Here is an 84,861-nt window from a genome sequence, read left to right on the forward strand (position 1 = left end):
CGAATACCCGGATGGATTCGGCCTCTTGCGCGCCTCCAATACCACGCCGGTGCTGGTACTGCGGTTCGAAGGGGATGACGCCAAGGCGCTCAAGCGCATCCAGGCGACCTTCCGCAAGCTGCTGGCGGGTGAGATCGACGCCAAGCTACCCTTCTGACCAGTCTCCGACATACGCGCCCCCGTTGCTTGCAGGCAGCAAAACAAAAGACCCGCTCTCGAGCGGGTCTTTTGTTTTACAGGGCGGCAGGAGTGCTCTCCGACCGCACTGATTAAGGCTTACCAGAACTTGTAGCTCGCACCCAGGTTCAGGTATCGGCCGTACGGGTTGTGGAAGCCCGGGTTGTAGCCCAGGGTGGTGTTGTCCGGGTCATAGGGTGCCTTGCGATTGGCCACGTTACGCATCACCGCGGTCAAGGTTAGGTTTTTCACGCCCTTGTAGGTCAAACCGAGATCGACCGTGGTCCAGGAACCAACATGGCAACTAGCCCAGTTTTTGCCCAGCGCGGTACCCGGACTATTGTCCAAGGAACACTCACCGCTGTCGCCATACAACCAACCACCGGTGTAGTTCAGGCGGCCGGTCGTGGTCCAGGCGCCACGCTCCCAATCTGTGGAGACGGAGCTCTTGAAGCGCGGCAGTTCACCCGCCGGGCCGTAGGAGCCAGCATATTCGGTAAAGGGATCGCCAGCGAACTGGGCCTGCTTGTAGCTGAGCAGGTAAGTGGCATTCCAGGCCGTGGTCAAGCGGCCATATTCACCCAGGCTGCTCTTCAAACGCAGGTCCAGATCAATGCCCTTGGTACGGGTTTCACCCAGGTTGAAGAACTTGCGGGTAGTACTGGTGATCAAGCCAGAATTCGGAATCAGCTTGCCACTCTTGTCCTTCACCCAGGTATCCGGACTGGCGGAGCGCTGGATCTGATCGACATAGGCCATATTGTTCAGCTTGTAGACCTGGTTGATCAGGAACTGCGAACTCAGGCGGTCGATTTCATTGCGACGGCGAATCTCATACACGTCGACCGAACCGTTGAGATTGTTGGTCGGGGCGAACACGAAACCGAAGGTGTAGCTCTTCGATTTTTCGGGCTGCAGATCCGGATTGGCGGCAATGCGCGACGACAGGGTGATACCGGTGGTGCACTCAGTCGTGGTCGAGCGGGAGGCAGGGTCGACGTTGGCGGCGCAACGGATCGGATCGATGATGCCGCTGTTGAAGGACTGCACGCTGGACTTGGATATCTGGGTCAGACCTGGAGCCCGGAAGCCCTCGGCGTAGGTACCACGGACGGAGAACTTGCTGTCCGGCGTCCACTTGAAGCCGACCTTGGGCGTGGTGGAGTTGCCAAAATCACTGTAGTGGTCGTAACGCAGAGCAGCTTCCAGCGACAGCGCCTTCAGCACCGGTAGGCTCAGCTCGCCGAACACCGACTGCACATTGCGGCTGCCCGAGGCGGTCGAGGAGCCCAGACCGATGAACTCGGCATTTTGCAGATGCTGATCGGCCACCACGTCGATGGACTCGCGACGGGCTTCCACGCCGACGGCCACCCCTACGCTACCACCGGCCAGCTGGCCGAACTCGGTCGAACCGCGTAGGTCGCCGATGGTGACTTCGGTCTTGCCATTGTCAAGGCGCGTCGGGCTGATCTTGGCAAGGGTCGCGGCGCTGTTGTGGCCGGTCGGGCGATAGGACAGATCGTTGATCGCGTCCTGCAGTTCCTTGGCCAAGATGCGACCGGTTTCACTGGTCTCACGCTCCGCCTTGTTGTACAGCAGGCCGGCCTTCCAGTCCCAGTCGAAATGATTGCCTTCCAGGCCGAACACCGCGCGGGTGTTCTTGGTCGTAACATCGGTGAGAACCGGTACATCAGCCATGCGGTAACGGACCGCGACCTTGGCGGTATTGTTCGGATTGGCCTGGAACAGCGGATTGTCAGGGTGGTTGGCCGGCAGGATGAAGGTGAACTCCTTGCGCACACCGTCCACGGTGAACCAGGTATTCGCACTATTGCCGTTCATCGCCAGGCTGTTGCCCGGGTATTTGCTCTTGGTCTCGTTGTAGCTCAGTTCGCTAAAACCGCTGACTGAGTCCGAAAGACGGATTGCGCCTCGGGCAAACAGGTTGCCGGACTTCTGGTCGCTCTGTTCGATCACCTTGGGCCAGGTGTTGAACCAGCAGCTCTTGCCATTGGCGGCGGCGCTATTGGCGACAACCTGGTCAGCCGGGCAGCTGGCATCGGCACCGATCAGGCGGGTGAATGCACCGCTGCCCGGGGTGGCTTCACGATAGTAGTTGCCGGGGAAGGAGGCAGTCGAGAAGTGAGGATCCAGGCGCTGATTGATCTTGGCGTACAGGTCCTGGCTGATCCCATTGTCCTTGGTGGTGTCGGTCTCATGACGCTTGCGATAGTCCGCCGATACATAGACGTTCCAACGGTCTTCATCCAGGTTACCGACACCAAAGATGGCTGAAGCTGCGTCGGTCCGGTAACCACCCTGGGTGGCGCCAGTCGCGTTGGCCGACATTTCCAACCCTTGGTATTCCTTCTTCAGGATGAAGTTGATCACACCGGCGATTGCGTCGGAACCATAGACGGCAGAGGCGCCATCCTTGAATACTTCGATCCGCTCGATCACAGCCGGCGGGATGTTGTTCAAGTTGTACAGCGTCGACTGGCCGCTGTTCGGGTCGGCGTAGGCGGCGGGCGACATACGGCGACCATTGACGAGCACCAAGGTGGCGGAAGAACCCAAGCCACGCAGCGAGGCTGTCGCAGTACCCGAGGAAAAACCGCTGCCGGAACCCAGGTCATCCAGACCACCCGAGCTGATGGCGGGAATGAGCTTGAGGACTTCGGCGGTAGTCGTGGCGCCAGAGCGTTTGATTTCCTCGGCGCGGATCACCTGCACCGGCGAAGCGGTCTCGGTTGCAGTGCGCTTGATGTTGGAACCAGTGACTTCGATCCGTTCGACCTTCTTCACTTCATCCGCGGCATGGGCAGCGATATGGGCAAAGCCGGCGAAGCCCACCAGGACGAGGGCTTGGCTGAGTTGCTTCAACTTCATCTTGTAGTTTCTCCCGATTCTTAAATTCCGCGAGCACAGCCGGATCACAGCTACGGTCACGATTCAATCGCACACCCCGGCTCTGGCCGAAGTCCGCATACGTATCCCCCAAATGGGGGACGCATCGGGGAGGAATCCTACGGTGCCCTACGTGGCGCACGTTACAAATAAGCGGTATTTGTAAAAATATGTTGCAGACAAAACACAATTAAATATTTGTTTTCTCATATGAAAAAAGCATAAACCCAGGCCAGGCCTGGGTTATGCGGGAATTTGCTGCCAAGAAGGGGATCGCGCGTCAGCGTCGACGCATCCAGACCACACGTGGGATCTGGTCGCCATTGCGCTCCAGCATGGCCCTGTAGGCCACCGTCACGCGGCCGAAACGGGCATCTACATCCGCAAGAAAATAGCGGCTTTCATAGCCCAAGCGGGTGGGGTCGACCTCGGCCTGGACCTGTCCGGAGAGTTCGTCCTTGAACTCCGAGTCGTTGCTGAACGGCTTGGCATCCCGGCGCCGCGCCAGCGCCTGGGCGCTGGCCAGATCCAGGCTGGGCAACAAGGCAGACAATACCTCGGGCGGTGCAAAGTTGACGTTGACCTGGGTACCGGCCTGCGGCAAGGCAGAGACAAAGGGGGCGAGGCGGGCCACGATCTCGTCGCTATAGCCCTGTACCTGGCGCAACTCGTCGATATCGAACAGCGGCCGGTTGGCCGCACGGTGCGGCGGGTTGCCGGCCAGATATTCCCGGTCTTCCGCCCCGCCTGGGTAGCGGGGCTCACTGTCGGCATCCAGCCAGTCCAGCAGCGGTGGTACCAGCGTCTCCGGCGATAAGCCCAGCGCCTTCAGAAGCCGCTCGTAAGCCTCCTTGTCGAGCATGCTGACCTGGCCATTGCTGGCGATCAGATTGTTCAAGTTGAAGCGCCCTTGCAGATCGCTGATCTTGCCGCCGGCATTGCCCTGTTCCACCGGCAGGTTGGGGATGGGGATGGCCCAAGCTTCCTGCGCGTGGTCGACCTTGTTCTGGCGGGCGTCATCGCGCAGGGTGAGGCGGCTGAGATCGATGGCGGCCCGCGCCACCCCGCGTGCCTGCGCCAAGTCGTGTTGGTTCTCCACCTGGCGTAACCATAGGCTATGGCGGAAAGCCATAAAGCCTGCCAGCGCCGCGACCAGGGCGGCGACCGCAACAGCGGTGACGATGGCAATGCCGGACTGGCGGGGGAGAGAACGGTACATCATGGCAGGGCAAACAGGCGGGTGACGGTTTCGCCACTTTCCAGCGCCAGCGTCAGCTCAACACCACGTGGCAGCTGGGCAGCCTGACTGCCCTGCGGCCAGCTGAGTTGCCACTGACCGGCGGCATCGAGAAAACGCAGCGAGAAGGTCTTGACGTGATCCAGCATGGGCAAGGCGGTCGGACTGGTACGAGGGGCAAGGTCCAGCGCGCTCCAGAGCAACAATTCCAGATGCCCGTCCCGCAGGCGATACCCCAGGTGCGTCAGGCGCTCACCGTCATAGCGCACCAGTTCCAGCTGCGCGCCGTTGGCGTCCAAGGCCCCCGCCGCACCCCGTATGGCGGCCTGGGTGGTGCCACCTTCGTCACGCCAGGGGCGGTTGGCAACCTGGGAGAAATCGTCATCAAAGCGCGCCATCGCTACCGTGAGTTCGCGCCATTTGCGGTTGTCGGCATCCATCACCTGCTTGGCGGTCGCCAGGTTGGCCACGCCCTTGTAGGCGATCACCGCCATCACGCTGAACACCGCCAGCGCGATCAGGATCTCGATCAGGGTAAAGCCCTGCTGCTTACCGCGGCGCATTGGCGATATACCCGATCAGCACCGCGTCGGCATGGTCGCCAGACTCAGGCGCCGAGACGCGGACCTCGACCCGGCGGAAGGATTTGTTGGGGGTTTCCGAGACCGACTCGCGCCAGACGAATTCTGTACCCACCTGCGTCTCACGACCTTCCCGCGTACCGATATCGGGGAACTCGCTGCGGGCGAGGTAGCCGTTGAGACGGTTCTGTGCCACCCAACCACCCACCAGGTGGCGGCGCAGCGCGAGCGAGCCGTCGGCCACCGCCGTGCTGGCGCGCACCGCTGCCGCCAGGGCGATGCCGATCACGGCCAAGGCCACCAGTACCTCGATCAAGGTGAAGCCCTGCCGTCTCATGGCGCCGCCCCCGCCGCTTGCACCTGTGGATTGGCAACGGTGATACGACCCAACGCATCGGCCTGCAGCGTGCGGCGCTCGGCGCCGGCGTAGAGACTGAGGCTGAAAGGCGCGTTGACACCGGAGGGAGAAAACACGATACGCCCGCCCTCTGGCAAAGGCTGCAGATTGACGCGCAGGTTGGCCAAGCGCAGTGCCTGTGGCAATTCGCGCGGGCGCAACACCTCGGATTCGGCGACCGGCTGCCAGCTGGCGTCCGGCTGTTGCAGCCAGAAGCGGTAGCCCCCCGGCTCTGCCGAAAAGCCGGCAGCGGCACCGGTGGCAATCGCTTCGTCGCGCGCCGTCTCGAGCAGCAGCGACAGCCGCTCGCTCTCGCGCTGCAGGGTGTCGACATCGCTCTGGCCAAAACGCACTGCGGCCAGCACCACGATGATGCTGATGATCACCAGCACCACCAGGATCTCGACCAGGGTGAAGCCCTGTTGACGCCGCGGAGCGGCAGGCAAACGGGCAAGCACCTGCTTACAGCATCCAGGAGCCGATGTCGGCATCGTGCCCCTCGCCACCGGCCTGGCCGTCAGCGCCGTAGCTCATTACGTCGATATCACCCTTGATGCCCGGGTTCAGGTAGACATAGTCATGGCCCCAAGGGTCACGCGGCAGCTTATCGAGGTAGGATTTCCAGTTGTTCGGGATCTGGCCGGCGGTCGGTTTTTCCACCAGGGCCTTGAGGCCCTGCTCGGTGGACGGGTAGATACCGTTGTCGAGCTTGTAGAGCTTGAGCGCCTGCACCAGCGCACCGACGTCCTGCTTGGCCGCCACGACGCGGGCCTCGTCCGGCCGGCTCATGATCTTGGGTACGACCAGCGCCCCGAGAATGGCCAGGATGGCGATCACCACCAGGATCTCGATCAGGGTAAAGCCGCCTTGGCGTGCGCGTTGCTGCATAGGTTTCGCTCCGTTCTATCTCGTCTTTGTCATTCGTGCGGCTCGCCGCCCAAGGGCGGAAAGCGCCGTTCATTCTTGTCCAGCTTGGCGGTAACCGCTGCGGCCACGTCTATGCCTTGGCTATTGGCGAAGGCCAGCGCATAGATCAGCACGTCGGCCAATTCTTCGGCCACCTCGGCACGGTCCGCCACGGTAGTCGCTTCTGGTGTCCACTGGAAGTGCTCCATCAGCTCCGCCGCCTCGATGGCAATGCTCATCGCCAGGTTCTTACCATTGTGGAAGCGCTGCCATTCGCGCGCCGCGGCAAAGTCCGCAACCTTCTGCCGTAAGCTGGCCAGTGTAGTGTGCTCGTCCTGCAACATCATTTCACCAGCTGGTTCATTTCAAACACCGGCAAGAGGATGGCCAGCACGATCAGCAGAACCGCACCGCCCATCAACAACACCATCACCGGCCCCAGCAAGCTGGTGAAAGTCGCTACCTTCTGCTCCAGCTCGCCCGTCTGTTGCTGGGCAGCCTTGTCGAGCATGACTTCCAGCCGTCCGCTGGCCTCACCGCTGGCGATCAGATGGACCAGCACCGGCGGGAACAGTTTCTGTCGCTCCAGGGCCCGCGACAGGGTGGCCCCTTCGCGCACATCCTTGGCGGCATTCGCCACCGCCGCACGCAGCACCCGGTTACCGACTACGCCAGCCGCGGCCTCCATGGCCTTGAGCAATGGCACACCGCTACCCACGAGTATGGACAGGGTGCTGGCCAGGCGGGCCGTATTGCCGGCACGGTTGAGCCGGCCGAACAGGGGCAGGCGCAGCAAGAGGCCATCAAAACGAAGCCGGAAAGCCGGCTGCTTGAGCAACCTTGCGAAAATAAAGGCACCGCCGCCCAGCAGCACCAGCAGGATCAGACCGTATTCGCGCAGGCTACCGGAGATCGCCAGCAGCGCACGGGTCAGAAAAGGCAAGGTCTGTTTTGCGCCCTGGAACACCGTCACCATCTGCGGCACCACCCACCACAGCATGCCGACGATCACCAGCAGGGAAACCGTCAGCACCACCGCCGGGTAGACAAAGGCCAGGGCCACCTTGGCGGTCAACGCTTGGCGCGCCTCGATATAGTCGGCCAACCGCTGCATGACCCCCGCCGCCTTGCCGGATTCCTCACCGGCACGGACGATGGTGCGGTAGAGCTCGGGAAAGACCCGTGGGTGGCGGCTCAGCGCCAGGCTCATGGGCGCGCCGGCCAATACCTCGCTGCGCACGCTGGCCAGCACATCCCGGCTGCGTTGGTTCTCGGCCTGTTCGATCAGCACGGTCAGCGCCCGCTCCACCGTCAGGCCGGCATCCAGCAGGGTGGCGAACTGACGGGTGATCAGCGCCAGCTCGGCGCTGGAGACCCCGCCGCCACGACGCGGCTTGCCAGCCTGCGCCTCCGGCGCCAGCTCGCTCATGTCGACTACCCATAAGCCCTGCTCACGCAGATTGGCGCGAGCCAGGCGAGCGTTGTCCGCTTCGATCACCCCCTCGCTGCTGCGGCCACCGCCATCGAGGGCCTGGTAACGAAAGCCTGCCATGTCAGCCCACCACCTTGGGTGCACCGGCCGGCCGTGGCAGCAGCTGCTCCGGGTTTACACCGGCGACCGACAGCAGAATGCTTAGCAGCAGCATGACCACCAACAGCACCGGGATGGACAGGAGCGTACCCAGCGCTACCTGTTGTACCGTATTGCCAGTAGCGACGGCCAGCGCACGCAGTGCGAGGCCAAGCTGGTAGCCCTTGAGCACCAGTAGCATCAGGATGCCCACGCCCTGCGGCAGATTGGCCAGCAGCGGCAACAAAAGGTCGCTGCTGCCCAGCAGTACCAGCAAGGGGAACAGGCTGCCGCCAGCCAGGCGGGCCTGGCCGGCCGGGGTACGGCGCAGCCACCAGCCAAAGAAGAAGACGAAGAACAGTACCCGGAACCAGTTCATGCCGATCGCCAGCGCAAGATGCTGGCCCAGGCTGAAGCCCGGCAGGGAACCGCCCAGGACGGGCAGGACGCTGAGCAGCATCAACCAGCCTACCGGCTGCCACCAGTCGTAGGAGTAGTGTTCCAGTGGCTTGATCCGGAAGCGGGCCAGATCGAGGGCATCCTGCAGGAATGGTGGCATAGGCTAAAAAAAGAGCCGCCTTGTCGGCGGCCCCGGGTTTGTTGGGGGATCAGGCCTTTTGGCAATCGCCGCGATCCTCGACCTGCTGGACGATGAGTTCAAAGTCCTGTCGCAGGGGGTTCTCGCGTTTGGCGGCCAGATAGTAGCGCTTGCAGGCTTCCACGGTAAACGGCACGTCTTTTACGACAGGGTCATGAAAGCCCGCCACCGGCGCCGCACTGACCCGCAGCACGCGGTTGCCAGGCTCCACCCGGACCGGATTGACGTCGATGGTGTATTCCTTGTCGATGGCCAGCACCCGTACCGGATAGGTATTGAGTTCGGTACGTCCAAAGCGATGGCTGCCATCCAGGAAGCTGGTATTGGTGACCTTCATGCTGGCACAGGCGCCTAGTCCGAGCGCCAACAGGACCAGGCCGGTTATTGCGATACGCTTGTTCATTTCATGACTCCTCGGGCGTTGCGACCCTTTGATTATCCACCGCTACGCTGGCGGGGGCCGGGTGCCGGACACAGATGTTTACTGCTGAAGCAGTTATAACCAAATCCTGTCTGCCTGCATGGACCAAAGGACGGTGAGCGGAGTTCCTCCGTTCACCACCTCGGTCAAGCAACTGCAGTCCGGCATGGTTTAGCCAACCACGCTCCCCGCAGTGTTCAATCAAAAACAACGGTCTTGTGGCCGTAGACCAGCACGCGGTGATCCAGATGCCAGCGTACCGCTCGGGACAGCACCACCCGCTCCAGATCACGTCCCTTTTGCACCAGATCATCCACCGTCTCGCGGTGCGAGATGCGGGTCACGTCCTGCTCGATGATGGGGCCATCGTCCAATACCTCGGTTACATAGTGGCTGGTGGCGCCGATCAGCTTTACGCCCCGCGCATGGGCGCGGTGGTAGGGCTTGGCGCCCTCGAAGGCCGGCAGGAAGCTGTGGTGGATATTGATAATCCGGCGCGGGTAACGGGCGGTGAAGTCGTGCGACAGCACCTGCATATAGCGGGCAAGCACGATCAGGTCGATGCCTTGTTGCTGCAAGAGCGCGTGCTGCTCGGCCTCGGCCGCCTGCTTGTTGTCCTTACCGACCGAGATGACGTGATAGGCAATGCCATAGAACTCCGCCACGCGGCGGCAGTCCTCGTGGTTGGAAATGATGAGCGGAATGTCGCAGGCCAGTTCGCCGCTGTGCCAGCGATGCAACAGATCCACCAAGCAATGGTCGTACTTGGAGACGAAGATCGCGAGCCGAGGCTTCTGGGCCGAGCGCTTGAGCTTCCATTCCATGCCAAAGCGTTCGGCGATGGGTGCAAAGGCAGCGTCGAAGGCCCCCATATCGAGCGCAAAACCCTCCAGATCCCACTCGATACGCATCAGAAAGAGGCCGGCATCGTCGTCCTGATGCTGGTCGGCATGCAGGATGTTGGCGTTGTAGGTGTAGAGGAAGTTGGCGATCGCGGCGACAAGGCCTTTGCGGTCGGGGCAGGAGATCAGCAGGGTAGCGGTGTTTTTCATCGGTCGGCCAGGAGAAGCAGAGGCCCCTTGCAGAGAGGGGTTCGAGCAAATAAAGGCGCATCCTGCCACGTAATGAGGGTCCGTTGCAGATGACGCGCACGTAAATAAATCAAGCGCTTGCTCTGCAAACTCAACGATGCTAACTTGCAGGAAAACAAGCATGTAGCACGCACAAGGCAGACTACGGCTGCCATGACGGCGGTCCCCCGCCGGTGCTATGCTTCCTATCCTTTCCGTGCCGGGCCTGCCCGGGAACCCCGCCTTGCCACCAAGGCGGGGTGGCCCAGACAGCCCAACCGGCACGGGGACCCAATTCCAATCCGACCCCCAGCGGAGGCAGTTTTGAAGATCCTGGTCGCAGTGAAGCGCGTTGTTGATTACAACGTCAAAGTCCGTTGCAAGCCCGATGGCAGCGATGTCGACATCGCCAACGTCAAGATGTCCATGAACCCCTTCGACGAGATCGCCGTCGAAGAGGCTGTCCGCCTCAAGGAAGCCGGCAAGGCCAGCGAGATCGTGGTGGTCTCGCTCGGCGTGAAGCAGTGCGAAGAGACCCTGCGTACTGCCCTGGCCATGGGCGCCGACCGCGCCATCCACGTCGAGACCGACGCCGTGCTGCAGCCCCTGGCCGTGGCCAAGCTGCTCAAGGCCGTGGCCGACAAGGAACAGCCGCAGCTCTTGATCCTGGGCAAGCAGGCCATCGACGACGACGCCAACCAGACCGGCCAGATGCTGGCTGCGCTGCTGAACGTGCCGCAAGGCACCTTTGCCTCCAAGGTCGAACTGGCCGGCGACAAGGTACAGGTCACCCGCGAAATCGACGGCGGCCTCGAGACCGTCTCGCTGTCGCTGCCGGCCATCGTCACCACCGACCTGCGCCTCAATGAGCCGCGCTACGTCAAGCTGCCCAATATCATGGCCGCCAAGAAGAAGCCGCTGGACAAGACCACCCCGGCCGAGCTGGGCGTGGACCCGGCCCCCCGCCTGACCACGGTCAAGGTCTCGGAACCCCCGGTCCGCAAGGCCGGCATCAAGGTCGGCTCGGTCGCCGAACTGGTCGCCAAACTGAAGAACGAAGCAAAGGTGATCTGATCATGACGATCCTGGTTATTGCAGAACACGACAACGCTACCCTCAAGTCGTCCACGCTCAACACGGTAACCGCCGCTACCAAGCTGGGTGGCGACGTGCATGTGCTGGTGGCCGGCCATAACGCCCTGGCCGCTGCACAAGCCGCCGCCAAGGTCGCTGGCGTGGCCAAGGTGCTGCTCGCCGACGGTGCCCACCTGGGCCACGGCCTGGCCGAGAACCTGACCCCACTGGTGGTGGGCCTGGCCAAGGACTACAGCCATGTGCTGGCACCGGCCACCACCTATGGCAAGAACCTGCTGCCGCGCGTGGCCGCTCTCTTGGATGTGGCGCAGATCTCGGACGTGATCGGCATTGAAGGCGCCGACACCTTCGTGCGCCCGATCTACGCCGGTAACGTGATCGCCACCGTGCGCTCGGCCGACGCAATCAAGGTGCTGACCGTGCGTACCACCGCCTTCGACGCCGCTGCCGAAGGTGGCGCCGCCGCCGTCGAGAACATTACCGCCGGTAACGACGTGGGCCAATCGAGCTTTGTCTCGCAAGAGCTGACCAAGTCCAGCCGTCCTGAACTGGGTGCCGCCAAGGTGATCGTCTCCGGTGGTCGCGCGCTGGGCTCCAGCGAGCAGTTCCATGGCGTGCTTGAGCCGCTGGCCGACAAGCTGGGGGCCGCCATCGGTGCCTCGCGCGCCGCCGTGGACGCCGGCTACGCCCCGAACGACTACCAGGTCGGCCAGACCGGCAAGATCGTGGCGCCGCAGCTCTACATCGCCATCGGTATTTCCGGCGCCATCCAGCACCTGGCCGGTATGAAGGATTCCAAGGTGATTGTCGCGATCAACAAGGACGAAGAAGCCCCGATCTTCCAGGTGGCCGACTATGGTCTGGTAGCGGACCTCTTCACCGCCGTGCCAGAACTGATCAGCGAACTGAACAAGTAAGCACTAGAACGGTCACCGAGGTGGCCGTTTTTTCAGCAGCTTTTACCGAGCAAGCGCTCGAATAGGAGAATTCCATGAGCTACAAAGCCCCCATTGCCGACATGCGCTTCGTGCTGAACGAGCTGGCTGGCCTCAACGAAGTGGCCGCCCTGCCCGGCTTCGAGGACGTGAACCCGGAACTGGTCGATGCGATTCTGGAAGAGGCGGCCAAGCTGGCCGAGAACGTGCTCGCACCGCTGAACCGCGTGGGCGACCAGCACGGCAACAAGCTCAATGACGGCGTGGTCACCACCGCCCCCGGTTTCAAGGATGCCTATACCCAGTTCGTCGAGAACGGTTGGGTCGGCCTGCACGCCCCCGCCGAATTCGGTGGTCAGGGCATGCCCCACCTCGTCGCCACTGCGGTCGAAGAGATGTGGAAAGGCTCCAACATGGCCTTCTCGCTGTGTCCGCTCTTGACCCTGGGCGCCATTGCCGCCATCGAGCACCATGCCTCGCCCGAGCTGCAGGCGACCTACCTGCCCAAGATGGCAGAAGGCACCTGGACCGGCACCATGAACCTGACCGAACCGCAGGCCGGCTCCGACCTGGCCCAGGTCCGATCCAAGGCCGTGCCGGTCGGTGACGGTACCTACAAGATCAGCGGCCAGAAGATCTTCATCACCTATGGTGAGCACGATATGGCCGAGAACATCGTCCACCTCGTGCTGGCCCGCCTGCCCGATGCCCCGGCCGGCGTAAAGGGTATCTCGCTGTTCGTGGTGCCCAAGTTCCTGGTCAATGCGGACGGCTCGCTGGGTGCGCGCAACGATGTGAAGTGCGTGTCGATCGAACACAAGCTCGGCATCCACGGCTCGCCCACCTGCGTGATGAGCTACGGCGACAACGGCGGCGCCATCGGCTGGCTGGTCGGCGAAGCCAACCGCGGTCTGAGCTATATGTTCACCATGATGAACGCCGCCCGCCTGGGCGTGGGCGTGGAAGGCATGGCCCTGGCCGAGGCCGCGTACCAGAAGGCCGTGGCCTACGCCAAAGACCGCGTGCAGAGCCGCGAGCTGGGCTCGGAAAACCCGGCACCGGCCGCCATCATCCGCCATGCCGACATCCGCCGCATGCTGATGACCATGCGCGCCCTGACCGAAGCCGAACGCGCCCTGACCTATCTGGCCTGTGGCTCGCTGGACAAGGCCAACCGCCACCCGGACCGCGCCGAGCAGCAGAAGTGGAACGCCGTGGTCGGCTTCCTGACCCCCATCGTCAAGGGTTGGAACACCGAGAACGCCAGCCGCATCGCCAGCCTGGGGGTACAGGTACACGGTGGCATGGGCTTTATCGAAGAAACCGGCGCCGCCCAGTACCTGCGCGACGCCCGTATCAGCTCGATCTACGAAGGGACCACCGGCATCCAGGCCATGGACCTGGTCGGTCGCAAGACCGCTGCCGAAAAGGGCATGACTGCCCAGGCCCTGCTGGCCCAGGTGGAAGCCACCGTCGGCCAGCTACGCGCCGCCGGCCTGGAAGACATCGCCGCAGGCCTCGAAAAGTCGCTGGCACACGCCCGCAGTACCACCCGTTACGTGGTCGAGCAGTTCGACGCCCAACCCAAGGCCGTGGCCGCAGGCTCGGTACCCTTCCTGGAGCTGATGGGCCTGACCCTGGGTGGCTGGCAGCTGGGTCGTGCCGCGCTGATCGCCAAGCAGAAGCTGGCCGACGGCGAGGGCGACGCCGCCTTCTTCGAAGCCAAGCTGACCACCGCGCGCTTCTTTGCCGCCTACCTGCTGCCGCAGACCGCCAGCCTGGCGGAGGTGATCCTGCACGGCGCCGACAGCGTGCTGGCCCTGCCGGATGAAGCCTTCTAAGGCAGCCTTGTCGCCTTGTGAAGCAAGAAGCCACCCCTGGGGGTGGCTTTTTCTTCGCCCAGCGCCGCGTTCGTGTTTTGTCCCGAGTACTCAGGCTGCTGGGGCACAGATACCGGCCTCAAAATCGGCCAGCAGTACGCCATCAACCTCGATCAGCCGGTCCAGACGGATCAGTTCGCCATCGGCCAATGCCAGGTACTCGGCACCGCCACGGCTATAGACATCGGCCACACCGACGAGACGTTGCTGTGGCCGGCCATCCACGCCCACAAAACGCAGCGTGACGGGCTTTCGGCGGGTGGCATGTACTTCCAGCAGGTCGTGGAATTCGCAGTTGATGGGCACATAGTTGGCGGTATCGATGTCCACAGTCGGGCTCCAAATTAGTTAGCGTACTTTCCATGTGTGAAATTACGCCCCGCTACGCAAGCTGTCAATACATTGCGATTTAATCGTACTCGATATAAATTACCGCACAAGACCGGGGTTCTGCCCCGGCCGGCGGAGCAGGGCCATCGCAGTTGGGCGCGAGATGGGCGTCTTGATGCGCGCGGGCGGCTCGCCAATACTGAAAGCCTGTGGCAGGCGGTGGATAGCGCCGTCTGCAAGACAATGAGGGAAGCAGCCATGTCTCAACTGGTTTCCGAAGCGGAGGCCAAGCGCCTGGAAGCGCTCTACCGCTACCTGCAGCTAGACACCGTGCCGGACCCCGCCTTCGATCTGCTGGCAGAGGCGGCCGCCGAGATCTGCGATGTACCCTACGCCTCGGTGTCGCTGGTGGACCGGGACCGCGTCTGGCGCAAGGCGGGTTACGGCCTGGCCGGCGGCACCGAGACTTCCCGCGAGGAATCCTACTGCTCCCGCGCCATACAGCATGACTTTCTGGAAATCCCCGATCTGGCCAACGATGCCGCCACCGCCCATATGAGTCTGGTCAGACGCGATGTGGGTGCGCAGATGTATGCCGGTGCCAGCCTGGTAACCACCGACGGCTACCACATAGGCACGCTCTGCGTGCTCAATACCAAGACCGGCGTACTGAGCGAGCGGCAGAAGCATATCCTGCGCGGCCTGGCGGGCCAGGTGATGTCCCTGATCGAACTGCGCGCGCACGAGCGCAGCCTGCAGGAGGCACTGCAGCGCGCCGAATACCTGGCCGCGACCGATGTGCTGACCGGCCTCGCCAACCGCCGCGCCCTATTCGAGAAGCTGGAACATGAGCTGGCGCGCTGTCGTCGCTACGGCACGCCACTCTCGGCCGTGCTGATCGACCTGGACCACTTCAAGCGAGTCAACGACGAGCATGGCCACGACGCCGGCGACCTGGTACTACGCAATGTGGGGCAGTTGATCACCGCCTCCATACGCTCGGTCGATATCGCCGCCCGCTACGGTGGCGAGGAGCTCTGCGTGCTCTTGCCGCAGACCGCGCAGCAAGGCGCCCTGGCTTTTGCCGAGGCCCTGCGCGGCAAACTGGCCGCGCTACAGCACGAGCTGGGCAGCACGACGATCACAGTGACCGCCAGCCTTGGCGTGGCCAGCGTCGACCCTGCGCTGGATTGCGATGCAGCCCAGCTGATCAAGGCGGCCGACCAGGCCCTCTATGCGGCCAAGGACGGCGGCCGCAACCAGGTGGTGGCCCAGTCCTGCCGCCCATAGGCGGCTTGAGCACACCTTAACCCCCGCCCCCCCCCGGGCCCAGGCAGATCACCCGGCTCAGCTTGGCATACGGTAATGGCCTGCATCGAAGCGGTCTATGCCGCAGCTCAGCGCCTCTATCCAATCCAGAAAGGCCAGCAGCACGGTACGGCCGACGAAGTAACGGCCGTGCTGCGGCACCAGCATGATGATCTCGCCGCTCTGTACCTTGGGCCGAACCATGGCCGCCCACAGCCGGCAAACCTTGTTGGCGACCATATAGCGGCGATGAAAGCCTTCCATGGTGGCGATATGGCGGGTGAAGTCGCTGACCGACGAGACCGGCTCGGCCACGTCGCCACAGGCGACCATGGAAGCACCCATATCGCCGGTGAAGAGAATCTGCGCCAATGGGTCGAAGAACTGGAAATTGCCCTCGGCATGCAGGAAGTGGGCCGGCACCAGACCCAGCTTCTGCTTGCCCAGGCTGACCCAGCCACCTTCATCCGGCACGCCGATGATGCGGCCGGTGGCATTGCCCACATTGCAAAAGTGCGGCACAAAGCGCGCCCAGAGCTTGGAGACGACCAGCTGGCAGTCAGTACCGACCAGCCATTTGTTGAGTGAGGCGACGATGTCGGGGTCGGCGTGGGAGGCGAGGATGTACTTGAGCTCACGGGCCGGGAAGTAGCGTGCCATGGCCATGATCAGGGCGTTGTAGGTCATGTTACCGGCTGGGTCGATCAGCGCGCCCTCGCGACCGGAGACGATCAGGAACTGGTTGGCCTGCACGGCATGGTCGTCATCGTCGTCAACCAGGTCATTGAACATCAGACAACGGTGGTGGCCGTCGTCATAGAGTGAAATCGCCATGCGGGATCTCCGGAGGGGCAAACAGCGAACCCTACCCCATTCCCCAACCAGCAGCCTTGATCCCGATCAAGGATTGCTGCCGCCCGTCCCCGTGGGCCTATGCAGATTGATGGCGGCGTCGAGCCGCTGCAGCAGGGCATCATCCACCTGCCGGCTGCAATAGAAATACCGGTAGGCACCGGGCGGGCTATCGGCATAGTGCCGCATGATCAGCTTGGCGCGCTCCTCCGGCATTGAGGCCAACAAGGCCTCGGCCTCCTCACCCGACAGCAGCACCACGTCCAGCATGCGGCGGTAGACCATACGCACCAGGTTGGCATTGCTCTCTGGCAGACGCACCAAGCTAGCCCGGCTGGTGGCGATCCAGACATCCAGCACCTCGCCGTAGGCATAGCCCTCGCGAAAGCCGAAACGCAGCCCGGCCGTACCGAGCAAGGGCTGCAACTCGGTGACGGCACCAGCACGGCCATTGTCGCTACGCATGATCGCCACATAGGGTTGATCACGGTAGAAGGCTTGGCTGAACTTGCCGCGCCCCAGCCGCTGTTCGGTCTTATAGCGCCCTATGGCACAGGCGTATTCCAGATTCTTGTCGATCAGTGCCATATGCCGGTTGAACGGCGATTCACGTAAATCCAACTCAATGCCAAGCTGCTGCACCGCCTGCATGGCTGGCTTGCCAAGCAGGCCGGTGAGGGCACCGTCGCGGAACTCGGTATAGGGTGGACGCTGCTCATAGTAGAGCACCAGCCGCTCGGCCCAGGCGGGAGCCAGCCAGCAGGCCAAGCCCAGTGGCCATAGCCGGCATATCGCAGTCCTACACCCCCTGCCCCACCCAGCCACCACCGCCCGTCCCCTTCTTTTCTCGTCACGCGCCGTGCCTCTTCTATTCTTTCTAGCAGGCGGCAGGCCTTGCCACAGCAGCGATTACGTCCCGCCAAGGCCCGCCAAATCAAGCGATTGACCGGTGCACCGGCGTTGGCCGGCGGCGCTGGCGCGGCTACAATCGCCCATCGTTATGTACAGGAAGAGACCAAGATGGGCTTTCTCGCCGACAAGAAAATTCTGATCACCGGCCTGCTGTCGAATCGTTCGATCGCCTACGGCATCGCCAAAGCCTGCCAGCGCGAAGGCGCCACCCTGGCGTTTACCTACGTCAACGACAAGCTCAAGGACCGCGTGGTCGAGATGGCCAAGGAGCTGGGCAGCGAGATCGTGCTGCGCTGCGACGTGAGCTCGGATGAAGAGATCGCCGCCATGGCGGCTGACCTGGGCAAGGCCTGGGACAAGGTAGACGGTGTAGTGCATTCGATCGGCTTTGCGCCGCGCGAAGCGCTCTCCGGTGACTATCTGGATTCGGTCAGCCGCGAAGCCTTCCAGATCGCCCACGATATCAGCAGCTACAGCTTTGCCGCACTGGCCAAGGCCCTGCGCCCGCAGCTGAGCGACAACGCCGCCCTCCTGACTCTGAGCTACCTGGGTGCCGAGCGCGCGGTGGTGAACTACAACGTGATGGGCCTGGCCAAGGCCAGCCTGGAAGCGAATGTCCGCTATATGGCCTCCTCGCTGGGCGCGCAGGGCATCCGCGTGAACGGTATCTCGGCCGGCCCGATCAAGACCCTGGCCGCCGCCGGCATCGCCGGCTTTTCCAAGATCCTGCACCACGTCGAGCAGTCCGCGCCGCTCAAGCGCAACGTGACCATCGAGGAAGTGGGCAATGTGGCCGCCTTCCTGCTGTCCGACCTCTCCTCGGCAGTGACCGGTGAGATCATGCATGTGGACGGTGGTTACAGCACCGTCGCCGCAGGTATGGATGAATAAGCGGAGCGCCAACCGCCAATAAAACAGCCCGGTCTAGCCGGGCTGTTTCGCTTTGTAAGCCGCCACGCCAGCTATAAACCGGCGACAGACAAATACTGCGACAGCCCATACAAGTTCTGGGTGGTGGGCGAGTAGCTCTGGCCGCTACGTTGTGATCCCAGCTGATTCTGCAATTGCAGGGCCTGGCTGGCAAAACTGCCATCGCCCCCCAGGCCACGCAGCGCGGCATTGCCAACCCGCTGTACGCTGGACTGGGCATCTGCCCCCGCCGTTTCGAAGGCCTTAGCACTCTTGGCCAAGAGGCTGGTGACACCTTCGGCATCCTTGCTGAAGGCTTGTTGGAACTGCTTCTCGTCGAGCGCCAGCTTGCCGCTCGCATCACGCTTGAGGCCAACCTGTGCCAGCGTCAGCCGGTTCTGTCCGCTGCCAGTCTCGCTACTATCCACCACCTTGTCGACCTGGGCGCTGACCTTGCGGGTCAGGCCATCCTGCGCAATATCGTCCTGCTGCCCCTGGAAGATGTTGTAGGCGCTGGCCAGGGCCTTGGCGGCCTGGCTGGCCTGGCTCAGGTCACGGCCAATCTCGACCGTAGCCTTGCCGGTCGCGCTGAAGCTGAGGTTCACGCCCGGCACGGCTGCGCGCAGGCTGTTGGTACTGCTGGTACGCTGCTGCCCATCCACCGTAATGGCGGCATCCTGCGCACTGCGCTGCAGGCTGAGGTTACGCCCGGAACCTACCGCCCCGGCCGGGTCGTAAGCCAAGCGCGAGAGGCCCTGCGCGCTGTCGGTGTTATTACCATCATTGTCGCCAACCAGGACCTGGAAGACCTGGTCGGCGCCGGTGTTCTTGCCGGTGAACTCCAGCCGGTTGCCATTGCTGTCCTGTACCACCTTGGCGCTGATGCCCACATTGGCCCGGTTAACCGCAGAAGCGATGCCATTGAGCGTGCTATCCGCGGCACTGAGGGTGATGGTACGGCTGGCCTGGCCGGTGGGGGTGAAAGTGTCGCCGCCACCATTGAGGCGACCAAACTGGATGCGCAACGACCCACCGCCGAGCTGGGTGGTATCGGCATCGGCAAAGTTCTGGCTCTGTACGCGTTGCGACTGCGCCAGCTGGGTTACGTCCACCTCGAATTTGCTGGCCTTGCTGGGGGCGTTGGAGGTACCGGGCTTGTCGACGGTAGCGTTCAGGCCGGGCTGCTTGCTGCTGGCGCTGTAGCCGGCTACTTCGCTGGCAGTGTCGTATTTGCGCGCACTATCACCCAGTACCGACAGGGCGGATTGCAACCGACCATAACCCGAAAGCCGCACCTGCGAGGACGACAAGGCGCCATCGGTAACGTTGCCAAGCCCGGATAATTGGCCCAGTTGGCCATCCTGCAGGCGGATCTCGTTGCCGAACAGGCTATAGGTACGGCTGAGGTTGGAGGCGATGGAGGACAGATTCATGACAACCCCGCATTGACGGCGCGCGCAAGCTGAGCAACAGTCTCGCTTCAAGGATAGTCGCCACGGCCGATCAATCCAACGCCGCCCGGCCGATAAACCCTTGTTATTGCGGAAGTTCCAGGACTAGAACGATGTGCCAGCTACTGGGCATGAATTGCAATGTGCCCACCGATATCTGTTTTTCCTTTGATGGTTTCCGCCGCCGCGGCGGGGAGACTGACCACCATGCCGATGGCTGGGGCATAGGCTTCTTCGAGGGTCGCGGTTGCCGCACCTTCCTCGACTGGCAGTCCTCCTGCGTCTCGCCGATCGCCGAGTTGGTCCGCAATTATCCGATCAAGTCGACCAATGTAATCGCGCATATCCGCAAGGCCACGGTCGGACGGATCTCACTGGCCAACACCCACCCCTTTATGCGCGAGCTGTGGGGCCATTATTGGTTGTTTGCCCACAATGGCGACCTGAAGACGTTGCCTACACTGCAGAGCAACCGCTTTACGCCGGTGGGCGACACCGACAGCGAGCATGCCTTCTGCTGGCTGCTGGAATCCTTGCTGGCGCGCTTCCCCACCGAGCCCTCACCGCAGGAGCTACACGCTGCCATGAAGCCCTTGGTAGCGGAACTTGCCCAGCATGGTTCGCTCAACTTCCTGCTTTCCAATGGCCGTTGGCTGGCTGCGCACTGTGCCACCAAGCTACAGTACATCGTCCGTCAGGCGCCCTTTGGCCAGGCCCACCTGGTCGACCAGGACGTGAGCGTAGACTTCGATGCGCTGACCACCCCCAGTGACCGCGTTGCGCTGATCGCTACCGAGCCGCTGACCGACAACGAGCAATGGACCAAGATGGAAGCCGGTGAGTTGATCGTGTTCGCCGATGGTTTGCCTACGCTGATCTGAGCGCCGGAGCAGCTCACCCGGCAGCCGCCAAGTCGTCGCAATGAAAAACGCCCGGACAATCCGGGCGCTTTGTTTGGCAGCAATGCGGTCTCAGCCATCAATGGTGCACTGGAAGTCCTTGGGGTTGTTCTCCTTGCCCAGTACAGCTTCCGGCGGCTTGTTGAGACCCTTGTCGGTCGAGATCGGCACGCCATTGCCCTGAGGCATGACCACCGGAGGCTGGTTGTTACCGATAAAGCCGAACTGGCCAGGGCTGAAATGCTGGCTACCTTGCGGGTTGGTCACGATGATCTGGCCGCTGCTCACGTCGACATACAGGCCGGGCTGCGGGGTCCGGCCATTGTTGTTGACGTAACCGCCACAGTCATTCTCGCAATACAGCGCGCCCCAGTCGGTACCGCGAATGCCTATGGTCGCGGTCGGTGTGGCCATACGGTAGGCATCCAGGCTGTTGCGCTTGCCCACCAGCCCAGTGACCGCACGCAGACCACCCTTGATCAAGCGGAAGAAGGCATTGTCCTCTTGCGGGCGGGCCTGGTCGAAGTGGTAGTCATCGACCCGGAGCTGGGTATTGGGGCGCAGGGTCAGCTCTCCGCCATCGGTGAACTTGATGCGTGCATAGGTATTGCCGGCGGTACTGAGCAGATCGCCGCTATCCACGCCCGACATCAAGCCCAGGATCTTGGCCCCGCCATCGACCTTCTGTGCGGTGAGCACGCCGGCCAACTGGGTAACCGTGCCGGCTGGCGCCGCCTGTGCGGCCAGCGCCAAGCTGCCCAGCAAGGGCAGTATCAGCCGGCAGAGGCGACTGGCATCAGCACTTCTTGGGTTTCTTGTTCTTTGCATTGTCTTGTCCCTGCTCATTTGAGCCATTGCCGGTCGTACCTTGCTTGCTATCGCTTGCGGCCTTACCCTGGCCGCCAGCCGCGCCGCCCGTTGCGCCATCGCCCTGGCTGCCACCGGTATTGACGAGATTGGTGGTGGCATTGCCGGCACGGATCAGGATGCCGGCACTGTCCGGCGAATTGCTGAGCCCACCGGTGGATGTACCCGGTAGCGCATTACCCTGCCCATCGCTAATGACGACGATACCGACGGCGCTCTGCAGTTTCTGGCTCGCGGCTGGTACCGTGGTACGCAACACGATGCTGCCATCGGCACTGGCGGTGAGCGCGCCGCCATGGATATTCACGCTGCCAGGCACGGCCGAGAGGATGCTGCCTTGCGCGGCGGCCAGATCGACAGGACCGACACCGGCATCCAGCAGCGCCAATACCAGGTTGCCCCGGGCGTTGTAGCCAATGGCGCCACCGTTGGAGACGGAGGACGCACCGGGCGCCATGATCAGATCGCCGCCCAAGGCCGCCAGCTTGATGCTGCCGCCCTGGGTGCTGATATTGGCGTTCTGCATCACGCTGCCACCGGCCTGCACCTCACAATTGCCGCTGGCCACAGCCAGATCACCGTTGATGGTGACGTTGTCATTGCCGGAACTGCTACTATTGGCCAGCAGGCGGATGCCGTTGCCGGCACGGATGCCACCGGTACCAATCTGCAAGGGGCTATGGGTGATCAGGCTGGCACCACCGCCGACCTCGACCAGGCCAACCGTGGTCAGCCCGCCAAAGGTCTCGATGGACAGGTTCCCGCCCGCTGTAGCAGCCAGCAACTGGGTCGCCTTCTGGTTGCTCAGGGTGATATTGCCTGGCGCCTGCAGCGTCAGTTGATCCACGGCCAGGCTCAGGCCGCTGATATTGCCACCAGCCGCTATATTGGCGCTGCCGGCCTGCACGTGGGGGCCGGTACCGCTGCCCAGCACATTGCCGGCACCGACCAACTTGACGGCGCCACCACTGCTCACCTGCCCCAGCACCAGGTCGCCTACGTCGTCGTGCAGCTCCACCGCACCGGTTGCGCTGGTGGAGACGGTACCGAGATCATTGCCGGCCGAGGCCAACGTAATGGCAGCGCCACTGAATTTGCTCTGCCCGGTAAAGCGTACCGCGACACTCTGGCTGATATTGCCGGCTGCGGTCACATTGGCATTGGCGGCCTGGATATCACCCAGTAGCAGATCACCACTGGCCTGATTGACCGAGAACAAACCGGTAGGCACGCGGATGCTGCCGCCAGTCTGCAAGAAGGACTGCGTCACCGTCATATTGCCAGCCAGTACTGCGCCGCCGCTCTGCTGCCACTGGGCGGTACTGAGCGTGCCGCCAACATCAAGCTGGCCACCCGCCATGATCACGCGACCGGCAGAGTTGATGGCGTCGAGCTGTACATTCCCGGCCGCGCCGTCGAACAAGACGCTGGCACCGGCCGGCAGATTGACGCTGGCAACGTTGCCCAGATCGGGCAATACACCACCTGCCCAGTTGGCCGGATCGCTCCAGTTGCTCGAGGCCCCACCCACCCAGGTAGCGCTGGCCGCCCGGGTGATGTCGGCATGACCGCTCGCCCCGCCAGCCGCGAGTTGATAGTTACCAGCATCAAGGCCGCTGAGCTGCACACCGGTGATAGTGACCAGCTTGCCGGCTCCGACATTCTTATCGATAAACTGGCCGCTACCGCCTGCGCTCCGCACGTCATCACCGGCGATCAATCCGCCCAGACCATAGCTGTTGAGGGTGGCCTTGGTATTGCCGTCGTAGGCCTTGTTGGCCACTACCACATTGGAAAGCGTAAGTAGCGCCGGGGTAATGTCGCCAGTCAGGGTGCCGCCGGCCGTGGTCAGTGCATAGTTGCCCGCGTCCGCCCCCTGCAGTGCCAAGTTGGCTGTATTGATGGTCTTGCCGGTACCCACGTTCTTATCGAGGAAGCTACCGCTACCGGCTGCCTGCACCACATCGCCCGCCAGTATCCCGCTCAGCACGGTACCGGCCAGATTGAAGTTGGTCGTACCGTCGTAGACCTTGCTGCCGGCACTGCCACTGACGGTCAGCGAGACCGGGTTCACGGTCACGGTATTGCTGGTGGAAGCAAACCGATAGCCCAGGCTGGAAAGCAGCCCCCCCAGGTAATCCACGCCCCAGGTGCCAACCGCGATATTGCCGGAGCCGGATCTGCCGGCGTTGACTGCATCAAAGGTAGCCGTGCCGGAGAGACCGGCGGTGGTGAGCGTGTCGCTATCGATCAAGCCGGCCGGGTCGATGCTGTAGCCGGTAGGCAGGCCGCTGCCGTAGCTGACTGTGCCGCCGTTCGACTTCACCTGCAGCACCGGCGCGGTGCTGTAGAGGAACCAGTTGCCGCTGCTGGCATAGCTGGGCGTGGCGCCGGTAAAGCTGACATCGTAGTGCTTACCGTAGGTGCCGGCACCGTTACGATTGCTGGTGACAGGGTCAACGGTGTAGACCAGGTAGCGGCCACCGATACTCATATTGGCAACGGTGCTGTTGAAGGCGCTGGAGGCGACCATGATGGTGTCGCCACTACGGTTCAGCGTGCTATTGAGCGCCACATTGCTGCCCTGCAGGATCAGACTGGCAGTCGGGTCGATGCCGCCCAGGGTACCGGTGCTCAAGGTCAGGGTGCCACCGGCACCGCAGCCACCGATTTCAAGGCCAAAGCTCGCGCTATAGGGGTCGATTGCTACCGTCGGGGCGCTCACCAGCGCACCACAACCGCCGCTGATGACCAGACCATCTGCCTGCAGATGGACCTTGCCACCGGCGTTGACGTTGGCGGCGACATAAAGCGATGGCGCCTTGAGCGTCACGGCCGCTGGGGCGTAGATGGTGTTGTAGACATTGATGGAATTGCCCGCCTCCGCCGTCAGCGAAAGCCCCGCACCGGCAACGGAGACCGGGTCCCAGAAATTGATGCTATTGGTGGCCTGCAGGCTGACGTTGGTGGTGGCGGCACTGAGCGTGGCACCCAGGATGGTGGACGAACCAGACGGCAGATCACCGAAGTTGATGACCGGTAGGCTGAAGCCGCAGCTCGACATGCAGTTGATGACATCAAGATCGGTCGGGTCCAGCAGCAGGGTACCCATCTTGCCTTTGAGCGCCGTGGTATCGACCTGGCCGTAGAAGTCCAGGATCTCCTTGCCGGACACCTCGACAAAGCCCCCATCACCACCACTGTTGCCGCCACGCGCCGCGATGCTGCCCTGCGCAACAGTATGCTTGTCGGACCAAAGTATGACCTTACCACCGTCGCCCTGGCCGGTGGCGCTGGCATCGATACTGGCGCTGCTGGCGAGCACGGTCTGGCTGGCGTTGTGTGTTGCCGGGTTCTTGCCTTGATAGTCGCCACCAAGCAGCACGGTACCGCCGCCGTCGCGTCCGCGGGCATCCACCGTTGCACTACCGAACAAGCCCACCCGGCCACCCAGCAACTGGGCTTCGCCGCCCTTGCCCTGGGCGCTGGATACATCCAGGCTGCCATAGTGCAGCGTATCGCCGTTGCCGGCGTCCACCAGCACCTGGCCACCATGGGCCTCGGTCACGCTACCCACGGCCAGCGTGATGTCCCCGCCGCCGGCCTTGAACACAACACGGCCATCCGCTCCCTGCTCCACCCGGTTGGCGCTGACCAGGCCCTGCTGCCGGATGGCAGCCGCGAATACACCGATACGACCTTGCTCGGCGATCAACTGGCCGACATTGAGCACCTGCCCTGCAGGTGCCTGCAGTTTGACCCGGAGGCTGGTATCGACACCGTCCACCAGCTCCACGCTGCTGCCGGCAGCCAGCAGGATCTCGCCCTTGGGCGAGACCACTACGCCGCTGTTCCCGACCTCGGGGGCGATCAGATAGACAAAACCACCGCTGGGCGTGGTGATATGGGCGGCATTGCGGATACTACCGGCGCCCGCGCCATCGAAGCGCAGTTTGCCGGCTTTGAAGTCGTCGTCGCTGATATTGAGCGTGGAGGCCACGAGGCCGGCGGTATCGACCTGCGCCCCCTGGCCGAAGACGATGCCGTTGGGGTTGATCAGGAACACCCGGCCATTGGACTGCAGCGTACCCAGAATCTGTGACGGGTCCTGCCCAGTGACCCGGTTGAGCACGGCACTGGCGGCATGCTGCTGGATAAAGCGGGTAGTCTCGCCGGCACCGATGGAGAAAGCCGACCAATTGATGATGGCGCCTGGGGTATTGGTCACCACCAGGTTGTTACCCTGCTGCTGGATGCCGGCTGAGCCGGCCACCACCGTGGCCCCGCTGGGGTTGGCCAAGGCCTGCGATGCGTAGCAGGCTGCGATGGCGACAAACAAACCATTCAGGGCAAAACGCGAGGGCTGCGACGTCTTCATGCTCTCTCCTTCCACCCTGCTCGGGTGGCCGGGCGGTAATGCGGCCCGGAATACAAACAACGGTCAAATCAGTACGACAAGGTGGCCGAGAAGTGGACCTTGGTATCACCCTTGCTTTCGCCCCCGCCATCCTTCAAGGCCTGCGCCACATCCAGGCGCAAGCTGGCACGGCGGCCCCAGCCCAGGCGCAGGCCTAGACCCGCGCCGGCCAGGGTGGCGCCATTGTTCTCGCCCGGCAGGGCGTGGTTACGGCTTACATGCCCGTAGTCGACAAAGGCGACGCCACGCAGCAGCCCTTCTTTCCAACCCAGCAGGCTGCCTACATCGGGACTGAAAGCTTCCAGGCTGCCGAGTACGCCCTCATCGTCGGCCAATACCCGCTCGCCATAGCCGCGCACACTGGCTACGCCGCCCAATCCCAACTGCTCGGCCGGTGGCAGGGCATCGCCGGTGAACTGGGCACTGAGTGCAATATGGGTACTCCAGTCGCGCGGCAGGCTGTAATAGAGGTTGCCGCCCAGGCGGGCGACGGTATAGCGGTCCTTGGCGTTGCTGCGGCCCGAGACCAGGGCCAGATCCTCGCCGGTGGACAGGTTGTGGGCCAGGCTGGCATTCCAGTCCCAAGACCAGCCGCTGTCCTGCCGCTGCGCCTGGTAGCCCAGGCTGATGGGCCGCAAGGTGTAGCTGCTGCTCGGCAAGCTGGAGCCGAGGAATTCGCTGTCGGTATCGAAGCGACGCCAATCCAGGCCCCACAAGAGCTTTTGCTGGTAGGCACCCAAGCTCGGCAGCGCCTGTGCATAGCGGGCGCCGGCCACCTTGCCCTTGCCGCTGACGTTGAAGAGCCCCTGCAGCGCGCCGGAATCGACGCTGGAATAGCCGGCATAGAGGCTGAGGCTATCGCCCAAGTCGTAAAGGGGCAGCTTGTAGCCCAGACCAAACAGGCGGACCTTGCCGGGCTTCTCGGGCGAGGTGGTGAACTGGGCCGTGAGGACCTGGTCGCGATCAAACAGATTGGCGTGCTGATAACCCACCGCCAGGCGGGTCTTGCCCGTCTCCTCGCTGCCAGTGTTGTCCACGCTGGTAAAGACCCGCCAAGGCTTCTCGTCCTCGACCTTGATCGCGGCATCGACCGTTTGCGGTGCAGCACCGGCCTGCAATGTCGCCGCCACACGGCGGGAGGGGTTCTCATTGGCCAGCCGCAGGCTCTCTGCCATGGCGCCGGTATTGGGCACCTGACCCTCATGCAGCGCAGGCAAAGCGCGGCGGACATTGTCCGCACCAAAGTACTCGTTACCCTGAATATGAACCTGGCCCAAGCGGGGCTCGATCACCTTGATCTGCACCACCCCCTGCCGCAGTTCCTGTTCGGGTAGGTAGACCTGCATGGCACCGTAGCCGGCGCTGCGGTAAAGGCCCTCCAGGGTCTCCAGCGCATGCTGGACGTCCGAAAAATCACGGGATTCTCCGGTAAACGGCGCCAGCGCGGCCTGGATACGGGCTTCCGGCAATACCGTATTGCCCTCCACGCGGTACCGCCGCACCGGAAACTGCAGCGTGTCCTGGCCGTACGCCCATACAGCGGCGCACGCCAAGAGCGATACGATGACCGGGGATCTACTCATCCTGACCTCAAGAGCCTTTTAATATTTTACAAGCCGCGCGTTAGGGAGCAGCACATGCAGAAAGGAAACCCCGGCGCTCACCGTCAAAATAACCTCGGCGACGGCTCTCCCCTGATCCGGCCCCGCCGCCGGTCGGCGGAAAACCTCAACGCACTCGACAGAGCCCTGCAATAACCTCAGTTTTTCAATTACTTAGATTCGCTACACTGGCCAAAAGGGCGCGCTACACAGAACCACTTTAGATCGCTCTCCCTATCCGCACCAGATAAGAATTATCTAAAGCTCGAATGTAGGGCGATAAAAATACGCTAAGCCAGCTGAATACTAGATGCCACCGCCGCCGATGGACATGGATTGCAGCAGGTGCATCCCCTCTTCCGAGACGTAGTGACGGAAATTGAACTGCTTGAGCTGGCGTAACACGGTGCTGGCATCGAACTTGCCGGAAGAGATGGAATCGCGAATGCGCTTGAAGCGGCCACACTCCAAGAGCAGGGCCTGGCGTCGCTTGACCACCAACTGGGCATGGTGCTTCTCGATGATGACCGACAATTGCAGCCAGACCAGCAAGGCGCCAGCAGCGAACCACCACTCCATGAACAGCGCCACCACGCAGCACAGCACTAGCAGCAGGTACCAGACCAGGTCGGCATGCGGAAAGTCCGGCGCCCAGTTGCCCAGCTTGGGCCAATTGAGCTTGAGCTGGCTGATGATGCGCTCACGGTCGTTGGCATCGCGCTTAAGGCGGGCCCAGATGGCGTCGAATTCGAGCGCGATATACCACTTGTCGTACAGCCTGGACTGCAACCAGCCGGCGATACGGTAGTTCTCGATCTTGGTCCTGAGCAATTCGCGATATGCATCGCTCGCCAGCGCGGGCAGCAGCTCCCATTCCGGGTGCGCCAGCTGGCGCCGCACGATCAGCGGAAAGCCCAACACCTCGATCAGTTGGCCCTTGCGGGCTTCGATGGCGGCACGGTCCAGCCGCTCATCCATCTTTTCAAGATCGGCATATTCGTCGATCAGCGCATCCAGGCGGTCTAGCGAGGGCGAAACCAGCGGGTTCTTGGCCAGGGTACGACGCAGGCTGTTGAGCTCTTCCTGTATGCCCGGTACCAGGTACTGGGTCTCAGGCGGCCAGGGCATGCGCAAACAGCTCTCAACCTTGAAGAAGACCTCTTCATAGTGTGAGGCGAAGGCGCGCTTGTACTCCTCTGCGGCCGTCGCATCCTTGTCGCGTTCGTTGGTGCTGATCGGGGGCGAGGGTGGCCGGCGCTGCACGTCGAGCCGCAGGTTGTTGATCATCTGCGCGAACTCGGGCGCCACGCCGATGCGGGCGAACATGGGCGCGAGTTCCTTGTGGCGCTGGCGCAATTCGTCCAGCTCCTTCCAGATATCCCATTGCGGCTTGTTGGTTTCGGCCATGTTGGCGCCAGCCACTCCCTGTTATCGTCTTTATTCGATACGGCAGGCCGCGTCGAACGGCAGACGCGGGTTGCGGGCGTACACCCCGTCCTCGGCACCGTAGCCAAGGTTGATCAGGAAGTTCGACTTGACGGTAGTGCCGGCAAAGAAGGCCGCATCCACCTTGGCGTTGTCAAAACCCGACATCGGACCGCAGTCGAGGCCCAGGGCTCGCGCCGCCAGCATCAGGTAAGCGCCTTGCAGCGTACCGTTGCGGAAGGCAGTGGTCTGAATCAGTGCTTCGTTGCCGGCAAACCAGCTGCGGGCGTCGGAGTGCGGGAACAGGGTGGGTAGTTGATCGTAGAACGCCAGGTCATGCGCCACGATCACGGTCACCGGAGCCTTGAGGGTCTTGGCGCGATTACCTTCCGAGAGGGCCGGTTCCAGCTTGGCCTTGGCAGCGGCCGACTTCACGAACACGAAGCGGGCCGGGGAGGCATTGGCGCTGGTCGGTCCCCACTTGAGCAGGTCATACAAGGCAGTCAGGGTGGCATCTTCCACCGGCTGATCGGTAAAACCAGAGTAAGTGCGGGCGTTCAGGAACAGTTGCTCGAGTGCCGGGTTGGCCAAGGGGTGTTTCATGGTCGAAATGGTCGCAGGATCAAGATGGGGCCAAGGATAGCCGGCCATACGGCCGAATGCCAGCCTAAGCCCGCGTGCAGCAATGAAAACGCCCCGCAAGGCGGGGCGTTTGTGGTGCGAGCGCAAGTAGCTGGGCGCCGCTTATTCTCGATCACCGCTGAAGGCCATCAACAGATTCAGGAGGCTGATAAACACGTTGTAGATGTCGAGATAGAGCTGCAACGTAGCGGTGATGTAATTGGTCTGACCACCGTTCACGATCTGACTGACATCGTACAGGATGTAGGCCGAGAAGATCAGCGTGGCGATCACCGACACGGTCAGGCTCAGTGCCGGGATGGCCAGAAAGATGTTGGCCAGCGAAGCCAGCACCAGCAGCACGAGGCCCACGAACAGGAACTTGCCCATGAAGGAGAAATCCTTCTTGGTCACCGTTGCCACCGTCGCCAGGGTAAAGAAGATGGCCGCGGTCCCTGTTGCCGCCATGGCGATCATCTGCGGACCATTGGCAAAGCGCAGCGCGATCTGCAGGTATTGCGACAGCCACAGGCCCATGAAGCCGGTGTACGCCAGCAGCAGGCCCACGCCAACCGGACTATTCTTGGTCTTCTCGATGCCATAGAAGGCACCGAAGCTCACGCCCAGGAACAGCAGCGGACCGAGCCAGCCACGCAGCATGAAGTGCATGGACACGCCCGCCAGCGCGCCGATCGCCGTTGGAATCATGGACAGCGCCAGCAGCAGATAGGTATTGCGCAACACCTTGTTGCGGCTGGCGGCAAGGTCGTAACCCTGCTCATAGGTGGCGGTCTGCCAGTTCGATTGCATAATCGGCTCCTCGTATTGCACGTTCGTTATGGAGACCACAGCCACAATGCCGGGTGTCCCAGTGCATCAGATTACGGCAAAGGGGCAAAGTTTCAAACCGTGGCCGGCCGGGCATGGTCACAATGGGGTGCTCACGGCGCCATCCATGCATCCCGGTTTTCTCCCTAGCAGGTGGGTCCAGGGCCGGTGCCTTACCCTGGCCCAGTCATATGAACGCCTCTGCGGCTGTGTGCGTCGGCAACAACGCTACAAGCCCAGAGCGCTCGTCAGGAACGCCTTTACATCTGCCTCGGATTTCCTGCCTTGCTCCAAATTGGCCCCGGCAGAGACACCTCTGCTAGTACATTGCTTGTACTCGGCACTCATGGTCTGCAGGCTGTCGTATCGCTCCCCTGCGGGCAACCTGTAGTAGGTTTCATGCAGCACGTCGAGCATGGCCAGGGGGCATTCACGGAGCGTTGTTGCGCTTGGGAAGTACTGGAAGTAAACCTTTGTGTTATCGAAATCGTGATAGGCCCCCGGGTAGAGGTGTATCTCCACGGATTGCCCATCACGCCTCATGATGTCCGCAACATTGAGACAGTGCTGCGCTGGCGTGTAGTTGTCCTTCTCTCCCAAGGCCAACATCAAAGGGGCGCCCGCCAACGTGGGCCGCGGCACTTCCCACCAGATCTGCGCACATCCGGGATAGAAGCCGATCAGGGCGGCGAATCGCGTGTCATCGTCGAGGACGCCTTTGCGGAAAGCCTCAAGGACCATGTCCATGGCAACGTGTCCGCCACGTGAGAATCCAATCTGCCCGATCTTCTTCGGGTCGATACGCGGATCGGTGCTGAGCAGTTTCAAGGCAAACAGCGCATCGGCATCGTTGGCGGCGGGACTGAGCTGCAATTGGTCGTCGATGGTACTGCTGATGCCGCGGCCGCCAAACGAGTCCACCACGAACGCCGCGATGCCCATTTGGTTGAACAGGCGCGCCCAGCGATCGATATCCTTTTGTTGCACGCCAGCTGAGCCGTGAGAGATCACCATGGCAGGAACGCGGCCCTGGATAGTCTCGGGCATATATAGCGTTCCCCAAATCGTCGCCGGTTTCTTGTCATATTTCCTATGCACAAGCTCCCATTTGCTCCTGGGGGTGACGCTGTTGAAATAGATCTTTCCGATCGGCTTGGTCGAGAGGTTGTCGTAGATTTCCTGGCCGAGCACGGGCAGCGTCATTGCGACCACAGAGACCATATGGAATAGATGACGCAAAAAACCGACTTTCAAAGATCACCTCGCGAGGTCGTTGTACCGGCGGCACAGGGTCGAACTAGGCCAAAGTGTAATGCTGCTGTATGGACAAGCACGATACCTACGCCTCGTGACGCACGTCCGTTACGTAAGCTACAGCAAACATGCCGGCACCCCGCCCGTCAGACTGACGCAAAGTTCAAACCGTGACCGGCCTGGGCATGGTCAAAACGGAGCGCTTGCGGTACCATGCGCGACCTGATTTCCCTTGTACTGCAAGGGATGCTGCCGAGCGAGGGCTCCCTCCCGGCATCCCCAAAGGAAGCGTGGCCGAGTGGTTTAAGGCAGCGGTCTTGAAAACCGCCGTAGGTGTAAGCCTACCGTGAGTTCGAATCTCACCGCTTCCGCCAAGTTTCGAGAAAATTCCTTATCAATCAGAATTTTCACGCTTCATCAGTCTGAGCATGCCATTCATTTTGGCGCGAGATGACGCTCCATTTTCACCGAGCCAGTGTCGTACCTTGCTTTGGCAGTTCTCCGGCCTGCTCTGGTCGTCCGGTGTTGCCGTTTCCAGAGGCGGCTCTGTTCAAAATCCAACCATCTGGGGCTGCCGGATTGGCTGTTACCGAGTAATCCCTGCTTCCGTAGCCGTCAGGTAAAACCCCTTGTCCGGCGCATACCCCATCGGTTCGCCGAGTACCCTCCCCCATTTCTTCGCCAACTTGGCAGGCACGTCCGATGCCTGGAATTCCGCGAACGCCCGTTGCCATCGGTTGATGGTTGCTGCGGGCGTCCCTTTGGAGAAAGCGATAAAGGCCGGTGCTTCCGAGATCACGAAAGCCGGTGTCAGTTTGTCGGGCGACACCCCGGCCAGGGCCGCATCCACCTTCAGCTCCATATCCGATATTGCGATCAGATCAATACGCCCGCGCATCAACAGCTTCAAACTCGCCGCGTGGGTGACCGCCTCGTCGACCCGGGCGCCGTGGTCCTTCATCAGCTTGGTACGCCAGTCGCCACGCATGCCGCCGACGATAAGATTGTGCAGCGTAATATCCTCAAAGTTGTCTACTTTCAGGTAGCTGTCTGTTCGCTTGTAGACCATGTGCTTGCGGGTAGTGATGGGGCCGATGAAGGTCAGTCCCATGGCCACCCGCTCAGGGGTTCGGCCTAGCGTGAAGATCAGCACATTGGGCCGGAGTTGTGCGGTCTGCTGCACCCGCGACCACGGCTGGATCTCGATGGGGGTCTTCTCCCCAAGGCGTGCGCGAAGATCGTTGACCACGTCAGTGGTGATACCGGTGATCTCGTTGCCGACGGTGTAGTTGGCCGGCGGCTCTTCGGTAGTGAGTATCCGGAACTCGGCGTCCGCTGCCGGTGTTGGCAGGCTGATGAGGCCAAGACATACGCCAAGCAGCAGGGCGGCCATCTGCCGGTAGGTTGAGTACCGACAGTTCAGGTCGGCAAGCATCGCTGTGCGCATATTCTGTGCTTTCCTCAGCCTGCCCGGGCCGGCTGTTTGCCCTGGTTGACGGTGCCGGCCGAGCAGCAATCTCGGAAATGGCACTACCCCTGAATCAATGTGCGCTGTATGCTAATTTGATTAACATTGAATACCTAGCAAACCCGCTCGATGGAAAACAAGACCGCTCGCTTCACTGTACTGATAGATCCCGCCAAGAAAAAGGCCTTCGAGGATCTGTGCGCAGCGCAGGACCTGACCCCATCGCAAGTCGTCCGCCAGCTCATTCGAGACTACCTGTCCAAGCACGGCGTGAGCTATACCCCCTCCAAGAAGCCCACCAGCAATCCCAAGGTCAAGTGATCCGGCGGGCCTAGCGTTCTTCGTCACGCCCCGTTCCCATCGGCACCTTGAAGTAATCGCGACTGACCCGGATGACACCTTCCGCCGCTTCGCTGAGCAACATGGAGCGCGCTCGCGCCATTGTCGGGTCCTGCTCCGCCAGCTCCTGACACACAAGCAGCGCTTGGCGCAGGTCGGCGAAGTAGTTTTCGGCACCGATCAGATCCAGCAACCCCGCCTTCTGCAGCTTCTCCCGCACCCGGGCGTTGGCGCCGGTGAGCATCACCCTGACCTGGCGCGAATGCAGATCGAGCACCACTTCCTCCAGGGTCTGCAGCCCGGTAATGTCGATAAAGGGCACCCAGCGCAGCCGGATGATCAACACCCGCGGGTCGGTATGGGTACCGGCCAGCGCCCGCTCCAGATTCTCCACTGCCCCGAAGAAGAATGGTCCTTCAACTGCGAAGACCAGTACACCTGGCGGCAGGCGACTGATGCCCTGGTGGGTGAACTCTTGTTGCAGCTCCTGCTCCGTTGCCTGCCTGACCTCAACGCTCGAGGCCATGCGGCGCAGGAACTGCAGCGTGGCCAGAATGACGCCGATGTTTACCGCAACGACCAGATCGGCGAAGACGGTCAGCATAAAGGTGACCAGCAGGATGATCACATCCGCCCGCGGTGCGCGGCGGGCCATTTTCAGAAAATGCCGCGCCTCGCTCATGTTCCAGGCCACCACGAACAGGATGGCTGCCAGTGCGGCCAGGGGCACGCTGGCAGCCAGTGGCGCCAGAAACAATATAGTGAGCATCAGGGTCAGGGCATGGGTGATGCCCGACAGTGGGCTGGTACCCCCGTTGCGGATATTGGTGGCAGTACGGGCGATGGCGCCCGTGGCGGCAAAGCCGCCGAACAGCGGCGCCAGCACATTGGCGATGCCTTGTCCGACCAGCTCTTGATTGGAGTCATGGCGGGTACCGGCCATGCCGTCGGCGACCACGGCCGACAGCAAGGATTCAATCGCCCCCAGCATGGCGATGGTAAAGGCTGGCCCGATCAGTTCGATCACATGCCGGAAAGTCAGATCTGGTACCTGGAAGGACGGCAGCCCCTCAGGAATGCCACCGAAGGTACTGCCGATGGTACGGATACCCGGCAGCTGACACAGCGCTTGCAGAACGGTCACGGCCAGCAAGGCGATCAGCGGGCCGGGAATACGGCGCAATCCCGGCACCTTGGGCCCATGGAGCACCAGCAGCAGCGACAGGCAAGCCAGCAAGGTGGTAGGCCAGTGCAGCTCAGGTAGCACCAGCAAGGTATGCCATAGCTTCTCGTGAAAATGCTCGCCGGCCACCGCCGGCAGGCCCAGGAATTCCCGCCATTGCCCCACCCAGATGATCACCGCTATGCCGCTGGTGAAGCCCACGATCACCGGCGCCGGGATGAACTTGATGATCCCACCCATCTTGGCCAAGCCCAGCATCAACAGCATGGCCCCGGCCATGAGGGTAGCGGTCTGCAAGCCGGCAATACCGTATTTGGCGGTAATACCCGAAAGGATGACGATAAAGGCCCCCGTCGGGCCGGCGATCTGCAGTCGACTGCCACCGAAGGCCGACACCGCCAAGCCGGCGATGATCGCGGTGTAGATTCCCTGCTCAGGCTTGGCGCCAGACGCGATGGCGAAAGCCATGGCCAGCGGTAAGGCCACAACCCCGACGATCAGGCCGGAAACGACATTGGGTGCCCAATGCTGACGCCGCAGCAGGCCGGCACGGTAGGCATCAAGCAAGGCGATCACGGAGCTTCCCCAGGCGCATCGGATGTGCGTTCAATACGAATCAGATATGAATCTAGGTCATCCCTCATGTGCATGCCACGTCCGGGCACTAGCGCTTCTCCGGCACCTCTGGACGAACAGCGCGCAGGTAGCGCAGGTCGTCGACTGCCGGCACGCCTGCCAAGAGGCACAGCAAGAGCGCCAGGGGGATGGTTGCGCTGTAGCCCACATGCTTGAAGCCAAGGGCACCCACGACGCCGCCGCTAAGGAAGCAGACCCAGAGCGTGCTGTGGAGACGAAGCTTGGCCCGGTTGGCCGAGACTGTCGGTCGGAGGTTACGGCTGCGATTGACATAGAGCAGCTTGCCCAGCTCGATCCCGATATCCGTGGTCAGACCAGTGACATGGGTGGTACGGATGACGGCGCTGGAGATTTTGGTGATTACCGCATTCTGCAGGCCCATGATGAAGCAGAGCAGCAAGACCGTCGCCGGGACCAGCAATTCACGCAGCTCGGCCAGGTAGCTACCTGCCACACCAAACAGCAGGAGCAGCAGAGCCTCCAGCAGCAGGCTCAGCGCATAGCGGCTACGCAGGTGCCGGCGTGCCGCCCAGTTGGTCAGGATGGCGGTGGTGGCTGAACCACTGATAAAAGCCAGGATGGCGGCCAGCGCGGCCAACAGCGCAGCCAGGTCACCCAGTACCGCGGCGTCGGCCATGCTGGAGACCATCCCGGTCATGTGCGAGGTATAGCGTCCCACGGCCAGGAAGCCGCCGGCATTAACGGCACCGGCCACGAAGGCGAGCGCGTAGCCCAGATGACGGTCCGAGCGGCGGTTGCGCTCATGTCCGGTCAGATTGCGCAGGTAATCGACAGGCATCGCGTACCTCTCATGGCGAGGTCAGCACCCGGCGCCCGGCTGTGCCGGTGCTGGTTGTGGGATTTCGTCCAGCGGCCAAAGCTGCCGATGCAGGCCTGCCAGCACATGCTGGAAGGAAATGCCGCAGCGGCTCGCCATCACCTGTGCACGCTTGGCCAGTCGAGCCTTGCCCAAACGTGGCTTGTCGGCCTTGATCGCGAACACCACGACATTGGCACCACGCTCGGCATCGACGATCAGGACCAGGTTGCCAAAGACCCGCTGGATCCGGGCGATATACACCTCGCGCAGCAAATCGCTGCCGAGCAGGTTGACTACCATCACGCCGCCCACGCGCAAGGCGTCATGACAACCCTGATAGAAGGACGGTGCAGCGAGCTCGGGACATTGCCCCTCATGGTCGAACCCATCGACCAGCAGCACATCCACACTGGCGTCCTGCCGGCACACATAGTCCGCACCGTCCTCGCACACCACCCGAAAGCGCATATCGTCGTCTGGGATATGGAATTGCTGCCGCAGCGCAATCACCTCGGGATTGATCTCCACAACCGTGATGTCGGTTTCGGGCAGGTGCCGGAAGCAGAATTTTGGAAGAGAGCCACCGCCCAGCCCGATCATCACCATGGATTGGGGAATGTCGGTGAGCAACAGAAAGCCCATCATGGTCCGGGTGTAGCCCAGGCTGAGCTGGTAGGGATCATCCAGCCGCATCAGGCTCTGGGTGGCCTCGATGTCGAAGTGGAGGGAGATCGTGCCGGCTTCCTCATAGACAAACGGTTTGCCGATTGGCTTGCAGCGCAGCAGCAGATGATCGACAAAATTCTCGGCCGGGTCCGGCATCACGGTGTCGCCTTGCTCGACGGAGCCGTCGGCCAGGTGAAGGTGACGGCCACGCTGGCCGGCTTGAAGCCGAGAGCCCCCTCTTCCAGCTGATTGAGCAACAGGCCCAGTGCCACTGCGTCGCCCTTGATGGTCAAGGCCAATTGCTGCGCCGCTTCGCTATCCACGCTGTAGGTGATAGACAGGCTGGCGCACAGCCTTTGCAAGGCCAGTTGCCAGCCCTGAGCCGGGCGAGCGCCGCGGACGAGCAGTTGTCGGGTAAGGATGGGCGGCTTGCTCGACATCGCCGTTACTGCAGTATCGGTCGGCTGAGATCGGTGCTGAACAGAGTCACATCGTCGCGCTTGGTCCAGGCCTGGTCCATCAGAAACAACCCGCCCTTGGGGTTGTCATGGGCCACCAGGATGTGCGCCCGGGGGACGCCGAACTCTTCCAGCTGTGCGATCGCCCGGCTGACCAGCGCGGTCGCCAGGCCGCGTTTGCGACAGTGTTCGTCCACCGCCAGGTGGTAGAGGTAGCCGCGCCAGCCATCGCTGCCACAGAGCACGCTGCCCACGATCGCCTTGTCCTGTACCGCAACCCAGCTCATCTTGGGGTTACGGGCCAGGAACCGGCGGATCCCGCGCTCATCATCCCAATCCCGCATCACGGACCCTTCGTTACGCTGCCAAAGCTGCTGGCACTGCGCATAGTCGTCTGCATTCATCAGTCGCAGCGCGATCTTGTCTGCCATGGGGTTCCCTCACTTCCTTACCTTAACCAGAGACTTGCTCGCCTCCACCAGTTTCATTTCATTATAATGAAATTAACATTGAAGATGGTTCGAATGTGCCTACCATCACAATGAGAAGGTCTGCGCCCGGCATCCACCGGCCAGCCCTCATACATCTACAGCCAACACAGGTAAGAACATGTCTGCTTTGCCCAAATGCCCGAAATGCGGTTCGGAATTCACCTACGAGGACGGTGCCGTCTTTGTCTGCCCCGAATGTGCCCACGAATGGATCCATGTGCCGGCCGACGAGGCCGAAGTGAAGGTGGTGCGCGACGCCAATGGGAACGTTCTGCAGAACGGCGATGCCGTGGTGGTGATCAAGGACCTGAAGGTCAAGGGCTCCTCGCTGGTGGTGAAAGTTGGCACCAAGGTCAAGAACATCCGCCTGGTGGAGGGAGACCACGACATCGACTGCAAGATCGACGGCATCGGTGCCATGCAGCTGAAATCAGAGTTCGTGAAGAAAGCCTGAGCCGGCACGATCGCCGGTACTACACGCTAGGAAGAGAGGAACCATGCTGGCCAGGGATATCGTCAACAGCACAACCATCGGCGCCATGGGCACGATTTTGGTGTCGGGTACCGTTGTGAAGGTAGGTACGGCCGGCGGCGAGACCGAGATCGGCCCGGCGCAGCGCTTCGAACAGCTGGTAGCCGACCTGGAAGTCCTGTCCAGGGCGGGCGATATCGGCGAGATATGGAAGGAATACGAAGGCGGACCGGCGGATACGTCGGTGGTACGTGTGCGCTTCAAACGGCTGCGATAACGCGTCCATGCAAACGTCTGACGGGAACAGGGATGCCCTGTTCCCCCTCGGCGAAGCCAATGCGCTGGTGCTGAAGGCCAACACCAGACAGGCCCAGTGTCGCTTGGAAATATCCCAGATCCAACGCACGATCGATAGCCTGGGCGTCGAACTGCGGAATATGCGGGATCAGTTCCTGCTGCCGGCGCTACGGACCGAAACCACCTACCTGCTCGATGACGACGCCGTGCAGCACTCCCTGCACCGGGCCGAGCTGCGGCTGAATGGCCTGGCCTCCTGGTTTGCCGATGCGGAGACGACAAACCAGTTCCTGCAGCAATCGACCACCGAGATTCTGGGCAAATACCAAGGTATTGCCGAGCTCGTTTCCAAGGCGATCACCATGCTGCCGACTGAATCGGTCATCCCCTTTGCGGAGCTAGGTATCCACTGTGCCAATGCCGCCCAGGAATCCCGGGCACTATTGAGCTTGATCACAGCACAGAAGCAGGACCTGCTAGCCACTGCGGAGCTTGTTGCGGCCGTCTTGGCGGCGATCACGGCCATCCGCGAAGGGGATGTACCGCGCAGCGCCGTGGTGGAAATGCTCAATCATCTTGGGCGCGGGGAACGCAGGCGCTCACAGTAGCGGCAATCGGCAAGCCTATGGAAACCGCGCAGACACCCTGGTGGGAGCGGATGCCAAGCGGGTTGCAAGCGGTTTTCCAGGCCCTTGGCTCGGGCCCACCCACGTTTGCCGCCAAGGCCGGCCCGGTCGCAATACTCATGGGAGAGTTCTCACCTATCACCCCCAACCGCTGAAGTGCCTCGATGGTTGGCGAACAAAGCAACCCGCCCCGTACTTGAAGCCCTGCCAGCGCCACTGGCATTGCTGATGCCACTGGTCTAATGTGGTCGCTAGATAACAAGCATGGCGAAGCCTGGACGGCATTGGGGCAAATTACCCCTGCCTGAAGGCATTTGCGATGTATGGGTAGGAGGAAATATGCGCTGCAACGTCTTACCGATAGTGCTTATCGCAAATGGCGCCCCACCCCGTCCGGTGCCCGACGCGCCCCTTGTCGCCCAGACAGCACGCCTTTCCGCGCACCGCCGGGATACTGGGGCTGGCCCGGTTAACGCCAACCTTATGACGGCCGTCAACCGTTGCCTCGATATCCGTATGGAAGCGAGTTGGCCATGACGGGTAAATCGGCAGGGTTCATGCACAGCAAGCGCCTAGGCTGGGTGCTGGCCGCGGCCGTGGCCTTCGTCGGCGCGTTGCTGGCCGGGCACTTTCTATGGAATCCCCAGGCATCGCCCACTCTCCCCCCGGTGCAGATCACCATAGCCACCAATGTTGGCTATGCGGCCAGTTGCCCCGTTATCGCGGCCAAGGCCAAGGGCTATTTCGCCGATCAGGGCATCGCCATTACGATCCAGCCCCAGACCAGTGGCAAGGCCTCCATGGAAGCCCTGTTGCAAGACAAGGCCGCCTTGGCGACTGTGGCCGACATACCCGTCATGTTCGCCGGCTTGAACCGCCAACCCGTATCGGTCATCGCGACCGTATTCAGGACTGAAAAGGACCACGGCATCGTTGGCCGCAAAGACCGCGGCATTAACACGCTCGGGGACCTGAAAGGGAAACGAATCGGTGCCACCCTCAATACCTCGGGACACTTCGCCCTCAACGCCCTGTTGAACCGGCAGAAATTGGCCCCCAGCGACGTGACGATCCAGAACTACACCCCAGCCGAACTTGCGCCGGCCCTGCTCAACGGGGAAGTGGATGCCATTGCCACCTGGGAGCCTATCCTTGACACCTCGCTCAAGGAGCTGGGTAACAATGGCACGGCCTTCTATGGACAAGATGTCTATACCAGCCTGTACAACATCGCCGGGAAACGGGATTACATCACCGGCAACCCGGAGCTGATCAAGAAGGTACTGCATGCCTTGTCGCGCGGCACCCGACTCTGCAGCGAAGCCCCCGAGGAAGCCCGTACGCTGCTTGCCGCCGAGACCAAGAGTGACCCGGCAAAAATGAAGGCGGCCTGGTCTTCCTACCGATTCAACCTCACGCTGGACCAGGGCCTCATCATGGCATTGGAAGACGAGGCTCGCTGGGCGATGAAGAACAACCTGACCAGCGCGACCGAGATGCCGAACTATCTTGATTACATCTATCGAGACGGCCTGGAGGCCATTGCACCGACCGCGGTAACAATCATTCATTGAGCCAACACGCCTCTGCAACGGACCGCATAAATCCCGGCGTATGGGAAGGCGCCGTCCGAATGCCACTCGACAGCTACGCCCAAAGGTTCCGCCATGCCTTGCTGTCGCAGGTGACCGCCTGATACCACATTTGGCGGACAAGGCCCGCGGGTGGCCGCACGGCTCGATTTCCGGCGAGCAAGCAGTCCTCGCTACGATGGATGGCAATTTTGAGCGGAATGGCCGTCAGGCCGCTCAACATGAGGCGATGTTTATGAAGATCGCAACAAAACTGCTGCTTGCCGGTGTATTCGCAGCGTGCGCCATGGCCGTCACTGGCCTGGTATTGCTGTCCGCTGCCCAGCAAATGAAGCGGGAGCTGGCCAGGAATGAGGCTGCCGGAGAGATTCTCAATGCGGTGACTGCCGTTCGATATCTCACCCTCGAATATGTGGTGGGCCATGGGGAACGTACGCAATCACAACTGCAGCAGCGGCATGAGTCACTGTCCAAGCTATTGGCGGGTGCGACGGGGTTCGACGGCCAGGAGGAGCAGAAAATACTCGCTGACCTCCAGAATACCCAGCAGCAGGCCAAGTCCCTGTTCCTGGAGCTCGTCAACAATCGCAAGACCGGGCAGGCCAAGGACAAGCTGGCCATCATGGAGGAGCTTGAGGCCAGGCTGACAGGGCAGATCACGAACAAGGCGCAGGACATGATCGCCGTCTCGCTCGCCTTATCGGACCGTAGCCGGCAAGGGGTGCTGGATGCGCAGCGGCAGGCGAGCATCGCGATCATGATATTCGGAGGGGCGATACTGCTTGTCGGGGTTCTGATCTGGATATTGATACTGCATAGCGTGATCCGCCCTCTCGACACGCTGCGTGCCGGCATCACCCTGATCGGTAGTGGCAATCTGGAGCACCGGTTGGCCATCACCGCTCAGGACGAGATTGGCGATCTCGCGCGCGCCTTCGACGAGATGTCGGAGAAGCTGCAAGGGACAACGGTCTCGCGCGATGAGCTGGGTGCAAGCAACCAAGCCCTGCAAGCTGAAATCGCCGAGCGCCAGCGTACTGAAGCGCGCTTGTACCAACTGATGCAGGAGACCCAGGAAACGGTGGACATCCTGTTTACTTCAACCGAGGAAATCATGTCGGCAACAACCCAGGTAGCGGCTGGGTCGACCGAGACGGCCAGTGCCGTGAGTCAGACGGCCACAACGGTAGAGGAGGTGAAGCAGACCGCACATGCCGCAACAGAAAAGGCTCGCGCGGTCTCCGACGAAGTCCAGAGGACGGCTCAAATCTCGCAGGATGGACGGAGATCGGTCGAGGAGTCGATCGAATCCATGCACCGCATCCAGGAACATATGGAATCCGTAGCCGACAGCATCGCCCGCTTGAGCGAACAGAGCGTGGCCATCGGTGAAATCATCGCGACCGTCAACAATCTGGCAGAGCAGTCCAACATGCTCGCGGTCAACGCCTCCATCGAAGCGGCCAGGGCCGGCGACCATGGCAAGGGCTTTGCGGTGGTCGCCCAGGAGGTCAAGTATCTGTCCGATCAATCCAAGCGTGCCACATCCCAGATCAAGGGGATCATTCACGACGTCCAGAAGGCAACCACGCAAGCGGTACTGACCATAGAGCAGAGCAGCAAAGCGGTGGAGAAAGGTGTGCGGCTATCCGGGGAAGCCGGCGCCTCTATCCGCGACCTGAGCAACAGCCTTGACGAGGCCGCCTCGGCGGCCATTCATATCGCCACCTCGGCGCAGCAACAGCTGATCGGCATGGACCAAGCCGCCATCGCGATGCAAAGCATCAAGCTGGCCAGTGAACAGAACGTGGCGAGCACGCTGATGACCGAGGATGCCGCCCAGGCCTTACATGCGCTCGGGCAAAAACTTAAGCACCTGCTCGAGCAGTATCACTTGTCGATGAAAATGCACGCACCAACCACTGTTGAGCAAGAGTCGCCTTAGCGCGACCAAAACTACTGGCTAACGCGGCACCCAGCGCTGGGGGCGGCGCTGCCAGGAAAACGCTCAACGGACAGTGCCGAAATATCGTTACGGACCTTGGATTGAACGAGCATGTCGCAGCCCTTCAAAGTCGTGGCGTTTAAATTGGATACCCTCTTGCTGGCGCTCGCATTGCATGCGGTAGAGCGCGTCATTCCCATGCAATCAGTCACCATCCTGCCCGGCATGCCCAGCGGTGTCCTGGGCGTGATCGACGTACACGGCCAACTGGTCCCCATTTTTGACCTGCGTGGGCGCTTGGGCTTGGCGCACCGGAAGGTACATCTCAACGACCTCATCATCCTGGTGCACACAACACGCTACCTGGTCGGGATATATGCCGATAGCGTCGAAATCGTCACCAGCTACCCGGCAGAACAGCGGGTGGAAACGGGCGCCCATGTTCCAACGCTACCTTGCATCACCAGCCTGATACACCTGCAGGATGGATTGATCCTGATACCCGATCTGGACGAGTTCCTGTCCTTGAGCGAGGAACTCGCACTCGATACGGCAATGAAGCGCCAATCATGCGGCTCGCCAACCATCAACTAGTCGTCGACCAAGCACTGCTCGCCCAGTTTGCCGACTTCGTTGCCCGGCTGCTCGGCTTGTATTTCGCACCTCACCGCCAGGACGAATTACTGCGCAAGGTCTACGCCATCACTGCAGCGTGGGGTTACCGAGATGCCAATGACTGCATGCGGGACCTGATGGCAGGCGATGCCGATGGCCGTTGGATCGACGACCTGGCACAGTACCTCACCGTTGGTGAAACCTATTTCTTCAGGGAATCCGCTACCTTCGTTGTGTTGGAGCAGCAAGTCCTGCCGCAGCTGATCGCAGCGCGGCGTCAAGCCGGTTGCAACAGCCTGCGGTTCTGGTGCGCGGGCTGTAGCACCGGCGAGGAGCCCTACTCCTTGGCCATGCTGCTGCACCGGTTGTTACCGGATCTATCGGCGTGGCAAGTTTCCATACTCGCAACCGACGTCAACCCGCAGTTCCTGAAGCAGGCGGCCGCCGGTACCTACAAGCCTTGGTCCTTCCGCGGTGTCCAGCCTTCCTGGGTTGCCGACTACTTTGAGGCCAGCGGGCCGGACAAGCTACAACTTCAAGCCCGCATCCGGGACATGGTGTCGTTCTCCCAACTGAACCTGGTCAGTAATGACTACCCTGCCAGCGACAACGGCACCAGCGCCGTGGACCTCATCTTCTGCCGCAATGTGTTGATGTACTTCGATGAGACCGAAGCGCATCGTACCGTCGAAAGACTGCATCAGTCCTTGATCACCGGAGGATGGCTGGTGGTCGCGGCCACGGAAGTGGGACGATCTTACTTTGACCGCTTCCACTGTACGGATTTCGAAGGAATCAGCCTCTACAGCAAGCAGCCTGGCCGGCCAGTTAAGGTACGGGTGCCCACCCGTACTTCAAGCAAGCGGGAAGCCGGATACCGCCCACGCGCCATCGCATCGCCGGCCCGTCCACATGGCACCGGAACGGTAGCGGCAAGCCAGCCGGCGGCAGACAGCCCTTATGCACAAGCAATGTCCCTCTACGAGCAAGGTGACTACGCCCAGGTAGTAGCGGTCTTGTCAGCGCATTGCGCACATACCCAGGCCATGCTGCTGGTCGCCCGTGCCCATGCCAACCGGGGACAACTCACGGAAGCAGCCGAGTGGTGCAGGCAAGCCATCGCCCAGGACCGTTGCGATCCGGCGAGCCACTATCTTCTGTCCACCATACTGGACGAGCAAGGGCATGCTGAAGAGGCCCTGCAAACCCTCAAGCGTGTGCTCTATCTGCAACCAGATTTCGTCCTGGCGCACCTGTCCCTTGGCGCGCTGGGCAAGCGCCTGGGCCACGTCGACGCCGCACGGCATTTTGGCAATGCACTTCGATTGCTCGCCACTCATACCCCCGAGGCGATACTGCCCGAATCGGGTGGCATCACGGTGGCACAGCTGACGACGATCGCACGCATCGGATACGGAGGACCGCGCGATGGCAGGCAAACAGACTAGCGCAATCGACTGGGATGAGCTTCGCAGTCAGATGGCGCAGATCGAAGCCAAGCTACTGCATGACTTCGAGCCTACCGAGGAGGTCCAGCTAAGCATCTTGCAGCAGCGCGCACAATTGATGGCACAAAGGCAAGATGCGCCCAGAGCGGTCAAATACCTCGAGGTGGTGGAGTTTGAGCTAGCCGGTGAGCGATACGCCTTCGAAACCGCCTTCATCCGGGAGGTCCATCCGCTAAGGGAACTGACGTCACTGCCCGGTGCACCAGCTCATCTGCTGGGCGCGATCAACATTCGCGGGCAGATACTTAACGTGCTCGATATTCGCAGCTTCTTCAAACTGCCCATAAGTGGCCGTACAGATCAGGACAAGGTGATCGTCCTGAGTGACGACGGCATGGAGTTCTGTGTACAGGCCGATCGCATCTTGAGCGTACTCATGCTGCCGGAGACTGACATCCAACTGTCTGCAACCCTACTTCCCGGCAATGGTGCCGAATACCTGCACGGTATTACGTCAGACAGGCTGATGGTATTGGACGCGAGAAAGTTCATGCGCAGCCCGGCCATCGTCCTGAATGAAGAAGTGGACAACTAGGCGCCGCGTCGCCTAGTACACGGCACCCAAGAGGCATACGCGATGGCAGACAATGAAGAAAGCCTCTTCAAACGACTACTGGTTACCTTCAAGGCGGAGGCGGAGGAGCGTCTACGGGTAATGCAATCCTTGCTGCAGGCGCTTCAGGCCCCGGACTCGGTCGATCGGCACCCGGCACTGATCGAGGCCCTTTTCCGGGAAGCACATAGTTTGAAAGGGGCTGCGCGGGCCGTGCACCAGACCAACCTGGAGGCCAAGTGCGGCGTGTTGGAGAGCATGCTGGCGCGGCTGAACTACAGTAGCGTCAATGTGTCCGGCGCCTCACTGAACAAACTGTTCCAGAGCATCAATGCACTGGAGTACGCGTTGTCCGGCAAGCCGAGCCCGCGCCCAGGTGACTCGCCAGATGCCAAAGACAAGGCAGGGACGCGGCAAGCCGCCACTTCGCCCGAGCGCTCCACCAAGGACAGGGACCGGCCCACCGCGAGCCTGACGGAGTTGGTCACCAACGAAACTGTTCGCATTTCCACCACGCAGCTTACCCACCTCCTCAATCAGACTGAGGAGCTCTCCTCCTTGCGTTTCAAGGCCTCTCACCTTACGGAGCAGTTGGCCGCCCTGGGAACCGGTCTATCGAATTGGCGCAACGATTGGGGCAAGATCAGCGTTGAAGCCAGGTTGATCCGTCGTCGGCAGCAAAATCAACCGTCTAACAAGGGACAAGGTGAGGGCGAGCAGCGCTTCATCGAGCTGCTCGAAGCCGTCGAACGCGACGTCATGCAGCTCAAAGCGCTGGACGATAAGCTGCTGAAGATCATGCAGATCGTGGAGCAGGACCAGCGCCACACCGCCTCGGTGGTCGACAATCTGCTCGATAACATCAAACAAGCCCTGATTCTGCCGCTGACATCTTGGCTGGAACTCTTTCCCAAGCTGGTGCGCGATCAGGCGAAGGATCTGGGAAAGGACGTGGCCTTCCAGATAACGGGTACCACCGGCATTGAGATAGATCGCAGGATATTGGAGCAACTCAAGGATCCGTTGATCCACCTGGTGCGGAACTGCCTGGACCACGGCATCGAGACCAGTGCAGAGCGCACGCGATGGCAAAAGCCGCCGCAAGCCCAACTGACCATGACGGTACAGCCCAGGGACGGCAACATGATCGAACTCGTCGTCGCGGATGATGGCCGAGGGATTGATCTCGATGAGGTACGGAGCAAGGCGGTACGACTGGGCTTGTTGCAGGAAGAAAGTGCTCCCTCGGAGGCCGAGTTGCTGACGCTACTGTTCGAGTCCGGCTTCTCCACCAGCCCGCTGGTGACAGATATTTCCGGACGCGGCCTCGGACTGGCCATCGTTCGGCAGAAGGTAGAGGCACTGGGCGGGCGTATCGAGATCCAGTCCGAGAAATACGTCGGAACCGCCTTCCATGTCGTTCTCCCTACCTCATTTGCTACGTTTCGCGGGTTGTTGATCACCGTGGGCGAGCAGCAATTCGTCCTGCCATCGAGCAATGTAGCGCGGGTGGCAAGAATAGCGCGCGATACGATCCGGGCGGTCGAGCATCGTGAAACGATCGTGCTCGAAGGACAGGTCATTGCGGTGGCCTGGCTGGCAGATGTTCTGGAGCTGCCCCGGTCCGCCAAGGACGATAGCGACTACCTGGAAGTCGTACTGCTAGGTATGGGCGCGAAGAGCACTGCCTTTGTGGTCGATCATGTCGACGCAGAGTATGAGGTACTGGTCAAGCCACTTGGGCCGCCCATACAGCGCCTACGCAATATCGCCGCGGTGACCATATTGGGTACAGGCCGGATCGTTCCCATACTGAGTGTGACAGACTTGCTGAAATCCGCAGCCAAGGCAGCCAGGGCGGTTGCTGTACCGAATCCCCCGGCCGTCGAAGCAGGGGCCAAGTCGATCATGATCGTTGAAGATTCGATTACCTCACGCTCCCTGCTGCGAAACATATTCGAGATGGCGGGCTACGTCGTAAGTACCGCCTTCGATGGTATCGATGCCCTTACCTCCTTGCGTGCCCGCCACTTCGACCTAGTCATCTCGGACGTGGAAATGCCTCGCCTGGATGGGTTCGGGCTGACCCGCAAGATCCGGCAGGAGCCGAAGTTGAAGAACATGCCGGTGGTGCTCGTCACCACACTGGATTCCAGTGAAGATCGGGCACGGGGCATCGATGTTGGCGCCGACGCGTATATCGTCAAAAGCGGCTTCGACCAAAGCCACCTGCTGGACGTCGTGCAACGATTGCTTTGAAGGTCTGCTCCGGTCATTCGAGCCATCATGCTCAAGGCCGAACTTGGTACCAATAGCCACCGCCTACGGACCAGTCCTGGGCCTGGGCGGCGAGTTCGTCGTTCGCACAGGGACCGCCGATCTCGACGGTAGCATCGGCAATACCCGCAGAAAAAAAGCGACGCCGCCAGCTCGATACCCCCCTTCAGCTGCTGCAGTGACAAGCGTGACTCCTGCTCCACCCGCCTTGTGCCTCGGCGCGCCAATGCTCGCCTGGCCGATAGGCCAGGACGCACTCGCTCAGTTGGCCACGTCGGCCACTTGCGTGGATATCTATGTGCATCCCGGCTGTGGTCGCGGGTTCCGGGCTGCGGGGTAATATGCCACTGCGCCCGGCGTAGCAATTCGCCAGCCAGTTGCCTGTAGGGCTGGTGCCTTTGCCACTCGTCATGCAGCCTCTATAGGTCAGCCTGATCTGGTACCGCGGCCACGATGCCAACAGCAGTCTGCAATGGCTGCGCCAGTAGATAGCCGATGGTGACTTGACCGGGCAGGGTTGAGCCACCATTTATTGAAGATTTGCCCGGTCTGTACTACCCGGCGGCCAACCTTCCGATCTATAACGATGGAGCACCATGCGGGCCATAGAACTCAGACAACTGCGTTACTTCCAGCTACTGGCCAAGGAGCTGCACTTTGGTCGGGCGGCCGAGCGCGCCTTTGTCTCGCAACCCGCCCTGAGCCAGCAGATCGCCAGCCTGGAGGAGCGGCTGGGTGTGCAACTGTTCGTGCGTGAACGGCGCGGGGTCACCCTGACCTCGGCAGGGCAAGTGTTGCTCGACGGTGCCGAGCAGATCCTGGGCCTCTTGGAGCGCACCGTGCAGCAGACCCGGCAAGCGGCCGAGGGGCATGCCTTCCAGATCTCCATAGGCCTCGTGGAATACACCAACCTCGCCTTCGTGCCGCCGGCCATGATCAAACTGCAGCGGCTCTACCCAGGCATACGCATACTGCGCCACGAGATGAATGGCAGCCAGCAGGTGCAGGCGCTACGCAGTGGGCAGATCGACGTGGGCTTTGGCGTGGCATTGGGCTCACTGGAGGGGACCGGCGTATCGGGCTACACCCTGCTGGAATCGGGCTGGGCGCTGTTGATGCCGGAGGATCATCCGCTGGCTGCACAGGACGATGTCGCCGTGGCCGACCTGGCCGGTCTATCGCTGATCATCTTTGCACCACAGATCAACGAACCCTTGTACGAGGCCATCGTGGCGCAGTGCCGGCGCGAAGGTTTTACGCCGAATTTCGTCTACGAAACCATCCAGGCCCAGGTCGGCATCAACCTCACGGCCCAGGGCATGGGCCTGATGCTGGGTACCCCCTATGTCTTCAACACCCCGCCAGCCGGACTGACCTACCGGCGGGTGCGCGATATGGGTGCGCTGAATGTGAACGTATTCTGGCGGACCGACGAGAACTGCACACTGGTCCTCGACCTCGTGGACCTGGCCAAGGAAGAGAGCCTGCGCCTGGGTGCACCCGACGCCTGGCTCAGCAACTAGGCCGCCCTTCTCGATAAGAAAAACTTATCGATACGAGCCCTCATTCCGATTGGCCGGCGCCCCAGCTGCGCGCGCAAGCTTCGCCCTGTTCGATACGGCGGTCGCCGTATCCGGTCCGGGTGAGGCCAATAGGCAGCGCCGTACCGCAAGTCTTATCGCTACGGGAGCTAGTCATGTCCACCACCACTTCAACGCTTACCCCCAACCTCGCGCGGATATTGGCGCTGTGCTGCGGCATGGCCATTGCCAGCGCCTACTACGCCCAGCCACTACTGCCTGAGATCGGCCAATCGCTGGGCATGCCGATTGCCGACATGGGCCTGATCCCCATGCTCACGCAGATCGGCGTGGGCATGGGGGTACTGCTGTTCCTGCCGCTGGGCGACGTACTCGACAACCGCAAGCTGATCGTGGCCCTGCTCTCTGCCCATGCCGTCGCCCTGGCCCTGGTCGCCACCGCCAGCAGCGGTGCCATGCTCGCTATCGCCAGCGCCCTGCTAGGCCTCAGCACCGTGGTGCCCTATCTGCTACCGCCCATGGCGGCACGGTTGAGTGATGACAGCCGGCGGGGTCAGGTCACCGGTCTCTTGGCCAGCGGTATCTTCGGCGGCATCCTGCTGTCGCGCACCGTCAGCGGCTACCTCGGTTATGTGGCGGGCTGGCGCAGCATCTATTGGCTGGCAATCGGGCTGACCATCCTGATGGCCGGCCTGCTCTACCGCCGTCTCGGTAGCGTGAGCGGCATCGCCCCCAGCGGCCAGGGCCTGCGCTACCCGGACCTGCTGCGCTCCTTGGCGACGGTGTTCCGGCTGGAGCCTAGCCTGCGCCGGGCGGCCTTGACCCAAGGGCTGATCTTTGGCGGCTTCAATGCCTTCTGGGTGACACTGTCCTTCCACCTGCAATCGCCGGCCTTCCAGCTACCCAGCTATGTGGCAGGCCTCTTTGGCGTGATCGGTGTGGCGGGCGCCTTCGCCGCCCCACTCTTCGGCCGTCTTGCCGACCATAGGGGTCCCGTCTTTGCAGTACGGATGGGCACAGCCATGGCCGCCGCAGGCTGGCTGCTGTTCGCCGGTTTTGGTTACCACCTGGCTGGGCTGATCGTGGGCGTGGTGCTGCTGGACCTGGGCGTGACCGCCTCGCATGTGGCCAACCAGACCATCATCTATCGCCTGGCTCCTGCGCTACGTAGCCGCATCAGCACCCTCTACATCCTGGGTGCCTTCACGGGCGGTGCGTTGCTGTCGCGGCTGTCGACGGTGGTCTATGCGCATACCCACTGGCTAGGCGTTTCCATGCTGGGCCTGGCAGTCAGCGTAACGGCCCTGCTGGTCAACCTGATGCCGCTGACGCAGGCACGCGCCGAGCCCTGCCCGGCTTGCTAATGCCTGTCAGCGGGAACCTCAGGCGCTGTCTGTCGCAACCGGCAAACCCTCGATCTTCCAGCGCAGCATACCGCCAGCGAGGTTGGCCACCTTGCCAAAACCCGCCTTGCTGAGCAGTACGCAGGCCTGGGCCGAGCGCACGCCGGAGCGGCAGACAGCCACCACCGGACGCTCCCGGTCCAGTTGGTCCAGGCTGCCGGTGAGCTGGGATAGCGGCACCAGTCGGGCCCCCGGGAGATGGCCCAGGCGGTCGATGAATTCCGGTGCTTCGCGCACATCCAGGATCTGCAGGCCCGCCATATGCTCCAGCAGCGCCATGGGCTCGATCTCCCAGACGCCGCTGAAGCGCAAGGTGAGCGGCGCCCAGTCGGGCGTCTCCGGCAGTACGGCGTCGCCCTCAGGCTGGCCGCAGCGCAGGTTGGCCGGCACCGCCACGGCCATCTGCTTGGGATGTGGCAGGTTGAGGTTGTTCATATGACCGGTGAAGTCGCCCACATCGACATCACCACCCAAGCGCGGGTTGTAGCGGCGTTCCTCGGCCACGCTGGTGACGGTGATGCCCCGGTAGTCGTGCGCCGGGTAGAGCAGGCACTCCCCGGGCAAAGTCAGCAGTTGCTCGTGCACCGAGGCAAACAGCTGCTGCGGGCTGCCCTGCTGGAAGTCGGTACGGCCGCAGCCACGGATCAGGAGGCTGTCGCCGGTGAAGGCCATGCTTTGGTCATCCAGCACGTAGCTCAAGCAGCCATTGGTATGACCCGGCGTCGCGCGTACCGTCAGGTAGCGGCCGCCGAAATCGATACGATCACCATGACGCAGCGGCCGGTCCAGCCCGCTGGCACCGGCCACCTCGGCCAGGGCGATCTGGCTGCCGCAGCGCTGCTGTAGGCGCCAGGCTCCGGTCACATGATCGGCATGCACGTGCGTATCGAGCGTGGTCTTGAGCTTGAGACCCAGTTCCTGCAGCAGGGCCAGGTCACGGGGGACCTGCTCGTAGACTGGGTCAATCAGGATGGCCTCGCCGCCGTCACCAAGCAGATAGGTATAGGTGGACGAGGTGGGGTCAAAAAGCTGGCGGAAGATCATCGTCCAGAACTCCAAAATATAAGGGCAGACCGGCCCATGTCAGGCCTACCGCCAGTGTCGGACAAAGAGAGGCAGAGTCTCGGTGATAAACCTCACCAAGCCCGTAAAAAATCTGCCGTCTAAAGGTTCACGAATTTCTTCATCGCCTCGGCATCCAGCACATGCACCTGGCCACGCTCCAGCCGTACCCAGCCCTTGTGCTCAAAGTCCTTCAGCAGGCGGCTGACCAGCTCGCGAAAGCTGCCCAGCTCGTCGGCAAGGGCCTGGTGGGTCAATGCAACGGGGCTGGGTCGCGCAACCAGAAAGGCCGCCAGGCGCTGATCCAGCTTCTGGAAGGCGACGGCAGTGACCAGGTTCATGAGCTCGGTCAGCCGCTCAGAGAAGCGGTTGAACACCTGGTTGCGAAATACCTCCAGCTGCGAGAAAAGCTGCTTGAAGCTGCCAGGTGGCAGTACCACCAGTTCCGTGTCTTCCTGCGCCACGCCGCGTGCCTGATAGGGGGCATTGGACAAGAGGCAGCTGCTGGTGAGGATGCAGGTCTCGCCCGGCAGCACATGGTAGAGATACAAATCCCGCCCGCTTGGGGATGACTTGAGTACTCGTACGCTGCCCGAGATCAACAGGGGGAAGCCCATGCAGGGCTGGTTCTCGTCGAACATCAAGGCCCCGCGCGGCACCTTCATATAGCTGCTGTTGGCAAACAGCCTTGCCCGCTCTGCCTCGGGCAGCTCCGCCAGCAGCGGGTAGAGGGCCAGTACCCTGGTCTGGATAGCGGTATCAATCACAAGCGTCCTCCTTTTCTCGCATTGTTAAGGACGGCCTCCTTAGCCATACAGCGAGGCAAGCGCAGCACCCAATTTTTAGCCTGAAGCAAGCAATGTGTCCGTTTTTTTCATTTTGCCCCCGACACCTGTCACAAACCACAGCGCTCCCTCGTCTTATCAGCAAGGACGACCGCTTTGCGGTGACGTCCCTCAACCAGACTGTGGAAGGGAATCAATATGAAGATCGTCATCATTGGTGGTACCGGGCTGATCGGCAAGAAATTGCAGGCCCTGCTGGTGCAAGCCGGCCACGAGGTCGTGGCTGCATCGCCCTCGCGGGGCGTCAATGCCGTGACAGGCGAAGGCCTTGCGGCAGCGCTGGCCGGCGCGGACGTGGTGGTGGATGTATCGAACTCGCCCTCCTTCGAGGACGAGCCGGTGCTGCGTTTCTTTACCGATTCCACCCGTAATCTGACCGCAGCGGCCAAGGCGGCCGGCGTGCGGCATCTGATCGCTCTCTCGGTGGTCGGTGCAGAGCGGCTGCCAGCCAGCGGCTACCTACGTGCCAAGGTGGCGCAGGAAACGCTGTTGCGCGAGGGTGGTGTGCCCTACAGCATTGTGCGAGCCACACAGTTCTTCGAATTCCTCGGCGCCATCGCCGAATCCAGTGTAGTGGAGGGTGCCGTGCGGGTGACCTCGGCGCGGCTGCAACCCATCGCGGCCGACGACGTGGCGCAGGCGCTGGCCGACCGGGTCTCCCTGGTGCCGCTCAACGGTGTGTGTGAGATCGGCGGGCCACAGGCGCTTGGCCTGGACGAATGGATGCGCCGTTGGCTGGCTGCCAGCAACGATCATCGCGAGGTGGTGCGCGACGATGCCGCGCCCTACTTCGGTACCCCCTTGCAGCCGAGCTCGCTGGTGCCGGCCGGCGAGGCCTGGACCGGCAGTACCACCCTGGCCAGCTGGTTGGCACGGCAAGCGGCCTGAAGCCTGCAACATGGCAGGCTATGATCCTGTAACAAATAACAGGAACATCGCCCGCCATGGCCTTGCATATCGAAACCCCCTTGCTGGAGTCGCTGCCGCTCTCGGCACGGCTGGGCAAGGAAGTCTGGCTCAAGATGGAGGCGCTGCAACCCAGCGGCTCCTTCAAGACCCGCGGCATAGGTCACGCCTGCAGCGTGTACCGGGAGCGGGGAGCGCAGCGGTTTATCTGTTCATCCGGCGGCAATGCCGGCCTCGCGGCCGCCTATGCTGGGCGGCGGCTGGGGGTACCGGTATTGGTGGTGGTGCCTGAGACCACCAGCGCACGGGCCAAGGCGCTGATCGAGCAGGAAGGTGGCCAGGTGCTGGTGCACGGTCGCTCCTGGCAAGAAGCCAACGACTTTGCGCTGGCGCAGTTGGGCAGTAGCGACGCCTATATCCACCCCTTTGACGACCCCTTGCTGTGGGAAGGCCACGCCACCCTGGTGGACGAGCTGGCCAGCTCAGGCATGCAGCCGGACGCCATCGTGCTCTCGGTCGGTGGCGGTGGCCTGCTTTGCGGAGTGATCGAAGGCTTGCACCGCAACGGTTGGAGCGAGGTACCGGTGGTCGCGGTCGAGACGCTGGGGGCCGATTCACTCTCCCAGGCCCTGCGCGCGGGAGAACGGGTGACCCTGCCCGCGATCAGCAGCATCGCCACCTCGCTCGGTGCCCGACAGGTGGCGGAAGCGGCCTTGCTACGCGCGCAGCAGCACAAGGTGGAGAGCGTGGTGGTCACCGATGCCGCCGCCGTGGCCGGCTGCTTCACCTTGCTGGAAGAGCACAGGGTAGTGGTGGAACCCGCTTGCGGGGCATCGATCGCTGCTCTGAATGCGGGTAGCGCCGTACTGGCCGCGGCTGGGCGTATCCTGGTGGTGGTCTGCGGTGGCGTAGGCGCCAGCCTGGCGCAGCTCAACGCCTGGCGCGGGAGTTAGTGCCGCACTCCCCTTCCGGGGGTGGGTAAAACGTACGACTTGATCGAATGTTGCGGGCAAGGGGATGGCACGTCTGCCGAGGCAGCCAGGCCTAGCATGAGTCCCCATGAGGCCGGAAGTTAGAGCACGCCGTTGCTCCACTGGCCGACAGCCACCCCAACCGGAGATCACCATGCGCCGCAACCTTATCCTCACCGCGCTCGCCGCCATACTGACCGTGGGCGGTTTCAGCAGTCAGGCCGCCAGTACGCCCGCCGCAACCACTACCCAAACCGCCGGCAAGATCGAGGACGGCAAGCTGGAGGTCAATGGCGTGCGCTACCACTACCTCCTGGCCAAGGGCCAAGGCACGCCCATCGTGCTGTTGCACGGCTGGGCCTCAACTTCCTATATGTGGCGGCATGTGATGCCGCAGTTGGTGGCACGTGGCCATACCGTACTGGCGCCGGACATCCGCGGCCTGGGCGACACGGCCAAGCCGGCGACCGGCTACGAGAAGGCCATCGTGGCCGAAGACATCCACGCCCTGGTAGCCAAGCTGGGCCTGGGGCCCGAGGTCTACGTAGTCGGCCATGACCTGGGTGGTATGGTGGCCTATGCCTACGCGGCGCAGCACCGCAGCGAGGTTGCCCGGCTCGCCATCCTGGATGTACCGCTGCCCGGCATCGAGCCCTGGGAGCAGATCACCCGCTCGCCACGTACCTGGCACTTCCGCTTCTTTGCGGTGCAGGATGTGCCAGAGATGCTGATTGCTGGCCGCGAACGGGAATTCCTCAAGTGGTTCCACAATTCGGAGTCGGTCAACGCCAGCGCCTTCAGCAATGAGGTGGAAGAGGTCTACGCCCGCGAATATGCGGTACCCGGCGCGCTGCGCGCCGGCTTTGAGTACTACCGTGCCTTCCCGCTGGATGCCAAGACCAACCAGCAATTCGCCCAACAAAAGTTGACCATGCCGGTACTGGGTGTGGGGGGAGACCAGAGCTTTGGCCCCATCATCGGCGAGCACCTGAAGCAGGTGGCCGACCATGTCGAGGTGGTCCAGATCGCCAATTCTGGCCACTGGGTGGCGGAAGAACAACCCGCAGCCGTGGTGAGCGCCCTCACCCGCTTTATCCCCGCGCCGGGCAAGTAAGGCAGCGCAAACGACAAGGCCCCGCCTGAGCGGGGCCTTGTCCATTTGACCTCAAGCTAGCTTGCAGACTTCATGCTGCCGCGCTCGAGGAAGCGCTCGTGCCAGGACAACGCCTCACCCAAGAGATGGGGCGTGTGCTTGCCTTTGCTATCTCGGCATGCGCGCTCGAAATAGTCCTGCAGCAGGGGGCGGTAGTCCGGGTGGGCGCAGTTCTCTATCACCAGTTTGGCGCGCTGCTTGGGCGAGAGGCCGCGCAGGTCGGCGAGGCCCTGCTCGGTGACGATCACGCTGACATCGTGCTCGGTATGGTCGACATGGCTGACCATGGGTACGAGGCAGGAGATGGCGCCGTTCTTGGCCGTGCTGGGAGTGACGAAGCAGGACAAAAAGCCATTGCGGGCAAAGTCGCCCGAGCCACCGATGCCGTTGATGATGCTGGTGCCGGCTACATGGGTGGAATTGACGTTGCCGTAGAGGTCGGCCTCCACCATGCCGTTGATGGCAATACAGCCCAGCCGGCGCACCAGCTCGGCATGGTTGGAGATCTCCTGCGGCCTGAGCACGATACGACTGCGATAGTGCTCGATATTGCGACCGAACTCCACCACCCCGGCCGGGCTCAAGGACAGCGCGGTGGCCGAAGCCATGCGTATGGTGTCGGTGCGGATCAGGTCCAGCATGCCGTCCTGGATCACCTCGGTAAAGGCGGTCAGCTGCTCGAAGCCGCCCGCGCGCAGACCACCCAGTACGGCATTAGCGATATTGCCCACGCCAGACTGCAGCGGCAGCAGCTGCGGGCCCAGCCGGCCCTGGCGGATCTCGTGGCGCAGAAATTCCACCAGGTGGCCGGCGATCTGCAGGCTGGTTTCGTCCGGCGGGCTGAAGTTGCCCAGGCGGTCCGGGCCGTGATGCTCGACTACGGCCACGACCTTGGCCGGGTCTACCCGCAGATAGGGCTCGCCGATGCGGTCCCCGGGGTGCAGCAGGGGTATGGGCTTGCGGTCCGGCGGCAAGGCGGTGCCGTAGTAGATGTCATGCATGCCATCGAGCCCCATGGGCTGGGCACTGTTGACCTCGATGATCACCTTGTCGGCGAGGTCCAGCCAGGTCTTGTTGTTGCCGACCGAGGTGGAGGGAATCAGCCGGCCGTCCGGCAGAATGCCGGCGACCTCGACCACCGCCATATCGAGCTTGCCCAGAAAACCAAACCAGGTGTACTGCGCCACCTGGCCCAAGTGGATATCCATGTACTCGATCTCGCCGCGGTTGATGCGGACACGCAGCTCAGGGTCTGACTGGTAGGGCAGGCGGAAGTCGATACCGCCCACCTTGGCCAGCGCGCCATCGAGCTCGGGGGCGGTGGAAGCACCGGTCAGTATGCGCAGGGCAAACTGCTCGCCCTTGGCATGGGCCGCCTCGATCTGGCCAGCCAAGGCGAGCGGCACGGCCTTGGGGTAGCCGGAGCCGGTAAAGCCGCTCATGCCCACGGTCATGCCGGGGCGGATAAAGGCGGCCGCTTCGGCAGCGGGCATCAATTTGGCGGCGAGTTGCTGAGCTTGGATACGCGGGGACATCGGGTCTTACTTCTGCGGGTTGCCTGCCGGGGCATGCCTGGGATTGTAGACAGCGGCCAGCGGACATCAGGGAGACTGCGCCGGGCGGCAGCAGTTCAGATAAGTGCTTGTTTATATTGTTTTCGCCGAATACCACCCGACTGTAGTAGGCGGCGCAACAAAGGCCATAGCAAGCGGGTCCCACGATTGACGGCCCCTACGACCCAGGCGTTCACTAGCGCGCAAACCGGAGGGAAGCCATGCTTGAACCTGCGCAGCGCCCCGTGTTGTTCTCCACCGCCGTCCAGCACCACCTGGCCGGTGACCTCGCCGCCGCCGAGCCGCTCTACCGCCAATTGCTGGAGCACCAACCCGACGATGCTGCCAGCCGGCACTACCTGGGCTTTCTGCTCCAGCAGCGCGACCAGCTCGATGAAGCACGCGAACAACTGACCGCCGCCATTGCGCTCGATGGCAGCCACGCCGAATGGCACTTCAACCTCGGCATCGTGCTGGTCAAGCAGGGCGAGGGCGAAGCCGCCATTGCCGCCTTTACCCGGGCCATTGCGCTCGACAATCGACGCTACTTTTATTGGACCAATCTGGGCGCCGCCTTCGAGGCTGCCGACGAGCCCCAGCATGCCGAGCAGTGCTACGACATGGCCCTGCGGCTGGACCCGGAGTGTGGCGACGCCTACTTTCTGCTGGCCTCGCTCTACCTCAAGCTGGCCCGCTACCCCGAGGCCCGCCACTACAACTACCGCGGCATTGCCGCCTCGGCCGGGGCCGGTACCTCGCGCATCCTCCTGGGGCAGGCCTACCATGAGCTGGGCCGGCCGCAAGAAGCGGTGCAACTGTTCCAGCAATGGCTCGCAGAAGAGCCCGGCCACCCGGTGGCCAGCCATCTTTTGGCCGCCTACCAGGGTGGGCCAGTACCGGAACGCTGCAGCCCCGCCTATGTGGAGGCGACCTTCGATGCCTTCGCCGACAGCTTTGACGACATCCTGCAGCGGCTGGACTATGCCGGCCCTGGCCTCGTGGCCGACTATCTGGCAGCGCAGCCCAAAGGGCGTCGCTTCAGCGAGGCGCTGGACCTCGGCTGCGGCACCGGCCAGGTGGGCGAGGCCATCCGGCCCTATGTAGATCAATTGAGCGGCGTGGACCTGAGCCAGGCCATGCTGGCCCAGTCCAGGCAGCGCGGCGTGTACGACCAGTTGTTGCGGGCCGATATCGGCGACTTTCTGGCCGCCCTACCTGCGCGCTACGCGCTGATCACCTGTATGGATACCTTTATCTACCTAGGCCGGCTGGATGTGCTGCTGCCCCGGCTCCACGCCAGCCTGGAGCCAGGTGGCTTGCTGCTGTTCAGTACCGAGAAGCTGGAGGGGCAGGATGTGCCGCCCTACTGGCTCAATACCAGCGGCCGCTATAGCCACGCGCCGCAAGCGCTGGCCGAGCAGTTGCAGGCAGCCGGATTGCAGTTGCTGATCCGCCAGGAAGTGGTACTACGCAAGGAGGCAGGCTGCGCCATCGCCGGGCAATTTTACGCCGTGACCCGCCCGGCCTAGTCCCACTGTCGATTTGGCTCTATATTGCGCCGTCATAGGCTGCGCTCGCCCTTGTGCTAGCCCGGCCCTTCCCTTCTGACTGGAGCCCTCGATGTCTCTGTTGCTTGTGCTGTTGATACTCGCCGTCCTGGCGGCCGTTGCCGCCGGTGCCTATGCATTCTCACTCAAGCAGGAACTGGAGACAGCGCAGCGGCGCCTAAGCGCAGCCCCGACTGAAGACCGCAAGGGCGATGCCGAGCGCAGCGCCCTGGTGCGCCAGCTGGAACAGGCCAGCGGCGGCATGCGCAAGTCGGTGGGCCTTGCCCAGGGCGCGATCAGCGGCCAGCAACAACAGGTCAAACAGATCCGCGAGGCGATCGAGCGGCTGGCAGCAGAAATGGATAGCGCCGCTGGCTTTGCCGAGCAGACCGAACAACTGGGCCAGCACTCTCGTAGCGCGGCCCGCGAGGGGGTGCAACTGACCGGACAAGCCAGTACACGTATAGGCGAATTGGATCAGCGCATACGGCAGATGGGCGAGGAGCTGGGTACCTTGTTCGACGCCACCCGCGAGATCGGCCAGGCGCTCAATGTGATCGAAGACGTGGCCAAGCAGACCAATCTCCTGGCGCTCAACGCCGCCATCGAGGCCGCCCGAGCTGGCGAGCAGGGCCGTGGCTTTGCCGTTGTGGCGGACGAAGTGCGCATCCTGGCCTCGCGCGTACAGAACGTGACCAAGGAGATCGGCGGGATGATGGAGGGCCTCAACACGGTAACCAGCCGCGCCCGCCAAGCGCTGACCGAGACCAATACCATCACCCAGGAGGTCAAGCAGCTCTCTGAAGCATCCGGCCTCTGTTTGGAGAAGATCAGCGGCGCGGCCGACTCGGTCGGTGAATCGACCGGCGCCATCTCTGCATCGCTCAAGCAGCAGAGCCGGCTATCGGGCGATATTTCGGCCGCCAGTGGCCAGCTCGACACCATCACCGCACAGATCATGCAGGGCGTGCGCGCCGACCAAGCCGCGATCGAAAGCTTGCACCAGACGGTGGAGAGCCTGCAGCGGCTGGCCCGCAACTAAGGCCCGGCTCTGGCAATAGCCCACGGCGGCTGTGCATAAGTCGGTGGATTGCACTGTATGGCCACGCTTAGTGGCAGATTTGTAAGGCAAAGCGACGGTTTGCCCAAAAAACAGGCAGGCGCCTACCCCCTGGTGAGCGCCTGCCTGTTTTACCTTGGCGCCCGCCCCTTCCCATCCGCTTCCGATGGACTACCAAGCTAGACAGCAAACCCGCCACCCCGCTGTGGGCAAATGCACGCCTGACCCAGGCATCTAGAGCATGTAGTCCAGCACTACGAAACTACTGGATTCGACCAGTGGCACGCCGTAGCTGCGCTGCAGCACGATTTTCAGCATGCCATTGTATGCATTGAATTTATTGCCGTTTCGCGCCGCAACATCTTACTCGGCGCCGTCGCAAATCCCGCCTTGTAGCGCCAAAAACCCATTTGACAACCGTTGTCCGTGTCACCACACTACGCCGCGCAAACGATTGCGCAATCGGTTGCCACCGTTGCGCCCGTGCATGCAGACAAATCCAAAACGGAGACATGAGACATGAACCAACGTCGCACCACGTTCAAGCTGCTGGCCCTCTCGGCCGCCCTATTCGCCTTCCCCTCGGTTGACGCGCTGGCTGCGCAGAAGCCCAAGGTGGCACTGGTGATGAAATCGCTGGCCAACGAATTCTTCCAGACCATGGAAGACGGTGCGCGTGCCCACCAAAAGCAGAACGCCGCAAGCTACGACCTGATCGCCAACGGCATCAAGGACGAGACCGATACCGCCAACCAGATCAAGATCGTTGAACAGATGATCGCCAACCACGTGGACGCCATTGTGCTGGCCCCGGCGGATTCCAAGGCCCTGGTGCCGGTGGTGAAGCAGGCGATCGACAAAGGCATCCTGGTGATCAATATCGACAATAAGCTGGCCGATGCCGTGCTGACCGAGAAGAAGATCAACGTGCCCTTTATCGGCCCGAGCAACCGCGCCGGCGCCAAGCTGGCCGGTGACTACCTGGCCAAACAGCTGAAGAGCGGCGACAAGGTCGGCATCATCGAAGGTGTTTCCACCACCCAGAACGCGCAGGACCGCACTGCCGGCTTCCAGGACGCCATGAAGGCTGCAGGCATCACTGTGGTGGGCGTACAGTCGGGCTCGTGGGAGATCGACAAGGGCAACACCGTGGCGGCCGCCATGCTGCGTGAAAACCCTGATCTGAAGGCCCTGCTGGCCGGTAACGACAATATGGCCCTCGGCGCCGTGTCGGCCATCAAGTCCGCCGGCAAGACCGGCAAGGTCAAGGTCATCGGCTACGACAATATCTCGGCCATCAAGCCCATGCTGGCCGACGGCCGTGTGCTGGCCACCGTGGACCAATACGCCGCCAAGCAGGCTGTGTTCGGCATCGAGCTGGCACTGAAGTCGCTGGCCGCCAAGACCCCGCAGGCCAACCTGCCCAAGGTCGTCGAGACCCAGGTCACGCTGATCACCAAGTAATCACGTAGTACGCATCACGCAAAGAAAGATGGCCTAACGGCCCACCTGGAAGCCCGTGCTACGGGCTTCCAGGTCCTCCTCGCATATCTGGAGTCCTCATGGCGGCCCCAATCCCTCCCCTGCTGCGCCTGCGTGGCATGGGCAAGACTTATGTAACCCCCGTGTTGGCAGATGTCGATCTGGACCTCGCAGCCGGTGAGGTGCTGGCCCTGACCGGAGAGAATGGCGCCGGCAAGAGTACGCTTTCCAAATTGATCGCCGGCCTTGTGAGCCCGACTCACGGCGAGATGCAGCTCAACGGGCAAGCCTATGCGCCAGCCTCACGCACCGCTGCCGAAGCCCTGGGCGTGCGCATGGTGATGCAGGAGTTGAGCCTGATCCCCACCCTCACGGTGGCCGAGAACCTGCTGCTGGAGCGCCTGCCCCATCGGGCCGGGCTGATCCGCCGCAAGGAACTGCATGCCCTGGCCGAGCGGCAGATGGCCGCAATCGGCCTGACCGACATCCGTCCCGACACACTGGTGGGTGAGCTGGGCGTGGGCCACCAGCAGATGGTGGAGATTGCCCGCAATCTGGTGGGCGACTGCAAGCTGCTGATCCTGGACGAGCCCACCGCCATGCTGACCGACCGCGAGGTCGAGCGCCTGTTCGAGCAGATTGTCCTGCTCAAGGCCCGCGGTGTGGGTCTGATCTACATTTCCCACCGGCTCGACGAGCTGCAACGGATCGCCGACCGCGTGACCGTGCTGCGCGACGGCCGGCATATCGATACCCAACCCATGGCCAGCCTGAGCCAGGACGACATCGTCCGCCGCATGGTGGGCCGTGATGTGCAGGAAGGCCTGGCCCGCCAAGGGCAACTGGGCCAGCCGGTACTGCGGGTGGAAAACCTTAGCCGCGCCGAGGCGGTACAACAGGTCTCGTTGACCGTGCATGCCGGCGAGATCGTCGGCGTGGCGGGTCTCGTAGGTGCAGGCCGCACCGAGCTGCTGCGGCTCATTTTTGGTGCAGACCGCAAGGATGGCGGCGACGTCTACCTCAACAACAGTTCAAGTCCGGCCCGTATCGGCTCGCCTAAGCAGGCGATTGCCCAGGGCATAGGCCTGATCACCGAAGACCGTAAGCGCGAGGGTCTGCTGCTGGGCCTGCCCATCGCCCTCAACACCACTCTCGCCTACCTGCGCTCGGTCTCACGGCGCGGCTGGCTCAGTACTGGTGGCGAGACACAGATTGCCCGCCGCTATATCGACGAACTGGGCGTGCGTTGCCAGTCCCCCGCCCAGGCGGTAGGGGAACTCTCCGGCGGCAACCAGCAGAAGGTGGTGCTGGCGCGCTGGTTGCACCGCGACTGCCAGGTGCTGTTGCTGGATGAGCCCACCCGTGGCGTCGATATCGGTGCACGCGAGGACATCTACCAGCGCATGGCGCAGGAAGCTGATGCCGGCAAGGGCCTCCTGGTGGTATCGAGCGATCTGCGCGAGCTGATGCAGATCTGTGACCGCATTGTGGTGATGAGCGCCGGCCGGCTGGCTGGTGACTTCCGCCGCGGCGAATGGAGCCAGCAGGCGCTGCTGGATGCCGCCTTCAGCGGCTACCGCGACCCGCAGGCCGCCGCTGCGCACTGAGCGCCGCTGCGTAACGTTCGCCCCATGGACTCTCGTAAAGAACTGAAGCGATGACCAAGACCCAACCCAACTGGCTACGTGCCACCTTCGGCAGCTATATCGGCTTTGTGCTGGCGATCGCCGCCATGATCGTGCTGTTCGGCTCGCTGAGCGAATACTTCCTGACCACCAGCACCTTCACCACCATCGCCAACGACATCCCGGCCATCGCGGTGATGGCGGTGGGGATGACCTTTGTGCTTATCATCGCCGGCATCGACCTCTCGGTCGGTTCGGTCATGGCGCTGGCCGGTGCCACCATAGGCATCGCCATGACGCAATGGGGCTGGTCGCTCTTACCCGCCATGTTCCTGGCCATGCTGGTCGGTGTGGGCTGCGGTTTTCTGACCGGCATGGTCAGCGTAGCCTGGCGCTTGCCGACCTTTATCGTCTCTCTGGGCATGCTGGAGATCGCCCGCGGTGGCGCCTATATCGCCACGAACTCGCGTACCCAGTACATCGGCGGCGCCATCGACTGGCTCAGCGCCCCCTTGCTGGGCGGCATCTCACCGGCCTTTATGCTGGCCTTTCTGATCGTGATCGCCGGCCAGCTGCTGCTGACCCGAACCGTGCTGGGCCGCTACATGATAGGCATAGGCACCAATGAGGAAGCCATGCGCCTAGCCGGCATCGACCCGCGCCCGATCAAGGTGCTGGTGTTCGCGCTGACCGGCGCGCTGGCGGGCCTTGCCGGCGTGTTCCAGACCTCGCGGCTGGAAGCGGCCGACCCCAATACCGGCGCCGGCATCGAGCTGCAGGTGATCGCCGCGGTGGTGATCGGCGGCACCAGCCTGATGGGTGGCCGTGGCTCGGTGGTCAACACCTTCTTCGGCGTGCTGATCATCTCGCTCCTGGAGGCTGGCCTTGCCCAGATCGGCGCCAGTGACCCGGCCAAGCGCATCGTCACCGGCTGCGTGATCATCGCCGCCGTCGTGCTCGATGGCTACCGCAGCCGCCAGGCCCGCCGCGCATGAGCACCATGAAGGAAGTCGCCGAACGGGCCAGGGTATCGGTCAGCTCGGTCTCACACGTCATCAACAATACCCGCTTCGTGAGCCCAGACGCCCGGGCGCGGATCGAAGCGGCCATTGCCGAGCTGGCCTATGTGCCGAGCGCAGTGGCGCGCAGCCTGCGCCATGATGTGACCCACACCATAGGCATGCTGCTGCCCAACAGCTCCAACCCCTACTTCGCCGAGGTGCTGCGCGAGATCGAATCGCGCTGCTTCGCAGCTGGCTTCAATCTGATCCTCTGCAACACCGACGACGACCCGCGCAAGCAAGCGAGCTATCTGCGCGTACTGGTGGAAAAGCGGGTGGATGGCATCATCCTGGTCACGGCCGGCGAAGATGCCGACCTGCGCAAGCTCTTGACCGGCTTCAACCGACCGTTGGTGATCGTGGACCGGGAGATCCTCGGTGTGGATAGCGACCTCGTGGAAGTTGACCATGCCAATGGCGCTGCACTCGCTACCCGCCACCTGACCGAGCTGGGCCATCGCCGCATTGCCTGCATCGCCGGCCCCTTGGGTCTGGCGCCCAGCGACGAGCGTATCGCCGGCTGGCAGCGCGCCTGCCACGAGGCCAAGCTGAGTGAGATCGACTGCCCGCTGCTGCATGCCGACTTCGCCAGCCAGGGCGGTTATGCGGCCATGCGTGAATTGCTGGCCAAGCCGGTGCGCCCCAGCGCCGTGTTCGTGGCCAACGACCTGATGGCCATCGGCGCACTGTGTGCCGTGCACGAAGCCAATTTGCGGGTCCCCGAAGACATTTCGGTGATCGGTTTTGACGATATCGAGCTGGCGGCCTTCAGTAGCCCGCCGCTCACCACGGTGGCACAGCCCAAGTCGTCCTTGGGCCAAGCCACCACCGAACTCCTGCTCGAGCGCATCCAGTCCCGGCGGCGCTCACCGGCCCGGCGTATCCTGCAGGCGGAGCTGAAGCTGCGTCAGTCCACCGCCCGCTACCACCCTGCAAAGTAAGCACTATGAATCAGCCATCAAACAAGACCGTCTGCGTACTGGGCAGCCTGAACATGGACCTGGTCATGCGCCTGCCGCGCGTGCCGGACGCTGGCGAGACCTTGATCGGCCACCAGTTCAACACCTACGGTGGCGGCAAGGGGGCCAACCAGGCCATGGCCTGTGCCAAGCTCGGCGGTCAGGCCGCCATGATGGGCCGGGTGGGTGACGATGACTTCGGCCGGGCGCTGCATGGTGCCCTGCAAGAAGCCGGCGTCGACACCCAGGAACTGAAGCTGCTCAAGACGGTGGAGACCGGCGTGGCCATGATCATGGTCGACGATGCAGCGCAGAACCGCATCGTGCTGGCCCAGGGTGCCAATCTGCACATCCTGCCGGCCGATATCGACCAGCGTGCCGATCTGATCGGTGAGGCGAGACTCCTGATCTGTCAGCTGGAAATCCCGCTGGAGACCAACCGTCGCGCCATTGCCCTGGCCCACACCCGCGGTGTACCGGTGCTGCTGAACCCGGCCCCGGCCGCCAGCCTGCCGGCGGACATGCTGGCCCAAGTGAGTTATCTGGTCCCCAACGAGACCGAGGCCAGCCTTTTGACCGGCACCACGGTCAGCGACCTTGCCAGTGCCGCCGTAGCCGCCCGCCAGCTGCGCGCTATGGGCTGCCGGCATGTGCTGATCACCCTGGGCGCGCAGGGCGTGCTGATCGCCGACGATAAAGGCATACGCCACTGGCCGGCGCTGCAGGTCAAGGCGGTGGATACCACCGCTGCCGGAGACACCTTTATCGGCGGCCTGGCTACCGGTCTGGCCGAGGGCCTGACGCTGGATGAAGCCACCCAGTTGGGCATGTGTGCCGCCGCAGTCAGCGTGACCCGCCCTGGTGCCCAGCCCGCCCTGCCCTACCGGCAGGAGCTGGCCCCCTACCCCCATCAAGCCACTTGGCTGGAGCAGACCCCATGAAGCGCACGCCCTTGCTCAACAGCGCCCTGTCGGAAGTGATCGCCACCCTGGGCCACGGCGACATGCTGGTTATCGGCGATGCCGGTCTACCCATTCCGGCCGGGCCGCAGCGTATCGACCTGGCCATCACGCGCGATCTGCCGCGCTTTGTGGATGTACTGGAGGTGGTGCTCAGCGAGATGCAGGTGGAGAATGTGGTGGTGGCGAGCGAATTGGCCGGCCGCAATCCGGCAGTGGCCGAGCGCATCCCAACGCTGCTGGGCACGACGCCGGTGACGGCGATATCGCACGAGGAATTCAAGCTCTTGACCCGCTCGGCGCGGGCTGTGGTGCGGACGGGCGAGTGTTCGCCGTACGCGAACATCATCTTGCGGGCCGGGGTGGTGTTTTAAGCCCTTCAAGAAGGCCAAGCTTCAGATCTGCGACGGCTGCACTTACTAGAAGGTGTTGCCGTTTAGCGGCGATAGCCGCTGAACCGATGAAGTGCAGCGACTCCGCCCAGCCCCGTTTACCTCCTAAACCGCTCGAAGCGGCGGCGGGTCTCCGCCTCGTCACGCTGGCCAAAGGCATAGTGCGCCTCCAGCCACATCACGTTGATGACACCGAAGGCCAGCGCGAGGCCCAGGCCGAGTATCCAGGTGAAGTACCACATGAGGGTGTCCTTTCAGTAAGCGGTATGGGTGTCGCGGCGGATCTGCTCGACCGTGACCGGGCCGCGCATGACTCGGTAGACCCAGGCGGTGTAGCTCACCACGATGGGCAGGAAGACGGCCACCACGGCCAGCATGACGCCCAGGGTCTTGTGGCTGGAAACGGCGTCCCAGGCGGTCAGGCTGCTCTGTGGGTCGAGGCTGGAGGGCAGTACGAAGGGGAACAGCGAGAGCCCGGCCGTGAGCAGGATGCCGACGATGGTGGCAGCGCTGGCGAGGAAGCTGGGCCAGCGCCAGCCGCGCCAGGCGGAGAAGCTGGTCAGCAGCGCCGCCGTTACGCCCAGAGTGGGCGCCAGCCACAGCCAAGACCAGTGGCCGTAGTTGGCCAGCCAACCGCCCGGGGCGTATGTGACGGTCTTCTGGAACGGCGACAGCGCGGTGTTCACATCGGCCACCTGGGCCAGTACCAGGCCATCCATGCGGCTAAGCCACACGCCGCCCAGCGCAAACAGCGCTGCCAGTACCACACCCAGCCCCATGGCAAAACGGCGGGCGCGCTGCCAGACAGCATCTTCGGTACGCAGTACCAAGAGCGCAGCACCGTGCAACGCCAGCATCAGAGCCGATACCAAGCCGCAGTAGAGGGCGAAGGGGTTGAGTTGTTGCCAGAGGCCGCCACCGTAGCTGACCCGCATGCTGTCGTCGAAGCGGAAGGGCACGCCCATGAAGAGGTTGCCGATGGCCACGCCGAACACCAGCGCCGGTACCAGGCCGCCGACAAACAGGCCCCAGTCCCAAAAACCGCGCCAACGCGGGTTGGGCAGCTTGCTGCGGTAGTCAAAGCCGACCGGACGCAGAAATAGCGCCGCCAGGGTCAGCACCAGCGCAAGGTAGAACACCGAGAAACCGGCGGCATAGACCAGGGGCCAGGCGGCGAATACCGCGCCCGCCCCTAGCACCAGCCAGACCTGATTACCTTCCCAGGTCGGACCGACCACATTGATGGCAACACGCCGCTCTTCGTCAGTCCGGCCGACAAAGGGCAAGAGCATGGCCACGCCCATATCGAAGCCATCCATCAGCGCAAAGCCGATCAGCAGCACCGCCACCAGGCCCCACCAGATCAGTTTGAGGGTTGCATAGTCGAGCATGTCAGCCTCCTCAGGCGGGCGTATGGGCAGGGGTTTCGCCGTGGTAGCGGCCGGTGGCAAGACTGGCGGGGCCGAGCCGGATGTACTTGAGCATCAGGAACATCTCCACCACGAAGAGTGCGAGGTAGATGCTGCAGATGCCGACCAGGCTGAACCAGACCTGGCCGGGGTCCAGGCTGGAGGCGGACATGGCGGTAGGCAAGATGCCGCTGATGCTCCAGGGCTGGCGGCCATGCTCGGCCACGAACCAGCCCATCTCGATCGCCACCCAGGGCAAGGGAATGGCACAGACACACAGCCGCAGCAGCCAGCGCTGCGGCGCCAGACGCTGGCGGATCAGGAACCAGAAGCTGGCGGCGAAGATAAACAGGAACAGCATGCCCAGCCCGACCATGATGCGGAAGGACCAGAACAGCGGTGCAACGTTGGGGATGGTGTCTTCGACCGCCTGGGCGATCTGCGCCTCGGAAGCATCGATCACCTTGACGGTGTATTTCTTGAGCAGCAGACCAAAACCAAGGTCGGCCTTATGGGCCTCGAACTGCTGCTTGGTAGCGTCCGATGTATCGCCCTGCTTGAGCCGGGTCAACGCCTCGTAGGCCAGTATGCCGCTGCGTATGCGCAACGCGTGCTCTTCCTTCAGGTCCTTGATGCCGGTCACCTGCTTATCGACGCTGCGAGTAGCGATCAGACCCAGTACATAGGGGATCTTGACCGCGTAGTCGGTTCTTTCTTCCTTCTGATTGGGCCAGCCGAATACCGTGATGCCAGCCGGCGCCGGTTGGGTCTCCCATTCGGCCTCGATGGCGGCCAGTTTGACCTTCTGTACTTCACCTGTGGTGTAACCCGACTCGTCACCCAGCACGATGACCGAAAGCGAGGAGGCGAGACCAAAGCCCGCCGCCACGGCGAAGGAGCGGATGGCAAAGCCGGTGTCGCGCGCCTTGAGCAGGTAGAAGGCCGAGATACCGAGCACGAACATGGCGCCGCAGACATAACCCGCGGCCACGGTATGGACGAACTTGGCCTGCGCCACCGGGTTGAAGAAGACTTCAGCCAGGCTGGTCAGCTCCATGCGCATGGTGTGGTAGTTGAACTCGGCACCGACCGGGTTCTGCATCCAGCCGTTGGCGATCAATATCCACAGTGCCGAGAGATTGGTACCCAAGGCCAGCAGGAAGGTGACCATCAGGTGCTTGACCTTGGAGAGCCGCTCCCAGCCAAAGAAGAACATGCCGACGAAGGTGGATTCGAGGAAGAAGGCCATGATGCCCTCGATGGCCAGCGGCACGCCGAAGATGTCGCCCACATAGTGCGAGTAGTAGGCCCAATTGGTGCCGAACTGGAATTCCAAGGTCAGGCCGGTGGCCACACCCATGGCGAAATTGATGCCGAAGAGCTTGCCCCAGAAGCGGGTCATGTCCTTGTAGACCTGCTGGCCGGTCATGACATAGACCGTCTCGCAGATCACCAGGATCCAGCTCAGCCCGAGGGTAAGCGGCACGAACAGGAAGTGGAACATGGCCGTCAACGCGAACTGCAGGCGTGACAAGGCCACCACGTCATCGGGGGAGATCATTGTGTTGCTCCGGGGAAGGTGAAACTGGAGTGGCTGCTTGGCCGAAGAACTGCTGCTCGATGCGCTCGGGCGCGACCCGCATATGCGGCGCCAGGGGCTGGCTGAACCAGAGCTGCTTGGCGATATAGAGCAGCAGAACCTTGAGGATGACGATCAGACTGAGCTCCAACCACAGCCGGGGCCGGCTGCGCAGCCGGCGCCAGAAGCCCTGGGGAGATGGCCTGGGGATGGTAGGTGGCTCGGACATACTAAGCGGCTCCCTCACTGTCGCGGCTGCCGAACTTGAGCTTATCGGCAAGCTCCAGCACCTTCTGTACCTTGGCACCGAGCTGCATCAGCTTGATTACAGTCTCGGGCGAGAGCCGCTGCACATCGTCCAGCCAGCCGGTAGTAAGCTCGATCAGCTCATGCATCTCCCGCATGCGGCCCTGGGCAATACGATCAGCCTCGCTCTCCGGCTTTTCCAAGAGGGCCTCGCGCAACATGGACAGGGTCGGCTCGATCTCGCGCCGACGGCGCTCTTCCATCAGCACACGGAAGATGTCCCAGACATCCTTGGGCGGCTCGAAGTAGTCGCGCCTGTCGCCCGGCAGATGTACTAGCTTTACGAGCCGCCAGGCCTGCAACTCCTTGATGCCGATGCCGACATTGGAGCGCGAGAAGGCCAGCGTCTCGCCAATATCGTCGGCGCACAACGGGCGACCGCTGATGTAGAGCAGCGCATAGATCTGCCCCACGGTACGGTTCACGCCCCAACGGGAGCCCATTTCTCCAAAGTGCAGTACAAAGCGTTCGGCCAGCGGGGTCAGGTTCATACTTCAATTTCCAGAATTTTCTGGAAATTTAAACATTCCTGATATTGGTGGCAATACCGTTCGTGAAAAAGCCGACCCAGAAGTCGGCTTAGTCGTTGATTAAAAAGGATATTGTGCGGCGCCTATTTTTGCAGCCGCAGGCAGTAGCGATCGTAGTCCTCGGCAATCTTCTGCTGCTTCTTCTCCATCTTTTCCTTGTCCCAGTTCTGCACCATGCCCATACGCTTGCGCTTTTCCATCATGGTCAGTTCCCCGACATACTTCTCGCAACGCTCTTTCTCCTTGCCTTGCAGGTGTTCGTAGAAGATAGGGGCGTACTTGTCCGGTAGGACGATGGGCTCCTCCTTGGGTGCCGGCTTGCTGGCGGCAAGCACGGTCAGTGGCAACAGGCAGAGCAGAATCAGGCGGCCGTACATGGCAGGGACTCCTTGAGCGATTGCAAAACCACGGCCGTACGCAATTGTTGCGCCAGGGTAAAGTTCTGCCAGCGGCGCTCACCCAGGCAGGCCACCGGCACAATGCCGGCCAGGCTGTTGCTGAGTAGCACCGCATCGGCCGCCAAGAGGCGCTGGGTGTCGAAACTTGTCAGTTCCTGCCGTAGACCGAGCGTTGCGGCGGCTTCCAGCAGCATGCTGCGCACGACCCCGGCCACCCCGCAGTCGGCCAGCGGATGCGTCAGCAGCCGGTCGCCCTCGACGATGAAGAGGTTGGTCATGACTCCCTCCACTACCTCGCCGCGCGGATTGCACATCAGGCCGTCAAAGATGGCGGGGTCGGACCACTCCCGCCGCGCCAGCACCTGTTCCAGCCGGTTGAGGTGCTTGAGGCCAGCCAAGGCCGGCTGTATGCCCAGCACGGTGCTGCAGAGTCGTACTGTCACGCCCTGCTCGCGCAGAGCATCGGCATAGGGAGGCAAAGGGCCAGTCTGGCTGATACGGGTGACCGATGCGGCGGGATCGACGGCATAGCCACGGGCGCTGCGGCCACGGGTGACGGTGAGCTTGATCGCCGCATCTACAGGCGCCAGCTCCGCCAGATCGGCCAACCAGGCCTCCTCGGCCGGGCAAGCCAGGCCCAAGGCCGCACAGTCGGCTTGCAGCTTGGCGTAATGGCGCTGCCAGGCCAAGAGGCGGCCGGCCTCGCAGCGGATCGTACGGAACACGCCGTCGCCATAGGCCAGACCACGGTCGGCAACGGCGATCCGGTCATCCATCCGGCCATTGATCAGAACGCGCGGCTCGCTCACGGCTTGAGTGCCGTCACGACAAAGTCGGTCGCCAATTGCACCGCCAGGTCGATATTGCGCGCACTCTGCGCATCGACTTCCGGCTCACCGGGCGGCCCGGCCTTGAAGCTGTGGTCACCACCGATCAGGCTGACCCGCACGCTACGGCCGGCGCTACCGGCAAACTGATACAGGAGCGGCGCATCGCAGTAAGGGTCGCGCTCTCCGGCTATCCAGGCCAACGGCCGGTCTTCCTGTTCCAGGCCGGGGTAGTTGCGGGCCAGCTCACCAACCACCACCCCGCCAGGCTCCTGTCGGCTGCATACCGGGGTCAGCAGCAGACCGGCCTTGAGCCCGCCTTCCTGCTGCAGCAAGCGCCAGCCAACCAGGCTACCCAACGACTTGCCACCGGCCATGATGCGCTTGGGATCGATGCGGGCATGCTGACGGGCATGGGCGAGCACGGTCGCCATATCCTCCAGTTCCGGCACCAGATCCGCGGAGACTTCACCACGCTGGGGCTGTTGGGTATAGAAGGCCCAGTCAAAGCGCAGCACCGCCACGCCACGCCCGCGTAACGCTGTCGAGAGCTTGGCCAGCAACGGCATCTGCATGTGGTAGCCCTGACCCGGAGCAAGCACCAAGGCCGGGAAGGGCCCCTCCCCTTCCGGCAGGTCCGCCAGTATCGAGATCGTCGCGCCGCGGGGTGTGGTCAGGGTCTGCGGCTCGGCGATAGCGGCCAGGCTCAGGCCCGCTGCCAGCACGCCGGCCAGCCAGCTCGGCGAAGACGAATGCAAGGACATTGGGCACTCCTGGGGACGCAAAACCCCACTTTATTGCGTCACACCCAAAGCCCGCAACAGGCCGCGCGCCTTGGCGCGGGTTTCGTTGAGTTCGCGCTCGGGATCGCTGTCCGCAACAATGCCGGCACCAGCCCGGAAATACAGCTGCTGGCCATCCTGCATAAAGGTGCGGATCAGGATATTGAGATCCAGCGAGCCATCGCGGTTGATATAGCCCAGGCTGCCGGTATAGGCACGCCGCGGGCGTTCCTCCAGCTCGCGGATGATCTGCATGCAGCGCACCTTGGGGCAGCCGGTGATGGTACCGCCCGGAAACAGCGCCCGCGCCACCTCGGCCACATTGAGGCCGGGCCGGATCTGGCAGCTGACGGTGGATTCGATGTGGTGCACATAGGTGTAGCTGGTCACATCCATCAGCGCGTCCACCTTGACCGTACCGGGCACGGCGATGCGACCCAGGTCATTGCGCTCCAGGTCGATCAGCATGATGTGCTCGGCCCGCTCCTTGGTCGATTCGATCAGCCGCTGCTTCTGACGCGCATCCTCGGCCGGGTCGGGCGAACGTGGGTGGGTACCGGCGATAGGCCGGGTCTCCACCCTGCCGGTGCGGTCTATGCGCACCAGCCGCTCGGGCGAGGAGCTGACGATGGCCTGACCGCCCCCCAGGTCCACATAGGCCGAGAACGGCGCCGGGTTGGCACCGCGCAGGCGGGCAAACAAATCCAGCGGGCCGGCGCCGTCGGCCAGGGTGGCATCCCAACCGCGCGAGAGATTGACCTGGAAGACGTCACCCTCGCGGATATAGTCCTTGCAGCGCAAGGTGCCCGCCAGGAAGGCCCCCGGCTCGTCCTCGCTCAAGCCGGCGAGCTTGATCTCCCGCCAGGCAGGCGCAGGGATCGCCGCCAGCCGCGCCTGCAGCCGCTGCAGCTGCGCCTCGCTCTCCGCCACCAACACGCTCTGGCCGCTATCGCGCGCCACCAGGATGGCCGCCGGTACGCGGGCCAGCAGGCCCAGCGGAAAGTCCTGGTCATGTCGTGCCGCCACGCTGGGCTCCAGCGTCTCCAGCCATTCGTAACCCAGGTAGGTAAACCAGCCGCCGCTGAAAGGCAGGCCAGTGGGTTCCCGCTCGGGTACAACCGGGATCGCCGCCAGGTCCTCGTAAAGGGCATGGCCTTCGGTCGCACCGTAGACCCGCACCGATTCGGGCAAGGCAAAAAGGATGTCCCAGCCGGTATCGCCGGCCGATTGCAGCAGGTAGGGAAAGTCAGCCGGGTAGGCTGAGGCCAGCGCCAACAGGTCGGGCGCCGCGGCAAGCGACAGGGTAGGCATCGCAATCTAGGCAAAATAAAACGCCGCGCAGTCTCCCGCGCGGCGTCTTGCTTGGCAAGCCCGGATATCAGACGCGCTTGAACACCAGCGTGCCGTTGGTGCCGCCAAAGCCGAAGGAATTGGAGATCGCCACGTCGATCTTCATATCCCGCGCGGTATTGGCCACGTAGTCCAGATCACAACCCGCCTCGATATCCTGCTCGAAGATATTGATGGTCGGCGGGCTCTTCTGGTCACGGATGGCAAGCACGGTGTACACCGCCTCCACGCCACCGGCACCACCCAGCAGGTGGCCGGTCATGGACTTGGTGGAATTCACCGCCAGCTTGTAGGCATGGTCGCCAAACGCAAGCTTGAGGGCATTGGTTTCGTTGGCATCGCCCAGCGGGGTGGAGGTGCCATGAGCGTTGACATACTGCACCTGGTCGGCATTGATGCCGGCATCGCGCAGCGCGTTGGTCACGCCACGGGCGGGGCCTTCGGCGCTTGGCGCAGTAATGTGGTACGCATCCGAGCTCATGCCAAAACCAATCAGCTCGGCGTAGATCTTGGCGCCGCGCTTGACCGCGTGTTCGTACTCTTCGAGCACTAGCACGCCGGCGCCCTCGCCCATCACGAAGCCGTCACGGCCCTTATCCCAGGGGCGCGAGGAAGTGGCCGGGTCGTCGTTGCGGGTCGACAAGGCCTTCATGGCGGCAAAGCCACCGATGCCCAGGCGGGCAATGGCACCCTCGGCACCACCAGCCACGATCACATCAGCGTCGCCATACTGGATCATGCGGGCGCCGTCACCAATGCAGTGCGCACCGGTGGTACAGGCGGAGACGATGCCGTAGGTCGGTCCCTGGTAGCCCTTGATGATGGAAACATGGCCGGCGATCAGGTTGATCAGCGAGCCGGGAATAAAGAAGGGACCGATCTTGCGCGGACCACCTTCCATCAGATCCACACCGGTTTCTTCGATCAGCGGCAGACCGCCAATACCGGAACCGATATTGACGCCCACGCGGGTCTTGTCGAGGCCGGGCACGTCGTCGAGGCCGGAATCCTTGATTGCATCGAGGGCGGCGGCGATGCCGTAGTGGATGAAGCGGTCCATGCGCCGCGCATCCTTGGCCGAAATGTACTGGGTGATATCGAAATCGCGCACCTCACCGGCGATCTGGCAAGCCAGGTCGTTCGCATCGAAGCGGGTGATGGTGGTGATGCCGCTCTTGCCGGCCAGCAAGTTGGCCCAGCCCGTGGTGACGTCGTTGCCGACGGGGGACACATGGCCCAGGCCGGTGACGACAACTCTGCGTTTGGACATGAAAGTTCCTAATCAAGGCAAGCGGTGCACAGCCTGGCACGCCCGCATGACAACACTGCCATTTGCAACTCAAACAAGCAACCGATCAAATCGACCGGCAGATACAACAAGACCCCGCCACGATGCCATCGTGTCGGGGTCCTGCATACCAGAGAGCCTTGCCAGCAAGGTCAGGCTCGCTGCGACTTACTTGCCCAGGTGACCCTTGACGTAGTCGATAGCCAGCTGAACAGTGGTGATCTTTTCGGCTTCTTCATCCGGAATCTCGCACTCGAATTCTTCTTCGAGGGCCATCACGAGTTCAACGGTGTCGAGCGAGTCGGCGCCCAGGTCTTCAACAAAAGACGATTCGGCCTTGATATCGGCTTCGTTGACGCCCAGTTGCTCGGCGACGATCTTCTTCACGCGTTGTTCGATATTTTCCATTCTTGAACCCAAACCTTTCGTGTTGGATGGTCAAAAGCGCCCGCATTTTAGCAAAAAACGCGCTGCACAAGTTAAAGGGTAAAATCCCCAATCAATTCATGAACATACCGCCGTTTACGTGCAGGGTATTGCCCGTCACGTAGGCGGATTTGTCGCCAGCCAGGAAGGCGACCGCATCGGCGATCTCCTGCGGTTGGCCCAAGCGTTCCAGCGGAATCTGGCTCAGCAGCTTCTGCTTGTAGTCCTCGGCGAGGTCACGGGTCATATCGGTATCGATAAAGCCCGGTGCCACGCAGTTGACGGTGATATTGCGGCTGCCCACCTCACGCGCCAGCGAGCGGGTGAAGCCCATCATGCCGGCCTTGGCGGCGGCGTAGTTGGTCTGACCTGCCGAACCGGACGCGCCCACTACCGAAGCGATGCTGATGATGCGCCCCCAACGGGCTTTCATCATGCCGCGCAACACGGCCTTGGACAGACGGTAGACCGAGCGCAGATTGGTATCCATGACGGCATCCCAATCTTCTTCCTTCATGCGCATCAGCAACTGGTCGCGGGTGATGCCGGCATTGTTGACCAGCACCGCGATCGCGCCGTGCTGCTTTTCAATGTCGGCCAAGGCGGCGTCCACGGCAGCGCTGTCGTTCACATTCAGCGCAAGACCGGTACCGCTGAGGCCTTGCTCCTTGAGATAGGCGCTGATGGCTTCCGCACCAGCTGCGCTGGTGGCGGTACCGATCACGGTCGCCCCATCACGCGCCAGCGTCTCGGCAATCGCCCGGCCTATGCCGCGCGATGCACCGGTTACCAAAGCTACTTTGCCCTGCAGGGACATAGGCGTCTCCCTTACAAAAAAACGTTTTACAGCGCAGCCGAGAGCGCCTCGAAGGCAGCCGGTTCGGTCAGGGCAACGGCCTGCAGGCCATCGACAATACGCTTGTTGAGGCCGGCCAGCACCTTGCCCGGGCCGCACTCCGCCACCACGGTCACGCCGTCAGCGGCCAGCTTCTGCACCGTTTCCACCCAGCGCACCGGGCTGTAGAGCTGGCGGGCCAGCGCATCCTTGATCTGGGCCGGGTTGGTATAGGCCGCCACGTCGGCATTGTGGATCACGGCGATGGCCGGGGTCTTGATCTCGATCTGGGCCAGTGCTGCCGCCAGTTTTTCCGCTGCCGGCTTCATCAGTGCGCAGTGCGAGGGGACCGATACCGGCAACGGCAGGGCACGCTTGGCGCCGCGGGCCTTGCAGGCCTCACAGGCGCGGGCTACGGCATCCTTGCTACCGGCGATCACCACCTGGCCGGGGGAGTTGAAATTCACCGCCTCGACCACCTCGCCCTGTGCCGCCTCGGCACAGGCAGCGCGAATGGCATCGTCGTCCAGACCCAGGATGGCGGCCATGCCGCCCTGCCCTTCCGGCACGGCAGCCTGCATGGCTTCAGCACGCAGTCGCACCAGCTTGATCGCGTCCTTGAAATCCAGTGCACCGGCTGCCACCAAGGCGGCGTACTCGCCCAGACTGTGGCCGGCCAGCACGTCCGGCTGGCGACCGCCTTGTGCCAACCAGGCGCGATAGGTGGCAATACCGGCAGCCAGCATGGCCGGCTGGGTGTTGACGGTGGCGTTGAGCGCCTCGACCGGGCCTGCGGCGATCATGGCCGCCAGGTCAAAGCCCAATGCATCGCTGGCCTCAGCCAGGGTCTGCTGCACCACCGGCAGATCGGCAAAGGCATTGAGCATGCCAACGGCTTGCGAGCCCTGGCCTGGAAATACAAAGGCGAGTGTCATCGTTTGGGATTCCTCTTTAGCGTCCGCGCGCAGCACGGGCTGCGTCTTGATCAGCACGCACCCGAGCATAGGCCGGACGGTGTTGCAATTGTTCGAGATAGGCGGCCACCGGCAAGTCGGCGAACCAGTCGCGGCCATAGACCTGGGCAGTAATGTGCTGCACCACCGGGATATGCACGGCCGCCGCGCAATCCGCCAGGGTAAACTGCTCACCCGCAATCCAGGGTGCAAAGCGCACCACCCGGCTCAGCGATGCCAAGCCTCGATCGAGCTGCCGGGATACTTCTTCGCGCACTCCATCGGCCACCGGTGCACCGAACAGCACATGCGGCAGCAGGCGGCGGGCCGCCAGTTCCACATCCTGCTCCAGTATCTGGATCAGCTCCCGCACCCTGGCACGAGCCAAGGCATCCTTAGGCAGCAGCGCAACCAGGGGGTAACATTCCTCCAGGTACTCCAGCGCAGCCTGCGATTCGCAAAAGCGCCCGGCGTCGGTCTCGAAGTAAGGCACCTTACCGGTCGGGCACAGTGCCAGATAGTCCGCCGCCTGCGAGGGCGCAGCAGGCAGCTCCTCGAAGGCGACGCCCTTCTCCAGCAAGGCCAACTTGACCTTGTTGTGGTAGTTCGAGAACGGCGTACCGTACAGTTTGAACATGCCGGCCTTCCGTAGTTCGACGACGTTGCAGACAAATGCGCGCGGATAGTACCCGTCATGTGCGCCCACCGCTAGCAAGCAGGCGCTTGTTTGACTGAACGCCCCTGCCCGAAACTACCAGCGCAGCAGCGCCGACCCCCAGGCAAAACCGCCGCCTATGCCTTCCAGCATCATCAATTCGCCCTTCTTGAAGCGGCCGGCACGGGCAGCTTCGTCGAGCGCCAGGGGGATGGAAGCGGCCGAGGTATTGCCATGCCGATCGAGCGTGATCACCACCTTGTCCATGCTGAGCCCCAGGTGCTTGGCGGTGGATTCGATAATGCGCAGATTGGCCTGGTGCGGCACCAACCAGCTCAGCTCGCTCTGCGGGAGGCCAGCTGCCACCAGGGTTTCGGAAGCAAGCTCAGCCAGCGCCTTGACGGCGAACTTGAATACCGCCGGGCCATCCATATGCAGGAAGGGCTTACCCTGCACATCGCCATGCATGATGCTGGCCGGCGTAGTCAGGATGTTGCGGTAGCGACCGTCGGCCTTGAGCTTGGTGGTCAGGATGCCGGGCTCATCCGAGGCCTTCAGCACCACAGCACCGGCACCGTCGCCAAACAGCACGCAGGTGGCGCGATCTTCCCAGTCGAGGATGCGGGAGAAGACTTCCGCCCCGACGACCAGTGCCGTCTTGGCCATGCCACCGCGCACAAACTGATCGGCCGTGGCCAATGCATAGACAAAGCCCGCGCAGACCGCCTGCACATCAAAGGCCGGGCAGCCGTGGATGCCCAGCTTGTCTTGCAGGATACAGGCGGTACCAGGGAAGACCACGTCAGGCGTGGTGGTGGCGACAATGATCAGGTCGATCTCGTCAGCCGTCACACCGGCCATTTCCATGGCCTTCAGGCTGGCCTGCAGCGCCAGGTCGCTGGTCAGCTCATCCGGCGCAGCAATGCGACGCTCGCGGATGCCGGTACGGGAAACAATCCATTCGTCGCTGGTCTCGACCTGCTCGGCCAACTGGGCGTTGGTGAGGATACGGGCCGGCAGGTAGCTGCCAGTCCCGGCGATGCGGGAATACTGCACTTCGGTCTCTCCATCCGCCGCAGCCTGCGGCGGTACGCTAGGGTCTCGCCGGGGCGGGACATGGCCACCCCGGTCAAAAATCCGGCAGGAGGATCACCCCTGCCGCAACAGATACAGCTGAGTATCAGGCCTCGGCCGTCTCGCTTTGCGAGACGTGGTCGGCCATGCTCTCGGTGATACGGTGCAGTACACCGGAACGCGCTTCCTCCAGCGCCTGTTCCAATGCACAGTAGAAGGCGTAGCGGTCAGCGCCGCCATGGCTCTTTACCACGATGCCACGCAGGCCCAGCAGGCTGGCGCCGTTGTAGCGCCGTGGATCCATGCGATGACGAAAGCTCATCAGCACCGGCATGGCCACCACGGCGATCAGCTTGCGCCACCAGCTCTTGAAGAACTCCTCCTTGAGGAAGGCAGTCAGCATCTTGGCGAGGCCTTCCGAGGTCTTCAACGCCACATTGCCGGTAAAACCGTCGCAGACCACCACATCCACTGTGCCCTTGTAGATGTCGTTGCCCTCCACGTTGCCGTGGAAGTTGAGCTTGGAGGCCTTGAGCAGCTCGGCAGCCTCCTTGACGGTGTCGTTGCCTTTGATCTCTTCAGATCCGATATTGAGCAGGCCGACCGAGGGCTTGTCCTTATGCTGTAGCGCGCCGTAGAGCATGGCACCCATGACACCGAACTGGTACAGCTGCTCGGGAGTGCAATCGACATTGGCCCCCAGGTCCAGCACGCAGCTGGCGCCACGGGTGGTCGGCAGCATCTTGGCGATGGCCGGGCGCTCAATGCCGGGCAACATCTTGAGCACGAAGCGGGCGGTCGCCATCAAGGCGCCGGTATTCCCCGCCGACACGCAGGCATGCGCCTCCCCGGTCTTGACCAGGTTGATCGCCACGCGCATCGACGAGTCTTTCTTGTTCTTGAGAGCGAGTTGCGGCGCCTCGTCCATGGCCACGACCTCGCCGGCATGATGAATGCGCAGGCGGGGGCCGGGTTTGGCATGGCGGGCACGCAGCTCGGCCTCGATGGCATCCTGCAGACCCACCAGCACCACGTTGACGTCGGGATGAGCCTTGAGGAACTTGAGCGCGGCCGGCACGGTGACGTGCGCACCGTGGTCGCCGCCCATAGCATCGATAGAGACAGTGATTTCCATGCAGGGAGCTTACGAGCTACAGCGATTAGCGCCAAGCGCTAGCTTGAAACAAAAAGGCGCGCCCCGTTGGGAGCGCGCCTTTGGCATTGCTTGCCGAAGCAAAGGACAATTACTCGCCCTTGGCCTTGACCACGCGACGACCACGGTAGAAGCCGTTCGGGCTGATGTGGTGACGCAGGTGGGCTTCGCCAGTGCTCGGCTCAACGGCCAGCGCGGGGGCGGTCAGGAAGTCGTGGGCGCGATGCATGCCGCGCTTGGACGGGGATTTTTTGTTCTGTTGAACGGCCATGGTTGTGCTCCTGAATCAAACTCGAAAATAACAAAAACTAGTGTTCGCCGCGCTGCAACTTGCCTTTGAGATCCGCCAGCACGGCAAACGGGTTCGGCTTCTTCGGCACATCGGCCGGTTCTGCCGCCACCTGGGCCTCGCATGCTTCATGCACGGCCGCATAGGGCAACGACAGCAGAATCTCGTCCTCCAGCAGGCTCAAGAGGTCGAACTGTTGTTCGAACAGCAGGCCTTCCAGCTCGTCATCCTCGGCATCGGCCGTCTCCAGGCGGGCTTCATCGGCAAACAGCGTGAAGTGCGTGGCCACGTCCAGATCGAAGTCCACCGCCTTGAGGCAGCGCTGGCACCTGAGCGCCAGATGGCCGGTCAGCCCGAGGTCCAGCGTATAACGCTGGTACTTGTCGGTGCCGCCTACCAGTACATACTCGATCACTTCGCCAGACAGCACTTCTGAAGCGACGCGGGGCAGTTGGGCCAAGGCCAGCTCACCACGCAGGGTACGTTTCAGCCGCGCAAATTCGGCGTTGTCGAAGATGAGGTCGGACATAAACGGTGAATGATATACTCCATCCCCTTGAAACGTCAAAACATATCTACCTTTGCGTGACCGTTCAGCAACGTGACGCACAGGCAGGAAGCTACGCCTCATGTCCACTCCCAAGCTGATCCTCGGTTCCACCTCACGCTACCGCCACGAGCTCTTGAGCCGGCTGGGCCTGCCCTTCGAGGCCGCCGCGCCGGACTGCGACGAAACCCCGCTGCCTGGCGAAACGGCCGCTGAAACCGCCAGCCGCCTGGCTCGCCTAAAAGCCATCTCGCTGGCCGGACGCTATCCCGACGCACTGATCATCGGCTCCGACCAGGTCGCACTCCTCGACGGCCAGCAACTGGGCAAGCCCGGCAACTACGAGCGCGCCTTTGCGCAGCTCGGCGCCATGCGCGGCCGGACCATTGTCTTCCATACCGCCCTGGCGCTGCATAACAGTGCCAGTGGCCGTACCCAGGAGCGCGTCGTGCCCTGGCAGGTGCGCATGCGCAACTACAGCGTAGCTGAAATCGACACCTATCTGCGACGTGAAGAACCCTATGACTGTGCCGGTAGCGCCAAGACCGAGGGCCTGGGGGTGGCCATGATAGACGCCATGGAAGGCAGCGACCCGGCCGCCATCATCGGCCTGCCGCTGATCGAGCTATGCCATATGTTGCGTGCCGAAGGCTGGAGCCTGCCATGAGCCACGGCACCCTCTACCTGGTCCCCGCTCCACTGGGCGACGACAGCCCACTCGACGCCATCCTGCCCGCCGACGTGCGCAGCACCGCCAACCGGATCGGTCATTGGATAGTCGAGAACGCCAAGACGGCGCGGCGCTTTCTGAAGCTGTACGGGCCGGAGCGCATGATGGCCGAGCTCGCCATGCAGGAACTGAACGAGCACACCAAGGATGCGGAACTGAAGGCCCTGCTGGCGCCTTTGCTCGCCGGCCAGGACGTGGGCCTGATCTCGGAGGCCGGCTGCCCCGGCGTGGCGGACCCCGGCGCCAATCTTGTGCGCCTGGCCCACCAGCAAGGCATACGCGTGGTCCCCCTGGTCGGCCCCTCTTCCATCCTGCTTGCGCTGATGGCCTCAGGCGCCAGCGGACAGCGCTTCCGCTTTCATGGCTATCTGCCGGTTGAAGCCGGGCCGCGCCTGGAACGGCTGCGGGAGCTGGAGCGCGACTCCGCCAAGCTGGACGAAGCGCAGCTATTTATCGAAACACCCTACCGCAACGACGCCATGGTCGACGCTGTGCTGCAAGCCTGCCGCCCCACTACCCAGCTGACCGTGGCGCGCGACCTGAGCTGCAACGATGAACTGGTCGTCTCCCAACCACTATCACGTTGGAAGAGCCAGCCACGACCGGAGCTCAAGAAACGCCCGGCCATGTTTGTGCTCTATGCTGGTAAGTAACACTACCCTTATATAGATAAGAGAAGCTGCAAACTCCCATGCCCCTGCTTATCCTGCTCGCCATTCTTGTCCTGGCCCTGGTCTATCTGGTCATGCTCTACAACCAGTTGGTCGCACTCAAGCACAATGTGGTCAAGTCCTGGTCCAATATCGACGTACTGCTCAAGCAGCGGCATGAGGAACTGCCCAAGCTGGTCGAGACTTGCAAGCAATACGCCCAGTTCGAGCAAGCCACCCTGACCCGGGTGATGGAAGCACGTGCCGCCGTGGCCAGCGCCCGTGAGCTGCACGACCTGGGCCAGCTCGGCCAGGCCGAAACCCGTCTGCGCGCCAGCCTGGGCAACCTGATCGCTACCGTCGAGGCCTACCCAGAGCTCAAGACCAATGAGCACTACCAGCATCTGATCCAGCGCATCACCGGGCTGGAAGACGCGATTGCCGACCGCCGCGAGTTCTACAACGAGGCAGTGAATATCAACAATGTGCGCATCGAGCAGTTCCCGGACGTGCTCCTGGCCAAAGTATTCACGTTCCCGAGCGCACAACCCTTGCAGTTCGCCAGTGAAGAGAAGCGCGACGTCGATATGAAGGCCCTGTTCCATTGATTGTTCGGTGGCCGTCCAAGCCGGTCACCTCGCCACCATGTCGCACCACTTCCTGATTGCACACTGGCGTCGCCTGCTAACCGCCGCGGCCTGGCTACCCCTGCTGTACCTGACCCACCGGCTGGAGCACTGGACCTTCAAGGCCATGCTGGCACTGACCACTCTCTTGAGCCTGTGGGCCTGGATGCGCGACTGGCGACGCTATCGCACCATAGCCGGCACACCCACCTCGCGCATCGCCTCGGCCGCACAGGGCTATGTGGAGCTGTTCGGCCGCGGCCGTCATGCAGGCCAGCCGGTGTACTCGCCGCTGACCGGTCTGCCCTGCCTGTGGTACCGGGTGGAGCGATTGGGCAAGACGCGCCAAGGCCAGCTGATTGAGCTTGGCAAGCCCGCTCGCCGTGGCCAGCACTACCAGTTGCAGCACCAAGGGTATAGCTGGCTCAAGCAGCGCAGCCAGAGCGATGCGCCCTTCCTGCTGGAGGATGGCAGCGGCAGTGCATTGATCGACCCGGCGCACGCCGAGATCATCACCAGCCGCTATAGCGAGCATGTGCAGGAAGGCTACCGCTACGGCGAGTGGCTATTGCTCGAGCATGACCAGCTCTACACCCTAGGCGAGCTCGCCAGTCTGCGCGCCAGTGAGCAGGCGCCTGCCCTACGGGCCGCGGTGGCCGCCCGGCTGGCAGAATGGAAGCTCGACCCGACCGCCTTGCTGGCCCGCTACGACCGGGACGGCAATGGCGAGATCGACGCCGTCGAATGGGAAGCCGTGCGCGCCGATGCCGAACGCGAGGTGCTGGCCGAGCGCCGCCAGCAGACACTGGAGCCCGCCCGCCATACGCTGCGCCGGCCAGGTGATGGCCGCCCCTTTCTGATTGCCAACCAGCCACCGGAGCGATTGGCCAAACGCCACCGGCACTGGGCCTGGCTGCAGCTGCTGCTGGCACTGGGCGCGCTGATTGCCTTGCTATGGCTCAGTCTCAACCCACCCCATCCGGCGCCCGCTCCTACCGAGTTCGAGACCCAGGCGCCGGACGACGAGTAGAATCCGCTCCCAAGACAGACCCCAGCGGCCATGCCGCACCCGCACCAGGCTCAGACCATGATGAAAATAGCCGTCGCCCAATTCAACGCCACCGTCGGTGACCTTGCCGGCAATACCGACCAGGTCATCAAACTGATCGCCGAGGCCCGTGCCGCGCGCGCCGACATCCTGCTGGTGCCGGAACTCACCATCGCCGGCTACCCACCCGAGGATCTGCTGCTACGCCCCAGCTTCTACCAAGCCTGCAACGAGCAGATGGATCGCTTGCTGGATGCCGCCGATGACGTGACCCTGGTGGTCGGCCACCCCATGCAGATCGGCCAGGAACGCTTCAATATGGTCACCGTGATGCGCGATGGAAACATCGTGGCGCGTGGTCAGAAGATGGTCCTGCCCAATAACGAAGTTTTCGACGAATGCCGCTACTTCACCCCCGGCGCCACGCCTTGCGTCTATGAGCAGCGCTGCCATGACGGCAGCGTGGTGACCGTGGGCGTGCCGATCTGCGAGGACATCTGGCATGTGGAGCCGGCCTCGGAAGCCGCCGAGATGGGCGCTCAGATCCTGCTGGTACCCAATGCCTCGCCCTACCATATGGGCAAGGAAGGCGTACGTCAGGAGATCGTACGTCAGCGCATAGAAGAGACCGGCCTGCCGGTGGTCTATTGCAACTGGGTGGGCGGCCAGGACGAACTGGTCTTCGACGGCGGCAGCTTTGCCATGAACCGCGAAGGCGAGCTGGTCGCCCAGCTACCCAGCTTCGAGGTCGCCACCGGCTACCTCGAATTTGCCGAAGGCGACATCCTGCCCGGCGAGATTGCACCACAGCCCAACCTGGAGGCGGCGGTCTACCAGGCCCTGACGCTGGCGACCCGAGATTACATCCAGAAGAATGGCTTCCCCGGCGCCATCATCGGCCTCTCTGGCGGAGTGGACTCCGCCCTGACCCTGGCGATCGCCGTCGACGCGCTCGGCGCCGACAAGGTACGTGCGGTGATGATGCCCACCCGCTTTACCGCCCAGATCAGCCTCGACGACTCGCGCGAGATGATCCGCCGGCTGGGTGTGCAGTACGACGAGATCAGCATCGAACCGCTGTTCGAGCAATTCACCAACACCCTGGCACCGCAGTTCGCCGGCCTGCCGGTGGACGCGACCGAAGAAAATCTGCAGAGCCGCATCCGCGGCGTGATCCTGATGGCGCTCTCCAACAAGAGCGGCCGGCTGGTGCTGACCACCGGTAACAAGTCGGAGATGACCACCGGCTACGCCACACTCTATGGCGATATGGCCGGCGGTTATGCCGTACTGAAGGACATTGCCAAGACCCTGGTCTACCGACTCGGCCTCTACCGCAACAGCCTCGCCGAGATCATTCCCGAGCGCATCATCACTCGCCCGCCTTCGGCCGAATTGCGCGATAACCAGGTGGACCAGGACAGCCTGCCGCCCTATGACATCCTCGACGCCATCATGGAACGCTACGTGGAACGCAACGAGTCCATGGC

At 62.7% G+C, this 84,861-nt stretch carries 82 protein-coding genes, 1 tRNA gene and 2 pseudogenes; 36 read left to right on the forward strand and 49 right to left on the reverse strand.

Translation table 11 applies throughout. From position 1 onward, the window contains the following. Positions 1-157: pseudogene (locus tag VIM95_RS00470) on the forward strand (phosphomannomutase/phosphoglucomutase); the annotation flags it as partial. A gap of 119 nt (positions 158-276) precedes the next feature. Here VIM95_RS00470 and VIM95_RS00475 read toward each other — a convergent pair. The 11 genes from VIM95_RS00475 to purU all read right to left on the reverse strand — a co-directional run bounded on the left by VIM95_RS00475 (position 277) and on the right by purU (position 9,849). After that, positions 277-3,069, reverse strand: a complete 2,793-nt coding sequence (locus VIM95_RS00475) for a TonB-dependent receptor (protein WP_331981440.1) — start codon at positions 3,067-3,069, stop codon at positions 277-279. Between the two features lie 298 nt (positions 3,070-3,367). Then, entirely contained in the window at positions 3,368-4,309 is a 942-nt protein-coding gene (gene gspK / locus VIM95_RS00480; protein WP_331981443.1) for a type II secretion system minor pseudopilin GspK, read from the reverse strand. Next, positions 4,306-4,887, reverse strand: coding sequence for a type II secretion system minor pseudopilin GspJ (gene gspJ / locus VIM95_RS00485; protein WP_331981446.1), 582 nt, complete (start codon positions 4,885-4,887; stop codon positions 4,306-4,308). The genes gspK and gspJ overlap by 4 nt, the downstream gene beginning before the upstream one ends. Then, the gene (gene gspI / locus VIM95_RS00490) at positions 4,874-5,242 is read right to left on the reverse strand and encodes a type II secretion system minor pseudopilin GspI (RefSeq protein ID WP_331981449.1); all 369 of its coding nucleotides are present in this window, start codon (positions 5,240-5,242) and stop codon (positions 4,874-4,876) included. The genes gspJ and gspI overlap by 14 nt, the downstream gene beginning before the upstream one ends. Next, positions 5,239-5,748: a GspH/FimT family pseudopilin gene (locus tag VIM95_RS00495; RefSeq protein ID WP_331981452.1), complete on the reverse strand. Its 510-nt coding sequence runs from the start codon at positions 5,746-5,748 to the stop codon at positions 5,239-5,241. Before VIM95_RS00495 ends, gspI begins: the two co-directional genes overlap by 4 nt. Before the next feature lie 16 nt (positions 5,749-5,764). Then, entirely contained in the window at positions 5,765-6,190 is a 426-nt protein-coding gene (gene gspG, locus VIM95_RS00500; RefSeq protein WP_331981455.1) for a type II secretion system major pseudopilin GspG, read from the reverse strand. A gap of 29 nt (positions 6,191-6,219) precedes the next feature. After that, the gene (locus VIM95_RS00505; protein WP_331981458.1) at positions 6,220-6,555 is read right to left on the reverse strand and encodes a nucleotide pyrophosphohydrolase; all 336 of its coding nucleotides are present in this window, start codon (positions 6,553-6,555) and stop codon (positions 6,220-6,222) included. After that, positions 6,552-7,760, reverse strand: coding sequence for a type II secretion system inner membrane protein GspF (gene gspF / locus VIM95_RS00510; protein ID WP_331981462.1), 1,209 nt, complete (start codon positions 7,758-7,760; stop codon positions 6,552-6,554). The genes VIM95_RS00505 and gspF overlap by 4 nt, the downstream gene beginning before the upstream one ends. Position 7,761: 1 nt before the next feature. Continuing rightward, complete coding sequence (locus VIM95_RS00515) at positions 7,762-8,337, reverse strand: hypothetical protein (RefSeq protein WP_331981465.1); 576 nt, start codon at positions 8,335-8,337, stop codon at positions 7,762-7,764. A 49-nt stretch (positions 8,338-8,386) separates the two neighbouring features. Further along, positions 8,387-8,779, reverse strand: coding sequence for a hypothetical protein (locus VIM95_RS00520; RefSeq protein ID WP_331981468.1), 393 nt, complete (start codon positions 8,777-8,779; stop codon positions 8,387-8,389). A gap of 215 nt (positions 8,780-8,994) precedes the next feature. Further along, positions 8,995-9,849 (reverse strand): formyltetrahydrofolate deformylase, encoded by an 855-nt coding sequence (gene purU / locus VIM95_RS00525; protein WP_331981471.1) that lies wholly within the window; start codon positions 9,847-9,849, stop codon positions 8,995-8,997. Between the two features lie 342 nt (positions 9,850-10,191). Here purU and VIM95_RS00530 point away from each other — a divergent pair, with 342 nt between their 5' ends. From VIM95_RS00530 to VIM95_RS00540, 3 genes are all read left to right on the forward strand, one after another. Beyond that, complete coding sequence (locus VIM95_RS00530; RefSeq protein ID WP_331981474.1) at positions 10,192-10,941, forward strand: electron transfer flavoprotein subunit beta/FixA family protein; 750 nt, start codon at positions 10,192-10,194, stop codon at positions 10,939-10,941. A 2-nt stretch (positions 10,942-10,943) separates the two neighbouring features. Next, positions 10,944-11,879, forward strand: a complete 936-nt coding sequence (locus VIM95_RS00535) for an electron transfer flavoprotein subunit alpha/FixB family protein (RefSeq protein ID WP_331981477.1) — start codon at positions 10,944-10,946, stop codon at positions 11,877-11,879. A 74-nt stretch (positions 11,880-11,953) separates the two neighbouring features. Then, a complete protein-coding gene (locus tag VIM95_RS00540; RefSeq protein WP_331981480.1) occupies positions 11,954-13,738 on the forward strand; it encodes an acyl-CoA dehydrogenase in 1,785 nt (594 codons plus the stop codon). Between the two features lie 90 nt (positions 13,739-13,828). Here the strand turns inward: VIM95_RS00540 and VIM95_RS00545 are convergent, their stop codons facing one another. Further along, positions 13,829-14,107 (reverse strand): hypothetical protein, encoded by a 279-nt coding sequence (locus tag VIM95_RS00545; protein ID WP_331981483.1) that lies wholly within the window; start codon positions 14,105-14,107, stop codon positions 13,829-13,831. 258 nt (positions 14,108-14,365) lie between these two features. On the opposite strand from VIM95_RS00545, the gene VIM95_RS00550 reads away from it, so the two are divergent. After that, positions 14,366-15,397 carry a sensor domain-containing diguanylate cyclase gene (locus VIM95_RS00550; protein ID WP_331981487.1) on the forward strand — a complete coding sequence of 344 codons (1,032 nt, stop codon included), beginning with the start codon at positions 14,366-14,368 and terminating at the stop codon, positions 15,395-15,397. Between the two features lie 57 nt (positions 15,398-15,454). On the opposite strand, the gene VIM95_RS00555 is transcribed toward VIM95_RS00550, so the two are convergent. After that, complete coding sequence (locus tag VIM95_RS00555; protein ID WP_331981490.1) at positions 15,455-16,249, reverse strand: MBL fold metallo-hydrolase; 795 nt, start codon at positions 16,247-16,249, stop codon at positions 15,455-15,457. 66 nt (positions 16,250-16,315) lie between these two features. Then, on the reverse strand, positions 16,316-17,035 hold the full coding sequence (locus VIM95_RS00560; protein WP_331981494.1) for a transporter substrate-binding domain-containing protein: 720 nt from the start codon (positions 17,033-17,035) through the stop codon (positions 16,316-16,318). 252 nt (positions 17,036-17,287) lie between these two features. On the opposite strand from VIM95_RS00560, the gene fabI reads away from it, so the two are divergent. Continuing rightward, positions 17,288-18,070 (forward strand): enoyl-ACP reductase FabI, encoded by a 783-nt coding sequence (gene fabI / locus VIM95_RS00565; RefSeq protein WP_331981700.1) that lies wholly within the window; start codon positions 17,288-17,290, stop codon positions 18,068-18,070. A 71-nt stretch (positions 18,071-18,141) separates the two neighbouring features. Here the strand turns inward: fabI and fliD are convergent, their stop codons facing one another. Then, positions 18,142-19,521 carry a flagellar filament capping protein FliD gene (gene fliD / locus VIM95_RS00570; RefSeq protein WP_331981497.1) on the reverse strand — a complete coding sequence of 460 codons (1,380 nt, stop codon included), beginning with the start codon at positions 19,519-19,521 and terminating at the stop codon, positions 18,142-18,144. Between the two features lie 131 nt (positions 19,522-19,652). Between fliD and VIM95_RS00575 the strand changes: the two genes are divergently transcribed. Then, on the forward strand, positions 19,653-20,420 hold the full coding sequence (locus VIM95_RS00575) for a class II glutamine amidotransferase (RefSeq protein WP_331981500.1): 768 nt from the start codon (positions 19,653-19,655) through the stop codon (positions 20,418-20,420). A gap of 90 nt (positions 20,421-20,510) precedes the next feature. Here VIM95_RS00575 and VIM95_RS00580 read toward each other — a convergent pair whose 3' ends face one another. The 7 genes from VIM95_RS00580 to VIM95_RS00610 form a co-directional block, all read right to left on the reverse strand. Then, positions 20,511-21,266 (reverse strand): FecR family protein, encoded by a 756-nt coding sequence (locus tag VIM95_RS00580; RefSeq protein WP_331981503.1) that lies wholly within the window; start codon positions 21,264-21,266, stop codon positions 20,511-20,513. Further along, positions 21,235-25,683 (reverse strand): beta strand repeat-containing protein, encoded by a 4,449-nt coding sequence (locus VIM95_RS00585; protein WP_331981506.1) that lies wholly within the window; start codon positions 25,681-25,683, stop codon positions 21,235-21,237. Before VIM95_RS00585 ends, VIM95_RS00580 begins: the two co-directional genes overlap by 32 nt. Before the next feature lie 68 nt (positions 25,684-25,751). After that, entirely contained in the window at positions 25,752-27,305 is a 1,554-nt protein-coding gene (locus tag VIM95_RS00590; protein ID WP_331981509.1) for a ShlB/FhaC/HecB family hemolysin secretion/activation protein, read from the reverse strand. A gap of 324 nt (positions 27,306-27,629) precedes the next feature. Continuing rightward, a complete protein-coding gene (locus VIM95_RS00595) occupies positions 27,630-28,730 on the reverse strand; it encodes a hypothetical protein (protein WP_331981513.1) in 1,101 nt (366 codons plus the stop codon). Between the two features lie 30 nt (positions 28,731-28,760). Next, a complete protein-coding gene (locus tag VIM95_RS00600) occupies positions 28,761-29,351 on the reverse strand; it encodes a malonic semialdehyde reductase (RefSeq protein ID WP_331981516.1) in 591 nt (196 codons plus the stop codon). Positions 29,352-29,492: 141 nt separating this feature from the next. Then, the gene (locus tag VIM95_RS00605) at positions 29,493-30,179 is read right to left on the reverse strand and encodes a Bax inhibitor-1/YccA family protein (protein WP_331981519.1); all 687 of its coding nucleotides are present in this window, start codon (positions 30,177-30,179) and stop codon (positions 29,493-29,495) included. Between the two features lie 246 nt (positions 30,180-30,425). Further along, on the reverse strand, positions 30,426-31,400 hold the full coding sequence (locus VIM95_RS00610; protein ID WP_331981522.1) for a dienelactone hydrolase family protein: 975 nt from the start codon (positions 31,398-31,400) through the stop codon (positions 30,426-30,428). Positions 31,401-31,735: 335 nt separating this feature from the next. On the opposite strand from VIM95_RS00610, the gene VIM95_RS00615 reads away from it, so the two are divergent. After that, a tRNA-Ser gene (locus VIM95_RS00615) sits at positions 31,736-31,825 on the forward strand. A gap of 212 nt (positions 31,826-32,037) precedes the next feature. On the opposite strand, the gene VIM95_RS00620 is transcribed toward VIM95_RS00615, so the two are convergent. Beyond that, a complete protein-coding gene (locus VIM95_RS00620; protein WP_331981525.1) occupies positions 32,038-32,886 on the reverse strand; it encodes an ABC transporter substrate-binding protein in 849 nt (282 codons plus the stop codon). Between the two features lie 162 nt (positions 32,887-33,048). On the opposite strand from VIM95_RS00620, the gene VIM95_RS00625 reads away from it, so the two are divergent. Continuing rightward, a complete protein-coding gene (locus VIM95_RS00625) occupies positions 33,049-33,240 on the forward strand; it encodes a CopG family transcriptional regulator (RefSeq protein WP_331981528.1) in 192 nt (63 codons plus the stop codon). Positions 33,241-33,250: 10 nt separating this feature from the next. On the opposite strand, the gene VIM95_RS00630 is transcribed toward VIM95_RS00625, so the two are convergent. The 5 genes and pseudogenes from VIM95_RS00630 to VIM95_RS00650 form a co-directional block, all read right to left on the reverse strand. After that, positions 33,251-35,017, reverse strand: coding sequence for a SulP family inorganic anion transporter (locus VIM95_RS00630; RefSeq protein WP_331981531.1), 1,767 nt, complete (start codon positions 35,015-35,017; stop codon positions 33,251-33,253). A 130-nt stretch (positions 35,018-35,147) separates the two neighbouring features. Beyond that, positions 35,148-35,876 (reverse strand): annotated as a pseudogene (locus VIM95_RS00635) (YoaK family protein); the annotation flags it as partial. A 21-nt stretch (positions 35,877-35,897) separates the two neighbouring features. Continuing rightward, positions 35,898-36,719, reverse strand: coding sequence for a polyamine aminopropyltransferase (locus VIM95_RS00640; protein ID WP_331981537.1), 822 nt, complete (start codon positions 36,717-36,719; stop codon positions 35,898-35,900). Beyond that, complete coding sequence (locus VIM95_RS00645; protein ID WP_331981540.1) at positions 36,719-37,003, reverse strand: hypothetical protein; 285 nt, start codon at positions 37,001-37,003, stop codon at positions 36,719-36,721. Before VIM95_RS00645 ends, VIM95_RS00640 begins: the two co-directional genes overlap by 1 nt. Before the next feature lie 5 nt (positions 37,004-37,008). Beyond that, complete coding sequence (locus tag VIM95_RS00650; protein WP_331981543.1) at positions 37,009-37,452, reverse strand: GNAT family N-acetyltransferase; 444 nt, start codon at positions 37,450-37,452, stop codon at positions 37,009-37,011. 178 nt (positions 37,453-37,630) lie between these two features. Between VIM95_RS00650 and VIM95_RS00655 the strand changes: the two genes are divergently transcribed. The 11 genes from VIM95_RS00655 (at position 37,631) to VIM95_RS00705 (ending at position 50,302) form a co-directional block, all read left to right on the forward strand. Next, positions 37,631-37,966, forward strand: coding sequence for a zinc ribbon domain-containing protein YjdM (locus VIM95_RS00655; protein ID WP_331981546.1), 336 nt, complete (start codon positions 37,631-37,633; stop codon positions 37,964-37,966). A gap of 43 nt (positions 37,967-38,009) precedes the next feature. Continuing rightward, positions 38,010-38,261: a hypothetical protein gene (locus tag VIM95_RS00660; RefSeq protein ID WP_331981549.1), complete on the forward strand. Its 252-nt coding sequence runs from the start codon at positions 38,010-38,012 to the stop codon at positions 38,259-38,261. A gap of 67 nt (positions 38,262-38,328) precedes the next feature. Further along, on the forward strand, positions 38,329-38,889 hold the full coding sequence (locus tag VIM95_RS00665) for a hypothetical protein (RefSeq protein WP_331981552.1): 561 nt from the start codon (positions 38,329-38,331) through the stop codon (positions 38,887-38,889). A gap of 551 nt (positions 38,890-39,440) precedes the next feature. Then, positions 39,441-40,481 carry an NrtA/SsuA/CpmA family ABC transporter substrate-binding protein gene (locus VIM95_RS00670; protein ID WP_331981555.1) on the forward strand — a complete coding sequence of 347 codons (1,041 nt, stop codon included), beginning with the start codon at positions 39,441-39,443 and terminating at the stop codon, positions 40,479-40,481. Between the two features lie 130 nt (positions 40,482-40,611). Beyond that, a complete protein-coding gene (locus tag VIM95_RS00675) occupies positions 40,612-42,444 on the forward strand; it encodes a methyl-accepting chemotaxis protein (RefSeq protein WP_331981558.1) in 1,833 nt (610 codons plus the stop codon). Between the two features lie 111 nt (positions 42,445-42,555). Further along, positions 42,556-43,038: a chemotaxis protein CheW gene (locus VIM95_RS00680; RefSeq protein WP_331981561.1), complete on the forward strand. Its 483-nt coding sequence runs from the start codon at positions 42,556-42,558 to the stop codon at positions 43,036-43,038. Continuing rightward, on the forward strand, positions 43,014-44,507 hold the full coding sequence (locus tag VIM95_RS00685) for a CheR family methyltransferase (protein ID WP_331981564.1): 1,494 nt from the start codon (positions 43,014-43,016) through the stop codon (positions 44,505-44,507). Before VIM95_RS00680 ends, VIM95_RS00685 begins: the two co-directional genes overlap by 25 nt. Continuing rightward, a complete protein-coding gene (locus VIM95_RS00690; RefSeq protein ID WP_331981567.1) occupies positions 44,488-45,102 on the forward strand; it encodes a chemotaxis protein CheW in 615 nt (204 codons plus the stop codon). Before VIM95_RS00685 ends, VIM95_RS00690 begins: the two co-directional genes overlap by 20 nt. 42 nt (positions 45,103-45,144) lie before the next feature. Then, complete coding sequence (locus VIM95_RS00695) at positions 45,145-47,379, forward strand: hybrid sensor histidine kinase/response regulator (protein ID WP_331981570.1); 2,235 nt, start codon at positions 45,145-45,147, stop codon at positions 47,377-47,379. Between the two features lie 614 nt (positions 47,380-47,993). Continuing rightward, positions 47,994-48,920, forward strand: coding sequence for a LysR substrate-binding domain-containing protein (locus VIM95_RS00700; protein WP_331981573.1), 927 nt, complete (start codon positions 47,994-47,996; stop codon positions 48,918-48,920). 173 nt (positions 48,921-49,093) lie between these two features. Next, complete coding sequence (locus tag VIM95_RS00705) at positions 49,094-50,302, forward strand: MFS transporter (protein ID WP_331981576.1); 1,209 nt, start codon at positions 49,094-49,096, stop codon at positions 50,300-50,302. An 18-nt stretch (positions 50,303-50,320) separates the two neighbouring features. Here VIM95_RS00705 and VIM95_RS00710 read toward each other — a convergent pair whose 3' ends face one another. Continuing rightward, positions 50,321-51,385 carry an MBL fold metallo-hydrolase gene (locus VIM95_RS00710; protein WP_331981579.1) on the reverse strand — a complete coding sequence of 355 codons (1,065 nt, stop codon included), beginning with the start codon at positions 51,383-51,385 and terminating at the stop codon, positions 50,321-50,323. A gap of 119 nt (positions 51,386-51,504) precedes the next feature. Beyond that, positions 51,505-52,170, reverse strand: a complete 666-nt coding sequence (locus VIM95_RS00715) for a Crp/Fnr family transcriptional regulator (protein WP_331981583.1) — start codon at positions 52,168-52,170, stop codon at positions 51,505-51,507. A 216-nt stretch (positions 52,171-52,386) separates the two neighbouring features. On the opposite strand from VIM95_RS00715, the gene VIM95_RS00720 reads away from it, so the two are divergent. The 3 genes from VIM95_RS00720 (at position 52,387) to VIM95_RS00730 (ending at position 55,239) form a co-directional block, all read left to right on the forward strand. Continuing rightward, positions 52,387-53,136 carry an SDR family oxidoreductase gene (locus VIM95_RS00720; RefSeq protein WP_331981586.1) on the forward strand — a complete coding sequence of 250 codons (750 nt, stop codon included), beginning with the start codon at positions 52,387-52,389 and terminating at the stop codon, positions 53,134-53,136. A gap of 56 nt (positions 53,137-53,192) precedes the next feature. Beyond that, entirely contained in the window at positions 53,193-54,107 is a 915-nt protein-coding gene (locus tag VIM95_RS00725; protein WP_331981589.1) for a pyridoxal-phosphate dependent enzyme, read from the forward strand. 172 nt (positions 54,108-54,279) lie between these two features. Next, positions 54,280-55,239 (forward strand): alpha/beta hydrolase, encoded by a 960-nt coding sequence (locus tag VIM95_RS00730; protein WP_331981592.1) that lies wholly within the window; start codon positions 54,280-54,282, stop codon positions 55,237-55,239. 56 nt (positions 55,240-55,295) lie between these two features. On the opposite strand, the gene VIM95_RS00735 is transcribed toward VIM95_RS00730, so the two are convergent. After that, positions 55,296-56,813: an acetyl-CoA hydrolase/transferase family protein gene (locus VIM95_RS00735; RefSeq protein ID WP_331981595.1), complete on the reverse strand. Its 1,518-nt coding sequence runs from the start codon at positions 56,811-56,813 to the stop codon at positions 55,296-55,298. A 239-nt stretch (positions 56,814-57,052) separates the two neighbouring features. Between VIM95_RS00735 and VIM95_RS00740 the strand changes: the two genes are divergently transcribed. From VIM95_RS00740 to rbsD, 8 genes are all read left to right on the forward strand, one after another. Then, positions 57,053-58,360: a tetratricopeptide repeat protein gene (locus VIM95_RS00740; RefSeq protein WP_331981598.1), complete on the forward strand. Its 1,308-nt coding sequence runs from the start codon at positions 57,053-57,055 to the stop codon at positions 58,358-58,360. A 91-nt stretch (positions 58,361-58,451) separates the two neighbouring features. Then, the gene (locus tag VIM95_RS00745; protein WP_331981602.1) at positions 58,452-59,420 is read left to right on the forward strand and encodes a methyl-accepting chemotaxis protein; all 969 of its coding nucleotides are present in this window, start codon (positions 58,452-58,454) and stop codon (positions 59,418-59,420) included. Positions 59,421-59,957: 537 nt separating this feature from the next. Next, positions 59,958-60,902: a sugar ABC transporter substrate-binding protein gene (locus VIM95_RS00750; protein WP_331981604.1), complete on the forward strand. Its 945-nt coding sequence runs from the start codon at positions 59,958-59,960 to the stop codon at positions 60,900-60,902. A gap of 98 nt (positions 60,903-61,000) precedes the next feature. Further along, on the forward strand, positions 61,001-62,527 hold the full coding sequence (locus VIM95_RS00755; RefSeq protein WP_331981607.1) for a sugar ABC transporter ATP-binding protein: 1,527 nt from the start codon (positions 61,001-61,003) through the stop codon (positions 62,525-62,527). Positions 62,528-62,577: 50 nt separating this feature from the next. Beyond that, positions 62,578-63,540: an ABC transporter permease gene (locus VIM95_RS00760; RefSeq protein WP_331981610.1), complete on the forward strand. Its 963-nt coding sequence runs from the start codon at positions 62,578-62,580 to the stop codon at positions 63,538-63,540. After that, positions 63,537-64,547, forward strand: a complete 1,011-nt coding sequence (locus VIM95_RS00765; protein ID WP_331981613.1) for a substrate-binding domain-containing protein — start codon at positions 63,537-63,539, stop codon at positions 64,545-64,547. Before VIM95_RS00760 ends, VIM95_RS00765 begins: the two co-directional genes overlap by 4 nt. Positions 64,548-64,552: 5 nt before the next feature. After that, the gene (gene rbsK, locus VIM95_RS00770) at positions 64,553-65,506 is read left to right on the forward strand and encodes a ribokinase (RefSeq protein WP_331981615.1); all 954 of its coding nucleotides are present in this window, start codon (positions 64,553-64,555) and stop codon (positions 65,504-65,506) included. Then, a complete protein-coding gene (gene rbsD, locus VIM95_RS00775) occupies positions 65,503-65,898 on the forward strand; it encodes a D-ribose pyranase (protein WP_331981619.1) in 396 nt (131 codons plus the stop codon). The genes rbsK and rbsD overlap by 4 nt, the downstream gene beginning before the upstream one ends. A gap of 116 nt (positions 65,899-66,014) precedes the next feature. On the opposite strand, the gene cydX is transcribed toward rbsD, so the two are convergent. The 18 genes from cydX to VIM95_RS00865 all read right to left on the reverse strand — a co-directional run bounded on the left by cydX (position 66,015) and on the right by VIM95_RS00865 (position 80,299). Beyond that, entirely contained in the window at positions 66,015-66,158 is a 144-nt protein-coding gene (cydX, locus tag VIM95_RS00780) for a cytochrome bd-I oxidase subunit CydX (RefSeq protein ID WP_331981622.1), read from the reverse strand. 12 nt (positions 66,159-66,170) lie between these two features. Then, positions 66,171-67,307 carry a cytochrome d ubiquinol oxidase subunit II gene (gene cydB / locus VIM95_RS00785; protein WP_331981625.1) on the reverse strand — a complete coding sequence of 379 codons (1,137 nt, stop codon included), beginning with the start codon at positions 67,305-67,307 and terminating at the stop codon, positions 66,171-66,173. 10 nt (positions 67,308-67,317) lie between these two features. Further along, a complete protein-coding gene (locus VIM95_RS00790; RefSeq protein ID WP_331981628.1) occupies positions 67,318-68,886 on the reverse strand; it encodes a cytochrome ubiquinol oxidase subunit I in 1,569 nt (522 codons plus the stop codon). After that, positions 68,870-69,133 carry a cytochrome oxidase putative small subunit CydP gene (gene cydP / locus VIM95_RS00795; RefSeq protein ID WP_331981631.1) on the reverse strand — a complete coding sequence of 88 codons (264 nt, stop codon included), beginning with the start codon at positions 69,131-69,133 and terminating at the stop codon, positions 68,870-68,872. Before cydP ends, VIM95_RS00790 begins: the two co-directional genes overlap by 17 nt. A 1-nt stretch (position 69,134) precedes the next feature. After that, positions 69,135-69,701 carry a GbsR/MarR family transcriptional regulator gene (locus VIM95_RS00800; RefSeq protein WP_331981634.1) on the reverse strand — a complete coding sequence of 189 codons (567 nt, stop codon included), beginning with the start codon at positions 69,699-69,701 and terminating at the stop codon, positions 69,135-69,137. A 122-nt stretch (positions 69,702-69,823) separates the two neighbouring features. Beyond that, positions 69,824-70,117 carry a hypothetical protein gene (locus VIM95_RS00805; RefSeq protein ID WP_331981637.1) on the reverse strand — a complete coding sequence of 98 codons (294 nt, stop codon included), beginning with the start codon at positions 70,115-70,117 and terminating at the stop codon, positions 69,824-69,826. Further along, complete coding sequence (gene pabC / locus VIM95_RS00810) at positions 70,102-70,947, reverse strand: aminodeoxychorismate lyase (RefSeq protein WP_331981640.1); 846 nt, start codon at positions 70,945-70,947, stop codon at positions 70,102-70,104. The genes VIM95_RS00805 and pabC overlap by 16 nt, the downstream gene beginning before the upstream one ends. Next, entirely contained in the window at positions 70,944-71,729 is a 786-nt protein-coding gene (locus VIM95_RS00815; RefSeq protein ID WP_331981644.1) for an alpha/beta family hydrolase, read from the reverse strand. Before VIM95_RS00815 ends, pabC begins: the two co-directional genes overlap by 4 nt. Positions 71,730-71,759: 30 nt before the next feature. After that, a complete protein-coding gene (locus VIM95_RS00820; RefSeq protein ID WP_331981647.1) occupies positions 71,760-73,058 on the reverse strand; it encodes an aminodeoxychorismate synthase component I in 1,299 nt (432 codons plus the stop codon). Positions 73,059-73,125: 67 nt separating this feature from the next. Then, positions 73,126-74,367, reverse strand: a complete 1,242-nt coding sequence (fabF, locus tag VIM95_RS00825; protein ID WP_331981650.1) for a beta-ketoacyl-ACP synthase II — start codon at positions 74,365-74,367, stop codon at positions 73,126-73,128. Between the two features lie 186 nt (positions 74,368-74,553). Further along, a complete protein-coding gene (gene acpP / locus VIM95_RS00830) occupies positions 74,554-74,793 on the reverse strand; it encodes an acyl carrier protein (RefSeq protein WP_331981653.1) in 240 nt (79 codons plus the stop codon). Between the two features lie 91 nt (positions 74,794-74,884). After that, the gene (gene fabG, locus VIM95_RS00835; protein ID WP_331981656.1) at positions 74,885-75,628 is read right to left on the reverse strand and encodes a 3-oxoacyl-ACP reductase FabG; all 744 of its coding nucleotides are present in this window, start codon (positions 75,626-75,628) and stop codon (positions 74,885-74,887) included. Positions 75,629-75,654: 26 nt separating this feature from the next. Next, positions 75,655-76,581 carry an ACP S-malonyltransferase gene (fabD, locus tag VIM95_RS00840; RefSeq protein ID WP_331981659.1) on the reverse strand — a complete coding sequence of 309 codons (927 nt, stop codon included), beginning with the start codon at positions 76,579-76,581 and terminating at the stop codon, positions 75,655-75,657. 16 nt (positions 76,582-76,597) lie between these two features. Continuing rightward, entirely contained in the window at positions 76,598-77,236 is a 639-nt protein-coding gene (locus VIM95_RS00845; RefSeq protein WP_331981662.1) for a glutathione S-transferase family protein, read from the reverse strand. A gap of 114 nt (positions 77,237-77,350) precedes the next feature. Continuing rightward, positions 77,351-78,310 carry a beta-ketoacyl-ACP synthase III gene (locus VIM95_RS00850; protein ID WP_331981665.1) on the reverse strand — a complete coding sequence of 320 codons (960 nt, stop codon included), beginning with the start codon at positions 78,308-78,310 and terminating at the stop codon, positions 77,351-77,353. 124 nt (positions 78,311-78,434) lie between these two features. Next, entirely contained in the window at positions 78,435-79,463 is a 1,029-nt protein-coding gene (gene plsX, locus VIM95_RS00855) for a phosphate acyltransferase PlsX (protein ID WP_331981668.1), read from the reverse strand. Positions 79,464-79,572: 109 nt separating this feature from the next. After that, positions 79,573-79,752: a 50S ribosomal protein L32 gene (gene rpmF / locus VIM95_RS00860; protein ID WP_099405109.1), complete on the reverse strand. Its 180-nt coding sequence runs from the start codon at positions 79,750-79,752 to the stop codon at positions 79,573-79,575. A gap of 37 nt (positions 79,753-79,789) precedes the next feature. Beyond that, on the reverse strand, positions 79,790-80,299 hold the full coding sequence (locus VIM95_RS00865) for a YceD family protein (protein WP_331981682.1): 510 nt from the start codon (positions 80,297-80,299) through the stop codon (positions 79,790-79,792). 100 nt (positions 80,300-80,399) lie between these two features. Here VIM95_RS00865 and VIM95_RS00870 point away from each other — a divergent pair, with 100 nt between their 5' ends. From VIM95_RS00870 to VIM95_RS00890, 5 genes are all read left to right on the forward strand, one after another. After that, on the forward strand, positions 80,400-80,984 hold the full coding sequence (locus VIM95_RS00870) for a Maf family protein (protein WP_331981685.1): 585 nt from the start codon (positions 80,400-80,402) through the stop codon (positions 80,982-80,984). Beyond that, positions 80,981-81,700, forward strand: a complete 720-nt coding sequence (locus VIM95_RS00875) for an SAM-dependent methyltransferase (RefSeq protein ID WP_331981688.1) — start codon at positions 80,981-80,983, stop codon at positions 81,698-81,700. Before VIM95_RS00870 ends, VIM95_RS00875 begins: the two co-directional genes overlap by 4 nt. Positions 81,701-81,738: 38 nt before the next feature. Then, positions 81,739-82,305 carry a LemA family protein gene (locus tag VIM95_RS00880; protein ID WP_331981691.1) on the forward strand — a complete coding sequence of 189 codons (567 nt, stop codon included), beginning with the start codon at positions 81,739-81,741 and terminating at the stop codon, positions 82,303-82,305. Between the two features lie 7 nt (positions 82,306-82,312). Then, positions 82,313-83,353: a hypothetical protein gene (locus VIM95_RS00885; protein WP_331981694.1), complete on the forward strand. Its 1,041-nt coding sequence runs from the start codon at positions 82,313-82,315 to the stop codon at positions 83,351-83,353. Positions 83,354-83,410: 57 nt separating this feature from the next. Next, on the forward strand, positions 83,411-84,861 hold a 1,451-nt coding region (locus tag VIM95_RS00890), incomplete at its 3' end, for an NAD+ synthase (protein ID WP_331981697.1).

The organism is Chitinimonas sp. (assembly GCF_036568685.1).
Lineage (GTDB): Bacteria > Pseudomonadota > Gammaproteobacteria > Burkholderiales > Chitinimonadaceae > Chitinimonas.

What these genes read in the sequence shown, in the direction of transcription:
- VIM95_RS00475 (WP_331981440.1), bottom strand. Translation starts at nt 3,069, where the DNA reads ATGAAGTTGAAGCAACTCAGCCAAGCCCTCGTCCTGGTGGGCTTCGCC.
- gspK (WP_331981443.1), bottom strand. Translation starts at nt 4,309, where the DNA reads ATGATGTACCGTTCTCTCCCCCGCCAGTCCGGCATTGCCATCGTCACC.
- gspJ (WP_331981446.1), bottom strand. Translation starts at nt 4,887, where the DNA reads ATGCGCCGCGGTAAGCAGCAGGGCTTTACCCTGATCGAGATCCTGATC.
- gspI (WP_331981449.1), bottom strand. Translation starts at nt 5,242, where the DNA reads ATGAGACGGCAGGGCTTCACCTTGATCGAGGTACTGGTGGCCTTGGCC.
- gspG (WP_331981455.1), bottom strand. Translation starts at nt 6,190, where the DNA reads ATGCAGCAACGCGCACGCCAAGGCGGCTTTACCCTGATCGAGATCCTG.
- VIM95_RS00505 (WP_331981458.1), bottom strand. Translation starts at nt 6,555, where the DNA reads ATGATGTTGCAGGACGAGCACACTACACTGGCCAGCTTACGGCAGAAG.
- gspF (WP_331981462.1), bottom strand. Translation starts at nt 7,760, where the DNA reads ATGGCAGGCTTTCGTTACCAGGCCCTCGATGGCGGTGGCCGCAGCAGC.
- VIM95_RS00515 (WP_331981465.1), bottom strand. Translation starts at nt 8,337, where the DNA reads ATGCCACCATTCCTGCAGGATGCCCTCGATCTGGCCCGCTTCCGGATC.
- VIM95_RS00520 (WP_331981468.1), bottom strand. Translation starts at nt 8,779, where the DNA reads ATGAACAAGCGTATCGCAATAACCGGCCTGGTCCTGTTGGCGCTCGGA.
- purU (WP_331981471.1), bottom strand. Translation starts at nt 9,849, where the DNA reads ATGAAAAACACCGCTACCCTGCTGATCTCCTGCCCCGACCGCAAAGGC.
- VIM95_RS00535 (WP_331981477.1), top strand. Translation starts at nt 10,944, where the DNA reads ATGACGATCCTGGTTATTGCAGAACACGACAACGCTACCCTCAAGTCG.
- VIM95_RS00540 (WP_331981480.1), top strand. Translation starts at nt 11,954, where the DNA reads ATGAGCTACAAAGCCCCCATTGCCGACATGCGCTTCGTGCTGAACGAG.
- VIM95_RS00550 (WP_331981487.1), top strand. Translation starts at nt 14,366, where the DNA reads ATGTCTCAACTGGTTTCCGAAGCGGAGGCCAAGCGCCTGGAAGCGCTC.
- VIM95_RS00555 (WP_331981490.1), bottom strand. Translation starts at nt 16,249, where the DNA reads ATGGCGATTTCACTCTATGACGACGGCCACCACCGTTGTCTGATGTTC.
- fabI (WP_331981700.1), top strand. Translation starts at nt 17,288, where the DNA reads ATGGGCTTTCTCGCCGACAAGAAAATTCTGATCACCGGCCTGCTGTCG.
- fliD (WP_331981497.1), bottom strand. Translation starts at nt 19,521, where the DNA reads ATGAATCTGTCCTCCATCGCCTCCAACCTCAGCCGTACCTATAGCCTG.
- VIM95_RS00575 (WP_331981500.1), top strand. Translation starts at nt 19,653, where the DNA reads ATGTGCCAGCTACTGGGCATGAATTGCAATGTGCCCACCGATATCTGT.
- VIM95_RS00580 (WP_331981503.1), bottom strand. Translation starts at nt 21,266, where the DNA reads ATGCAAAGAACAAGAAACCCAAGAAGTGCTGATGCCAGTCGCCTCTGC.
- VIM95_RS00585 (WP_331981506.1), bottom strand. Translation starts at nt 25,683, where the DNA reads ATGAAGACGTCGCAGCCCTCGCGTTTTGCCCTGAATGGTTTGTTTGTC.
- VIM95_RS00590 (WP_331981509.1), bottom strand. Translation starts at nt 27,305, where the DNA reads ATGAGTAGATCCCCGGTCATCGTATCGCTCTTGGCGTGCGCCGCTGTA.
- VIM95_RS00595 (WP_331981513.1), bottom strand. Translation starts at nt 28,730, where the DNA reads ATGGCCGAAACCAACAAGCCGCAATGGGATATCTGGAAGGAGCTGGAC.
- VIM95_RS00600 (WP_331981516.1), bottom strand. Translation starts at nt 29,351, where the DNA reads ATGAAACACCCCTTGGCCAACCCGGCACTCGAGCAACTGTTCCTGAAC.
- VIM95_RS00605 (WP_331981519.1), bottom strand. Translation starts at nt 30,179, where the DNA reads ATGCAATCGAACTGGCAGACCGCCACCTATGAGCAGGGTTACGACCTT.
- VIM95_RS00610 (WP_331981522.1), bottom strand. Translation starts at nt 31,400, where the DNA reads ATGACGCTGCCCGTGCTCGGCCAGGAAATCTACGACAACCTCTCGACC.
- VIM95_RS00620 (WP_331981525.1), bottom strand. Translation starts at nt 32,886, where the DNA reads ATGCTTGCCGACCTGAACTGTCGGTACTCAACCTACCGGCAGATGGCC.
- VIM95_RS00625 (WP_331981528.1), top strand. Translation starts at nt 33,049, where the DNA reads ATGGAAAACAAGACCGCTCGCTTCACTGTACTGATAGATCCCGCCAAG.
- VIM95_RS00640 (WP_331981537.1), bottom strand. Translation starts at nt 36,719, where the DNA reads ATGCCGGACCCGGCCGAGAATTTTGTCGATCATCTGCTGCTGCGCTGC.
- VIM95_RS00645 (WP_331981540.1), bottom strand. Translation starts at nt 37,003, where the DNA reads ATGTCGAGCAAGCCGCCCATCCTTACCCGACAACTGCTCGTCCGCGGC.
- VIM95_RS00650 (WP_331981543.1), bottom strand. Translation starts at nt 37,452, where the DNA reads ATGGCAGACAAGATCGCGCTGCGACTGATGAATGCAGACGACTATGCG.
- VIM95_RS00655 (WP_331981546.1), top strand. Translation starts at nt 37,631, where the DNA reads ATGTCTGCTTTGCCCAAATGCCCGAAATGCGGTTCGGAATTCACCTAC.
- VIM95_RS00660 (WP_331981549.1), top strand. Translation starts at nt 38,010, where the DNA reads ATGCTGGCCAGGGATATCGTCAACAGCACAACCATCGGCGCCATGGGC.
- VIM95_RS00670 (WP_331981555.1), top strand. Translation starts at nt 39,441, where the DNA reads ATGACGGGTAAATCGGCAGGGTTCATGCACAGCAAGCGCCTAGGCTGG.
- VIM95_RS00680 (WP_331981561.1), top strand. Translation starts at nt 42,556, where the DNA reads ATGTCGCAGCCCTTCAAAGTCGTGGCGTTTAAATTGGATACCCTCTTG.
- VIM95_RS00685 (WP_331981564.1), top strand. Translation starts at nt 43,014, where the DNA reads ATGCGGCTCGCCAACCATCAACTAGTCGTCGACCAAGCACTGCTCGCC.
- VIM95_RS00690 (WP_331981567.1), top strand. Translation starts at nt 44,488, where the DNA reads ATGGCAGGCAAACAGACTAGCGCAATCGACTGGGATGAGCTTCGCAGT.
- VIM95_RS00695 (WP_331981570.1), top strand. Translation starts at nt 45,145, where the DNA reads ATGGCAGACAATGAAGAAAGCCTCTTCAAACGACTACTGGTTACCTTC.
- VIM95_RS00700 (WP_331981573.1), top strand. Translation starts at nt 47,994, where the DNA reads ATGCGGGCCATAGAACTCAGACAACTGCGTTACTTCCAGCTACTGGCC.
- VIM95_RS00705 (WP_331981576.1), top strand. Translation starts at nt 49,094, where the DNA reads ATGTCCACCACCACTTCAACGCTTACCCCCAACCTCGCGCGGATATTG.
- VIM95_RS00710 (WP_331981579.1), bottom strand. Translation starts at nt 51,385, where the DNA reads ATGATCTTCCGCCAGCTTTTTGACCCCACCTCGTCCACCTATACCTAT.
- VIM95_RS00720 (WP_331981586.1), top strand. Translation starts at nt 52,387, where the DNA reads ATGAAGATCGTCATCATTGGTGGTACCGGGCTGATCGGCAAGAAATTG.
- VIM95_RS00725 (WP_331981589.1), top strand. Translation starts at nt 53,193, where the DNA reads ATGGCCTTGCATATCGAAACCCCCTTGCTGGAGTCGCTGCCGCTCTCG.
- VIM95_RS00730 (WP_331981592.1), top strand. Translation starts at nt 54,280, where the DNA reads ATGCGCCGCAACCTTATCCTCACCGCGCTCGCCGCCATACTGACCGTG.
- VIM95_RS00735 (WP_331981595.1), bottom strand. Translation starts at nt 56,813, where the DNA reads ATGTCCCCGCGTATCCAAGCTCAGCAACTCGCCGCCAAATTGATGCCC.
- VIM95_RS00740 (WP_331981598.1), top strand. Translation starts at nt 57,053, where the DNA reads ATGCTTGAACCTGCGCAGCGCCCCGTGTTGTTCTCCACCGCCGTCCAG.
- VIM95_RS00745 (WP_331981602.1), top strand. Translation starts at nt 58,452, where the DNA reads ATGTCTCTGTTGCTTGTGCTGTTGATACTCGCCGTCCTGGCGGCCGTT.
- VIM95_RS00750 (WP_331981604.1), top strand. Translation starts at nt 59,958, where the DNA reads ATGAACCAACGTCGCACCACGTTCAAGCTGCTGGCCCTCTCGGCCGCC.
- VIM95_RS00755 (WP_331981607.1), top strand. Translation starts at nt 61,001, where the DNA reads ATGGCGGCCCCAATCCCTCCCCTGCTGCGCCTGCGTGGCATGGGCAAG.
- VIM95_RS00760 (WP_331981610.1), top strand. Translation starts at nt 62,578, where the DNA reads ATGACCAAGACCCAACCCAACTGGCTACGTGCCACCTTCGGCAGCTAT.
- VIM95_RS00765 (WP_331981613.1), top strand. Translation starts at nt 63,537, where the DNA reads ATGAGCACCATGAAGGAAGTCGCCGAACGGGCCAGGGTATCGGTCAGC.
- rbsK (WP_331981615.1), top strand. Translation starts at nt 64,553, where the DNA reads ATGAATCAGCCATCAAACAAGACCGTCTGCGTACTGGGCAGCCTGAAC.
- rbsD (WP_331981619.1), top strand. Translation starts at nt 65,503, where the DNA reads ATGAAGCGCACGCCCTTGCTCAACAGCGCCCTGTCGGAAGTGATCGCC.
- cydX (WP_331981622.1), bottom strand. Translation starts at nt 66,158, where the DNA reads ATGTGGTACTTCACCTGGATACTCGGCCTGGGCCTCGCGCTGGCCTTC.
- cydB (WP_331981625.1), bottom strand. Translation starts at nt 67,307, where the DNA reads ATGCTCGACTATGCAACCCTCAAACTGATCTGGTGGGGCCTGGTGGCG.
- VIM95_RS00790 (WP_331981628.1), bottom strand. Translation starts at nt 68,886, where the DNA reads ATGATCTCCCCCGATGACGTGGTGGCCTTGTCACGCCTGCAGTTCGCG.
- cydP (WP_331981631.1), bottom strand. Translation starts at nt 69,133, where the DNA reads ATGTCCGAGCCACCTACCATCCCCAGGCCATCTCCCCAGGGCTTCTGG.
- VIM95_RS00800 (WP_331981634.1), bottom strand. Translation starts at nt 69,701, where the DNA reads ATGAACCTGACCCCGCTGGCCGAACGCTTTGTACTGCACTTTGGAGAA.
- VIM95_RS00805 (WP_331981637.1), bottom strand. Translation starts at nt 70,117, where the DNA reads ATGTACGGCCGCCTGATTCTGCTCTGCCTGTTGCCACTGACCGTGCTT.
- VIM95_RS00815 (WP_331981644.1), bottom strand. Translation starts at nt 71,729, where the DNA reads ATGTCCTTGCATTCGTCTTCGCCGAGCTGGCTGGCCGGCGTGCTGGCA.
- VIM95_RS00820 (WP_331981647.1), bottom strand. Translation starts at nt 73,058, where the DNA reads ATGCCTACCCTGTCGCTTGCCGCGGCGCCCGACCTGTTGGCGCTGGCC.
- fabF (WP_331981650.1), bottom strand. Translation starts at nt 74,367, where the DNA reads ATGTCCAAACGCAGAGTTGTCGTCACCGGCCTGGGCCATGTGTCCCCC.
- acpP (WP_331981653.1), bottom strand. Translation starts at nt 74,793, where the DNA reads ATGGAAAATATCGAACAACGCGTGAAGAAGATCGTCGCCGAGCAACTG.
- fabG (WP_331981656.1), bottom strand. Translation starts at nt 75,628, where the DNA reads ATGTCCCTGCAGGGCAAAGTAGCTTTGGTAACCGGTGCATCGCGCGGC.
- fabD (WP_331981659.1), bottom strand. Translation starts at nt 76,581, where the DNA reads ATGACACTCGCCTTTGTATTTCCAGGCCAGGGCTCGCAAGCCGTTGGC.
- VIM95_RS00845 (WP_331981662.1), bottom strand. Translation starts at nt 77,236, where the DNA reads ATGTTCAAACTGTACGGTACGCCGTTCTCGAACTACCACAACAAGGTC.
- plsX (WP_331981668.1), bottom strand. Translation starts at nt 79,463, where the DNA reads ATGGAAATCACTGTCTCTATCGATGCTATGGGCGGCGACCACGGTGCG.
- rpmF (WP_099405109.1), bottom strand. Translation starts at nt 79,752, where the DNA reads ATGGCCGTTCAACAGAACAAAAAATCCCCGTCCAAGCGCGGCATGCAT.
- VIM95_RS00865 (WP_331981682.1), bottom strand. Translation starts at nt 80,299, where the DNA reads ATGTCCGACCTCATCTTCGACAACGCCGAATTTGCGCGGCTGAAACGT.
- VIM95_RS00870 (WP_331981685.1), top strand. Translation starts at nt 80,400, where the DNA reads ATGTCCACTCCCAAGCTGATCCTCGGTTCCACCTCACGCTACCGCCAC.
- VIM95_RS00875 (WP_331981688.1), top strand. Translation starts at nt 80,981, where the DNA reads ATGAGCCACGGCACCCTCTACCTGGTCCCCGCTCCACTGGGCGACGAC.
- VIM95_RS00880 (WP_331981691.1), top strand. Translation starts at nt 81,739, where the DNA reads ATGCCCCTGCTTATCCTGCTCGCCATTCTTGTCCTGGCCCTGGTCTAT.